The sequence below is a fragment of the Flavobacterium aquicola genome (genome assembly GCF_003385115.1).
In the GTDB taxonomy this organism is placed as follows: domain Bacteria; phylum Bacteroidota; class Bacteroidia; order Flavobacteriales; family Flavobacteriaceae; genus Flavobacterium; species Flavobacterium aquicola.
The window spans coordinates 1-115,343 of the sequence record NZ_QUNI01000004.1 but is presented as its reverse complement, the minus strand read 5'-3'; the positions used below and the strand labels follow the sequence as shown (position 1 = coordinate 115,343).

Here is a 115,343-nt window from a genome sequence, read left to right as displayed (position 1 = left end):
TTATAAATTTTTATTGGAAAAAAGGCCTGAAATTATTAGAAAAATCTCCATAAAAAATATTGCCAAGTATTTATATGTCAGCCGTGAGGCAATAAGCAGGGCAAGGCTTTTGTTGAAAAATAAGGAAGGTTCTCTGCAATAAACAACCTATTATAAGGTTCTATTTTTATTTAGAAAATCTTCCAGAATTTCATTAAACTGCACGGGATGTTCCATCATTGGAGCATGTCCGCAATTTAAAATTTCTACCAGCTGAGAATTAGGGAGCATTTTGTGAAAATCTTTTGCAACATGTAATGGTGTTATCCTATCTTCTTTTCCCCAGATAAGAAGTACAGGAATATTTATTTCAGCAAGAAGATTTGTAACTTGATTTCGCTGTGCTCTTTTAGCCGTTTTGATGATTTTAAAGCATTTTCTATTATCATTCACAATTTCAAAAACTTCATCAACAAGTTCTTTTGTGGCAATTGCGGGATCATAAAAAGTATTTGCAGCATGTTCGCGGATATATGAATAGCTGTGTCGCCTAGGAAAACTTCCTAATGTATTGTTTTCATACAACCCCGAACTTCCTGTTAGAATCAGTGATTTAACATTTGATAGATTTCGATGTGTGTACAGGAATGCAACGTGACCGCCTAGTGAGTTGCCAACAAGTATTATGTTATTTAACTGCAGGCTTTCAGTATAATTTTCCAGCCAGGTGACAAGATAATCTAATTCATCAATTTTATGGTCGTCATATAGTGGCATGGTTGGAACATAGATATTGTAATATTCCTGAAAATGATCTGTTACGGTTTTCCAGTTGCTTAACCCTCCAAAAAGACCGTGCAGTAAAATGATAGTTTGTTTCATATAATGTTTTTTGCAAATCTATTAGATGATAAAGTTTTGAAATGTGATTACAATCACAAAAAAACCAGCCAAGAAAACCGGACTGGTTAATATGAATTTTATTCTAAAAGATTGAGGTATTGTTACCAATAATAGATTCTTTGTCACTATTAATTATTGAGAAATCGTGAGATTTTAACAATAGATTCATCATCAGAAGGCCAAGCCAGTTTCATCATTGTTATTATGAATTCTTCCCTGCGCTGAGCAGCATCGAAGGAGTTGTGAGCTTTTTCTATAGCCTTCTTAATTTCTGGTAAATTTAGTGAAGTAGAATAGGCGGGTTGACCAGGTTGAAATCGATAGGATTCTTGCAAATCTCCTGCATAGAAGGGATCAAATCCTGTCTCTTCAATCAACTGTTTTATAATGACTGTAGTTTTCTCATCTTCTGCTGTAAAAGGAACAGATACTCGCTCCTGCATGCCCGCAGGATAACCATTATTTTTTAATACAGAAGCGGCAAGGGAATTCCACGCCTTAGCTATCGGCCTTCCAAGCTTTTCTGAAACCCAGATACTTTCTGGCTTGCCTTCAAGAATTTCTTCAATATTTCCGTCGCGAACGGGGTAATAATTTCCTGTATCTATAATGATAGTTCTCTTGTCAATATTTTCCTTTAAGATAGCAGCAATATTGCTGATTTGAACAAATGGTATGGATAAGATTAAAATATCTTTATCAATAATTGAATCCTTTGCTGTTCCAGCTTTTGCGCCGAATACTAAAACATCACCCGGAATAGTTTCAGGCCCTTTAGAATTTGCAACTGTTACTTCGTGGCCGTTTGCGCTTAGTTTTTTTGATAATGTAGAACCAATTGCTCCGGCTCCTATAATTCCTATTTTCATTTTAAAATTATTTAATTGTTTGCTTTATAGATCTTTTAATGTCATTCGAATGTTGAACAAAATTAAGAGCATTTTGTTTACTTTTGTAACTTAGTATCAAAAAGTAATGGTAACCTCTAGGTAACAAAAAAAATGGGTTGTATTGAAAACGGATTAAGGCAGAATCATGAAAAAGAAATGAGGGCAGTTCAGGACTCTATGTATGTGCTGAATGGGAAATGGAAAATAGCAATCATATCTTCTTTGTGTTATTACAGAACAAGAAGGTTTTCGGATATATTAAATGATGTAAAAGGAATATCTAATAAAGTACTTAGCAAAGACTTAAAAGATTTGGAGCTTAATAAACTAGTAAAAAGAACAATTCTTGAAACTCATCCAGTTACTATTGAGTATGAGCTTACGGAACACGGTAGATCTTTGCAAATTATTATTGAGCACCTTACCAAATGGGGGATTAGCCATCGCGCTCAAATTATTCAAGGTTAATTCAATCTAAAGTTAATATATTCGAACCTAAACCTGGAAATCCTCGATTTTTTTGATATTTCAATTTACCAAATCAAGATAGTATAGAACAATTGAAATTTTAGAATGAGAGTAAAAAAAAACGTCTCAATTACTTGAAACGTTTTTTGTGGGGAGAGCAGGATTCGAACTATAAACTCGGAACCCGCATATTTCCTGCATTTTTAATTTTTAAAAACTAGAGTGCCACGATTTTGCACTGAAACTCAAATGTTAATTTTTTAACACTTTTAACGTGGATTTTAAGACTTAAGTTACTTAATATGAAAACTATAATTCTTTTAAACAAAAATAAGTAAAAAAGAGGAATTATATAATAATCTGCTTCTTATTTTTGTTTAAACAGTATATGATATCTTTCTTCTAAAAGCGTTTTGTATTTCTCTTTGTAATGATCAGACAAGAATGAATTGTCTATCCATCCGATAGCAATTGTTTTGTTTTTTTGGAAACGTTTTGTAATTCCATTTAACTGTTTTTGGTTAAGACCAAGACCGATTCCCAGTCTTTCGAAATGTTCCCATTTGAGTTTTTTCTTTTTTCCTTCCAAAGTCAAGGCCAGTTCTTCCGTGTCGTCAGGGTTGACAATGACCAGGTTTAATAAATCATATGCAGGAGCCAGTGTCCATGTTTCGCCGGAATGGATCATTGAGAAATTTTTTAGATGCATATCGTTGTTGCCGGTCAGAAAACTAAAAATACCGATTTCCAGAAAATACAGTTTGTCCAGCAAAGTGTTATCTGAATACATGTCTAAGGCTTTGCCAATCTTTTCCATAGAGCTTTTGTATTTATCAAAAGCTTCTGTGATTTGGAACATATCAAGCATGTGGATTTTCTCTCCAGATTCTGTGCGGTCAATGCGTTTAGTGATATACGACAGTTCCCCTGACTGTAATCGTATCAGACTTGACTTTACCACATTGATTCCGAAGGCTTCGGCAATACGCATCGTTAGGTGTTCGTTTTCGGGCATTTCGGGAAAGTGGTCGGAGGGAGGTTTGAAAATGTAATTTCCTCCCAAGGCACCCACAACCGTCAGTTTCCCTTTATTGCTGTCTTGTATGGTGTCGTTTACGATGGATAAGGATAATTTGGGCTGCACTCCCGGAACGGCCACGCTTCTTTCAACTACATTTTTAGCCAGTTCTGCCATTTGCTGTAACGAATGTTCGAAGACGGGCTGCTGTTTGGTTCCAAAAAATTCCAGACTGCATTGTTCGTGGAAGTCATCAGCAATTGCATCGTCCATAGATTTATAGCAATATAGACACTTTTTACTCATTGTCATTTGGTATTGGTTGAACACTTACGGCTCCGATGCAGTTTTGGCAGCAGGCCAGCAATAATCCCATCCGGTCGTTTGGATTGATTTTCCAGTTTTTGGAGGCTATGTCCAATAACCATCCTTCGGGTATTAAGCCCTCAAAAAAAGGAAACAATCGTTTTTCAGTATAGGCTTTGGCAGTGACAGGCATAGTCAGCGAGATACTTTCTTTAGAATGCTCCTGAACATACTTTTCCTCATATTGGAAGACATAATCACCCTCATCCGTTTCGGTGAGTGTTCCGGCTTGGAATTCTTTATAATATATCGCCGCTTTTCTCATGCTTATTATTCTTCATTTTTGGATAATTCTCTTGCATTTACAGGAGCCAGCGTATGTCCGAACATTTTGAGCACTTGGTTTACCTTTTCAAGGTTCAGGTTTTCTTTACCTTGCTCTATTTTTCGGATAACAGTCAGCGCCACTCCTGCGCGTTCGGCAAAGGCCTCCTGTGTGAGTTTTACCTCGTTTCTTTTCTCCTTTACAAAATTAGCCAGTGTGTTCATGATTATATGTTTTTGCATTGATTTTAAATAAATATATTAAATTATATGCAAATAGATATAATTTTGCTTTATATGATATTTTTATATGTTTTCACATATAAAAATGTAGTTTTCAATTTTTGCAATTATTATACCATCTTTTTCATAGATGTAAATTTAGAAAGTATTGTTTCTTTTAATCTTTCGAATTATAGTCTTTTTTTTGCAAACGGATTAAACATAAGACCATAATTAATTTAAAAATGATTTTTTTTCTTTTTTCGCCCTATCCAAATTAAAAAACCTGTTATTGGAGCTGTCGCAGCTATGAGACAAACTAAAAAAGCAATTATTTTCGTTGGGTAGACCAAAATACTACCCGTATGCAGAGGAAAAATAATTCGTCTTATTTTGTCGCCAAGAGTAAAAGATTCGTATGGTTTTATTTGAAAAATTTCTGCAGTGTATTTGTCAAAATATGCAATAGATGATTGATTAGGGATGTTTTTTTCTAAATTTTCCTTGGTTACAAAAATACTGTTAATGGTGTCTTTTGGCATTCGAATTTGAATATCTCCTTTGAAGGGATAAACACGGTTCGTTACATCTAAAATAGTCTGATAAAAAACGGTGTTTTTTAGTTTAGGTTCTGTTTTTGTAGGATTTTCTACAGTTACACTTGTTTTTTTTGAGGTGCCGTCTGAAAAATAGTAAATAGTATTTTCAAACCATTTGAATGACCATGTCAAACCTGTTAGTGAAATTATCAAAAGGAAAAGAAAACTATAGAATCCTAAAGTTGAGTGAAAATCCCAATTCACTCTTTTAAATGAAGCTTTCCATTTGATAATTAATCGTTGTTTAAGGGTTTTAATTTTTTTTGGCCACCAAAGAAACAAACCGCTAATTAATAAAACAACAAATATCAGGCATGAGTAACCAGTAATTAACTTTCCCGTTTCTCCCATTAATAAGTTTCGATGCAAATTGTTGACAATAGAAAAAAAGCGACTTTTCATAGTTACCTTATCTATTATTTTCCCAGTATATGGGTTAATGGCAAAAATTTGTGTTTCATCATTGCTATCTTTAGCCATTACAAGGGATGTTCGTTTAGGGTCATTATAGGTGTATATTCTATTGATTGTTTTTATGGAATATTTTTTTTCTAATATTTCAATGCTGTAGTCGATAGCTTTTTTTTCTTTGGCAATACTTGTAACTGTATAGAATTCTGGATGCAGAATTTCCTCAATTTCTTCTTCAAAAACTAATATGCTTCCCGTGAGAGCCACAATAAACACAATAAGCCCGGATGCAAGTCCGAGCCATAAGTGAATTTGAGAAATTATTTTTTTTACTCTTTTAGACATAAAAATCTTTTTTTGGGATAAATTAAAATGAATATCCAAGTGTCAACATCCAATTTCTTGGCGCTCCAGGGAATAGCCGTATGTAATCATAGCCTCCAACCCAGTATGTTTTATTGGCAAGATTGTTGGCATTTAACTGAAGTTTGAATTTATCAATAGTGTAGTATAAAGCTGCATTCATAACCGCGTAACCCGGTAAGGTTTGTGTATTGGTCTGGCTCATTGTCCTTGTGGTAACATAGTTTGCCCCAAAGGCAATTCCAAAATCTTTCAGGGTTCCGTTTGTAAAATTATATCTCGTCCAGATATTACCCTGATTGGCTGGTGTGTTTGGCTTTTGTCGGCCAATTTCTTCGGCTACAGGACTGTCGGTAATATGGGATTCATTGTAGGAATAGGCAACCGAAATACTCCACTGAGGTAAAATGTTACCTGTAATGTCAACTTCGATACCTTTGGACTCTTCTTTTCCTATGGCTCTCATTAAATCAGGATTGCCTGCATCGTTGGCAGTATATAATGTGTTTTTCTGTTCAATTTTATAAAGTGCCAGGGTAACAAATAATTTGTCATTAAACCAAGATGATTTCCCGCCTGCTTCGATCATGTCATTTTCTAAAGGATCAAAAGGACCTCCTGCATTTGGATTTGCAATAACAGATGCTGTTTGCGGGTTGTATCCCGTTACATAGGTGCTGTAAAGATTAATGTTAGGGCTTATAGTGTACGTAAGTCCGATACGGGGAAGAAGAGAGTGCTGCTTGACTTTTTCTTCGGTTGGTTTATTATAATTCGTTCGGTCGATATATTCATCATAGCGAAAACCAATTAAAGCCTGCAATTCCCCCCATTTTATATGATCCTGCACATATACGCCGTAAGTAGAATAGTAGGACTGCTCGAATGGTACTGTGGTATAAAAATATTTGCTTATATCCTTCAATTGTTGGGATGAAGAAGGGTTTGCCAAATCAAAATGTGCGACATTGGGAACTGGATTTCCTTTTGAATCTAATAAATAAGCATTTTTATTATTTGGATTGTAGGTTGCGATAGCTCCGGTGTTGGTGGCATTTCTGTATCCTCTTGCCTGTAGCTGGGATCCTCCGGCAGGAACCTGCTCCTGTGCGTAATCAAAACCTAAAATTAAATTATGGGTAAGGGTTCCGGTTTCTGCTTTGTAATTCAGAAAACTGGATATGTTGTCAATGTAGCGTTTTCTTTTTCGCATAAAAACCTGCATCTCGATTTGGGTAGGAATAGTTGCTCCGTCGCCATCTACAGCATATTTGTTAGCCCCGCGATGTTCTAATAAATCTTCACTGTAACCTGTTCTGATATAAGAACTTGAAAAACTCAGTTTATCTGTAAATTGATGATTCAAGGATGTTGTCAAAATGTACGTTTCTTCATTTAAATAATCATTTGTTGAATTGAGCGATTGGCTTGTTTTCGTAGAATATAAATCATTTTCGTAAGTAGACTGGCCACGGTCCAAAATGCTTTTAGAGCTGGTATAAATCAAATCAAGATTGACACGTGTTTTGTCGTTTGGTAAAAAAGACAGGGAAGGCGCAATTACAATGTTTTTATCAAATTGCAGATCCCTGAAAGAATTAGCATTTTCATAACCGAGGTTAAGACGGTATAAAAGTGTTTTCTTTTCGTTTAGCGGACCAGTAAAGTCAGTCAATGCCCTGAGTGTATTAAAACTGCCGGTAGAAAAACTAATGCTGTTTGCTGCTTTGTCGAGCGGTTTTTTTGTTACTCTGTTTACAACCCCACCCGGAGAAGCATTGCCAAACAGTGCAGATGATGGACCTTTTAAAACCTCGACCCTTTCTAAATAATTGGCCAGTGGCTGTTTCCAGAATCCGGTTGAAGTTCGTAATCCGTTAAGAAGCTGCGTATTGCTTTGGCCATTAATACGAAACCCCCTGATAGAAATATCATCGTAAAAAGTAAATTGACTCACACCGCTAAAGTTTTTCACAACTTCTCCAACACGAATGGCGCCCTGGTCTGCAATTAATTCTTTGGTTGCATAAGAAACTGCCTGAGGCAAATCCTTTAATGCAATTTCTGTTTTTGCTCCGATAAAAGATTTAGTGTTTTTATATGATTTTTCTTTTCTCCCGGTAATTTCTACAGTTTGCAGTTCATTAATATTTTCTCCCATTGAGATGGAGAGATTCATTTTTTCGTTATCCTGCAATACTATTTCTTTTGTCTGCGGAGCATATCCCAATGATGTGAATAAAAGAGTGTATTTGCCGGCTTTTAAATTATAGAATTCAAAATTTCCTAGGTTGTCTGTGGTTGTTTTTTCGCCGGTTTGCTTTATCGTTACCGTGGCATAGAAGTTTTCAATATTATTTTCGGGTGTTATTTTTCCCTTGATTTCGGTGTTTTGGGCCTGACTTAAATTAAAAAAGGCTACAAATACAAGGATATACAATGATTTCATTTTTGAGGGTTTAAAAATTTCAGCAAATGTATATTTTTATTTAGAATAAATAAAAATAATAATTTTAAATATTACGAATTTTCAACATATTTATTGACTGTGTTATTAAATTATTGAATATCAGTATATAGTAATGGGTATATTTGAATAGTTACGATTTAAACTTATCGTATGGACAAATTACTACATTCTACAAAAAAACGTTGGGGAGTAGAAGAATATTACAAATTAATAAAAAGCAATGTAGGGTTCAAATTCCAGTATCGTTGGCTACCTGCTACCAATTTCAATTGACCTTTAATTTCAATATAGTTTCCAATTGAAGCCTAATTGTAATTGATAGATTTTTATGATGATAGCTTTGTTTTGTTAAAGTGCTGGTTAATAATTTGCACTGGTCAGTCTCATCATTTTTTCTAAATAAAAAACCTAATACGTATTTGAACTTAAGTTTATAAGGTGCTGATTTAATATGTTTATCTCCGTAAAAAATGGAGACATTATCCTGGCATAAAACTTAAGCAGGAGAAATATATGTAAAATCCGATATGATGATTTTTTGCAGCAGAAACTACGTCAATTCCATCATTTAATTAGCTGTCGATTATTAAATTCTTCTATTGTCAAATTGCCAAGAGCGGAATGCCTCCTGTGCTTGTTATAAAAATTTTCTATATAGCCGGAAATAGAATCTTTTGCTTTTTCTTTTGTAGCATATGTGTTATGGTAAACTAATTCAACTTTTAAAGTTTTGAAGAAACTCTCAGTCACAGCGTTGTCAAAACAATTTCCTTTTCCGCTCATGCTTCAGTATTCACCTCAAAATAGAAAGCACCTCGATTTGAGGTGCTATGCTTTAGCTGACAGTTTTTCTAATATTATTAAAAATTTAATTTAACTCAATATTGGCTGCATAACCAATGCAGTTTTATTTTACTATTTGCATAGGTGCATTTTATAAGAATATCTACATATTTTGAAATGTTTTTTCTAAATGCAGTGCATATTCAGTTTTATATAAATCCAATTGTGGGTTTTTCCAAACATCATAACAATGAAAGTTGGGTAATAAGCCATATCCCGAAAATTTATAATTCAAAGTAATATTGAATAAAGCATCATCTGCAGATTTTCCTGCAAACAAATATTGAGTGGTATCGTTAAATGCTTCTTTGTTAGCATTCCAAGTTGCGGAAATCATAACTTTTTTACCTTGCGACAAACCTCCAGTTCCATATTGTTTTGAAGAATCTTCTGTAGATCTTCCGTCATTAGAAACTATTTTCTGCGTCATTAAACACATCATAAATACTTCATCCACATATTTTTTATACATCCAAGGAGCATTGAACCAATTTACTGGAGTTTGAATAATGACCAAATCAGCTTGCACATGTTTTTCTATTTCCTGCTCGGGATTATAACCGTCAGTAATCATAGTTTCCAAAACTTCATAACCTTTTTTTTCGAAAAATGTTTTGGCTTGGAGCGCTAATGTTTTATTAAGCTTTCCTTCAGATATTCCTTCATACACCTGATGAGTATGTATGATTAAAATTTTTTTATTTGTTTCCATATATAATTTTACATTTTTGTTCGGTCAAAAGTAGATATTTACTATCTTTGAAGCAAGAACTTACTAAATTGTAATATACTATACTAAAATATACTTTTGTTGTAAATCAATACTTTAAAATAAAAAAATGCAAAAAAAAATTAAAAATATTAATGACTGCCCCATTACTATATTTATGGAGAAAATTGGAGGGAAGTGGAAAACAGTAATTATTTATCTGCTTCTGGCAAATGGGACAATGCGATTTAGTGAACTGGAAAGAGCATTAGGTGGCATAACTCAAAAAATGCTCTCTCAGCAGCTTAAAAGTTTAGAAGAAGATTTAATTATAAATAGAATCTCTTATCCCGTTGTACCTCCAAAAGTCGAATACAACTTGACAACAAAAGGAAAAACACTATTTAGTCTTCTGGAAAATATAATGTCATGGAGCACTGAAAATCTAATAAAAACTGAAGATAAATAATAGGTTTTAAAAGTAATAAGCTAAAACTTTCGGCTAATGAGAGTAGAGAAGGTGATCTCTTCAATACAAACTGGTTATAAAAGAACTAATTAGATGGGTATTGCCTCTGCCTGCTTCTAAGACATTAAAAAAAAAGCACTAATTATATTACTTTCCAACTGTCCTGAGAAGATGATTGCCAGAAGATTTTCTTATTTTGTCTGTTTTCCTTTTTTTATTGAGCAAGAAGGTTTTAGCACGATAATTTTAAAATATATGATTCTGCTATGCTCCTTCATTGATGAGATAAAATAGAATACTTTGATTGAAAAATCCCCCATAGGTGTTTTATGATTGAGTTATTTTGACTCAATTTGGACAGCTGATGATACAGAGGACTCATATTTATTGTTCAATATGATCTTTTTTCATCATTTTCGTGGGAAGCAGACATAGGGGGTAAACTTACAAGTTCAAAAAGAGCCGCATTTGCGGATCTGCAACAGAAAAAATCAGCATACTAGGCCTTACAGTCGATTGTTGTCAGCAATACAGCTTCGCTTTATTACCAGCTTCTTGGATTGGATGCGCAAAAGAAGATAGTAGAGCAGACCATTATAAAAAGAAAGCAGCTACTGGAGGCATCTGCAGCTTTAAAGCAGGCAGGGATGCTTACTAAAACAGCTTTAAAACAGACCGAAGCGCTTATGTATAATGCAGAATCTTCGCTGATCTCATTAATTCTCAAATTAAAGTCTGCGAGAATTCTTTTAGACTACTGCTGGCAGAAGAGCCTGGAACGTGGAGCGTGGAATTTTAGAAGAACAGCAGATTCTTACAGATTTAGTTATTGGAGTTCCTTACCAGCTTTTGGCTAACCGTCCCGGATATCCGTGCAGCTGAGTATGACTTAATAAAAACATTTCAGTTTGTCACTGCTGCTAAGGCAGATTTTTACCCAAGTTTCAGATTAACGGCCGGAACTGGATTCCAGAGTATAGATATTGATCAGATTTTCAGCCCCGCAGCATTATTTGCTAACGTTATAGCATCATTTACCCAGCCCCTTTGGAATCAGAGGAAATTAAAGACTGCTTATGAAATAATCGAGGTCAATAAACAAATCGCATATTTAAATTAGCGTAAATCTATTTTGACCCCAGACAGAGAAGTTTCCGATGCCTTACTCAATATAGAAGCTCGGAGTGGCATCGAGTCTTTTAAGATAAAAGAATATTCAGCATATCTGTCCGCAACAATTTATTCAATGGAATTAATGAATTATGGGACTGGCTAATTATCTCGAAGTAATAAGGAGCCAGGAGAATGAACTTGATGCACAGCTAGAAATAATTGATGCAGAGTACAAAAAAATGAATGCAGTAGTAGAGCTGTACAGGGCTCTGGGAAGAGGCTGGAATCAATAAAAGCAATCAAGATTGTGAATTAGGACAATAGCTTCAGTTCGGATTAAAGATGAGAATCGGCCCTCATTTAGTTTGAGATTCATAATAATCACTTTGAAATCATTAATTCAGAGTTACCAATAGTAGATAATTTTGGATGATAATTATTTGAAATTAGAAACAAAAAAAGACAAGACATGAATAGAAGAGATTTAATAAAAAAAGTAGCCCTTGCAGGTATATTGACAGCAGTTCCCTTTTCAGAGTTCTACGGTGCAGAAAAAGAGAAGGAAAAAGAAGTTAAGGACAATTTCTCCGGTTTTCAAAAAGTAAAAATGGGAGATTTAACCATTTACATACTGTCAGATGGTTATCTCAGGGAAGATGATATTAAAACCTATGCGCCAAAGGCTGATGCAAAAGAACTTAAAAACCTGCTGAAAGCTAATTTCAGACCTGCTGATCATATAGATATGGCAATAAATGTTCCATTGGTGCAGACCAGAGACAGGCTTATTTTATTTGATTCGGGCATGGGGATATTTGCTGATGAGAGAACTGGTTTTCTTCAAAAAAGTCTTTCTAAGGCTGGCTTTGCAAGGAAAGATATTACGGATGTATTTATTTCACATGCACACATTGACCATATTGGAGGGCTGATAGATAAAAATGATGCTCTGGTTTATCCTAATGCGGTATACCATATTTCTAAAAGAGAATTTGATTTTTGGATGAATGCAGAAGAGTCTGATTTTACAAGCAGTTATCTAATAAACGAGCCTAAAAAAATACAATTTTTAGTTCAGGGTGCGCAGAAAGTTTTAAAAGTTATAGAGTCCAAGACTACCTTCTTTGATTTTTCAAGTACGCTGTACAGCTATTTCAGTTTTGAGTCTGCACAAGGGCATACTCCGGGAATGACTATGATATCTGTTCAGGTAGCCGGCAAAAAGCTGACCTATATTGCTGATCTCTCTCACAGCGATGTACTTTTGTTTTCTCATCCTGAATGGGGCTTTTTCGCGGATACTGATATTCAGATGGCTGCCAGATCTAGGAGAGATATCAGCGGACAGCTGGCTGAAAATGGAAATTTAGCATTAGGCTATCATCTTCCATGGCCGGGGCTGGGAAATGTAGCAAAAGCTGAAGAAAACTTTAGATGGATTCCTTATCCTGTCTATCGTCCCGGAGAAATCGAATTGTAAAAATATAGTTTTCAGATATAAAATTAAAGAGTTTACCAATTTGAAAATTATTTGAAATTCTTAACAATTAACTTGAAAATCGTTATCAGCTCATTACATCGGACAGTAACTTTGCGAATTAAAAGCTGTCGGTTAGAGATGTTGTTTTTGTATGTATTTGATATAGCGGTGTATGGTTTAATGGCGTCTCAAAAAGTTTAGAGTTTAAAGCTTAAGTGAAATGAAACTATTGAATTAAGACAATAAAATTCTTTGGCAGTAATAATTGATTTAAAAAGATTAATACAGCCTGTAAAAAAAACAATTTTTAAATTATGAATTATAAAAATTATATGGCTGATTTAGAGTCATCTGCATCAGGATCTCAACTGGCGGTGTGGGATGCGGTATTTGCGATTGCACTGGCTGTTATGGGACTAATAGTTTCAGAATTTCTTCCCGCAAGCCTCTTAACGCCAATAGCACAGGATCTAGGTATTTCAGAAGGTCTTGCAGGGCAGGCAGTTTCTGTAACAGCGGGAATTGCAATGGTTTCGAGTCTTTTTATTTCTGTGCTGACTGGGAGAGCTGACCGCCGTAAAGTATTTCTCTTCTTTGGGATGCTTCAGATTGTTTCTAATTTTACCGTATACTATGCTCACAATTTTACGGTTCTGCTGATAGGAAGGATTTTGCTCGGAGCAGGAATTGGTGGCTTTTGGGCCATGCTGGCAGTAGCTGCAATGCGCTTGGTTCCAGAAGTTAAAATAGCAAAGCATTTACCGTAATTTATACTTCTTATATTTGGTCTTGTAAATCTTGCGGGTGCGGGCCTTTGCCAGATATCTGCTAGGATCTGTACCATATTCTTACCATTATTGCTTTAATTTTAGGAATTACTACCGCAGGGTTAGCTGTCTATACCAATTTAATAATTATTGATACACTATTGGTTGGTTTGTAGGGAATGGCTATCGGCATAATACATCTGGGATGGATTGCATGGCTTACTAAGACAGCGCCTGATCAGGCTGAAAGTGCTGGCGGAATTCAGATTGCCGTAATAAAGCTTGCAATTATGGTAGGCGCATCAAGCGGAGGCTTTGTTTTTGATGCAGTTGGAGTTGAAGGGGGATTTATTTACAGTTGTGCTGTATTCTTCTTAGCTACTGTTTCAGTTGTTTGTGCCTCAGATAAAGAGTTTAATTAGGAAGAGTTTATTAACTTAGCATGCCTAAACGTTTGAAAACTAATGCTGTAATATAAATAAGAGACCGAAAACAATATGCCATTTGTATAAGAACTACCATATGGCTCGGAATCAAGAATATTATTTGTGATAAAAGAAAAAAGTTTAAAGATTCCTGCATCACTTTTAAATTAAAAGTTTTGAAAAAACCGAAACACAGGCGCTTTGGCTGCAATATGAATTTCAAGATAATGAATAACTAACTAATCTAGCTATAAAATATATATTATGAAAGAGGCTGCATTACAACCAAATATTGTAAAAAACATGAAATACAGTGTTTTATGCAATAAAGGAGATGGTAATCCTGTATTAACATACAGCAGAAAAGATTTTTATAAAGTCTGTCTTTATGAGGGTAAATGTATTATTGATTATGCAGATCGAAGCATACATCTGGACGGAATGATTTTATTTTTCGGAACACCGCACATCCCTTATTCTTGGGATGATATTGATAAGAAAATGTCATACTCAGGTTTGTTTACCGAAGAATTTTTAAAAACAAATAATAATTCGGAAAGTTTGCAGCAGTCCCCTTTGTTTAAGATAGGTGGAACACCCATTTTCAGTCTGACAAAAGAACAAGGGAAAGAAATTCTGGAGATATTTGAAAAAATGACTGCTGCCAGCCAGACTAATTATGAATTTAGAGAAGAATTAATCCGCAATTATATTAATCTTTTAATTCATTCTGCTCTTCAGATGCAGCCTTCTGAAGGCTATAACAGGTCAAAAAATGCTTCTTCAAGGATCGCATCTTTATTTTTAGAGCAGATGGAACGCCAGTTTCCTATTGAATCGCCAAATTTGCCACTTAAATTAAAAAATGCAAGTGATTTTGCAGACAGTCTTGCTGTGCATGTAAATCATTTAAATAAATCAGTTAAAGAGGTAACAGGAAGATCAACCAGTTCACATATTTCAGATAGAATTATTACAGAGGCTAAGGCATTGCTTTCTTATACAGACTGGCACGTTGCTGATATTGCATTTAGTCTTGGTTTTGAATATCCTACTTATTTTAATAATTATTTTAAAAAACACACAGGGATTACTCCTTCTATATTTAGGGGGGGGGTATAACAAAAAACATACTTACTTTTTTTAAAACACAGAGGACTTTATAGTTTTCTGTGTTTTTTTATGTCTTTAATACTGTTGTTTCTCTGTGAGCTAAGAACAGCAGTTTTCCATCTGTGCATTAATTTATTCTGTTATACCTGTAGTTTCAGACCAAATAATTTTCAGCAATACTAAAGAAGAGATACTAAATTTTAAATACGACTTGAAAATCATAATAATTGATTTGAAAACTATTACCCCCAAGGCTTTCTTGTGATCTAAATTTGTACCAGTAATTCAATTAGTTAAAAATGTAATTATGGAGAAACTCAAACCGTATAAAAAGAAACTTCATTATATGATTTCAACGATACCTGCACAATTTGATCTGGGGGCCTATCCGTCTATTGTAAAACCTGGCGGACATTTTACCCAGATTGGAATGCCTGTTGGTTTTCAGATCAATGTAAGCAACATAGAACTTGCCTCGAGCAGGGTGAATTTTAACGCCAGCCTTATTGGTGGAATCCCGCAGACTCAAGAAGTGCTACATTATTGTGCAGACAACAGAATTTATCCTAAAATACAGGTTGTAAAAGCAGACGAGATTAATGAATCATGGGAAAAGATTCTAAATAAACACGCACGATACAGATATGTTATCGATGCAAAGACTTTTTAATAAAACAGTTTAAAATTCAAATCGTAATGATTTGACGCATATTCCATAATCTAAATAAAAAACAAATGAAAAAAACACACTTATTGGTACTGATGCTGCTTATTGCAATATCAGCATGTACCCAGAAAAAAGAAAACACTTCAGACACAGCACGGCAGGCTGGTGAAGCAGACCAGGAAAAGGGAGGAGAGGAGATGAAAGAAATATCGCCCGCCGATTACACAACTTTTAAAGTGAGTGACAGTGTTGCCATGTACGGGGTATCTTTCAAGAATCAGTACAAGATGAATATAGTTGGGCATCTTTTTATCAGGAAAGATTTAGATCAGAAACAGAAACATAGAGCCATTATTGTAGGCCATCCTATGGGAGCTGTAAAGGAGCAGGCTGCTGATGTATATGCATCTAAAATGGCAGAAAAAGGTTTTATTACTCTTGCTGTGGATTTAGCTTTTTGGGGAGAGAGTGAGGGGGAGCCTCGAAACGCAGTATCTCCGGACATGTATTCTGAAACTTTCAGTGCGGCAGTTGACTTTTTAGGCACACGTCCTTTTATTGACAGAAATAACATTGGAATTATCGGAATCTGCGGAAGCGGAAGCTTTGCCATCAGTGCGGCTAAAGTTGATCCGAGACTCAAAGCAGTGGCTACTGTAAGTATGTACGATATGGGATCTGTAACAAGAAATGGGTTAAAAAAATCCCAATCTCTTACCCAGCGTAAAGAAATGCTTGTGACAGCTGCAGAACAGCGTTATCAAGAATACACAACAGGAGAGCAGATATGGATTAACTACCTTCCTAAAGAATTAAGTGCTGATACCGATTCCATACGACGCGAATTTTTTGACTTTTACAGAACGCCGCGTGGAATCCATATTCCAAAAGGAAGAACTTTAGAGCAGACCCTTAACAGAACGTTAAGCGGTGAAACAAAATTTGTAAACTTTTACCCGTTTAATGATATTGAAACAATATCGCCTAGACCGTTATTATTTATAACCGGTGATCATGCCCATTCAAGAGAATTCAGCGAAGATGCATACAAGCGTGCAGCCCAGCCTAAAGAACTTTTAATTGTACCTAACGCAGGTCACGTGGATTTATATGACCGTGTTGAATTGATTCCGTTTGATAGATTAGAAAAGTTCTTTGCCCAGTATCTTAAGTAAGAACTGAAAGGCCTTACAAATATTTGCAGTTTTATTAATTACATTAATGGACATCTTTTTTTTTGGAGGATGTTCGAATCAAGATTGTTATTGGTGGAAATTCGCGCCAGGTGGCGCGAATTTTTTTTAAAACAAAGCCTAAAGTGTAATCTGGCTTAGTTATGGACCTTACTTAATTAAAAGATTAATAGTTAGTGTGAGTACTAAATTAAAAAAAATAAAAAGAATAAATTGTAGGATGAAAAAATTGAAAAGATTCTTAGTACAGAACAGGAGCATGAGTTTTCTGTTCGCACTTATTCTAAAGTTCAAATGTTATCTTCTCAGTGTGCAGCTCTCCTAAAAAAGGACAGGCTGAATGTCCCAGAGATTAAGGAAAATAAAAAAATGACTGTGTTAATTTTAAGTGTTGCAGGGCAGATTTGAAAAATGCTGACCGATGATTTACTTGCCCAGACAAATTACAATTTGGAATTGTATGCGAGAAACGCCAATGCACGCCTGACTGATTCTGAACGTATTAAGATTGTTGACGGGGATTTTAATGATGAGCAGCCACTGTTCAAAGCAATGGAAGGTGTTGACGTGGTGAATCTCAATGATATGAATGATTACGATGCTATCAAAAATATTCTGGCAGTGATTAAAAAACATAATGTAAAACGTATCATTACAGCTTCCATTATAGACATCTATGGAAAGGCCAATTTCGATCATCTGTCTTTTATTGAGCATTTGGCTTGGAAGAAAGCAGTCAGAGATGAAGAATATGACTGCTGCGTAGATAAATTAAGTCTGATTGAAAAAAGATTTTTAAATTTTGAAAAGCGGTTTCAAAACACATTTAAATTGGTTTATATGAGTTCATTAAAAGCACCATTTATGTATAATGAAAATGCAGAAAATATATGTTATCTGATGATAGATCAGGGAATCAGCTATGAGGGATACTATAAAATCACAATTGGTTCAGCGCTGGAAAGCAAGTCTGTAAATGATACAATAATAGCTGCAAATACTTTGGTGCTTGATTTGTCAGGCGCTTCGATCTTTAGGAATTACAATGACAGAAAAACTGAAGTATCTATACTTTTTAAAAAAGCACTGCTTCAGTTTGATTTGCTGGAGCAATTTGGGCCTTTACTTCAGCAGAAGTATCCTATAAAAGACAGCAAAGTTAGACAAGGGCTTTTTACATCATTCGCACGTATTAGGTCTGAAGCCTTTTCTGATTACTGTTACCGCGGCGAATTGATTTCAAGTCTGCTTTTTGAACTCAGCTACACTATTGTTAAAACAATGGTGCTTCCTGCTTTTTATACCTGCTGCGCTAATTAGCCTGAAATTTAAATGTTTTGATGGTGCTCTTTAGGTTTAAAATTTTATTTCTGGAAAGATGAAAAAATTAGCATTTTCTTTTATCCGTCTATAGGAAATTTATTTTTGTTTAATACAAAAAACAGTTTTTTTTCGATTTGTATTAAATTTTTGTTACCCTTTTAAAGAAGGCTAATAATATAAAGCAATAATCCATTTGAAATAAGTTTTTGTAACTTTGAAATAATAAATCAAAAGACAGTTAATGAGCCTTCTTATTCAAATAAAAATAGCAAGTATCGGATTTTATGACCGCAAAAAACTCTCGACATTTACTTCATAAAATTTGACCAAATGAATACACAGGAAGATCTAAATTATAAACGCATTGCAGAGGCAATTAATTACATAAATACTAATTTTAAAGAGCAGCCAAATTTAGATAAAGTCGCAGAAAAACTGCATTTAAGCCCATTCCATTTTCAACGTATTTTTACTGAATGGGTAGGAACTAGTCCGAAAAAATTTTTACAATACACAAGTATTGAATACGCAAAAAAATTATTAAAAGAAAACAAATCTACCTTATTCAATACAGCTTACGAAATAGGACTTTCGGGAACAAGCAGACTACACGACCTGTTTATTAACATTGAAGGGATGACTCCTGCCGAATATAAAAACGGAGGTAAAAATCTTTCGATAAATTATAGTTTTGCAAATAGCCCCTTTGGTACTATTTTAGTAGCTTCCACATTAAAAGGCATCTGTCATATAGCATTTGTTGAAGACGAATTGCAAGCCTTTTCAGTATTAGAAAATCATTATCCTAATGCAAATTTTAAACAAGAAATAGATCCTATTCAACAAACTGTTTTATCTATTTTTAATCACGATTGGCATAAACTAAATCAAATTAAACTACATTTAAAAGGTACAGACTTTCAATTGAAAGTTTGGGAAACTTTACTCAAAATCCCAATGGGACAACTTACTTCTTATGGAAGTATTGCAAAGCAAATTGACAAACCAAATGCTTCAAGAGCAGTAGGTACAGCAATTGGGGACAATCCTATTGCTTTTCTTATTCCTTGCCATCGCGTAATTCAATCAACAGGAAAATTGGGTGGTTATATGTGGGGTACAGCTCGTAAAACAGCAATTATTGGCTGGGAGGCAGCAAAAATAAATATTGAGCAAGAAACGGATTTTTTAAAATAAGGAACAGTTGCAATTTTGCATCATAAATTTTAAAAAAAATGATGACAAAATTAACAAACAAAGTAGCATTAATTACAGGTGGAACAAGCGGAATTGGTAAAGCCACAGCAATTGATTTTATAGAAAATGGTGCATCTGTGATTATTACAGGTAGATTTCAGAACACTATTGACGAAACTATAAATGAACTTGGAAAAAATGCCAAAGGCATAGTTTCTGATGCAGGAAAAATGGTAGACCTTTTGAAATTAGGAGAAAAAGTAAAATTAATTACACCACAAATTGATATTTTGTATGTAAATGCAGGTTTTGGAAAGTATGCTTCAATTGAACAAATAGACGAAAATCATTTTGACGAGCAGTTTAATGTAATTGTAAAAGGAACATTATTTACTGTTCAGCAAATTTTGCCATTAATGAAAGAAGGCGGTGTTATTATTTTGAACACTTCCATTGTAACAGAAATAGGAATGCAGAATTCATCTGTCTATTCGGCTGCAAAAGCGGCAGTTCAATCTTTTGTAAAAACATTTGCATCAGAATTAGCTTCAAAAAAAATTAGAATTAATGCAGTTAGTCCTGGACCAATTGCAACTAATTATTTTGACCGTTCAAATTTAACAACAGAACAAATACAAGGTATTGCAGGAGCAGTACTTCCACAAGTTCCACTTGCTCGTTTCGGGCAACCTCTTGAAGTAGCAAAAGCAATAACTTTCCTAGCATCCGAAGACGCCTCTTTTATGCACGGAACAGAAATATTTGTTGATGGTGGATTTCCTAAAATTAGATAATGCAAGATATAAAAAACAAAATATTCAATATTGACTGGCAGTTAATAACAGAAGAATTGAATGAAAAAGGATTTGCAATTGTTTCTGGGTTATTATCAAATAATCAATGTAATGAGATAATTGACAATTATACAAACCTAAATGCTTACAGAAAAACGGTAGTAATGGAACGCTACCGTTTTGGTTTGGGTGAATATAAATATTTCAATTACCCATTACCAAATCTGATTCAATCCATTAGAGAAAGCATATACCCTAAACTTGCGCCCATTGCAAACACCTGGATGAAAGTACTGAGTATTGATACCGTTTTTCCAGAGACACATCAAGAACTTTTGGAACAATGTAATGCAAATAATCAACTAAAAGCAACTGTTTTGATTTTGAAATATGGTAAAGGCGGACACAATACTTTACACCAAGATTTGTATGGAGATGTGTATTTCCCTATTCAAACCGTTTTATTTCTTAATGAGCCGGATCAAGAATTTACAGGTGGTGAATTTGTATTGACCCAACAAATACCAAGAGCACAATCAAAAGCCATTGTATTAAAACCAAACAAAGGAGATATGCTTATTTTTACAACCAACTTTCGACCCGTTAAAGGTACTAAAGGTTATTATCGTGTAAATATGAAACACGGAGTAAGTGAAATTCATAGTGGTGAACGTCATACTTTAGGAATTATTTTTCACGATGCTTTGACTTAAAAAATGATTAAACATCTTTCAATAAACGATAATGATTTGCGATATCAAATAAAGCAAAAAGAAATCTGCTTTGGCGGTAATAGCAAATTAAAAATCTATGGAACACTAAGGTGCAAATCTGGTAAACGGATGAAAAAAGAAAATCGTGTTTTTTTTATTTCTAAAGAAGAAGCTGTCAAAAATGGTTTTCGCCCTTGTGGGCATTGTATGAAAACGAACTATCAAAAATGGAAAAATGAATTTATTTAGCAACGAAAAGAACTGTACAGAAAATATATTACCGAGTGATGGAATGGTAAATTATTTTGGGAAATTATTTACACATAAAGAAGCTCATAATTATTTAGACTGTTTTCTTAATACTATTGAGTGGAAAAATGATGAAGCCATTATTTTTGGTAAACGTATTATCACTAAACGCAAAGTTGGTTGGTATGGAGACACTAATTTTAATTACACCTATTCTAAAACAACCAAACAAGCATTGAGTTGGACAAAAGAATTGTTAGAATTGAAAAACATCATTGAAAATAAAACTGGAGAAAAATTTAATTCTTGTTTACTCAATTTATATCATGATGGAGATGAAGGAATGGCTTGGCATAGTGATGCAGAAAAAGACTTAAAAAAGAATGGAGCAATTGCTTCATTGAGCTTTGGAGCAGAGCGAAAATTTGCTTTCAAACACAAACAAACTAAACAAACTGTTTCATTAATCCTAGAACACGGAAGTTTATTGGTTATGAAAGACACGACACAAACAAACTGGCTTCATAGATTACCGCCTGCAAAGCTGATCACAAAACCAAGAGTGAATTTGACTTTCAGGACAATTGTTTTTTGAATTAGATAAACAAACACATTAAACTCAAAGATCTTACACAAATGATCTGCCTTTCGTCCAACACCCGAAAAAAAGTAGGCATAAAGTGCTGCTGCAAGAAATCTTACCGTTAATCTTTGAAATATGACGGTAAAACAAATTTAAATCTGCTAATAAAAATTCGAAGTTGTTAGCACACAATATAATTTGAAAAAGCCTTCAAAATATTAATTTTGAAGGCTTTTTCTGTTTCCGTAAAATTATTAATATTTTTGATTGATTATAAAACCTTTAATATTTAATAAGTTTACCGATTCCAATCTTTTAGCTTATTTTATCATTAAACTAAATGTACAAGATAAATCTTCAGATACTTTGGATAGCATAAAAACATCAATTTCAAAAGCTTTAATACAATCCAATTAATAAACCCTGGTAGCCATAGTTCTTTACTCTATATTCAAAAACTGGATTCCGCCTTTTAGGTCAATTGATACAAGCTGGCTTTCATCTTTTGATACTTTTAATTTATTCACAGTTGCTTTATGATCTGTTAGTGATTGTAAAAGCACACCGCTTTTTTTATCCCAAATTCTTATAGAACGGTCAATGCTGGCTGTGAAAATTTTATTTTTAGCAAATTTTGCCGTAGTAAGATTCATGCTGTAATCATCTTCGTATACTTTGCTTGGATCTTCTATATCATGCGTAATCCAATTGGGATGCTTTACTTTAAATTCCGATTGATGTGTATTGCTGTTGTATTTGGTACATTCATTATAATTTAGATAAAGAAAATTTCCTTCACTATCCATGTCAGTAAATTTCTTCAGGTCAACCAAGATTTCTTTTTCTACCGTATTGTTATTCATATTCCAATAAACAATTTTATTTGAAGCAACAATTGTTGCTATGTTTTGCTTGTCAATTTTTACAATAGCTCCTTTTGAAAAATCAGAAGGTAAAATCAATTCTTGATAATTTTTGGTTACATCCCAGACATATTGGTTTTTTTTCTGGTCCTGAGTAAACAGATAATTGAAATTATCTGAAAAGAAAACAGCCACAGACCAAGTAGTTTTTAAAGGCAGTTTTTTTATGATTTTTCCATTTTTCTCATTGAGTAAAAGGATGCCATTTTCTAAAGTGGCCACTGCAATATCTTTTCGTTGGGAATGATAAGCCAGGGAATAAATTTCATCATCAATTTTCGCAATAACAATTTCTTTTGGGTTGCCATTTATTCTTTTGGAAATCCGTCCACTGAAAGTAGAAATAAGGACAGTATCTTTAATACCTGTAAAAATAACATCCGTATAGGATACTGGGTTTATATTTGTTAGTTTAGGAATGAAAATATTTTGCCCCTTACAACACAGTATTGCAAAAAGTAAAATGAGCGTTGATAGAATTTTATTATTTTTCATTTTCATATAATTTAATATTTTTCTCATTTTTCTTCAATTTTACAGATGCATTTTCATCACTGGTCGATAGTGTTATTGTATTTTTCCTATCATGGCTATTTAACATTATTGCTGCAGCGCCCTGTGGCTCTGACAGCAATAACAATTGCATTTGTGTTTTTGAGTCTAAAGACAGAAAAGCATTTCCTAAATTGTCATCTGTAACATATCCTCCTCTTTCTTGTCCTTCTGCATCATATAGCATGACGCCAGAAACCCCAAGCTTACCTCGGGAATTTGCTCTGCTGCCATAAGTACTCAAATTAGGTTCAGGCAAATGCGAACCAATAATAACCCGCTCTACTCCAAATGAGTCAACAACAACAATACCCCTGACTTTTATTATTTTATCTTGAAAATCAATAACTTTAGTGTTTTCCTTCTTAGAAAATGAAAATAGATAGAAGCTAAAAGCTAACAGGTTGCAAATACTTAGCAGGTAAAAAAATTTTGACTTCATTTGATTTATTATTTAGGTTTATATTTAGTCGGTTTATAAAAAAAAAGTTACAGCACTAGCTATAAAATTTTGAATTAATAGTAGATTAATGCTGTTTTTTTAGTTCTTCTAGATTTTAATTGCAGCTGTCAGTATAATTCAATAGATCCGTTGGTTGTTAAGATTCCTGATTTGTTTTTTTAGACAGTTAAATCACTAAATTTAAATTGATAAATGATGATAAGGTTTGTCAAAAATTTAATAACTGGTTACAATAGACAAAAAAAATTGAAACTACCACCATACAATAAATTTCCAGAAATCTATTCTGAGGCTATTGTTTTACGATAAATTGAAACTTAAGATATCAATGATTTCGCTGAAATATCTTTCTATGATTCAAAACCAGCTTTGACTGCTAAAGATGCATTAGAAATGCAAAATAAAATTAGCCTTGATTATCAAAACGGCAATTCAATTAATTGGGAAATTGCTAACAAACTCACTAATAAGATTATGGGAACTTTAGGATATTATTGTGGATTTGACAAAAGGATTGGAGAACTTGGCTGTGTTTTAAACCAGAATTTCAAGGACAAGGTTTTATGACTAGTGCAATGAAACTTGTTATCGAATTTAGTTTGACAAATAGTGGTCTGACAAAAACAATAACGATTAAATCCAAACAAAACGACGGAGCAATAAAGCTTCTTGAACGTGTTAGTTTTTTTAAAACAGCAGATCTTGAAAATGATGAAATTAATGTCTGTTTGTAAAATAATTTTTGATAAGTATAACTTATATTTAGCCTGCATCAGGACTTTTTTGTAGTTTCGCAGCTGGCAGGTTTAAGTCAAACAACTAATCCATATTCAAACAAAAAGATGCAGAGCCTATCAAAATAATCAGACCATATTATGTTGCATCTAATAGGAATCATCATTTCCTTTTTTCTATCGCTCATCCTTTTTACGAAAAAAGGAAAATCGCAAGCTGATCTTATTCTCTCGTTTTGGTTATTTTTTATTGGTACCCATTTATCTTTATTCTACATTCATATTACCGGTCAATATGTTAGATTCCCATATTTTCTTGGCTTTGAAATTCCTCTGCCACTAATACATGGACCCTTTTTGTATTTATATACAAGATCTTTAACAAGTCAAAATAATAAAAAAGAACATTGGGTAATTCATTTTTTGCCACTTATTGTTGCAAATGGCCTGTTATATAAATTCTTTCTCCTTTCTTTTAATGAGAGAATTCAGGTATATGCAAATGCAGGTATTGGTTTTGAGAATGTCATGAAATGGATGTACTTAGCTACATTGTTATCAGGCGTGATATATGTTATTTTATCGTTGTCACTGCTAAAAAAATATTCTGAATATATTTCTAATCAGTTTTCAGACCTGGAAAAAATAAATCTAAACTGGTTAAGGTATTTAATTCTTGGAATTGGCGCAATATGGATACCTGTATTTTTTGCCAATGACATTTATACTTTTACTATACTCGATATTTTTATCCTATTTGTTGGGTATTTTGGAGTAAAGCAAGTTGGGATTTTTACAAATAGCAATATGACGAGTCAGTCAATTAATGAGAAAGAAGATGAAGTGGACGCTACTAATATTGTAGAAAAAACAAAGTACCAAAGTTCTACTGCAGATGAGTCTTTACTATTAAAAATTCATCAGGATCTACAAGCCTTAATGCAAGAAGAAAAGCTGTATAAACATCCTGAACTAAATTTAGAAGAATTGGCGCAAAGGTTAAAAGTTAATCCTAATACTTTGTCACAAGTAATTAACTCCATTGAGAACAAAAATTTTTTCGATTATATCAATGAACAGCGAATTGCTGAATTTATAAGGATTTCTGTCCTGCAGGAGAACCAAAGATTCACCTTGCTTTCTTTAGCTTTCGAGGTTGGTTTTAATTCTAAGACCTCATTCAATAGGAATTTTAAAAGAATAACTGGACAAACCCCTACTATGTATTTAAAAGAACAAAAAATACAGTTAGAATAAGTACCAACTTACCCTTTGGAACGGTGGGGTACGATGTTTAGTTCATTTTTGCAGCATTATTTAAAACTCAAAAAAATGTATCGAAACAAATTACTTTCATCCGTTCTTTTTCTCTCAATTTTTGTATTTTCTTGTGAAAACGAAATGAAAATTGATGAGCCTGGTAACTTAGTTCCAAAAACAGTTGATCAGGATTCCAGTCTTCCTTCAATTGTGATTAATGAGGCAAAACTACATGCCGAAACTTTTGGAAATCCAAACAATCCAATTATTTTCATTTTGCATGGTGGACCTGCATCAGATTATCGATACCTGCTAAATTGTAAAGAATTTGCAGATAATGGATATTTTGTGGTCTTTTATGATCAGCGTGGAACGGGTTTATCACAACGCTTTCCGCGTTCGTATTACACAAGTATTCAAACCTCTTTCGATGACCTAAGTAGTGTAATTGCCTATTACAGAAAATCCCCAGTTCAGAAAATTTTCTTATTAGGGCATTCCTGGGGTGCTATGCTGGCTGGCGCTTACATCAACCAATATCCAAATGCCGTAAATGGTGCCGTGCTGGCAGAACCTGGTGGCTTAAAATGGAAAGATATCGAAGACTATGTCAAACGCTCCCGTAAGATGGACATTACTGGAGAAGCATTAAATAATGCGCTTTATATGGATCAATTTCTTACAGGTAAAGAAGATGAACATGCCATTTTAGATTATAAGTATAAATTACTGGCCTCAACTGGGGACGAAAACGAGAATGTAGGCAATGAGGGATTATTACCTTTCTGGCGTCCTGGTTTTATATTACAGGATGTCTACTTTGACATTATTAAAAAAGAAAATTCGGATTGGACAACCCATTTAGACCAGTTTAGCACAAAGATCTTATTTATTTATAGCGAGCGAAACAAAACTTATGGTGTAGTCCACGCACAAAAAGTATCATCGCCATTTCCAAATGTTCAGTTGTTTGAAACAAAAGGAGCTGGACATGACATGCTTTCTTTTCCAACTGGCTGGAACAATACTTTTCCAGTAATTCTCAACTATTTCAACACATTAAAATAAGCTCTACAAAGAAAATATATTCAAATGAAACATAAAATTATCATTATTATAGCGGTATTATTTTGCTCAATGAGCAATTACTGTCAAGCGCAAAGTATAAACTGGGCGGGATTAAAAGAAGAACATCGACACTTGGTAAACCTACAATTAGGAATAGATTATGGTGTAATTTATGGTCTTGGTTATAGCTATCACCTCAAGTCAAAATTACCTCTGTTATTAAACGCAGAGTTTTCAATACCATCCGGAAATAAGTTTTTTGATGATTTTAAAACTAAAATCGGTGCGCATGCGAAGTTGTTTAAAATGAATAATATTGCAGTTAGTTTAAATATTAACGGCATTTTCAGGAGATATGAAAATACTTTGGTGAGCCTTTCAAATTTCGGAGGTTCTGGGAATATTATTATTGGTTATTATAGCCCAAAATGGTATGTAAACGGAGAGTTTGGTTTTGACAGAGCCATTGTTACTCATTTTGAACATAAAGATGTTTACAAAAGTAACTTTCCTGATGTTAAAGATGGTTGGTATGAAACTACAGGTGGTAACGTTCAGTTTGGGATGCAGATTGGTTACTCTTTTGATCAAAGTGATATCTATTTAAAAGGAGGAAAAACTATTGCACAGGATTTTAAAACATCACCAACTATTCCAATTTATATACAGTTAGGTTATAATCTTAAACTTAAATAAGTTAAATCTAGCCTCTGAATATTTATTAGGAGGCTAGATAAATTATTTCGAGCAGATATAATTTCACATAGCTTCTGCAGACTAATTATTTCAGAATCTTAATTTCTTAAATATAATCAATCACAAATCTATTAAATTATTTGAATCTCAAAATGACCAAACTATTAACTAGCCTAAATGAAAGTATATTTTAGACAACAAATCCTATCTGGAACCGTCATTGACGATACAAGAATTATCAAAACAAGTTAATATACAAGTTCGTGATTTATCTATTTTGATTAATCATCCTATAAACCAGCATTTTTTTGATTTTATAAATGCATATCGAAGCCAAAAAGCCATGAAAATTTTAAAAAATCCTTTAAAAAGCAAACTCACTATTTTAGAAATTCTTTATGAAGTAGGCTTTAATTCTAAATCATCTTTTAATACAGCTTTCAAAAAACACACCAATAAAACGCTTACAGAGTTCATAAATCATTAATTATTAATGTTTTGCAAAAAGTCGAACGCTACTAAAATAAAGTCGAACCAATTTAAGTGCTTAAAATTGGTTCGACTTTTTTTATTCGGTCTTCAATATTAAAGTTATGATGCAATTTTGTTTCAAATTAAAACTAACAATTAAAAATTTGAAATTATGAAAATTACATCCTTATTTATTTTTTTTCTATTGTCTTTTATATGCTTAGCACAATCAAAAAAAAATGTAAAAACCAGAAAAAATCCTTTGGAAATTATAAATGTGCATTCCCAAAATACCAAAAGCATTTCTAAATTCGAAAATAAATTTTTTGAAGAAAAATTCGTTTTAATAAATGGTATTGAACAATGGATTACAATAAAGGGAGATAGTTCAAAACCTATTATATTGTTTATTCATGGTGGACCGGGAAGTCCGATAAGTCCATATATTGATGTCATGTATAAAGATTTAGAAAAAGATTTTATTATAGTTCAATGGGATCAGCGAGGAACAGGAAGAACTTATGGGCAAAATTCACCGCCAGAAGAGCTTACACCTGACTATTTAAAATCAAATCCTTTAACACTGGAACAAATGGCCAGCGATGGAATTGAGGTTTCAGAATATTTATTGAAACATTTAGCTAAACAAAAAATCATTCTTTTTGGTACTTCTTGGGGTTCTGCACTTGGAGTAAAAATAGCTACCAAGAGACCAGATCTTTTTTATGCTTATGTTGGACATTCTCAAATTGTTAATCCAGCAATTGATATAGAATTTTATAGTAAAATTTATAAAATGGCAGTAGAAAAAGATGATAAGGAAGCACTAGAAATATTAAATACTATTGGCAAACCGCCATACAGTAGAGCAAAAAATATAGGGCAATTATTTAGAATTGTAAAAAAATATGAAAGAGAAAATTCAACACCAGCACCAGATAATTGGTTTGTACTTTCTCCTGCTTATAATAACGACATTGATAATAAAAACAGAAGTGATGGAGATGATTATTCGTTTGTAAATTATGTTGGAGATTCTAAATTGGATGTTCTATCAATGAGTGCCTCAATCAATTTACAAAAAGACAATATAGATTTTAAAATTCCAGTATATTTAATACAAGGGAATGAAGATATTTTGACACCAAAAGAAAGCTCAAAAAAATATTTCGATAAAATTCAAGCTCCTAAAAAAGAGTATTTTTTATTACCAAAATCTGCACATGGCTTTAATCAATCAGTTGTAGAAACACAATATAAAATATTTAAAAGCATAAAAAAATCTATAAATTAAACCAAAAAATCAAACACTGTACATAACAGCAGTAACTATTAAACCTTAAAAATCTAAATAATGATATTGATTAAAGATCATATTCAAAAGCTAACACCAATATCTGACGAAGATTGGGATATATTCTCTACTAAATTCGAAAAACAGATTTTAAAAAAAAACATCCCTATAATTGTGTCAGGAGAAGTGGAAAATTATCTTTACTTTATCGAAACTGGTATTGTTCGTTTCTGGATAAGGACGGGGGATAATGAAGTAACGTTTGACTTTGCTTTTGAGAAAAGTTTTTTCAGCGCCTACATATCATTTCTTACTAGAGAGCCAACAAATTGGAATATACAAACACTGACTCCTACTGTATTATGGCGGATTTCTTATGCTGATCTGCAAATTATTTATAAACAAACAAATACTGGAGAAAAAATAGGGAGACTTGCTTCTGAGAACTTATTTATTACTGCAGCTAAAAGAAAAATTGCTCTTTTAACAGATACAGCAGAGGAACTTTACTTAATGTTATTTAAAGAGCATTTGCATCTTATACAGAATATACCTTTAAAATATTTAGCATCATACATAGGTGTTACTCCACAAGCTTTAAGTCGTATACGTAAACGAATTTCTTAACCTAGGTTCATTTTTTAATAATTAATTCATTAATACTTTTGCGCTGTATTAATTAACAAATAAAAAATGATAGAGAACTTTAATAGAACAAGTCCAGAAGGAGCCGTTAAGTATTTTCGCAATTGTATTTACCTTGGTGACCTAAAAGGAGCTTTAAGCTGTTTTGATCCAGAAGCAACATATATTGAAAGAAATGGTCAGGAAATCAAAGGCTTAGGTAATATTGAAAAAGCATTACAAAGCATTTGTTCATGGAAACCAGAAATTAAAGGAATCAAACAACGGGTGACCATTGTTGGAGACCTTGCTATATGGATAGACAAATACCATGTGAAAGCTAAAATGCCAAATGGAGAACCAATGGAAATCGAAGGAGTCACTGCATGTATAATGAAACGTAATATTGATGGTATATGGTTGTGGTTGGTTGATAATCCTTTTGCTGCAAACGACATAGAATAATTTTTTAGTTACTGCAATTTTATTATTAAATCAAAAACAAATCGGACTATGAATAAAAATTCTAAATGTTTAGTGACCGGAGCCAATGGTCATCTGGGTAATAATCTGGTAAGAGAGTTAGTTAATCAAAACTATCAGGTAAGAGCAAGTGTAAGAAACATAAATAATAGAAAGCCTTTTGAGGGAGTAAAATGCGAAGTGGTTTATGCGGATATGCTGGATAAAGCTTCTTTGAAGAAGGCAATGAAAGATATCGAAATTGTGTTTCATGTGGCATCTGTTTTTAAGCATTGGTCACCAAATCCTCAAAAAGACATTATTGAGCCAAATGTTATTGGAACTAAAAATATTATTGAAGCCGTAGCAGAGTGTAATGTTCATAAAGTCATACTGGTAAGTTCTATAGCTGCGCTTGACCACACATCGGTTCCTATGAAAGAAAACACTTGGAATAAACATTTCCCTAATGCCTACTATCAATCAAAACAGGAAGCAGAGCAATTGGCTTGGGATTTATCTAAAAAATTGAATATTGACTTAATTACTGTACTTCCTTCATCTATAATAGGAAAAGAGATATTTGGACATCTAACACCAACAATGTTTTTTTTCGATATGGTACTTAGGAACAAATTGCCTATCGACCCAAACTTTGCATTTAATTTTGTAGATGTTAAAGATGTTGCTAAAGGGATAATTCTGGCCGATAAATTCGGAAGAATAGGTGAACGATATATTTTAGCAACAGAACCATCCATTACCACAAATGATGTTTTTGCAATGGCAAAAAAAATATTTCCTGAAGTTAAAATACCAACTCAATTGCTAAAATCAGAACTTATTGAAATAGCTAAGAAAATGGAAGAAGAAAGTGTTATTACCAAAACAGCACCTCTTTTAATGGTAAACAATGTTGAAGCATATTATAATGCAAATTCTAAGATTGATATTTCAAAAGCGAGAATTGAACTAGGCTTCAATCCTATCCTGCCTGAAAAAGCAATAAAAAATACACTGTTGTATTTATCCCAAAAACAGTGGGAATAGTTTTTTATTTTAGCAAAAAAATATAAATAAGGCTGGAATTTTAAAACAAAATTTATTAATTTCCAATAGTTTATGACCTCGGAAAAAATGAAACAAAATATAACTAATCTAGCTAAAAAGTTGTGAAATAGTAACAACTATATGCCACTGCAGCTTTAATAACTTATTTTGCTGGTTGTGTTTACAATTTATTGGAATTATTCAGAAGTCGAAAGATTTCAAAGTATTTTATAGCTTTAAAAAATGTCAAAATAAGTATTAATTCTTCGATTGTAAACCCTGACAGCCCACAGAAAGACAAACAAAGCCACTGGAAGACATTGGCTTTGTTTTTTATACTTTTTTCTTTATCTATTGACACCAGTACACTTTTATCACTGCTCATTAAAAGACTTTCGTACAAACTGCTGTTTATCTGTCGTTCCAGTTGGCGAACTGTCCAATTATTTTTTACTGTTTCTGCAATGTAAAATTCTCTTTTGGTTTGATTATCAATTGCTAATAGTAGCTTGTATTGACTCCAACTCAATTGTGTCCACAGTGTAGACACAATTGGAAAAGTCCTGTAAAACTGTCGATACCAATTTAACTGTCGGTATGAAAATCCACTGTCATATTTAGGCTGTAACTGTTCTGAAAGATATCTGATGAAGCAAGTTCCGTAATCAGTTCTTTCTTTTTCCTGCTGCTCTTCCTCGACAATTTGTTTTCCTATAGTGCAATACATTAGAGTTCTTTCATTGTCAACAGCTCTGATAGCGCTCTCTTTTGAATTCTCAATTATCGCTCTTATATCAGGAATTACAGATTGGTTTTGAAGTCTTTTTTAAAGGTAAAAAGGTTAGCTGTAGTTATGCAAACATACAAAAAAGTAATAAGAGCAGACGAAATCAAATAGAGCGATAGAAAAATAGGATAAACCATCATATAACAAGCTGTTGATTATTAAATTCCTCTATTGTCAAATTGCCAAGAGCAGAATGCTTCCTCTGCTTGTTATAAAAATTTTCTATATAGCCGGAAATAGAATCTTTTGCTTTTTCTTTTGTAGAACTATTTTGTATTTGTTTTTCGGTGATTAGTTTATCCGTTTGGGCGGTAAAAATTTACGCTTGGGTAACTTTTAAAATCAAAGAGACTTTATATGAATTTATTTTGTCATTAAATAATACACTATTTATTTAATATAATAAAAATGACAAAAAAACTTTTTCAAAACAGTACACCATTTCATTTGGTGGTGGTTTTATTAATTTTTCTTAGCTTTTCTTCATGTGGAAAGAAAGATGCAGAGGCACAAGCTTATGGAGCTCCTAAACCTGAAGTAGATTTTTTCACAGCTGAGGCGATTACAGGTGAGGTTGAAAAAAAATATCCTGGTATAATCGAGGGGGCTGTAAATGTTGATATTAAAGCTCAGGTAACGGGTTATTTGGAGGCTATATATGTAAAAGAAGGACAGTACGTTACGAAAGGACAATCTCTGTTTAAAATTAAAGGAGATGTTTATGGAGAACAGGTAAACAGCAGCCGAGCGTCGTATAAGAGCGCTTTGGCAAATCTTGAAACTGCAAAGTTAGAAGTCGAAAAAATAAGGCCTCTTGTAGAAGGAAATGTTTATTCTGATATACAGTTAAAAACTGCGCAGGCAAGCTACGAAGCTGCCAAAGCTCAAGTTTCCCAAGCCAAAGCTGCTTTGGGTTCATCTCAAATCAACGCTGATTTTTCTCTTATTAAAGCGCCTGTAAGCGGCTACATCAGCAGAATACCAAATAGGGTGGGGAATCTTGTCACTCCTGCAGATACTGTTCCCTTAACTACCCTTTCTGATATAAACACTGTTTTTGTATATTTTTCACTTAGTGAAGCAGATTATCTTTCATTTATTAAAGAAGAGTCAAAGTCTAAAAAAACAGCCAGTCTTATTATGGCCGACGGCAGCTTGTATAATCATCAGGGAACATTGGAAATTGCAAGCGGGAACGTTGATGCAGCTACCGGAACAGTTTCCTTTAAAGCGGTATTTCCCAATTCTGAAAAAATTCTTAGATCTGGGGGGTCTGCACGAATTATCCTTAACAGCAGTTTAGACTCCGTAGTTTCAGTTCCAATGGCAAGTGTAAAAGATATTCAGGATAAATTCTTTGTCTTTGTCCTAAAAGACAGCAGTAAAGTTGCCATGGTTCCGATCGAGATTGAAGGAAGTGCAGGAGTAAATTATTATGTAAAAAGTGGTGTTAAAAATGGAGATAAAATTGCTTTGAACTCTATTGATATCCTAAATGACAACATGGAAGTAACTGCAAAAACGGCTCAGTCAAAAAAAATGATGAGCAAAAAATAATTTTTGGTTAAAAATCTTAAGAAACTTTCCATGTTAAAACAAATAATAGACAGGCCGGTATTGGCCACAGTTATATCAATAGTCCTGGTTATTTTAGGCCTTATCGGACTTACCAGATTATCTGTAACTAGATTTCCAGATATTTCGCCTCCAACTGTTATGGTAAGCGGTTCATACCCGGGAGGTAACAGCGAAACTGTAATTCGTTCGGTGGTTACTCCGTTAGAAGAACAAATTAATGGAGTAGAGAATATGCAGTATATTAAATCTACTGCAAGTAATGACGGTACTTTTTCAATAAGTGTAATTTTCAAACAGGGCGTAGATCCAGATCAGGCTGCTGTAAATGTTCAGAACAGAGTACAGCAGGCAACTCCAAAGCTTCCTCAAGAAGTAATTAGAATGGGGCTTACGACTTCGAAACAGCAAAACAGTATGATTGTTATTTTTAATCTTTATACGGATGATAATAAAAAGTACGACGAGCTGTTTCTTCAAAATTATGCCAACATAAATCTTGTACCTCAAATAAAACGTGTGCCAGGAGTTGGACAAGTCCAAATTTTCGGACAGAAAGATTATTCGATGCGTGTCTGGCTGGATCCTAGAAAAATGGCAAATGCAGGATTAATCCCTTCAGATGTAACACAGGCGATAGCTGATCAGAGTTTGGAGTCTGCTCCAGGTAAATTGGGAGAAGAGTCCAAAGCGGCCCTTGAATATGTTATTCGCTATAAAGGGAAGAAAAATAAGCCTGAGCAGTACGAAAATATTATAGTTAAAAAGAATGGAGGCAGTCTTTTAAGACTAAAAGATATTGCAAGAATTGAATTTGGTGCGATATCGTACAACGGCGATAATAAGTCTAATGGTAAGAATGCTGTAACTATGGCAATTCTGCAGACTTCTGGTTCCAATGCAAATGACATAGAAATTGGAATTAATAAAGAGGTGGAAAGATTATCAAAATCATTTCCTCCAGGTATTAAGTATGTCAATGTGATGAGCACCAAAGACAAATTAGATGAAGCAACTGGTCAGGTAAAATCTACATTATTAGAAGCTTTCGGACTTGTCTTTATTGTAGTGTTTATATTTCTTCAGGACTTTAGATCAACTATTATTCCTGCCATTGCAGTACCAGTAGCCATAGTTGGAACTTTTTTCTTCCTTCTTGTCTTAGGTTTTACAATAAACATTCTAACTCTTTTTGCACTAGTGCTCGCAATCGGGATTGTCGTCGATGATGCAATTGTGGTTGTAGAAGCCGTGCACAGTAAAATGGAAGATGACGCTAGGCTTACACCAAAAGAAGCTACCCACAGTGCCATGTCAGAAATCACTGGAGCGGTAATTTCGATTACCTTAGTGATGTCAGCAGTTTTTATTCCGATTGGTTTCATGACAGGATCATCAGGAATTTTTTACAAACAGTTTGCTTATACGCTTGCTATTGCCATTATTATTTCAGCAGTAAATGCTTTAACGCTTACACCTGCACTTTGCGCTTTACTATTAAGAAATAATCATAGCGGGCATGGAGAAAAAGAAAGTATTCCAAGTTTTAAAGAACGTTTCTTCACGGGTTTTAACAGCAGTTTTACTAATCTTACTAATAGATATATAAAAGGAGTCCGCTACTTAATTTCGAGAAGATGGATAGCAGCTGGATTTGTAGCAATTATCGCTGCTATTGCTGTGTTTTTAATGAACTCCACACCTAAGAGTTTTGTACCGATGGAAGATGATGGTTTTTTTCTTTACAGTTTAGCAATGCCTCCTGGGACAGCAATGGACCGAACAAATGCGACAATGAAACAGATTGAGCAACAGCTGGCAACTGTTGAAGCGATTAAGACAAACACAAGTATTACAGGATTTAATATTTTAAATAATAGTGCCAGTTCGGCTTATGGATTAGGGTTTGTTAAATTAAAACCACAAAAGGAAAGAGGTGAGGTAAAAGATATAGAGACCATTATGAATATAATCAGCGGAAAACTTTCCACAATCAAGGAAGGATCTGCAATGGCACTCCGTATGCCGCCAGTTGATGGATTTGGTGTAACAAATGGTGCAGAGATAGTGCTTCAGGACAGAACAGCCAAAGATCCAGCAGTACTAAAGGCGATGACAGATAAAGTAATCGGACAATTAATGCAGCAGGAGGGCGTACAGTACGCATATACCACTTTTAGAGCTGACTTTCCCCAGCTGGAATTAGAAGTGGATGAAGAAAAAGCCAGACAAATGGGTGTAAGCGTTCGTGAGATGCTTAACAATATTCAGACTTATTTTGCAGGAGACCAGTCAGCAGATTTTTCCAGATTTGGAAAGTTTTACAGAGTGAACGTAAAAGCAGATGGAGTTTTTAGAACGGATCAGGATGCTTTTAATGAAATTTTTGTTAGAAATGACAAAATGGAAATGGTTCCTGTAAAAGCAATAGTAAAGCTTCGTAAAGTTTATGGGCCAGAAGCTGTAAGCCGTTATAACCTTTACAATTCTGTAAATATCACTGCAATAGCAAAGCCGGGTTACAGCAACGGAGAAATAATGGGCAATCTTGAAACAGTTTTAAACCAGCTTCCGAGTGACTATAGTTATGAATGGACAGGATTAAGCCTTGAAGAAAAAGCTGGTGGAGACCAGACTATAGCCATTTTTGGTTTATGTCTGCTGTTTGTATTTTTCTTATTAGCGGCACAGTATGAAAGTTACTTATTGCCATTAGCTGTTTTGCTTTCGATTCCTACAGGAGTTTTAGGTGCTTTTGCTGGAATAAAGTTAGTGGGCTTGGATAATAATATTTATGTTCAGATTGGATTAATCATGCTTGTAGGACTTTTGGCTAAAAATGCAATTCTTATTGTAGAGTTTGCTGTACAGCGAAGAAAATCAGGATTTTCAATTACTGAAGCAGCTATTGAAGGAGCAAAGTCTAGGTTACGACCAATTATCATGACATCTCTTGCGTTTATTGTAGGTATGATTCCATTAATGATTGCACATGGAGGAACAGCAGTTGGAAACAGATCCATCAGTGTCAGCGCGGCAATAGGAATGTTGAGTGGGGTATTATTAGGGGTGTTTGTAATTCCGCTGCTTTACATAGTATTCCAATACCTGCAGGAAAAAGTATCAGGCAGAAAAAATATAATTCAAACCATTAAGGAATAGTAATGAAAATAAAATATCATATAGTTATAACTTTAAGCAGTATTTTAATGCTGAGTTCCTGTGTTGTAGGGAAGAAATACACTCGAACAGATTTGAAAACACCGGAAAAGTTTAGAGAAGAGGTTGCTGTAACTGGCGATACGGTTCTGCTTCCATGGAAGACTTATTATAAAGATCCATTATTAGTTCAATTGATAGAAAAAGCCCTCGTTAAAAATAACGAGGTGCTTGTCGCAGTTAAAAATATGGAGCAGCTTGATCTTAGTTACAAACAGGCAAAATTAGCTTTACTTCCGGAGCTTGATTTAAATGTTGGAGCCGCGCGCAGCTATCAGTCTAAAAATTCTCTGAACGGTTCATTAAGTTCGCAGATTACAAATAAGGATTATATCGATGACTACAATGCTACTCTTAAGTTGTCATGGGAAGCGGATATTTGGGGTAAAGCAGCATTGCAGAAAAGAGATGCAAAAGCCTCTTACTTTGCACAAAAAGAAAATTTGTCTGCTCTTAAAACTAGAATAATAGTCCAAGTGGCGAAGTCATATTTTAATCTTTTAGGTTTAGACGAACAGCTTAAAATAGCAGTAAAAAATATTGAGTTAAGTACAAACACATTGGAAATGATGAAGCTTCAATTTAAATCTGGCGCAATTAGTTCACTCGCATTAAACCAGACGGAAGCTCAAAAAAAGACAGCAGAACTATTGGTACCCCAGGCGAAAGCAAATATTGTTGTTGAGGAAAATGCATTACAGATTTTGTGTGGCGAATATCCGGATGTCGTTACCCGTACAGGCAGTTTAAACGAGGAAGAACTCAATACGGAGTTAGAAGCTGGGGTGCCAGCTATATTATTGAGCCGCAGACCTGATGTCAAAGCTGCAGAATATGCTGTTATGTCTGCTACTGCTAAAACTGGATTGGCAAAAGCACAGATGTATCCGGCATTCAGTATTAATCCATCGATTGGAGCAAATACTTTTCAATTTGAAAACTGGTTTAATTTTCCTGGTTCATTAACTAAAAGTTTGGCGGTAAATTTAGCTCAGCCAATATTTAAAAGGCGCTCCCTGAGAACTGCCTATGAGATTGCTTCTATTGAACAGGAAAAAGCGGCGATTGAATTTAAACAGTCATTTATGACTGCTGTTGGGGAAGTTTCAAATGCAATGGCCAAAGTAAAGTATTCAGATGAAAGATTAGAAACAGCGATTCAAAAAGCAGAGTCATTAGTTAAAGCGATATCAGATTCATCACTTTTATATAAAAGCGGTATGGCATCTTATTTGGATGTTATTGTAGCACAGAACAGTGCGCTTCAAAATGATCTTGATATTGTAAATATAAAACTCGAAAAGCTAAATGCATCTATAGATCTTTACCGCGCCTTAGGCGGAGGAGTACAATAGCTGAAGGATAAATAACTGTAAATCTGAAAATTTTAATCAGGGTTAAAGCTTATTAATTACAGCAGACTTAATGCTTCTGTGGAGACTAGATATAAAATTGAATGACATTTTTATCTTTTTCTTAAGCCTGCTGAATTTAAAGCAATATTGGTCTGATAAGCAGTAAACAAGATCTAGATTCTAATTTACAAGTCCCAAGTAATACTAAAAAAGTATAACCATAAATTCATCAAATATAATTTCCCTTGATTACAGCAATAATGAAATGAAGGGAATAATTTTATAAATGTATAAAAAACACTTATCTTTACTGATCACTATAATTTGTATTTCCAATGAATAAATTTTTAATTTTTATCTACACTTATTGCAACATTCTAGTTTGTTTAACCTCATATTCGCAAAATCAAAAAAGCAGCCAGTTAAAACAAAAATTCGATTACGGCTGGACTTTTGAACTTGGAGATAATAGTAAAGCTTCAGCTGAGAATTTTGATGATTCAGGATGGAGAAAATTGGATTTACCTCATGATTGGAGCGTAGAAGGAAATATTGATTTAAAAAATCCGATGGGAAATGATGGAGGTTATTTTCCTTCGGGTATAGGATGGTATAGAAAAAGTTTTGAATTGCCTGCATTTTATCAGAATAAAAAACTCACACTTTATTTCGAAGGGGTTTATATGAACTCTGAGGTTTTCATAAACGGAGTTTCTGTAGGTGTTTGGCCTTATGGATTTTCTACTTTTTATTATGATATTACTCCCTATATCAAACCTGGACAGAAAAATGTTGTAGCTGTGAGGGTGGATAACTCGCAGCAAAAAAATTGTCGCTGGTACACTGGATCTGGTATTTACAGACATGTTTGGCTCCTGACGACTGATTCAGTACACATAAATCCGTGGGGAATTGCAGTAACAACGCCCGAAGCTGATACAGAGAAATGCAATGTGAAAATCGCAACGGTTTTAAAAAATGAATCAAAATCAGATCAGGCACTGAGTGTTAGAACTAAAATACTTCATAAGGGGAGGCTAATAGCTAGTAATTTTCAAAAAATAGTGGTTAAGGCACAAAATGAAAAAGAAGTGCAGCAAACAATTTTGTTGAAAAATCCGAAACTTTGGTCACCACAATCTCCGGAGCTTTATCAGGCAGAAGTTACTGTTTTTAATGACAAAAAAGAAGTTGATAAGCAAGAGGTAGCGTTTGGAGTTAGAACAATTGGATACAGCGCAGAAAATGGTTTTTTATTGAATGGAGAAGAAATTAAAATAAATGGAGGATGTGTTCATCACGACAATGGTTCCCTTGGGGCAGCGTCTTATGACAGGGCGGAATACAAAAAAGCAGAAGCTTTGAAAGCGGCTGGCTTCAATGCAGTGCGCACCTCTCATAATCCCCCATCTGAAGCTTTTCTTGATGCCTGCGACAAAATTGGTTTACTGGTTATGGATGAGGCTTTTGATGGTTGGAGAGAAGCAAAAAATAAATATGATTATTCGATATATTTTGATAAATGGTGGCAAAAAGATATTGAAGCAATGGTTTTGCGTGACCGAAATCATCCCTCAATTGTTTTCTGGAGTATTGGAAATGAAATTATAGAGCGCAAGAAACCTGAAGCCATCGAGACGGCAAAGAAGCTTGCAGGTTTGATCCGTAAAATTGATTCCAGCCGTCCTGTCACATCTGCAATGACGACCTGGGATAAAGATTGGGAAATATTTGATCCTTTATTTGAAGTTCATGATATTGGAGGTTATAATTATCAGATGCATCATGCAGCGGAGGATCATAAGCGTGTGCCTTCACGTGTTATCTTACAGACGGAATCTTATCCTAGAGATGCTTTTACAAATTGGAAAGCTGTACACGACAATAAATATATTATTGGTGATTTTGTCTGGACAGCAATTGATTACTTGGGGGAATCAGGAATTGGGCGTTATTTTTATAAGGGAGAAACTGAAGGAGAACACTACGAGAGAGATATTTTTCCTTGGCATGGTGCTTATTGTGGCGATATAGATCTAACCGGCTGGAGAAAACCTATTTCTCATTATCGCGATTTATTATATAATGAGAATAAAAAGCTATATATGGCGGTAAAGGAACCTAATGGTTATTTTGGCGAAATAAAAGAAACATTATGGTCAGTTTGGCCAACTTGGGAAAGTTGGAACTGGCCAGGACATGAGGGCAAAAATATAGAGGTAGAGGTGTATTCTAGATATCAGTCGGTGCGTTTATATTTAAATGGTACATTAATTGGGGAACAATTTACAACTGAAAAAGAACAATTTAAAGCTGTCTTTTCAATTCCATTTACAAATGGTGAGATTAAGGCAGTGGGAGTAAATGATGGAAAAGAAATTGAATCAGCATTTTTGAAAACATCAGGGAAGGCTTCAAAAATTTCTCTAAAAGCGGACCATTATAAAATAAATGCAGACGGACAGGACTTGTCGTATATTACTATTGAAATCACAGATGAGAACGGAATAAAAGAACCAAATGCTGAAAATGAGCTTAGTTTTGAAATTGAAGGGCCGGGTACTATTGCTGCGGTCGATAATGCAAATTTGCAGGATACAAATTCTTATGTTTTAAATAAGAGAAAAGCTTGGAAGGGTCGTGCAATTATTATTATCAAAAGCACACGTGATAAGGGAATTATTAAGTTAAAAGTAAAATCTGCTGATCTTAAACCTCAGACTTTAGAAATAGTCACGAAATAATAATCTTTTTATACATATATATTGACTTTATAATTAATTTAATTGCTATTCATTGTTATAAACTTATTTTTTTAGACATTTATTAATTACGATTTTATATTTTGCAGTTAATTGGGTAGGTACTAATTTATATTATTGGAGTTTTTACTAGCTTTAATAATAATGACTATTTCAGGTTTATTTTATGGATTTATTCAAATTCCTGCATTACTAACAGTAGCAGGCTTAATTTTAAAGTTCTTTGTTTTTTCAGATATGATATTCCATGAGCGCAGATTATAATTCTTATCTTTCTCACAGATTCATTTCATGCTTTAATTGAAAATAAAAAGAGGAATGATTGCAATGTTTGTTTTTTTTATTTTAATATTTTTTTGCCGAACTTATATCATTTAATAATATAATTATTCACAAATGAATTCAGAAAATCAAGATAATACGGGAAAGAATTTTTTCTACAAATACTACAGAGTAGTCGTAATACCAGTGGTTTTTGTGGTTTATCTTTCATCATATTACTTTTTAAATCCTTATCGGAAAAGTGATGATTCTCCAGTGGTTTTAGACTGGACGCTTGATGTTCTTATCATTTTATTATATTGTGGCACACTGACCGAGTTAGGTCTTTACATAGGAAGAAAACTAAACTACTTGATTTCGTGGCAAAAACCAATTTTTAGAGCTATTGCACAGTTTGTTTGTTTAATCATCGGCAACATTCTCCTAAATTATTTTTTTTCTTATTTGTGGCAGTATTTCTACTCGTGGGTTCCCGTAGAAGAAAAAGAACTGTTAATGATCTGGCAGTCTCATCTTGTGGCTTTTATTTTGTCTTTTTTTATAAGTTTACTTCATACCGCTATTTTTTTACTGAATAAATGGAGAATCACATCTGTAGAAGCCGCAGAATTAAAAATTAAGGCATCAGAGTTGCAGGAAACTGTTGCAAAGTCTAAATTAGAATCTTTGAAACTACAGCTGGATCCGCATTTTGTTTTTAATAATTTCAGTGCTCTGACAGAATTGATTCATGAAGATCCCAAAGCGGCAGCTTCATTTTTAGAAAATATTACTAAGGTTTACCGTTACATGATTTCGAATCTAAATAAAGATACTATTACAGTAAAAGAGGAACTTGACTTTTTGGATGCTTATTTTTATCTCTTAAATAAAAGGCTTGGTGAAAAAGTTAAATTAAAGCTGCAAATTGATGTGAGCATTTTAAGTCTTCATTTACCACCTTTAACATTACAGCTATTGGTTGAAAACGCAGTGAAACACAATATGGCAACAGTATCGCAGCCTCTAACAATTTTTATTTATTCCGAGAAGGGTGATATTGTAGTACGTAATAATCTGCAGCCTACATCCGAAAAAAGTCTGGTATCAACAGGAATTGGACACAAAAATATTGAATTTAGGTATAAAATTCTGCATGACCGAGTTCCTGTTTATTCAGAATCTGATAATTGTTTTTTTGTGCATCTGCCTTTAATAACAAAGTAATATGAAGATTTTAATAATAGAAGATGAAGCTCTTAATGCGAGCCGTTTAAAAAGGCTGCTGAAAGAGTTAGAACCCCAATGTCAGATTCTCGCGATTATTGACACGGTCGCAGATTCAGTCAAATGGCTGAATTCAAATTCTGCACCAGATTTAATCATGATGGATATCCGTCTGGCAGATGGACTAAGTTTTTCTATTTTTAATGAAGTTGATATTATATCTCCGATTATATTTACAACCGCTTATGATGAATATGCCATAAGAGCATTTAAAGTAAATAGTATTGATTACTTAATGAAGCCTATTGAGAAAAATGAACTGGAATTTGCTTTACAAAAGTTTAAGTCATTTTCAAAAGCAGCAAATAATGTTTCAGATCTGCCGGGGATTCTTAAAGATTTAATAAATAGCCGCTCTTTTAGATCACGCTTTTTGGTAACATACAAAGATGGTTACAAAAGTATCGATGTAAATGATGTTGATTTTATATTTTCTGAATTTAAAAATAGTAATCTATTCCTTTTAAATGGTAATACAGTTCAAATTAGCCAGTCAATGGAGGAGCTGGAGCAGGAACTTGATCCTGTCCTTTTTTTTCGTGTAAACAGGCAGTTTTTAATTCGTGCAGAAAGTATTAAATCTATTACCAACTACTTCAATTCAAAACTTAAAATACAGCTTAAATTGGCTCCTGAACGTGATGTGATAATAAGCAGGGAAAAAGCACCATTGTTTAAACAATGGATGGACCATTGAAAAATGTCTGCATTCCAGCTGTCATAATTTCCGGTTGGGTTATAATTATAGACGTTTGGGGAATACTTTTACGATCTGAGCATTTTGTTGTGTTAATTTTGCTACAGCTATACTTTTAGAGCGCTAAGGTTACCTCAAAGTATTACTCTGCATCAAAATTTCTAAAATGAGATACTCTTTATTTTTTTTGAAGTTCCGCGAATATTTACAAATTATTCTGCTGTGGGTAATAGCTGTTTTTTTCTTCGCTCTTACGGCCTACAGCATGGCGGGTTATTTTTATTTTAGAGTACATGGAGTTACTCTGCTGGATTTTTTAAGATTACAATTATTTGGAGTTTTGTTTATAGGTTTTTTTATAGGTACTATACTTTTTCTTCTGCAGGAATTTGTTTATCCATATTTGTTCAGGAGCTATGGAATTCTTTTCACGGCTGTACTGCGCAGTCTTTTGTTTTTCATTACATGCTTTGTTGGTCTTTTTATCGTTATCCAGTTAAATAATACTAATTTTCTAATTAATCATAATATTTTTGTGCTTCAGATTGAAAATTTATGGATTTTCTGCTTTATGTTTTACTGTCTTACTGTTCATGTTTTAATTACTCTTTTTCTGGTTTTTAGACGTAGGATGGGTGAGAAATATTTTGGAAGCATTCTTACGGGGCACTACTTGGTTCCTGTTGTCGAATACAGGATATTTATGTTTTTAGATATGTATTCTTCAACAGCTGCAGCAGAAGAAGCAGGGCATTACACTTACAGCCTTTTACTTCAGGAATGTTTTAGCGATTTATCGGATTTACTCCCTAAGTACAATGCAGAAGTTTATCAGTATGTAGGTGATGAGGCAGTTTTAACATGGAAAATTTCGCAGGGATTTGATAGGGCAAAGTGCATTGCAATTTATGAAGATTTTTGTACTAAAATTGATAATAAAAAGGGTTTTTACCAGTGTAAGTATGGTATAGTTCCTAAGTTTAAAGCTTCTGTAAATGAAGGGCTGGTTACGGTTGCAGAAGTAGGAAGAATTAAAACAGAGATTGCTTATCACGGAATAGTATTAAGCACAGCGGCAAGAGTTAGGGATTTATGCAGCAGTTTCAATACAGATTTTTTAATTACAAGTTCATTTTATGAGCAGCTACCTGTAAAGTCAATGAAAAACTTCAAAATAGCTGATACTATATTTTTACGTGGCAAAAAGAAAGCCGTTACAATATTTATGCGGGCAGATTAATTTGATTTTTTCAGTTTGCATATGTATTGCTTTCATGGAAATAAAACGTTAGGGATTTATCTTTTTAAGAATTATAAAATGATGTTGATCTGCTGTCAAATTCTACTCCGGACTAAATAGATTTATATTACAAAAAAATCGAGCTGCAAATAGAAAGCAGTATCAGGTGCTCTTATTAGAAATAGTTATTTATAATATACCCAAAATAAAATATTGAAATATAGTTGTTTAATTGCTGAATTTATCTGGTTTTTATATCGAACCAGGTTTTATATAATCATTTTTTCAAGCTGTAAGTAAAAGTATTTTTACAGCGTTATTTACCTGCTCCAAAGTTACTTTTTAGATGTCCTTTGGATATTGTATTGATATTCAGTTGAAAGACCTCTTTCTACGAAGCCCAAAATTGTCCCCGCCATTCCTCTGACAGCGACTTACTGTTTTGAGCATAACTACTAAGGATTTTATGTAATTATAAAATGGATTTACTTTTTGGCGACATATCGAACTTCCCGGCAATTATATTTTCTCTGTGCGCTTCTCCCCATTTGCACAATGCTACAATTACATCTTTCAGGCTTTCACTATATGGAGCGAGCGAATATTCAACGGTAACTGGTTTGGTATCACAAACCCTGCGTTTTATCAAACCATTTACTTCCAGTTCGTGCAGCTCCTTTGATAAAACTCTCGGACTTATACCAATCTCTCTTGTAAGTTCATTAAATTTTTTTTTCCCGTCGAAGAGTACAAAAATTAGAATTAATTTCCACTTTCCTCCAACAACATCCATTGTATCTTGTATTGATAATCTTGCATGTTTGTATTTCATATTTTAACTTCTTTAGATACTATTCTTTATGTTATTACTATCCTTTAGGTAACAGGTTGTAAAAGTATAGTATTGTTTATTAATTTTACATAGATGAAATTAATTGTATCTACTTAATTATGTTTGGGTGCCTAATTCATTTGTATATTTATTAATATTAAATTTTAGATTTATGGAAAGTAATGACAATCTGCATGCAGATTCTAATAAAAAAGCAAGAATATTAATTATTGGCGCGACAGGCCGCGTTGGTTCACATATAGTTAAAGAGCTTGAAAAAAACAGCGAAGGAACGGTAATTCGTCTGTCTTCAACTGAAATCGCCACAGTCAATAAATGGAACAAAGAAGGTTATGAGTCTGCAGTACTGGATTTAGATAAACCAGAAACCTTTGCTGAAGCATTAGAAAACGTAGACAGAGTATTTCTTTTGACGAGTTATACCTCTGACATGCTTCGCCAGAGTAAAATGCTGGTAGACGCCGCAGGGGAAGCAGGTGTGGGCCATATTGTTCATTTGGGAGTATTTACATCTCGCCGAGACTTAATTCCTCATTTTATTTGGCATGATTTAATAGAAACTTATATTGAGTCTAGTGGCATGGCATGGACCCATATTCACCCAAATGTAATCGCAGATTCTATCTTGGTGGTAGACCCGCCGATAAGTGAGACTGGTTATTTTACAGTATTATGGGGCGATGCATCTCAAGGTTGGGTGTTTGCTTCCGATATTGCTGCTGTAGCAGCTGAAGTGCTGCGTGCAGGTCCGCAAAAACATGCAGGAGCTAATTATTACTTAAGCACAGAAGTACTTACAGGTACTGAAGTTGCTGCCCGTCTATCAAAAGGATCTGGAAAAGATATTAAATGTATTATGCTTAATCCTGAAGATATGACTGCTATGATTGATCAAATTCCATCTGCATCTGTGAAAAATTATATGGAAAGTGCCCAAATCACTATGCAGCTGGCAAAAGGAGGTAAAATGCAAGCCCAGAACATTGTAAAAGATGATGTGTTTACTGTATTGGGACGTCCTGGACTGACTATGGAGCAATGGGCGGTTGAAAATTTAAAATAAAGACTGATTATAGCTCCTCTTTGGCGTTAGTTCTATAAAATAATTGGCAGTTTAGGTTTTGAAAATTTTATAAGACTTATTTCTTATTAAAGTAGGTTTTACTCTATTTGAAATCGACACTGCCAATTACTGCGTTTAAATGAAATTTTATTTGGTGGAATTATGTAAAGCAAAAAGTTAGATCTTTTAAAAAAAGCAAAAGTTGTTTTCAAACTTTTGCTTTTTTTATGCCGTTACCTTATTTAATAATTGTCAAGGATAACTTTTACATCTTTTTATCAATAATAGATTAAACATATGTTTTTTTTGATTATTTCAGAAACCGAAATTTACGTTTGAGGTGCAAATAATGTGAGTTCGGTAACTTTAAAATTCGGCGCAATTTTAAATTAGCCATTTTTACATTAAATAAGTAATAGATTACTATCATGAAAACAAAACTTACTATCATTGCTACAACTAATTTTTCTCCCACAGCTAATAATGCTGTTGCTTATGCAGCTGGTCTGGCACAGAAGACAGAAGCAAAACTTATCTTATTTAATTCTTTTTCACTTAGTGTACATAGTTCAAACGCTCATATTACAGCAGATGCGGTCCAACAGCAGATTAACAGGACAATCTTAAAACTAGAAGATTTAGCAGTAAGGACTGCTGTTATGTTTAAAATTGAAACAGAATCGATATGTACGTATTCTTTCCTTGAAGACGAGCTATTAAGGATAATAGATGATAAAAAAGCAGATGTTGTGGTGATGGGGATGGCCGAGCGTACGTTTGAACAGGAACTGTTGGGAAATTCAACAACTTCTGTCATTAAAAATCTTCAAATCCCAGTATTGGCTGTGCCGAAGAGTGCAAAATTTTTAAATATTGAAAAAGTCCTATACGCCTGCGACAGTTTAAGTTTTTCTGCTATTAAAAGGTTCAGCAGTTTTAGGAGAATACTAGTTGACTTTGAGGCTGAAATTGAATTTTTCAGTGTAGAGGAGAATCTTGATACTCTTAAGAAAGAGCGGAAAAGAGCTCTTGAAAATTCGAATATTGATAAAGAATTTGAAGATGTAAAATATTTGTATAAAACCGTCAGGTCTAATGCAGTAATTGATGAAATAGAAAAAGAAATTAAGATTTATCACGCAGATCTTTTGATAATGGTGCCACAAAAGTATGGTTTTTGGGATTCTCTAGTTCATCGGAGTAAAACCAGAGTATTAGCATCAGGTCTTGAGATTCCTCTACTATCGCTGCCAAATTATTAATATTGTTATGCAGCAGTTTGATTGAGAAAATAAAAAAATATGAAAATAGACTTGTTCAGTACGGCAGTGGTCCTAAATATTTTGCCTGTTTTTTTGCTGATCTGCCAGAAGTGGAAAATTCAGCACTGCTAAGCCCACTCTTTCAGCCGCTGGCATTGGATAAAGCTTTACTATAAAAGAAATGACTGTCGAAGGCCGCCTATACCTTACAGAGGAGATATCCAGATTGGCATTTAAAAAAACTTATTGGACTTTGCCGGTTTCCTTTGGCCTTATAATGTCTTGATTGAAGCTAAAGCAGAATTTAAAATTTGTGTGGCTAAATATCAAAAAGGAATTAGAAAATTAAAATAAAAAGAGTAGAGCAAAATGGAATTAATAAAAAAAACAAATGAAAAATTATTCTTAGCAATGATTACGGAACAATGCCTAAGGGATATCGAAGATGTCGATTTTCTAGTTGTTCAACTGTCTATGAATAAAGCAGATATAAAAAAAGAATTTGAATGTGCTGTGTCAAAAATGAAGAATAGCATAAATGATTTTAGAATGGAACTGGCTTCGCAAATTGATCAAGAATACATTTATATCAATGGCCTATTGGGTGATTTGGAGATGGAACTTAAAGATGGAAGCTGCAGAACTAATGAAATGATCCTCATTCAAATGAAAAATATTCTGAAAAAGTTAAGCAATGTAGAAAACGAAATTGAAAAAGATATTGCAATTATAAAACTTGCATGCCAGTTCACATTCGCTTCATTTAAAGTATGCTTACAATTCGAGATTTTAGAAAAAAATCTTAAAAAAGGAAAAACTGTAATAACAGCTAAGTATAATGACGAAATCATAAATGCTTTTGAAAAGACAAATGGGCTGATACATAAAATCCCAGAAAAAGAAAAAAGACACACAATGAAATGGGAGGGTTTTATGAATGAAATAAACACATCATATCTGCATTTAAAAAAAGCCGTTCATTGTTTATAAAAACCAAATACTGTTTTCGAAATTTATACATACCGTATTATAAAAGATGTGACTATTTGTAAAAGTATAGAGTTCTTTTTTGAAAACAGCAGTGATAAATAAAATTGTTATCCATCTGAATTTATCAAAAATTATACTAATTGTATTCCTGAAACTTTCGTCAAAAATAAAATAACTTCTACAAATGATTTCGCTTTTTCTTTATTCTTTATCACTGTTACCTTTATGGTTACTATATGGTATTTCACGGCTATGCTATTATTTTTTATATTATGGTATCAGATACCGACGAAAAATTGTATATCTCAATTTAAAAAAGGCATTTTACAATTTAAGCGAAAATGAACGGCATTTTATAGAAAAAAAATTCTATAAAAATTTTTGTGACAATTTTATTGAAACCTTAAAATTATTATCCATTTCCCAAAAGGATTTGCAATCGCATATAATCTGCGACTATTCAGAACTTGAAAAAACGCTTTCAGAAAATAAAAATTGTCATATTTATTTAGGGCATCAATTCAATTGGGAGTTGGCTAATGCTCATATTTCTTCCACTTTAAGCAGCACAGTTGTCGTAGCATACAAACCAATTAAGAATAAAACAATTAATTATTTAATGCTAAAACTGCGCAGTCGTTTTGGCTCTAAAATGGTGAATTCAAAAAACATGAAAAGTGAAATTGAAAGATTTTCACAAGAACAACATGTCTTAATTTTGGTTGCCGACCAAAATCCTAAAATTCCTGAAAGAAGCTTTTGGACCTCATTTTTACGGCAAAAAACTGCTTTTTTGAACGGACCAGAACTTTATACAACGTCAAATAAAACAACCGTTTTTTTTGCAAATATTACAAAAGTAAAAAGAGGTTATTATAAAATTACAATAAGTCCCATAAGTGATTTTTCAAAACCACATATACTAGGTACAATTACAAATCATTTTGCTAAAAAATTGGAAAATGTAATTCTGGAGAATCCTGAAAATTATCTATGGAGCCATAGACGATGGAAACATGAATTTAAAGAGGATTATAAAAAAAGATGGATTGGAAATCTATAGAAGATCCTTGTATTATAGAATCTGTAGATACTATTGCATCTAGCGTTAATGAATCTAGTAGTCCATCTTCTATTAGTTTTTTTGCATATTCAATCCTAAGTTCAGCTCGTATTTTTGTCAGCTTAATTTTTAATACACTGTTGAAGCAATAGTAAAGGTGATGTTTGGGTACGTTCATAGATCGGGATAGTTCTTCCATCGAAAAATTCGGATTTAGCAAGATTTTACTTTTTTTGATATAAGCTAAAATGGACTGAGATAGTTCTATAAATCTTGGTTCAATGTCTTTTAGCTCAAGTTCTGATTGAATTGGATTATTTTCTTCTTTTTTGGAGGCAGTTACTTTGTTGCTTATACTGTCATTTTCTGATAGTTTTATTTCTTCATTATTTGTATCTGCTTCTTCTCGTTGTATAAAATTAACTTTTTTATTTTTTTTCCTTTGCGGAATCCCATAGAGTAATTCTGGAAAAATGAGTAAACTCAGAGGAATCGTCAGCAAGCAGAAACTGATAATATCCATTGGTAAACTTGTTTTTAATTGTGTCAAGTCTGGATTAGGTTCTTTCAAAAAGGAATAGAAAAGTACAGCAAAACAAATAATTATTAAAAAAATGGCAAACACAAAGCTAAAAAGCCATATTAACACATTGCGGGTTTGTGTTTTTGGAATACGCTTGTTGGTATTCATCTTTGATCAAAAACGAAACAGCATAACAAGTACCGATATCAAATAGATGCAAAGCAAAGCAGGTCTTGCAATAATGTTTACAATATTAGGATAAAGCCCAACGGTAAAAGTCTTTGCGACCATAGGTCTTATGAATAACTCCATTCTTTCTTGATATACTTTCTGCTTTTGTTTTCTGCATCATTTAAGATGTTAATAATTTCTATATTGCAAAGGCGTAAGCCCAGCTCTTTTTTTAAAATATGTCCCAAAAAATGAAGGATTGGCAAAATTTAACTCATCTGCAATTTGGGATACTGTCAAATTGGAACTTTTCAAAAGTGCTTTGGCTGCCATAATTACGATTTCATCAATCCATTCCGTAACAGATTTTCCATTGACCGCCATGATTGTTTTAGAAAAATACTTTGGTGTCAGATGGAGTTTATCAGCATAAAATTGAATGCTTCGCTCTTTTTTATAATGCTCATAAAGGAGTGCAGTAAATTTCATGTGAATTTCTTCTTGACGATTTTTATATTTTGGCACAGAACTAATATTTTCTATAAAATACAACTGCAGTATTTTATAAAGTAATGCCGTTAGAAAACTCTTGATAATTTGTTCCCGATATAAATCCTGCTTTTGATACTGCAGTACAACCAATTCATGAATCGCCAGCATTTCTTTAAACTGTTCTTTTTCTAAATGCCAGCATGCTTTTTCTTCTACTAATTTTACAATGTGTCCCATTTCTGTAGAGAGCTTTATATTTGAGACAAAGTCGAATGTAAAAAGCAGGAAGTCAACTCTTAAATCCTTGCCTTGTTCATTTATCTCGATAATGCTATTAGGATGAATAATTACTAATGTATTCTCATCAACATCATGTTCAATGAGATTTATTTTGACTTTAGCAGATCCTTTTTTACAAAATACAATTGCAATACCATCAACTATATGCGGATGATTAGCATCAATGGCATGCTCCTCAATCTTTGTGGCATTCCGTGAGACTATAAAATCATCTATATCCATAAGTACATCGACATGCAGCTGCTTGGCAAAATGTTCTATAGAAATTTTATTGTAGAGCTCCCTATTCATAATTAATAAAAATATTGTTTTTGGTAAAGATATAAAAATAGCGAAATTTTGAACAGTTTTGAAGATAAATTGGTTCTTGCCGAATGCTGTCTATAATAGATATTTGTTACTAAACATAATTGAAGAAAAAAATGAACAAATCAAGATCTATTTCGGTTAAACTTTGGGGGGCGTTATCGGTATTACTGGCTGTATTCTCTTGTAATACTAAGGATACTCCAAAAGAGGTGAATACTATTCCTGTCAGAATTCAGAATATTACAGCAGACAAAAATGTCTATAAACAAGAATACATTGGGACAGTGGAGAGTGATAAAACAGTAGAGATTAGTTTTATTTTACCAGGAACTATTGAACAAATAGCTGTTAGTGAAGGTCAAAAGGTAACTAAAGGGCAATTATTAGCCAGGCTTAATACTACTTCTGTAAAGAATTCTCATGACTTATCGGTAGCGGCATTAAAGCAGGCTAAAGATGCTTACAAAAGATTTTCATCAATGTACGAACAGAACAGTCTTCCGGAAATTCAGTTTATCGATATTAAAACAAAACTCGAACAAGCCAGAGCCAGCGAAGAGATTGCAAGAAAAAATCTCCATCAATGCGCTATATATGCACCGTTTACAGGTGTCATTGGAAAAAAGCTTTTCGAAACAGGGGCTAATGTAATGCCGGGAAGTCCAGTTTTTACGATAATGGATATCCGTAACGTGAAGATCAAGGCAGCAATACCAGAAGGTGAAATTTCTAACATGCATGAAGGGACTAAAGCTAAAGTGATTGTTTCAGCTTTGGACAATGCATCCTTTGATGGGACACTTGTAGAAAAAGGGGTTTTAGCCAATCAGGTATCACATACTTATGATATAAAATTGCAGGTAAATAATCCATCGGGCAAAATTATACCAGGAATGGTCTGCCGTACTTATTTGGGCACAGGCAGTTCCGAAAGCAATATTATAGTCCCTTTGCGTGCGGTACAAGTGGACTATTCGGGAAAAAGATTCGTATGGCTCCAAGATAAAAATAACAAAGCAGTTTACAGAGAACTAAAGCTTGGAAGTCTTTCGCAAAACGGTGTTCAGGTACTTAGCGGTCTTCAAGAAGGCGATAAGCTGATTACGGCAGGATATCAGAATATTAGTGAAGGGATAACAGTAAAAGCTAACAATTAATAAGCATTGCAGATGAATGAAGATAAAGGAATTATTGCATGGGCAATAAAGTATAATAAGATTGTACTGCTGCTCATTACTACGATGGTATTGTTTGGAATTTACGGTTTATACAAGATGCCTAAACAGGAATTTCCGGTATTTACAATACGGCAGGGAGTAGTTGCAGGAGTGTATCCGGGAGCTACTTCAGCAGAAGTGGAGGAGCAGCTGGCCAAACCACTGGAAAAATTTCTGTTTACGTATAAAGAAGTAAAAAAGGCAAAGACCTATTCGCAGTCAAGGGACGGAATCGTCTATGTTTTTGTGGAGCTAAATGATGAAGTGAGTAATAAGGATGAAGTCTGGTCAAAAATCAAGCATGGTCTTACTGCCTTTAAAATGCAGCTGCCTTCCGGCGTGCTTGCAGTAATTGCCAATGATGATTTTGGTGACACCTCTGCGCTGCTTATTGCCTTGGAATCAGATACAAAGACTTATCGTCAGCTTAAAATTTATATTGAAGCGTTAGAAAACAAATTAAGAGGCGTAGAGTCTGTATCAAATCTTCGGCGTTATGGTGTTCAGGATGAGCAGCTGAGTATTTATGTAGATAAAGAAAAGGTCGCCAGTTACAGTATTAATATTTACAGCCTGTACCAAACACTGCTAACTAAAGGTATGATCGGACCTGCAGGGGTAATTGATAATGATGAGATGGTTGTGCCTATTCATATTGCCCGGCCATTTTCTTCAGAACGAGATTTGGAGGAACAGATTATTTACTCCGATCCTCAAGGTAACCATATACGGCTCAAAGATGTAGCCAAAGTGGTTCGTGAATATCCTAAAGCTTCGAGTTATACGATAAGTAACAATAAAAAGTGTCTTGTTCTTTCTACCGAAATGCGTGAGGGATATAATATTGTACAGTTCGGAACTGATGTAGATAAGGTATTGAAGGCTTTTGAAAAGACACTTCCTCCGGATGTAAAAATTTACCGTATTGCCGATCAGCCACAGGTAGTTGATGCTTCAATAAATACCTTTTTAAAGGAACTTGGTATTGCAATTATTGCTGTGATATTAGTAACCGTTGTTTTTCTGCCTATTCGTGTAGCAGGTGTTGCCGCTTCAACGATTCCAATTACCATTTTCATTTCTTTAGGGCTGATGTTTGCTCTAGGAATAGAATTAAATACCGTAACCCTTGCTGCATTAATTGTTGTGCTTGGAATGATAGTCGATAATTCTATAGTCATAGTTGACAGTTATCTGGAGAAGCTGGATGAAGGCGCTGAGAGAAAAAAAGCAGCAATCGACAGTGCCCGCGAGTATTTCAAAGCGATATTTTCGGCAACCCTGGCTATTGGAATTACATTTTTTCCTTTCTTGATCACTTTTACCGGAATGATGTATGATTTTTTGAGTGCGTTTCCATGGACGATACTGATTACTTTGTCAATTTCGCTGGCTATTGCAATATTGTTTGTTCCTTTTCTGCAGTATTTTTTTATCAAAAAAGGAATTCACTCAGCACCAAATGGAGAAAAGCGTTATAAATCTTTTATGGATTATGTGCAGTCTTTTTATAATGCGGTGCTTGAAAATGTATTCCGCTTTCCTAAAATAACATTGTGTATTGGTGTTGCCTTTGTTGTATTGGGAGTCGCCATGTTTGTTAATCTCCCTTTGAAAATAATGCCTACAGCGGAAAGAAATCAATTTGCAGTAGAAATATTTCTGCCGCAGGCCAGTGCACTAGCGCAAACAGAAATTGTTGCTAAAGATTTGGCTGAAGTACTTTCAAAAGACAAACGCATAACCTCTATAACTACTTTTATGGGGACAGGCTCCCCAAGGTTTCATACCACTTATGCACCTAAAATTGGTGGTCCCAATTTTGCACAGTTTATTGTTAATACGGTTTCTAGTGAAGCAACCGTCGAACTTCTGGACGAGTACTCTGAAAAGTACGCCCGAAACTATCCAGAAGCTTACATCAAATTCAAGCAGCTAGACTATCAGGCCGGCGTAGATGCTGATGTTGAAGTGAGGCTAAGCGGTGACAGTATTTCGGATCTAAAAGCAACTGCTGCAAAATTGCAATCAGATATTAAAAAGCTCAATACACAAGCAAGAGTTTATACTAATTATGAAGAAATACTTCCAGACATCACAATCAGTGTTGATCCTGTAGAATCCAACCGATTAGGAATTAATGAAGGCATATTGGGAATTGGTCTGACTTCAAGATTTGGAGGGATGCCTATTACAAACATTTGGGAAGGCGATTATAAAGTTCCTGTAGTATTGAAATCAAAATGGCAGGATAAAGACCCTAAAGGCTCCGATGTAGAAAATGAATATGTATCCGGACTTTTTACTCCTGCAGTACCGCTCAGACAGGTGGCAAAGGTAACCAATGGCTGGCAGGAGGGACAGATTGTCCACAGAAATGGAGTACGGACACTTTCGGTATATGTGGACCTAAAAAGAGGAGAAAAAGTGAATATAACACAGTCGAAGGTCGAGGAAATTGTTCAAAAAATGTCTAAAGAAATAGGTGATAGGAATATCACTGTTTCTTATGGGGGAGTGAAGGCAGATACTGATGAAACTCTTCCTAAAATAATTTCTGGGCTGCTTATTTCAATCCTTATTATTTTTTTCATACTGGTTTTCCACTTCAAAAAAGTAAGCCTTGCCACATTGGTATTTGCATCAACTTCCTTTAGTTTTTTTGGTGCAGCATTCGGACTTTGGCTGATGGATATGGAATTTAGCATGACGGCAGTATTAGGGCTGGTGAGCTTGATAGGAATCATTGTAAGGAACGGAATTATTATGTATGATTATATAGAAGAGCTTCGAAGTCACTCTAAAATGCTGGTTCTGGAGGCTTGTATAGAAGCAGGAAAGAGAAGAATGAGGCCCATACTCCTTACTTCATTGGCTGCCTCAATGGGTGTAATACCTATGATTATCAGTAAAAGTCCGCTTTGGGGACCTATGGGAACAGTAATATTTTTTGGGACATTAATTTCAATGGTTTTTATACTTACGATGCTGCCTTTGATTTATTGGATAACTTATAAAAATGAAGATTTGACAAGGAACACTGAATACTATAAAAAGAACTAAAGATGAGAAATTTACAAATAATAATATTAATGTTCTGTATCTCTTGTTATGGGTATGGTCAGACACAGCTTAGCATTGAGCAGAGCAAAAGCATGGCGGTTAAGAATAACAATAAGATCAAAAACAGTGTACTTGAAGTAGATGCAGCCAAGGAGTCTAAAAAAGAAATGTTTACCAATTATTTCCCAAAAGTCACTGCGTCAGCCATTGGTATGCAGGCATTAGACCCATTGCTTGAAATTAAAATGAAAGGGGGTAACCTGCCAATATATGACGGGAATCCGGCCAGTTTGGCAAATGCGGCCCAATTTGCCTATATGCCCGATGTTAATATGGGATTGTTTAATCAAGTGGGATTGGGATATGTAAGTGTTTTGCAGCCGGTATATGCTGGCGGAAAGATTAAAACAGCTAACAATCTTACAAGTTTAAATGTAAAAGTAAAAGAACAGCAGCAGGTTTTAACGGCCAATGAAGTAATTTTGATCACGGAACAGCAATATTGGCAAGTGATAATATTACAGGAAAAACAAAAAACACTAGAAGGATACATTCGATTTTTGGATACACTTTACAGGCAGGTAAATACCGCTTTCAAAAGCGGCATCATCATAAAGAATGACCTGCTTAAAGTAACAATCAAACAGCAGGAACTACAAGTCAGCAAGATGCAGCTTGCAAACGGTCGAAAATTGGCTCTTATGCAGCTTTGTCAGACAATAGGTGCAGATTATAATTCTGATATAATGCTAAATAGTGATCTAACCGATTTTTCTGCACCGGAAAACTACTTTGTTGACCGCAATACCGCACTTCCTAATCGTGCAGAGTATCAGCTTCTTGAAAAGGCGGTTGAAGCTTCAAAACTGGAAACAAAAATGAAGAAGGCTGATTATCTTCCTAGTTTTGGAGTTGGTGCCGTTGGCTATTATATGGATCAGCTTGAATCTAATCTTGACGGGGCTGCTAACGGAATGGTTTATGCCTCCCTGAACATACCAATATCTGAGTGGTGGGGGGCAAAACACAAACTTAAAGAACTTAAAAACAGAGAATCAATTGCTAAAAATACCTTAGAGGACAATAAAGGATTATTGAGTCTGCAAATGGAAAAGGCATGGACAAATCTAACAGAACTAAATGATAAAATACATCTAATGGAGGCAGCACTGCTGCAAACAGAGGAAAATTTATTGGTAAGCCAAAAGGGTTATACTAACGGTATATTACAGCTGTCTGATCTTCTTGAAGCAGAGGCATTAAAGATTGATACAAAAAACAAACTCATTGAGGCCAAAAGCCAATACAGAATATCATTGACAATATATTTACAGGTAACCGCCAGATAATGCTAGAATCTAAAGACATTTATTTTTTTAAGGTAAATATAAAGGATAATTATGATGAATTCTGGTTAAGGGAAGACCTGAAGGAAGTTAGTTCAGGTATTTATTGTGAATTTTTAGAAGGAACAAAAATAATGATAATAGCCGCTGACAAGGTTTATAAAGGCGAGATTACTATTGTACTGAATCAGCTTGATTGCAATAGAAGTGTGGAAATGAATTCCAATTTTATTTTTTTGCAAATACCAATTTGAACAAATAAAGCCATTGTATTTCAATGGCTTTATTTTTTTTGTATGTATCGTCCTGAAATAAGTTGACACAAAATCGACTTATTATGAATAACCCAGACAACACAGAGGAAAAGCGAACCCAACGGGATTATAATTTAGGCTTTAAATTATCCGTTGTTTCTCAAGTAGAGAAAGGCGAGTTTACCTATAAACAAGCCCAAAAAAGATACGGAATTCAAGGCAGAAGCACTGTTTTGGTATGGTTAAGAAAATTTGGTAATTTAGACTGGAGCAAACCAAAGATTCTGTTTATGTCCAAATCCATCGAAACTCCTGCACAAATCATTAAAAGACTTGAAAAAGAATTAGCAGATGAAAAGCTAAAAAACAAAGTTTTGAACACAATGATTGATATATCTGATAGTCAATACGGGACTCAAATAAGAAAAAAGTTTTCTCCCAAACCATCCGAGGCATCCAGCAAGAAGGCGTGAGCCTTTCTAAAACTTGTAGATTGTTTGGGATAAGCCGACAATCCATATATCAGCAAGAAATACATTTTATTGAAAGAGAAAAAGAATTAATAAAAGTAAAAGAACTGGTTGAAAAGCAAAGACGGGATATGCCTCGCCTGGGAACAAGAAAACTATATTTTTTACTGGAAAATGTTTTTGTTGAAAATGGAATAAAAATCGGAAGAGATGCCCTTTTTAGTTATCTAAAACGAGAAAATATGCTTATTAAACCTGTAAAAAGTTATACTAAAACTACTTTCTCTAAACATTGGTTACATAAATATCCGAACCTATTGAAAGAGACGTCTATTTACAGAAGTGAGCAAGTATTCGTTAGCGATATCACTTATATAAAATCAAAAGAAAGAACTCATTATCTTTCATTAGTGACCGATGCTTATAGCAGAAAAATTGTAGGCTACCAGCTCAGTGATGATATGAGTGCGCAAAATGTGGTCAAAGCTTTAAAAATGGCTGTTAGAAATAGGAAAAACAATCTTCCTTTGATACATCACTCAGACAGAGGTTTACAATATTGTTCACAAACTTATCAAAATGTATTAAAAGAAAATAATATAAACCCTTCAATGATAGATGGTTATGATTGTTGTCAAAATGCTTTAGCCGAGAGGATTAATGGTATTTTAAAGCATGAGTTTTTGATTTATAAATGCAAAAATGGTCAAGAACTCAGTAAGCTCATTAAAGAATCCATTGAATGTTACAATACTAAAAGACCACATTTAAGTTTAATGATGAAAACACCTAATTTTGTATATGAAAAAACCAGTGAAATTTTCTCCACTGGTTTTAACTAATTTATTGTAAAACTTGTCAATCTATTTTAGGACGAGTCAGTAACATTAAAATAAGATAAGTTTTTTATATAATTATATGAAAATAAAGTGTCTACAAATAAGTAAAATATAAATTACGGGTTTTGTATGCAAAAGAGTTAGCAGGCATCTCATCAAATATGGAAAGCTGTTAATTTTATGCCTGTTCTATAGTATCCTGGTAAGATTTTCTATAAAAGCTGCTTTGTCTTTCTTAACCATCTTAAGCATTTCTCTTTTGTCTTCAGGTATAGAATTAAGATAAAATAAATAATTATTTATTTATTTATTTATTTATTTATGATGGAAATTATTAAAGAAGTTTTATTAAAAATAGTTTTATATCATTAGAATTCTTAATTAGATGAAACTGATAAATAGTTGGTGTTTTCAAAGATGAACAGATGATATGCACAAGCTAATAGGAGGCTGTCGTCTAATAGGAATGGTGTTAGTTTCCTTAAAATGAGCCTAATTGCATCCCTGTGCTTTTTGTTTTTCGCTTTTGAAACTGGATTTGATATTTTTTTGCTTAATTCATAATTATTTTCAGGTTTCTATGAGTGCGAACATTAATGGCAGTGAAATTTACCACGGGAAAGTATTCACCATTTGAGTAAAATAATTTTTATGGACAAGCCGGCAACTTTGCAGTAACGGGAAAGAGGGATGGATATAATTCAGGAATTATTTTCTTTATGATATAGACACAATATTTTCTGTTCTGTTCTTCTTTTTTTATTACTCTTACCGCTAAGTAGCTTTACGATGACCAGGCCTTCAAAGTCTGAAACGTTCTGTCGTCATTAAATTCAGTAGAAGTAGAAAACTTCAGTTTTTAAGGCAGCCTGTCTGGAGCAAAATTCGCCTCAGCGGTTCGCTGGTTCATTTTTAAGCCATTTAATCGACTGAATAATCTTTTCATCGTATTTTAAATCCTCAAAATTATCTCCGCCAGTTATCTCAAAATCAGGTTTTATGTTTTTAATGTAAATTTTACCAGTTCTATCGGCCACATAACCTACTGCTAAATTTAATTCTGAATTTTTATCAATTTTAAATCCCTGATTTGATGTAGTATAATTAGCAGATTCTTCACCGAATAATTTCGTTTTACTTCTCCCAATTAAAGCAACTGCAGTCATCTCTCCTGAGCTTGCAGTATAGCCGCTTATTAAAACTGCTATCGGTAATTGTTTTTTGATTGGCTTTTTTAATTTTTTTCTATCTAAAACCTGATTAGAATCTACATAAAAATTACCGTTTTTCAATAACCACTCTCCATCTGATCGATTATTAGATGTTACAAATCCGCCTAATTTTTCATTATCACCAATAAGGTCACTAATCCCAGCAATCATCGGATACATATTCCCACCGGTATTTATCCGTAAATCGATTATCCATCCTTTTTTTTATTTGAATTTATTTTGTTGATTTCGTCAACAATATTATTGGATATACTATCCATTTTTTTTACATTAAAATCATTATTTCCAGAAATTATGAGCCGATTGTAGTAATAAGTCATGGTATAAATCCATCTGATTATTTATATTTACATCACAATTTACAGGACATTCTTTTAGCAATTACATTCAAATATTTTTAGAGAGTACTTTGAAATTCGGTGCTGTATTATATTATCTCACGTTAATTTGAGAATAGTAAACAAGGTTTTTTATTATTGATGTAAAACAATAAAAAAGGTACAAATGAAAGAAGATATAAATGTTAACTTATTAGACATTTTTGTGTTTTTAACTGTTTTTCTGGCTATTTATATCTCTTTTTTTATTATTAAAAACGGTAGGAAATATAGTAAAGCCAATATCTATCAGGGATTATTCCTTATTTCTTTTGCTTTTTTGGCCTTAGAAGAATTTCTTAACAATACCGGTTATATAGTAAAAGTATTGTACTTGACTAACTTTAGCCAGCCCTTCAATTTTCTTCTGGGGCCATTTTTCTATTTATACATTCAATACACCCTTTATCCTGAAAAAAAGAGTAAAAATTGGTATCATTTTATAGTACCCTTTTTTTGGTTTTTCTATATTGGCTTTTATCTTGCCCAACCCGACGGCTTTAAGTATAATTCCTATATCAGTTTAAAACATCCCGATTGGCAAGAGGTTAAAGCTGTTACCACTTTTTCCTCCGATCCTTTATCTGTGAAGGAATATGCTAACGAGATTACAATTGTTTCTCTTCTGCTATATTACAGCGCTTCACTTTTCCTAATAATGAAAAAACTTAAAAGTATTAATCAGTCATTTTTTAATGTAAAATGTCCCAAGGTAACTATCGTACGAAATAGTTTTGCCCATAGTTTTATAACGATTTTGGCTTTTTGCATTATAAAATTGTTATGGGGTATGAAAAGCGATATCGGGATGATAGTAGTACCGTATTATTGTATTTATGTATGTATAATTAGCTATCGGATTACCAATTCTTCGGATTATTTTAATCAACCGTTCTTTATCTTAGATTTTCCAACAGCAAAATATCAAAAATCGTCGCTTACCGAGCAACAGAAGGACGAAATACTGAATAAAGTAAAACATGAAATGGAAGTAAATCTCTATTTTACTAATAATCTCTCATCACTTAAAGATCTGGCCAGGCAAATTAATAAGCCAACGCACCATCTTTCTCAGGTAATTAACGAACGACTGAACAAAAACTTCTTTGAACTTTTAGCATCCTATCGAATCGCATATGCAGAAAAATTGATACAAAGAGACGAAAATTCTAAATTGACCACTGAGGAGCTTGCCGATAAGGTCGGTTATAACTCTAAATCCTCATTCAATACAGCATTTAAAAAACATACCTCTGTCACTCCTTCAGATTACAGGAAAAATTTAAAAGTTCAATAGTATTACTTGACTTTTTATTGGTAAAACTGTTCGTCCCGATAAGCGCGAACGATTGCCTTATTGGCTCGTTCGTTCTAAAGCTCTTTTAGCTTGGACATTTGCAGTACTAAAAACTAAGTAAAGTCAAATGTTTATGCTGTCCAAATCTAAATTTAAAGTCATTCTATTATTTGCAATTGCCCTGAACATTTTTAGTATCTCGGCACAACCCCAAAACAGAACTATTACGGGAATAGTTTTAGACAATAAAAAGCAACCGGTCCCTGGTGCTGAGATAGTATTGTTAAATGCAACTGATTCATCATACGTATACAAAACAAATACGGATCATGAAGGAAAATTTTCTTTAGGAGCAAAACAGGGAAATTATGTTGTGTCTGTCGTGATGCCAGGATTTCAGAAACAACTATTGAGGATAGATGTGTCTACTGATAGCCTCCTTTTACTAGAGCCTTTTATTCTCCAAGAGAACATTTTGCATTTGAAGGAAGTTAGGGTTGTCGGAACCAAAAAAGGCATTGAATTTGAAGCAGGAAAAACCATAATAAACCCCAATACTTCAATTGTTATGGCTCAGGGAACTGTTTTTGAAGCTCTAAAAAACGTACCCGGGCTTATCGTTAACGACGATGGGACCATTATATTAAATGGGGAACAAGGTGTAAATGTACAGATTAACGGAAAAGAAACCTACTTTTCTGGGATTGCATTGGCCAATATTTTAAAATCAACCGCTGTTGCTTCTGTTGAAAAAATAGAAATTTTAACAAGCCCATCAGCTCAATATGATGCTTCAGGAAAAGCCGGAATTATTAATATTCGATTGAAAAAAATATCTGTTCAGGATCTTACTTTTTCTTCCGCTTTAAACTATCAAAAGGGCAAAGATGCCCGCAGTGATATATGGACACGCGGCACAATGCGAAAAAATAAAATGGGATTTAGCGCAGATTTTTTTCACTTTCAGGGTGATAAGGCAAAGAAGGGAATACTATTTAGAGCATATGAATTCGCAAACAAGGAGACAACTTTTACCAAAACAACAATACAAAATGTTTCAACAAGAAATAAGGATAATACCAAAAACTTAAAAATTGCTGCCGATTTCGAGCTATCAAAATCTATAAGTCTGGAGGCTAATTTTGCGGGTAATTTTTTCCATCGTAATACTCCCGGAAATTCAATCGCATTATTTTCCAGTTACAATTCCATTAAGGATTCGGTTCTTAATACCACAACCCAAGGTGATTTACAACAAAAAACGCTAAACGGCGGTATTCGTGCAGATTACAAAGATGAAAAAAAATGTGAGGCCAATATTTCAGCAGATTATCTTTCATTTGATCACAACGAAAACACCCAGTTGTATAGCTCACATTTCAATCCTTCATTTATACAGGCTCGTACGGATAGTGTATCAGGGAATTTGAAAGGTGATATTAGGATGTTATCTCTGCAAAGTAATTTTTCAATTCCTTTATCAGAGAAAACACAATTTCAGACAGGAACCAAATTATCTAGTACTAACATACATAATCAGGCTGTTTACAGGGATTCCGGGGGCAGTTATGATGCTATTTTTAACAGCAGCAACCAGTATGAGTATAGTGAGATTATCAATGCAGGCTATATTCAATTGAGCGGAAAAATGAACCGCTGGAATTTCCAGACTGGATTACGGGCAGAAAACACCCAAATCGATGCAGCCACCATTGATATTAAAAAGATAGAGAAAGATTCTTCCTATCAGATTGTTTACACTAAACTTTTTCCAAATGCCAGTATTCTTTACGCCATAAATGATGACAAAAACGTATCGATAAGATACAATCGCCGTATTAGCCGACCTAATTACCGCAATTTAAGTCCGTTTGATTACATCGTAGATCAGGTTACAATAATACGAGGTAATCCAAAGCTTCAAGCTGAACTGACACATAATATTGAATTGGCTTATGTTTTTCGAAAGACCTATCGTTCCACCATTTTTTACACTTTTTCCAACAATGCTATTGCAACAGGATTTAAAGATTTCGAAAAGGGCGGACTCCTTATAACAACCGAAAACAATGCATCAAACCTGCGCTTTGGTCTTAAGTTGGATGCTGGCGAGCTTATAAATTTAAAGTGGTGGCAAATGAGCGCAGGCATTTCTATATTTTATACAGAAAACAAGTGGATTGATTTCGATCAGACAAAAAAGAACACGCAAATTACGCCTTTAGCAAACTGTAGTAATCAATTTATTTTTGGAAAGGGCTGGACTGCACAATTAACGGGATATTACAACGGAAAGATGGCATTTGGGCAATTAAGCATTCCTGATATCTGGTCTGTTTCAGGAGGGATTCGAAAGAAATTGCTTGACGAAAAACTTAATGTTCAGCTGTATTTCAACGATATTTTTAGGTCTATACGTGAAAAAGCGGCTTTTGAAAGCAGATCCGTAAAAGGTTTCAGTAATATACGTAATGATGAAACCGCAGTAGGAATTTCTGTTAACTACAATTTTAAAAAGGGAAAATCAAAAGAAAAAGAAAAGCAGGATAGAACTCCTGAAGAAAGTAAAAGAATTAATTTTTAGCAGATTTGAGTTATAGTTTAGAAATTAAATAAGAGGGTACCGTTTAAATAGATGCAGTTTTTTGAATAATTAGTGTAATCATCACTAATTATAAAGAGCTGTATGGGGAGAATAATAAGCTAAAGGACAATTTATAAGGAGTGAATTTCTCAAAACAGCTGCCAAATTTTAATTGTATTAAAGTTTTAGTTTTAATATTGAGTTCTCTTTTAAAGATTTTCATACCTTAGTGATCTTTCTAATTTCAGAGAATTGTCGTCCCGGAAAAAAGAGAAAAGTAAATCAAGATAATTTTTGTAGTGAAAAGAACATTTTGTACTAAAATGAGATTAGATACGGGATCGTTACATTAGCTCAGACATTATACAAAAAATTAATTATGCGAAATTTGTTCGATTCTGTATCCAGATGCAGAAGATCCAGCAATAAAAACGGTGTATACTTTTCCGGCTGTAAAATCTGCAGCAGGCATCGTTGCCAGATCATCGGATGCTCCAGTTCACGTCAACTTAATTTAATTTATAAACCACTTTGTTTTTTAAAGTAAAATCTCAGTTGTGGAAAAAATCTATAAAAAAGGTCGAAATTTTTTATTTTCGACCTTTTTGTAATTTAAAGTTTCCTCTAAGTTATTATTTGTTTAATCTTGAAATCCAGTTTACATAGTCCAAACCTTTGATCTCAATGCCTTTTGTCAAACTGCCTGAATTGATATCATAAGTATAGACAAAACTTCCACTTGCTTTTGTAGATACTAAAATATAAGCTTTTCCATTTTCAACGAAAACTGGAGAAGAGCTTGTGTACTGGCTCAGTGGCAGATTCAATTTTGTTTTGGTTTTGGCCGCTACATCTATGACATAATATTCAAAAACATCTGAACCGTTGTAATCATCAAAGGTCAAGAGGACATCTTTTCTTCCAAGCCGACTAATTCCTTTTCCGTTTCCTAAATCGTAAAGTCCGTAAAATTCTTTGTTTCCGTCGCTAATAGCCGTTAAATCAAAAAAGTAGTCTGCATTAAGTTCCGTAGCGCCATTGCTTACTTTAAAGATAGCACTTGGCTTATCAGATACAGATCCCCAGCGCTCACCGCAATCGGTAATAATATAAAGATCGTTATTGTATTTTATGGTACCGCCCATTAAAGTGGAAAATGTACCCAAAGCGCCGGAACGTGTATCGGTGTCAATTTTTAAATTAGCCATTGAAGGGTAATCAACAGAAGCAAGGTAAGCCACAGAGGTGCTGGTCCATCCAGAATGGTATACAGTATAGGGTAAATATAATTTGCCATTGTTCAGCACACAGCCTGAAAGGTAAATAGCTTTGTCCGTAGCCTGCAAACCCGTAACAGTCAAAGTTCCTGATTTTGTTACCGACAAGTCATCTGTATTGACGATATTGTAGGTAAGATCTGCACTTGGCGCAGATGTTGAACCGTTCCATACTATAAGGGTAGTGTCATTTAGCCAGTAAGACCATAGGGAGTTACCAGCCAGGGTGATTTCTTTTGATAAAGTCAGGATGCTCTTTTCAAACTTATATTTAGATAGTTTTCCGTTAGCAAGATTGTAGTAAAATCCGTTTTTAAATAATCTTCCGTTTCCAGTAATTTCCGAACCGTTGCCATTTGCAGAAACTGTACCGCCTGAAATTGTACCCGAAGTAAGCATATAGGCTGCTGAAGGATTATTAACACCGCCGGCAAAAACGAATTCTTCACCCGTTGTTGTTTCATCCGTTTCTTTATTATCGTCATTGCTGCAGGATGTCAGAGACATAACTGCCATGCCCAATAGTCCAAGGAATTTTAGTTTTGTATTCATTATGATTTATTTAAGTTAATTATTTATACGATTTATTATTTGATAAAATATCTGAATTTGATGTAAAATGCCCTTCCTGCTTTCTGCAGTTTATAATTATCATAAGCTTCAGCATCAAATATATTGGTGCAGTCCAGTGCGATATTGTAGGTTCCGTTTTTTAAAGAATAGCTTATGCTTGCATTTTGGATAAACTGAGTTGGAATCCTGCTTTTGCCAGCTTCAAATGCCTTGCTTGGCCATGTCAGATAAAACCAGTGGATGTATTGCGAATACCAGTCAAACTGAATTTTAGTATTTTTCCCCAGCCAGTTTTCTTTTCCGTAACCTATGCTTCCGTTTGCAAAAAGCCAAGGCTGATTGGGAATGCGGTCTTGATAAGCTGAAGAAGCTTTATCTCTATTTATCGAGTTATTGTAGCTGGCGTTCAAAGAGGCGTTAAATGATTTAAAATGGTATTTGATATCTGTATCGACACCTGTAATGTCTACTTTTCCAACATTGCTGTAAGTAGAGAAAATACCGCCGGGAAGAAGCAGGATAAAATCTTGCGCTTTTCGTATAAAACCATTAGCTTCTATCGAAACAGTATGATAATCCTGCAGAATAAATTTATAGTAGGCCCCTAAATTAAAATTATCGCTGCTTTCAGGTTTTAGCTTCGGATTAGCGAGTATATTTATTCCGTCTCCAAGTAATTCTTCTACCTCTGGAATTCTGTAGGTATGCTCAAAAGAAGCTTTTATGCCACTATTATCGCTGAATTTATATCTTAAAGCGGTTCCGTATCCGAAATAATTATCAGTAAGTTCTGACTCTTCTTTTTCATAACCTGTGGCGTTGTAAAATACTGCTTCTCTTATATAAGTGTGCAGGCGGTAATTTTTTACAAATACAGAAGTGCTTAGACGATCATTAAATGCCTGATTTTCCCATCCAAGTCCGGCAATGGATTTATTTAATTTGTTGGGCACATCCAAGGCATTAGAATCCTGGTTGTTTGGGTTATAGTAATTGATTCCTTTTCGGGTGCTGTTGCTCAAGTTGTAATTAAAGCTTAAAGCATTGTTTTCGTTTAGCTTATAACCAAAATTTGCTCTGGCAATAGCCGATTTATTTTCATATTTAAAGATCTGGAATGATCCCTGTTCTCCAAAATTTGGATGCGTGTCAATCACTTCACCATTCCAGTCGTATTTATTTGTCGAAAGATCGGTCGTGGTGTTTTTATCAATTCCGTAAGAAGCATATAGATTGGCGCTTAGTCCATCAGTTAAAAAATTGTCTTTCTTGTATTTGACGCTCGGAAGAATAAAATCCCCCTTTGAATGGACCTCTCCAAAGACATTTTCCTGAGTGGCACCGGTCTGGCGTTCTTTGTAACGGTCTGCATAATTAAATCCGATAAGGAAGATATCTGCCCACTTTCTATTTCTAAAACCAGTTTCAACCTGAACCATAGAGGATTCAAAACCATCATTAAATCTTTTGAAATTGCCTGGAGTGCTTTGTCCCGACAAAGTCACATTCTTCATTATATAGTTATTGTCTGAATAGTTATAGAAAGCATTCACGCCAATTGTAAACCCGCTTTTTTCGCCGGTATATCTGCTTGATAATGCTGCCCTTTGAGTGTTAAACGATCCGTAACTGTAGCTTGCATCCAAAAAGGTATTGATATTTTGATTGGTAACAATATTAACGGCACCGCCCAGTGCATCTGCCCCTAAAGAAACAGGCACTACACCTTTGTATACTTCAATGCGTTCTGCTAAATTTATCGGGATATTATTTAAAGACATGGTGCTTCCAAAATTTTCCATCGGAATACCGTCAATAAAAAATTTGATCTGTTTGCCTGACAATCCGTTTACAGAAAAATTAAAATCGCCGCCCAGCCCGCTGGTTTCACGGATTCGGATTCCAGAAGAACGGTTTAAAACCTGATTTATATCTGTAGAGGTATTGTACAGATTTTTAAGTTCAATAGAGTTGAAATTAAATGCCTGTTCGCGGACACGCTGCTCTTTGGATTTGCCTGCAATTTTTACTTCATCTAAAGCAGCAGTATCTTCTTCAATACTGATGTTTTTTAGTTTTTTATCTGACTGCTCTACAGTAATTTCGATTTCTTTTACCTTGAAACCTATCAAGCTTGCAACTAAAATATACTTTCCCGATGGTGCAGTAATGATATATTCACCATCTGCATTTGTTAAGGCTGTGTAAGGAGTTCCTTTTAAGACTATAGAAACGCCCTCAGCCCGGGTTCCTGTGTTTGTTAATATAATTCCCGAAATTCTGATTTTATTATTTTGGCAATAAACGGTTGTTGCAGTTACAAAAAAGGCAATTAAAAGTAAAATTCTATGTGCACGCATTATTTAAAAAGGGTTTTAAATGAATTCGATGCAAAAGTATTGTATAAACTCTTTAAAAACAATATTATTTTTAATTATTCTAAATAAAAATAAATTAATATTAATTAGTTGACATTTAAACGAATAGGATTAGTAGGGGAGTCCCCAATTTTTTTAGGAGGGCAAAATAGATTTTTGATAGCTGTAAATTTTTTGAATAGTGATTGCCAAATGCTATTGTAGGGATTATTTCGGATTCAAACTAGTAACACAATTTGTTTTTATTTTTTACCTAAATTTAATTAAGAATGAATAAAAATAATATATTTTTGCGCGGAATTTGCAAGCCAATAATTATAAAAAATTCTTTAAGTAATCTTTTAAGTTTTATAAGCCGCTTTTGTATTGCAGGAAACACCACACTGGTGGATAAAATAAGAACATCAAAGATGAGTACAGAAATTTCACTGATCAATAAAAATGTTGGGTGAACTTTCTAAAAAATTTATTAAAAAAAAATGAGGAAGATTTTTAGTAAAATACACCTATGGCTTGGTCTTGTGACAGGTCTGATAGTGTTTATAAGTATGCTTTCAGCAAGTCTCTTTGTCTGGGACGAAGAACTTTGTTTATGGTATCACAATGAAAAGTATTATGTGCCTGAGGTCAAAAATACTATTCTGCCTTTAGACAGACTTTATTCTATTGTTAAGCAAAAACATCCTGATGCAGATTACATTGAAATCAGCAGAGATCCACAGAGAAGTTACCATTTCACCACTTATGTAGAAAATACTAAACCGCATTGGACTGCGGCAGATGATTACGAAATTTACAGCTATATTTTTATTGACCAATATACAGGAAAAGAGTTAGGAGAAGTAGATTTAAAATATGATTGGATATTTAATTTGAGAGTTCTGCATCAAAATTTACTGCTTGCCTATGATATTGGACATTATTTGGTTGGATTTTCTACATTATTCATCTTTATTTTAGTCATTACGGGTATTTACTTATGGTGGCCAAAAAATAAAGCAGCATTAAAGCAGAGAGTTTGGTTTCGCTGGAAAAAAACTACAAAATGGAAACGCAAAAATTATGATATTCACAATATCAGTGGTATATATACTTTTTTACTTATTTTAATTTTTGCCGCTACTGGGCTTGTCTGGACCTTTGAGTGGTGGACAAATGGAATTTATGTTCTTTTAGGAGATGACCCTGAAAAGGTCTGGAGTAAAACACCTGCAATAAGCAAAGAGAATTCTAATAAAATTGTTGATCCGTTACAGTATATTGTAACTGATATTAAGGTAAAAGTTCCAAATTGGTCGGCTATAGGGTTATCACTTCCAGAAAAACTGGATGGAGTTTCAGTACCTGTTAATTCATTTATAAAACATTCAGGTGCTTCAGGATGGGATGAGTCGGATGTTTACATTTATAATAGTGGAACAGCTGAAAATTATTCTACAGTTAGGCATGAGGATAAAACGCTTGGAGCAAAGTGGAGAAACAGTAATTATGCTATTCATACAGGTAGTATCTATGGATTCCCTACTAAAATTTTAGCATCATTTGTTTCTTTATTTTGTGCTTTTCTTCCTGTTAGCGGCTTTTTAATTTGGTGGGGAAGGATTAAGAAAAATAAGTTTCGAACCTAAGTTTGGCTGATCTTGATTTTGCTGGACTTTTAGTTTTGAAAAATTGTTTGTGCCACGATTCTGACACAAAACTTATACGAGTGAAATATCTTTAAAAACCGCCTTAACTTTTTGTGGCAAAATTAGAGGCAGCTCCAACGCCGATGTGCCACGATTTTGCCACAGAAACTTTGAGCGTTTTTATAAAATTTGAAAAGTGCAGAAAATAAAAAAAACCTGCAAATCCTAGGATTTGCAGGTTTTACCACGTTTTTTATGGGTTTTTGAAAAGATTGAAAAACTTTCGTTTTAGTCTCTTTTACCCTTTTTGTGGGGAGAGCAGGATTCGAACCTGCGAAGTTCACACAGCAGATTTACAGTCTGCCCTCGTTGGCCGCTTGAGTATCTCCCCAGGCCTTAATGGGTAACGGTTATTGCGTTATCCGGGTGCAAATATAGCCACAGTTTTTAGTTCTGCAAACTTTTTTTGAACTTTATTTTAGTATTATTTTTAATGTATTGGTATTGAATAAAATAAAAAATCTCCACTAGGGAGATTTTTTATTTTTGAATACTAAAAAGGATTATTTCCCAAGTAATTCTATGATTTTTGCTTTAAGTTCATCACCTCTTAAATCTTGTGCAACGACATTTCCTGACTGGTCAAGAATAAATGTTGCAGGAATTGATTCTACTTTATACTGCATTGCAATAGGATCTGACCAGCCTTTAAGATTTGAAACCTGTGTCCATGTTAATTTGTCTTTGGCAATAGCTTCTTTCCATTTTACCGGATTTTCATCTAGAGAAACACCTATTATATTAAGACCTTTTGAATGAAGTTCATTATAAATAGCGACTACATTTGGATTTTCTCTTCGGCATGGACCACACCATGATGCCCAAAAATCAACAATCGTTACTTTTCCTAAACTTTCTTTAAGGCTGATTGTTTTGCCTTCTGTATTAGGAGCAGAAAATTCTGTTCTTCATTTAGCTGCAGGACCGGCTGGAGCTGCAGGAGTACCAGCTGAAGGAGTTTTTAATTCAGCAAGTTTTGTTTTTACAGCTTTACCAGGTTTAGAGTTTTTTAATGACTCATCAAGCTCATTGAACATAGTTTCAATTTTTTTAGAATCTACAGAAGGGTCATTACTCATTCCTTGAATAATTAATACACTGATAAAAGATTTTGGATGAGATTTTGCATAATCCTCATATTTTGATTTTGAAGAAGCACCAATTTCAGTTTGGATTTTAGTATATTCTTTCATCAAGCCATTGATAGTAGCAGTATCTTTAGTTTGTTGAGCTGTCTGCATTTTTTGCATGTTAGCTGACTGAAAGTCCATTAAAGGTTTTTGTATCTTAGTAATCTCTTCATTAAATTTCACATACTCGTCATTACTGTAAGTACCTGAAATCTTAGATTTTTGAATAGTATCTTTGTTTACAACAACAGTAATATCACCATTTTCTAAGATGAATGGAATTTTACCTTGTGCTCCCTCGATTTGTAACATGTGAAAAGATGGTTCAGTTACTTTTCCTTTGATTTCAAATTTGCCATTTTCTATTTTTACTGTATCTACAGCAATTAATCCCATTCCTTTCTCATCTTGAGTTTCTAGGATAACTGTTTTTCCATTTTCAAATCCAGCAGCAGTTCCTGAGATAGTGTATTTGTCTTTGCTACAAGATGTAAGTAAAGCTGTAGCGGTAAGAAATAAAATAATTTTTTTCATTTTTATTAGTTAATTGTTTTTAAGGTTACAAAAGTATTTAAAATTATATACTAACAATAACTTTAGAGCCTAAATTTATGTTATAATTTTCTAGTATTTGCAGTGATTTAAAACTAGAAAACCTGTGTTATAATTTTATGATAATTAAAATTTTAAGCCGCTCTAAACTTCTAAAGTGAGCTTCTTTTTTGGAAGATAAAAGTATTTTTTCTTAATAGGCTGCTTTTTTTAATGGTTATAAAAATTAAGAGTTATATTCAGGTAAATGAGATTCAATATGCTCAATTTCATTTTGAGTTATGGTGATATCTAAATTTACGCCTCGCAGGTCTTTGTGCAAATAAGAACATACGGGGTTTTCTTTTAATTTTAAATCGATTTCAGCTTTTATTTCTTTTAGCCTCTCAATTGTTTTCAAAGCATTTTCATACTGCTTATGATAGTTGTTGATATTGTCATTCATTTTTTGTGGTTAAGTTAATTTTGGGTTTGCTAATTTATTAAAAAACCTGTTAAAAAAATGTTAACTATAATCTATTTTGGGTTTTCATTATTTTACTGTATAAAACAAAAAAAAACACCCTGAATAAGGGTGTTTCTCTAAATATTTTTACTGCTGACTATTCTTGGTTAATTGTTTTTCTCCAAGGGTAAGCATTTAATATATGTCTTTTTGCAAAACGGGTAGGGGAATCTGCATTCACCATTTTGATATAAATAGCTTTTGGTACACTTATGTATTCATATACACTCGCATTAGAGAAATTGATAATCAATCTTCCTTCAACAAATTTATAATCGGTAATTGTTGATGTAGCAATTGTCTCAGTATATTCAGGTAAAAGCTGTTTAATTGTCTCTGCATTGATGCTTACTAAGAAGTGATAAGCTTCAATTATTTTTTTACTGTTTTCTTCAGCTTGCTTTAAACCTTCATCATCACCTTGAAATTTATCAGGATGCGCATCTTTCATCGCATTACGATAAATGGCTTTTAAAGATTTAAGATCTACTGTTTTTTCTACATTAAGTAGTTTGCGGTATTCAACTATTTTTTTCATAAATAAGGTAACTGCTTGTCTTTTACTATTGAACCAAACTAAACTGGTTGAAAATTGACAATTTTTTGCAAAGGTACACTTTTTTTTAACTTTTCAGTTTAGAGCAAAAAAAAAATCAGCAAAAGTGTATTTCCTGATTTTTACGGTGATTTGTTTTGTTAATTTGCTTTTATTCAGCTTTTCTATTGGCTTTGTCGAAGTTTTTAGATTTCTTAGGGTATTTATTGTAACTGATGTCGCTTGGGTTTTCGATAATACTTTTAATGGTTATCCAATCTCCAAGTTCATGTTTTTGAGCCATTTTAAAATCTAAAAGATATTCTCCACAAAAGTAGTTTTTGTTTTCGTCCTGTTCCATTATACCTGTGAAAACACCTTTTTGCGGCATTTTATTGTCTGCTGATTTAGTCATACTCTTTTATATTTTATCTTAAATTCTGTCGCAAAGTTACATAATTAATGGAAACTAAAAACAGATTGATACTATGATTGCTTTTGATATTCTAGAATGGCAGGAAGTTGAGTTTGATTAATACCCGTCTGCGGGCAATGTACAGAAACAGTATTCCAAAGCAGTTTCTATAAAAGAAAACGGAATTTTAGATTTAGCAGTTGATTTGGCAGTTAATGAAGTTTGTGATTATCTTTGGCACATGGAAAAATTGTTTCGTCCTAGTCCAAAATCTTTCAAAAATACATTCTGTGTTTTTCATGAAGTACTGCCCGAAGAGATTGCAGGAATGAAGGTACAGTATGACAGCAAATCGGGGAGCAAGTACTTTTATACCAAGGAAGGTATGTACCGCTTGTCGAATCATTGGGGTCGTCTGGCTAACAGCAAATGGCGGTTAGAACCCATGGAACCAGAGACCGAATCAAAGTTTAAAATAGGTTTTGCGTCTTGGAATGAATTCTATCCTGATAATGCTGAAGAAGAATTATATTATCTGCAGGCCGATTTTGAAAAGAAAAAAGTAAACTATCAGCATAGAAATAATCCTGAATATGATGGTAAAGCTGTACTTAGAACCAGCTTTGCGACAGGAAAAAAGATCAAACAGATTAGGAATTTATTTGATCTCTCTTCATGGGCAAAGTATTTTGATTATGATGATATTGATGAATTGCGAAAAGAAATTATCAATGAATTAATTTTCTCCAATAGAACATTGGAAGAAATTAAGAGAGAGCTTAATCAATAAAAGGCGCTGTTATTAATTTTAAATCGTCATTATTAAGTGGCTTTACTAAATAGTCGATTATCTCTGAATAATTCTTTGCTTTGTTTTTATCCTCCACAGCTATAGAAGAACTTACAATATATATGTGTATACCTTCATTAATCTGGTTTTTTAGAAGAGTTATTTCATCCATAAATTCCCAGCCGTCCATAATTGGCATATTAATATCTAAAAGTATAATATTAGGAAGAGTATCTTTTTCTTCTAATCTTTTTTTGAATTCATCTATAGCTTCTTTTCCATTTTTGAAGCTTAAAATAGCTAAAAGTAATTCTGATTTTTTAATCATTTTACTCACAATAATTTGATAAATAGGATCATCGTCAACAACCCATATTGATATTTGCTTCATAAAATTTCGATTTTAAAGGTTGTTCCCTGGTCTAGTTTACTTTCTACAGTAATTGTTCCTCCCATTGCTTCAATTTGATTTTTCGTAATAAATAAGCCAACTCCTTTTGACGCCTTATCATTAGTAAAGGTTTTATAAAGACCAAAAATTTTATTCCCGTATTTTTCCAGATTAATACCTATTCCGTTATCCGAAATTTTAAGGGTATTTTTATTCTTTTTTACAATCCATTCTAATTGAATATGCGGCTTTCTGTCCGGATGGCTGAAACGGATTGCATTTGAAATAAGATTATATAAGATGCTTTCCAAATAAGCTGGATTATAATTAATTAACAGATCCTTCGGTATTAAGTTAGTAATTTTAACTTCTTTTGAAAGTATTTGTTTAGAAAAAACTTTCATGACATTCTCTACACATTCATTTAAGTTCAATGATTCTGATACTAAACTTATATTCGTGCGTATGTCAATCACTTCATTCAAATGAATCATTGTCTCGTTAAGTAATGCCGATACAGAAACAAGCAGATCCATTAACTGTTTTTTTTCCTGTTCTGTTTCAGCATCTTCAATTAATGAAACAATTGATGCAATATTGCTGGTGTGAGATCTCAGATTATGAGAAATTATATAAGAGAAGTTTAAAAGTCTTTCATTTTGCTTGGATACCAGATTGAATGAGTTATTGAGGTCGTTTTCTACATTTTTAGCTTTTGTAATATCAATCATTATTCCGTGGAGACTTGTCGCTTTTCCGTTTTGGAAAACAATATTCACCATGTCCCGTAGCCATATTACAGATCCGTCTTTGCAAATCATTCTATATTCGAAGTCATGATTTAAAAGTTCACTGCTTTTTTTTGTACAGTATTCAAGCGTCCAAGCTCTGTCTTCGGGATGGATGTGTTCTGTCCAAAAATTAGGATTTTCCAGCCATTCTTCCGAAGTGTAGCCTAAAATCTGTTCTACTTTTTTGCTGACAAAAGTAAATCTGAAAGTTTCAATACAGCATTCCCAGACAATTCCATCGATAGTATTTATTAGTGATTCAACTTTTTGCTGAGAAGCAATAATTAATTTTTCATGTTCTTTTCTAAAAGTAATGTCTTCAGTCGAAATAATCATTCGGTCCATTGTTTTTTCATGACCTTTTATTGGATTCCATCTAAAGGCAATATCTATAGATTCGCCATTTCCGTTTTTGATTTTAGAATCATAAGATAATTGATTGTTGTTTTGGGTAATTGCTAACAACTGGTTTTCAAAATCTCTTAAAGTAACTTCATCAAGCACTTGCCTTAAGTTGTTTGCTAATAATTGTTTAGATTTTATCTGAAGCAGTTTTAGACATTTGTAATTGACAGCAATAATTTTGACAAGAGTGAAGCATTTATATACAGCTTCTTGATTTTCCTTTAAATAATTGATCACAAAAGAAGGCTCTTTGTTAATTAAATTCAAACTGATAAGATGGTTCTTTACCAGCGATAAATCAACTTCCCAAAGCGGCACAGGAGAGTTTTTAAATAAACTTTTGAATTGTTTCTCGCTTTCTTTTAGCTCGTCCAGAATTTGCTTCTGCAAAGTTATATCTTCTACAATTGCAATATTTGTATCCAGTTTTTCATTTATTCCAGATAGAGATGATACAATTAAATTAGCCCAGACAGTTTTTCCATCTTTAGTAATGTACCGTTTTTTTAAAGCATAATTAGCATTTTCGCCATCAATAAAATCTTGGGTTACAGATTCATCCACGGCCAGATCTTTAGGATGTGTTATCGAATGATAACTTTTCGACTTCATTTCCTGCTCTTCATAACCAATTATTTCACAGAACTTTTTATTGATTTCTATAAAATCTCCATTATCATTTTTAACCAATGCAATTCCTACAGGAGCCTGATCAAAAATAGTTTTAAACTTTATTTCGCTGTCTAAAAGCAATTGCTGCAGCCGTATTGGCCGATCCAGTAAAATTGTTATCAAAACACCCAGTAGTATGGCCAAAGAATAGCCTAAAATGGAGGGTAAAAAAAGTGTCGAATAATTATTAGTATCATTTTTCTCAATTAAATATAAGATCCAATTGCCATCTGGAATTCTTTCAGAAATATATCGGCTGTTGTTGTCCTTGTTTTTTCCTCCTAAAAAAAACTCCTCTTTTAATGTATTTGGGTTTACTTTTGAAATTTGAAAATAATATTTATTAGTGTCTATGGAATTTACCCTGGACATTTTTAATAAAGTATCTAATTTGATAATAACTGCAGAAAAACCCCAGAATTTATTTCTTTTATAAATAGGCAGCCTGCCAACAATACCAGTGCCTCCCTGTACTAAATTTAGTGGACCGGCAAAATACATTTTTTTATTTTTTATGGATTCTAAAGCTTCTTTTTTGAGAAGAGGGGAATTAAGAAGATTTAGATTTAATGCAGATTCATTTCCTTTTAAAGGATAAACATATTTGATTATTCCATTAGGCACTAACTGCACCGCATTAATACATTTATTTGAAGCTAAAAGTTTTGAACTTATAGATTCAAAATTATCTGGAATACCGTTATCATCGATTGTTAATGCGAGTGTGAGGGTAGTAGTATAACAGCTCTTGAGATTTTGATCAATATTTTGATGCAGAATATCAAGTGTAGTCTGCATCTCATAATTTTTATTCTTAATGATGATTTGAACACTTTGAAAAATCAGAAGGGATACACCAAAAGCTAATACGAGGAAAAATAAAAATCCAACAGTCTTGGGTCTATTTAAAAACCATCGGAAATAATCAGGCCATTTATTTTGAGCTTCCATAAGTTTTATAAATAAATGTAAAAAAAGATTGCAATCCAAACTAATTGCGAAATTTCAAACAATAAAGATATTAATAATAGTTTAAACGATAAAAAGCCAGTATAAATTTTAATTAGCTCTAAAAGCATACGGCAAATGTTAAATAGTTGTTCTGATTTAAATAATAAAGCCGAAATTTGTACGCAGAAATTAATTTTAGATATAAAATGCTATGAGCAGAAATAATGAAGGAAATATCAAAAAACATAATGATAAATTACATAAAGCCCAGAACAAAGCAAAAAAAGCTGAAATGGACCGTAAAGAAAAATTAAAACAAATTACTAAAAAGTTCAATGAAGATAAAGCTTCAAAGAATATATAAATATTTTGAAATGGATACAGGCAAATTTGACGAATTAAAAAGCGGAGTTCAGGAAATTATAGATTTTATTGCAAATAAAAATGCAAAAGAAGCTTCTAATAAATTAGCGGAAGTAAGCGAAGAACTAGACGAAATTTTGGATCATACAGATGAAGATGAAGATTTGAGAGAGATTAGTAAATTTCAGGTTTTATTAAATCAATTGCAGCAAAAAATAGTGCTGCTAAAAGCACAGCTTAATTAAATCATGACTGCTGAAAATTGCTATTGCGGTTCTGACAAACCTTTTGAATCATGCTGTCATCTTTACATCAGCAGAATCGAAAAAACACCAACTGCTTTAGCCTTAATGAAATCACGTTATGCTGCGTATGCTGCTCATCAGGCTGATTATTTATTGGCAACGACGCATATTTCAGAAAGAAAATATTATTCAAGAGAAGAAATTTTGAAATGGGCTGTTTCCAATAAATGGCAAAAACTGGAAATTATATCGTTTACTGAAGACACAGTAGAATTTAAAGCCTATTATAAAGACGAAAATAATGCTGATCAAGTCCACTATGAGCTGTCATCTTTTAAAAAAGAGAATGACGGCTGGTTTTATTTAGACGGAAAATTCAAATAACCTTACAATAGATTTATGATAAAAGGAATTCAATTTGTAATGATTGCATTGTTTTTTATTGGCTGTAAAAGTAATCCGCTCATTTCAAATGTGGCTGAAAACAACGAGCCGTCCCTAGCTTATAAACAGCAGATAGAAAATTTAGAGAAAGGGTTTTATTTCAGAGGTAATGGAAATGAACCTGATTGGAGTTTAAAAATATCTGAAAAAACTATCAAGTTTACTTCTTTAAAACAGGGTTATGAAACTTTGACAGCTGACCATGCTGAACCAATTCGAGCTATGGATGCCAGTGTAAAAATGTATCGAGTTCCGATAGTTGGCGGTACTATGATAATACAAATTATGCAGTAGGAGTGCATTAATACAATGTCTGGTGATAAATTACCGTACTCTGTTAGAATAGAAATTGTAAAAGAGGGTCAATCAATAAAATTATCTGGATGCGGGAATTATATCACCGATTTCAGGTTACATGATATTTGGGTTTTAGAAAAACTCAATGGAGAAATTGTCACCTCAGAAAATTTCGCCCGAGAATTACCAAATCTTGAAATAAACAGCATTTCCAATACATTTATGGGGTTTGCGGGCTGTAATAGAATGAATGGAACTATTTTCTTTGAAAAAGGACTGCTTCGTTTCACTGATGTAGTAACGACAAAAATGGCTTGTGGTGAAAATAATAAAGAAGTTGTTTTTCTAAAAACCTTGCAAAGCACAACTCACTATAAAGTAGAAAACCTGCGGTTAACACTTACCAATTCTTCAGGTAATAAATTGGTTTTTAAAAAAGTAGATTGATTTTAAAAACATTAATTTGTTTTTTACCATTAAGATATTAAGTTTCATTAAGCTTTATGTTTCTTAATATCTTAATGGTTAAAAAAAAAAGCAAAGCGATATAAATCTTATGGTAGCATTCACTTTTTAATAGCCTCCCTTTTAACTTAAAATTATAAATCGTTTGTTGTTTGTTCATTTAAAAATAATCTAAATTTATGATTATGAACAATACGACAAAAAAAGGTTTTTATTTTAAGACTTACGAAGCTCCGTTTCAATCACCGTTTGATAAACTTTTTGCAATTTTCAAAGAGCTTATCACACACACATCGGGTGATTTTGATGAAGCTATAAGCTGGTTGCGGGAATTGGACAAAGAATACAAATTAACCGATTCCAGTTACACCATCGACGACTTTATTGAAGACTTAAAGAAAAAAGGTTACATCCGTGAGGAACTGAAAGATGACGGAACTTCTGGAACAGGAATTACTGCCAAAACAGAGCGGGCCATCAGACAGCAGGCTTTGGAAACTATTTTTGGAAATTTAAAAAAATCGGGAGCGGGTAATCACAAAACTAAGCATTTAGGAAATGGAGACGAGCATACTGGAGAATTTCGGGAATTTCATTTCGGAGATGTATTAGAGCGTATTTCGCTTACAGAAAGTCTACGCAATGCCCAAATCAACAATGGTGTATCCGATTTTATACTCACTGAGAATGATCTGGTGGTTGAAGAAACCCAATATAAATCTCAAATGAGTACAGTTTTAATGATTGACATCAGTCACAGTATGATTTTGTATGGTGAAGACCGTATTACTCCCGCCAAGAAAGTTGCAATGGCATTAGCCGAATTAATCACCACCCGCTATCCAAAAGACACGCTGGACATATTAGTTTTTGGAAATGATGCTTGGCGGATTTCTATTCAGGATTTACCGTATTTAAAAGTAGGTCCCTATCACACCAATACCGTTGCTGGTTTGCAATTGGCAATGGATTTGCTGCGAAGAAAGAAAAACACCAACAAACAGATTTTTATGATTACCGATGGAAAACCAAGCTGCGTCATAGAGAAAGATGGAACCTATTATATGAACAGCAATGGTCTGGACGAATACATTGTAGATAAATGTTATACTCAGGCACAGCAAGCAAGAAAACTGCATATCCCAATCACCACTTTTATGATTGCAAATGATCCTTATCTGCAGCGATTTGTAGATCATTTTACCGAAGCAAATCAGGGAAAAGCTTTTTATACAGGTTTAAAAGGTCTGGGAGAGATGATTTTTCACGATTACGAAACCAATAGAAAGAAAAGAATAAAATAGTATTCAATAGCAATATCAATGGCAAAAAGCAATTTCAATATAACATGAAAATAGAAAACATAAATACTTTAGGAGAATTAAAAAAATCAGGATATTTAAGCAAGAACATCAAAGACGAATTGCGTCATAATTTAAGAGAAAAAATAAAATCAGGAGAACCTACATTCGAAGGAGTTCATGGTTTTGAAAATACTGTAATTCCAGAATTGGAAAGAGCAATTTTGTCACGCCACAATATCAATTTGTTGGGACTTCGCGGACAGGCAAAAACTAGATTGGCACGAAAAATGATCGAATTGCTGGACGAATACATTCCGTATGTAAGTGGTTCTGAAATCAATGACGATCCTTTTCATCCTTTGTCCCGTTTTGCAAAAGATTTAATTGCCGAAAAAGGTGACGAAACTCCAATCTCGTGGCTGCACAGAAGCGAACGTTTTTTTGAAAAGCTCGCTACGCCAGATGTAACAGTAGCCGATTTAATAGGTGATGTTGACCCAATCAAAGCTGCCAATTTAAAACTGTCCTACGCCGATGACCGTGTAATTCATTTTGGAATGATTCCGAGAGCGAATCGCTGTATTTTTGTTATTAACGAATTACCCGATCTTCAAGCTCGTATTCAAGTAGCTTTATTTAATATTCTGCAGGAAGGCGACATACAAATTCGCGGTTTCAAGCTTAGAATGCCTCTTGATATGCAGTTTGTCTTTACCGCAAATCCCGAAGATTACACCAATAGAGGAAGTATTGTCACACCTTTGAAAGACAGAATCGGCTCCCAAATATTGACGCATTATCCGCAGGACATCCATGTCGCCAAAACGATAACTGCGCAGGAAGCCAAGCTTGATACTGCTCAAAGTGATTCTGTTTATGTTCCTTCTTTAGCAAAAGATTTATTGGAGCAAATCAGTTTTGAAGCCCGCGAAAGCGAATTCATTGATAATAAAAGCGGTGTCAGCGCAAGATTGAGCATTACGGCTTATGAAAACTTATTGAGTACTGCAGAACGCCGTGCCTTGCTATCAGGAACAGACAAAACAACTTTGCGTTTATCAGATTTTATGGGAGTAATTCCATCAATAACTGGTAAAGTCGAATTGGTTTACGAAGGAGAGCAGGAGGGAGCTTCATTTGTAGCACAGCGTTTAATTAGCGATTCGATTCATACCTTATTTCCTGCTTATTTTCCAAAAATAGAAAAACTGGAAAAGCAGGGAGAAAAAAATACCTATTCGGATATTTTGGATTGGTTTTTCACCGAAAGCGGTTTTGAATTATTAGACGACTGCTCAGATAACGAATACAAATCGATTTTAGACAGCATAACGCCTCTCGATAAATTAATCGATAAATACCAGCCCAACTTTGACAAAAAGGACCGCGATTTTATGAAAGAATTTGTATTGTGGGGATTAGTCGAGTACAAAAAACTCAGCAAAGACCGTGTATCAGTAGGGTATCAGTTCAGAGATATTTTCGGAAGTTATATCAGCAGATTGTAATGAATTTTGAAACTTTACTAAGTTGAAAATTCCAAACTAAATTATTTAAATACAATTTTTTGAAAAGACGCCAAGTCGCAAAGAAAATCGATTTAAACTTTGTGGCTTGGCGTCTTTGCTAGAATAAATTATTGATATTTATTTTCTATATATAATTTTTCTAAAATCAATCGTGCTTCATTATCGGAATTGGCCGAAAAGCCAGCCACAAAAACACCTTTAATTCCAGCATTGGAAATTATTCCATAGACAATCGATTCTTCATCGGGATCTGAATCGCCCTCATAACGATAAATGTGCACTACCGAATAGTGATTGGGATTCTCAACTATTGCTTCAGGATTGAGGTTAAAATCGTGATGAAATCCTTTGCTTTTCAAATCCTGCAAGGCTTCCAAAACAGTGGTATAATGATAAGTCGGCTTCATAATTCGAAATAATGATAGTTATATTTAAAGGTAAACATTTTATTTATAAGACATTACAAAACACTTGTTAAAGTAAAATCTGAAATTTTGATAAACCTTGATTATTATTGTAGATTTGCATCGCAGACCGCCTTATCGTCGTTCCGATTCATCGGGAGGGAGGAAAGTCCGGACACCATAGAGAAGCATAACGGGTAACACCCGTCGGTTCGGGAAACCGGATTAGGACAAGTGCAACAGAAAGTATGTACAGGTAATGCTGTAGTGAAACCAGGTAAACTCTATGCGGTGAAATATCAAGTATATCAGCATTTAAGGGTTTCTCGTCCGTTGCTGAAGGGTAGATAGCTTGAGTCTTGGAGTAATTCAAGATCTAGATAAATGATAAGGTATCGTTAGCAATAGCGAGAACAGAATCCGGCTTATAGGTCTGCTTTTTTTACTTTTTACGCGTTTTTTAGTATTTTAGTAAAAAAAAATATGAAAAACTTTCCTTTTCCATCACTTTCACAATCACTTTTACTTTTTAGAATACTACTTCCTTTGTTTTTTGTAGCTCATGCCGTTACAAGAATTGCCAACGGGACAATAGATCGGTTTGCCGGTTTTTTAGCTACAAAAGGATTCTTTGCAACTACTGTAATGGTTTGGGGAATTACAGCTTATGAAATTATTGGAGGAATAGCACTAGCCTTTGGTTATTATAAAAAATATTTATCACTTGGTTTTATCTTAATGCTGATAATGGGAAATATAATCATTCATTATGAAAATGGATGGTGGGTAGGCGAGCATGGTGAAGGAGGAATGGAATACAGTTGTGCGCTAATTCTGGGACTTATTGTTATTGCTTCAACTGAAAAAGAATCTATTAAATAATAATTTTAAATTCCAATCCAATATTCCGGACGCTTTCAATACTTATTCTGGAATCATCTTTGAAATATTTTCGAATTTTACTTATGTATACATCCATACTTCTGCCCGAAAAGAAATCATCATTACCCCAAATCGTTTTTAAAATCTGTTCTCTTTTTATCATCTGATTTTTATGGGTGTAAAAGAAATGAATTAAACTCGCTTCTTTTTCAGTCAGCTGCTGAGTTGAAGTATCATTTTTTAGGCTGAGCCTTTTTGTATCAAATACATAAACACCAATCTGCACTTCATCAGCTGTTTTCGGAAAATGGTTTTGACTGCTTCTTTTTATGATATTATTCAGGCGTAAAACAAGTTCGTCCGCTTCAAAAGGCTTTACGATATAATCATCGGCACCTAATTTCAAACCAATTATTTTGTCTTCTTTTAATTTTCTGGCGGTTAGAAAAATAAAAGGAATTTCGGGATTGATTGCAATGATTTTTTCGGCAAGGGTAAAGCCGTCCATTTTTGGCATCATTACATCAAAAACACAAATGTCAAAAGCTTTTGTTTGGAACAGCTGCAATGCTTCTTCGCCATTTTCTGCCCAAGTGATTTCAAATTGGTGCAATTCTAAATATTGTTTTAGAATCCCGGCAAAATCAGGATCGTCTTCGGCTAAAAGTATTTTTTTCAACGGAAAATAATTAAACTTTAAACATAATAGTAAATTCCGAACCCTTTCCTAAATCACTTATGACTCCAATAGTACCTTGATGCGCTTTGATGATTTGATTTACATAATAAAGTCCTAAGCCTAATCCTTTTGCATTATGTAAATTACCTTGTTCGACTCTGTAAAACTTATCAAACAACAACGAATGTTTACTTCTTGAAATTCCAATCCCATCATCTTTTATACTGATGTTAAATTGGTTTTTGACTAATTCGGTTTTAATGGTAATGGTGTTACTTCCATATTTAACAGCATTTTCGAACACATTTAAAATAGCTGTTGTCAAATGAAATTTATCCAAAACCAAAAATGTTTCTTCAGTATTAAATTGCGTTTGAAGCGTAACTTTTGGAAACGCAACCTTAAAATCGGCAATAATAACTTTCAGAAAAGATTCTGCCATGATTTTTTCTTTTTGCAGTTCAATCTCGTTTTCTCCCAGCGAATTAGCCATTACCTGATCAATTAAATTTTGCAGGCGATTATTTTGGCGTGAAATTGTGTTCAAAATACTATCGAATTGTTCGTCATTTTCGCGAATATCCTTTCGTTCCAGTATTTTGGTCGAAATTCCCAAAGTTGTCAAAGGAGTTTTGAGTTCGTGGGTGATATTATTGATAAAATCGGTTTTGACATCACTTACTTTCTTTTGTTTTATTAATGCTTTTATCGCAATAACAAAAAGAGTTATCAAAGTAAGAATGGATACCAATGACAGTAATAAAACCATTTTCATCCTTTCAAAAATAATCATCTCCCAATCGGCTACAGAAACATACATGGCGTCTTCGGTGAGTAATTTATAATCTTTCAGTATTGAAGAGCCATTTGTCGTACTCACATAATTTCTGACTAAAAATGCATTGTCCAAAGACTTTAAATGACCAAACATTTTGTTCTGTATAAGAGGTTTTTCTGAAAAAATAGTATCACTTTTTTTAAGACTATTATATATGACAAATTTGTTCAGAACTATAGCAAAATCAATGTCGATATTTGGAAAATCTCGTTTAAATCTAAGTTGTATTTTTCGGGTTAATGGGTCGCTGGATTCATTTTCAATTGCGATGTTTTTAATGTCAATTTTTGATTTTTTAGACAAAACATAATTTTGTGCCAATTGATTGTAAAGCAATTCCTTTTTGTTCACGTATGCCGAATCAATATCGCTGAACTCATTGGTTATTTTGGCAATATTCTCTTTGATTTCGGAGTGAAATTGAGCCACTTTGTAATCATAAGTGGTTTTTACCAAATAGCATTGCACGATGGATAAAGTAACCAGAGCGATTACCGAAAATGCGATTAATAAATTGATTCTCTTGTTCATTCGATAAAAAAATTATGCTCAAAAATAATTCTTTTATTATTCAAATTCGTCATTAACCCTGCATTAACCTTCGATTAACTTATAGAAGGTGTTTTTAGACTCATTTTTGCAATTCTCAAAATTTGCAATTTATGTTATCAGTGAAAAATAGATTAGAATTTAAAAACACAATTAGTATTATTTGCCTAATAATTTCAGCCTTTGGATTTGCACAAAACACAATCGAAAAAGACAGTATATCTAATAAATTGACCGAAGTAGTTGTCACCAAAGAAAAGAAAATGTTTACCACTAAAAATGGTAATATCAAAGTTGATGTGGCTAACTCGATTCTTAATTCAGTTCCAAACACATTGGATTTGTTATCAAAATTACCCAATGTTACCATCAGCGCCGACAAGGAAAACATCACTCTTATTGGAAAAGGAACTCCCTTAATTTATATGGATAATCAAAAAATTGGAATGAACGATTTGAATGCTTTGTCTGTTGATGACATAAAAAGCATCGAAATCATCAATAATCCATCCTCAAAATACGAAGCTGAAGGGAGAGCCGTTATTTTGATTACCCGAAAGTTCAGTAAAAAAGAAGGTTCACAGACAACTATAACTGAGGTAGCTTCCTTTAAGAAAGAATTTAATAATTACCTCGGGATAAATTCAAGTTTCAAAAAGAATAAACTTGAATGGAAAGCCAATTTCAATTACAATAAATTAAGTCCTTGGGAAAGCCACAGCATCGATTATCTGATTCCTGATGAAGATATTATTTCCAATTATAATGTTGCTACCGCAAATACCAAAAGGAAGCAGTATATTTTTGGAGGAGGTCTTTTTTATAAAATTAATGAAGAAGACTATTTTTCGATTAATATGAATGGTAAGCTGCAAAGCGAACCTTTCGACATCAACACCACATCCTACAACAAGAACGGTGACGTAGAAAATAATGTGATAACCTACAGTCACAATAAGAGTCAGAAGAATTTTATCAATTCATTTGTCAATTATTCGAAGAAAATAAAATCGATAGATACACAGTTATTTACAGGTTTTCAATATTCCGCTTTTGATCAGGATTCAGAAGCTTTCGTGCAGAATAATTATAATGAAACTCAATTTGAAAAGACACAAAACAGTGATCAAAAATTTAAAGTGAATGTATTTTCCGGAAGAATTGATCTCGAAAAGAAATTTAAAAATGAAATTAAACTTGAGTATGGAGGGCTTTATTTATCAGCTGATGCTCGAACTGATTTCGAAACTTTAAACTTTGAAAGCAATAGTACTATCAGTTCGGTTTATGATTTCGACGAGAAAAATAGTGCTGGATATGCGCAATTATCTGGAAATTTAAAAAAGATTGGCTATTCAGTTGGGTTTAGAGTTGAGAACACTGATATCGAGGGAAAATTCAGGAATGATGATTTGCCTTTAATTAAAAAGAATTATACCGATTTTTTCCCGAAAGTTCAGTTTGACATCCCGATTGACAGTACAAAATCGGTAACACTAAATTATTCGAAAAGTATTTCAAGACCTAATTATTCATCGACAAGCCAGGGAGCCACTTATATCAATCCGTATTATTTATATTCCAGGAATATTAATTTAGATCCAATCATCAATAATCAAATTTCGTCCAGTTTTCAATACAAAGACAAATCGGTGAAACTCAGTTATTATGTAAACAAAGATCCTGTTTACAGTAGCTTTGTATTTGATAATCAAAATAATATACTGACTTTTAAAGAAGTTAATTTTGAAAAAGAATCAGGATTTAATTTAGAATTTAGTTTACCATTTACATATAAAATCTGGACATCAACCAATAGTTTAAGCTGTATATTGAACAAAATCGAAGATGATTCGGCACTGTTTATGGAATCAAAACCGTATTTGTATTATTATTCAAACAATGAATTTAAACTGCCAAAAGACTATTCGTTTGTACTGACGGCCTATGGTGTAACCGATCAAAAAGAAGGAGTTTTCGAAAGAAAAGCTTGGTTCATAATGAATTTAGGAGTTTCTAAAACATTTTTTTCCAATTGGAACTGTACTTTGAGTTACAATGATATTTTTAAAAATACGATTTATGAAGAACAATTTACGATAAATAACATTAGTTCAAAAGCCAGGTATTTGGTTGATGCACATGAAATTTCCATAGCAGTCAAATATTCTTTTGGAAAAATAAAATCTACAGAGTTTAAAGAAAAAGATATTGATGAGAACTCCAATAGAATCAGATAAATAAAAAAAAATCCCTTGAATTCCAAGGGATTTTTTTTATATTTAGATAAATTAGCCTTCGTCTTCTTCGGTAGTTTTATTATCTGATTCATCTCCAATCTCTTCCTCTTCAGTAGAATCCAATTCGAAGAAACTAAAAATAGAACCGCCGTAACTTTTCTGAAAAGAAAAATTTATCAGATGATCTAGTTTGGTATATTTTGAATGTTCAATAATCATCATCCCTTCATCATTCAATAATCCTTTTTCGAAAATTGAAAGTACAATTTTTTCAAAAGTTTTTTGGTCTAAACCATAAGGAGGATCGGCAAAAATAATATCGTAAGCCGTTTTGTTTTTGTCTATAAAAGCAAACACATCACTTTTAATCGCCGCAATATCAAAATCATATTCGGCTGCGACTTGCTTAATAAATTTCACACAGCCAAAATCACCATCTACAGAAGTAATTGGAGAACTTCCTCTCGAAGCAAACTCGTAACTGATATTTCCTGTTCCAGCAAATAAATCCAGCACTTTCAAGCCTTCAAAACTAAAATGATTGTTCAAAACATTAAACAATGCTTCCTTGCTCATATCAGTCGTAGGTCGAACAGGCAGTCCTTTTGGCGGAAAAATGCGTCTTCCTTTGTATTTTCCAGATATGATTCTCATGAGTTAAAAAGTATAAAATGCTGCAGATTTTGTCCTGCTGAGAAAGTATTGTTTTTTTGTAAATCGCTTGTATCCAGAAAAGATACATTTCGAATATATTTGAAGGCAATTTTATAAAAATCATCTTCTTCGGAAATGGCACCCAATAATTCAAGCTTGAAACTTTCGGGATTCATATTCAATTGTTCGGCTGTAAAGAGCAGATAGTAAATAAAATCTTCAGGAGTTTTGTATTCAAATGAATTGAATAAAAGTAATTTCTGATTCTGAATTACAATAATTTCAAAATGTCCAGGATTAAAATGAACGATCATTTTCTTAGTGTCATTGTTTTTGGAAACATCCAAAAGCTTTGAAACTAAAATCGTGTTGGCATGCTTGTAATCGAAAGAACCAAATTGGTCTATGAAGAAATTATTGATATTGACATAAGGAATATAAACCGCATTCATCTGATAATTAGTGATTTCATCAAATGCAAAAAAATCGGTTTCAAAAACTTTGGTGTTGTATTGCAAATAACTGCCAAGGAAATTTTCGTCAAATAGGGCAGTAGGTACAAATGTCGAAAGGTTATTATTATGAATTACCTGAATTTCATCATAACTATCACTCAGTTCCGGATAATTTCTAAAAGCATCCGAAAACAATTCCTCAATCTTGGTCGATTTATGAAACGTATCAAATTTAATCTCATTTATCGAAACAATTCTGTTGTGAAGCGTATCAAAACAACAAAAAGAAAGTCCCGTCAGCGAAACTTGTAACGAGAGTTTTTTATATTTCTTATCTGCTATATTGATATTCATAGGATTTTTTTCAACTATGCAAACTTACAAATTAAAAAACCAATAGCAATATCAATGGCAAAAATCAATTTCAATAGTAATTGCAGGATTTAATATAATTTACCTTTGGTAGAAAAGTTTTATATTTGGAAGTAATTGGTTTTTAAACACATAAAACAATGAGACTTTTGCTGATAACCTTCCTGCTGACGCTTAATATTTCTGCCCAGACCTTGCATGAAACTTTAATGAAATTAAGCAGTCAAAACCTGGAATGTCTAGATGCTGAGAAAAATGTACTTGAATGTTCCCAGAAATATTACAAACAGTTGGATAGTTTATTAAATGTAGTTTATAAAAATATTCAAGAAAATTTAAATGAAACAAAGAAGCAGGATTTACAGAATAGACAGCAAATATGGATAAAAAGCAGAGATATTCAATTTAAAAAAATTGATATTCAAAATAAAGAATTAGTAAACAATGAAGACAATCTGATTGCTAAAACGCAGGCGAAATGTGATTTTGTTTTTGAAAGAGTTTCCTTTTTAATAGCGACGTATATTTCAAAAAATAAAAACAATTTCAAAGATCAGATTTTACAGTTTGTTCCCGCCGGCTATCGAATTCTGGATACGGTCAGGGGAAATCTAAACAATGATGTTTATGACGACTATATTATGGTATTAAAGAAAAACAATGAACTGGAATTATCTAAAACAGCTAATATTAAAATTCTAAAAAGACCATTGCTAATTCTAGTCGGAAATTCAGAAAATAATTTGGTTTTAAAAGGAAGAAATGATAATTCAGTTTTGTGTATTACTTGTTCAGGAGTCATTCACAAGGATTCTTATGAAAATGTAATAATCAAAAACGGGTATTTTTTTATTGAACACCATACTATTGGCAGTAATGATAAATGGTCAAGAATAATTACTTTTAAATATAATAGTTTAAAAGACAGCTGGTTTTTAGACCAGGATGCTATGGAGTTTTTTGGCCGGAATCGTGATAAAAATGGTGAAGCAATAATCAAAACAAGTGAAACTATTTTAACTAAAAAAGATTTTGGTACTGTTCCTTTTGAGAATTATAATATTTATAAAAAATAATTTAAAACAACGGTTAGCGGTCAATATAAAATCTAAAGCCTATCTTTGAATTTCATATTACAATTACCAATTAAAAATGAATTCCTCTTCTTTTTATAGCCATTTACAGAAAAAATTTCCTTTTCAGCCAACATACAATCAGGATATATTTTTTCAAAAAATAGCCATTTTTTTGACCGACAGTTATAATGACACCATTTTTGTGCTGAAAGGATATGCAGGAACTGGAAAAACTACAGTGATTTCGACAATTGTAAATAGTTTATTGGATAACAATCAAAAATCCGTATTGCTTGCTCCAACTGGACGGGCAGCCAAAGTAATTGCCAATTATTCGAATAAACCGGCTTTTACGATTCATAAAAAAATCTACTTCCCGAAGAAAAATTCGGGTGGCGGGGTTTCGTTTACTTTACAGCAAAATAAACACAAGAATACAGTTTTTATAGTCGATGAAGCGTCAATGATTTCAGACACGAATTCGGATTCCAAATTATATGAAAACGGTTCTTTGCTTGATGATTTGATTTCGTATGTGTATTCAGGAACCAATTGCAAAATGATTCTTCTTGGAGATACCGCGCAGTTACCGCCAGTAAATCTAGATATAAGTCCGGCTTTGGACATTCATACGCTTAGCATAAATTATAACAAAGAGGTTGAGCACATTGAACTTGATGAAGTAATGCGTCAGGAAGAAAACTCAGGAATTTTACACAATGCTACCGAATTAAGAGAATTATTAAAAGATTCTTTCATATCCGAATTCAAATTTAATGTTCGAAAATTTAAAGATATTGTACGTTTAATTGATGGCTATGATATTCAGGATGCGATTCATTCGGCCTACAGTAATTTCAGTATCGAAGATACCGCTTTTATTGTTCGTTCCAATAAAAGGGCGAATCAATATAATGAGCAAATCCGAACAAAAATTCTAGATAAAGAAAGTGAATTATCAACAGGAGATTTCCTGATGGTGGTTAAGAATAATTATTTCTGGCTGAAAGATTCTGACGAAGCTGGATTTATAGCCAATGGTGATATTATCGAAGTTTTAGAAATGTTTGGAATCAAAGAATTGTATGGTTTTAAATTTGCAAAAGTCAAAATCCGGATGATTGATTATCCAGATCAAAAACCTTTTGAAACCGTGCTTTTGATGGATACTATAAAAAGTGAATCGCCGTCTTTAACTTTTGAGGAATCAAATCGATTGTATCAGGAAGTGATGAAAGATTATGAAAGCGAAACAACCAAATATAAAAAGTTTCAGAAGGTAAAAGAAAACGAATATTTCAATGCTTTACAGGTTAAATTCTCCTATGCAATTACCTGCCATAAATCACAGGGAGGACAGTGGAATACTGTTTTTATCGAGCAGCCGTATTTGCCCAATGGTATCGATAGAGATTATATTCGATGGCTGTATACCGCTATGACGAGAGCAAAAAATAAGTTATATTTGATAGGATTTAAAGATGATAGTTTTGTGGAATGATTTTAAAAATAACCGCAAATTCGCAAATTCTTCAATTTAATTTTAAATAAATAATTTGCGAATCTGCCGTCAAAAAAGAATAACTATGAACACACTAAACGATTTGCACAGTATTTCAAGTACTTTTTCGAATACCGAAAAAATGCCAGTTTTGTTCTTGGGACATGGAAGTCCAATGAATGCCATTGAGGAAAATCAGTTTGTTATTGGTTTTAGAAATATGGCAAAAACATTACCAAAGCCAAATGCTATTTTGTGTATTTCGGCACATTGGTTTACTAACGGAACAAAAGTTACCGCTATGGAAATGCCTCGGACAATTCATGATTTTGGTGGATTCCCGCAGGAACTATTTGATGTGCAGTATACTCCTAATGGAAGCCCAGAATTAGCCACAGCAACCCAGGAATTATTATCACCAACAGCAGTAGAATTAGATCATCATTGGGGTTTAGACCACGGAGCCTGGAGTGTAATTAAACATTTATATCCTGATGCAGATATTCCTGTAATTCAGATGAGTATCGATTATACAAAATCTGGTCAATATCATTTTGAATTGGCTCAAAAATTAGGCGCACTGCGATCCAAAGGAATTCTGATTGTAGGTAGCGGAAATATTATTCATAACTTAAGATTGGTAGATTTCAGAAACATTAATACTGATAATTATGGATTTGATTGGGCTTTTGAAGCCAGAGAGAATATTAATAATTATCTGCTAAATGGCAATTTTCAGCCACTTATTGATTTTGAAAAACAGAGCAATGCTTTTCAACTGTCAATTCCTACTCCGGAACATTATCTGCCTTTGATTTATACTTTAGGTTTAAAAGGAAAAGAAGAAGAATTGAGTCTGTTTAATGATAAATTGGTTGGTGGGTCATTGAGTATGACTTCGGTGAAAATTTCGAATTGATTTTAAGATTAGAAAACATATATTTGATGTCGAAAAAAATAATTGAATAAACAATAATGAAAATAATAGCAGTCATTCCCGCTCGTTACGCATCCACAAGATTTCCTGCAAAACTAATGCAGGATTTGGGAGGTAAAACGGTAATTTTAAGAACTTACGAAGCAGCCGTAAACACTCAATTGTTTGATGATGTTTTTGTGGTAACCGATTCAGAATTAATTTATAATGAAATTGTTTCAAACGGCGGAAAAGCCATTAGAAGCATTAAAGAACACGAATCTGGGAGTGACCGAATTGCCGAAGCTGTTGAAAATCTAGACGTGGATATTGTGATTAATGTACAGGGAGATGAACCATTTATTGATGCAGAGCCTTTAGCAAAAGTAATCGATGTCTTTAGAAACGATACTGCTAAACAAGTTGATTTGGCTTCATTAATGAAAGAAATAAAAAGTGAAGACGAAATCAATAATCCAAATAATGTAAAAGTGGTTGTAGATCAAAACGCATTTGCATTGTATTTTTCCCGATCGGTAATTCCGTATCCAAGAGAAAAAAATGTTGGTGTCCGTTATATGCAGCACATCGGAATATATGCTTTTAGAAAACAAGCGTTATTAGATTTTTACAGTTTGCCAATGAAATCATTGGAAGCTTCGGAAAAACTGGAACAATTACGTTACCTTGAATTTGGAAAACGCATCAAAATGGTCGAAACGACACACGTCGGAATTGGAATCGATACTGCCGAAGATTTAGAAAAAGCCAGAAAAATGCTTCTTTGATTTAGATTAAAGAAGCATTTTTTCAATCTAGTTTTTCTATAATAATCAATTCATTGTGAATTTCAACTCTAGGAATAGACTGGATTTTATAACCTTGATCATTAAACTCTTTAATGAAATCATAATTTCTAACATTATCACTTGGAGTCAGGCACATGGTATTAAAGAGAATGATACCTTTACTTTTGAGTAAAAAGCAAATTCTATTGACAAAGAATTTTTCAAACAGAAAGTTTGGCATTTTGGTGTCCTGAAAAATATCTACAATAATCAAATCATAACGATCTTTTGTTTTTAATACAAATTCAAAAGCATCATCAATTACAATATTTAGATTTTTGATTTTATTAAGATTAAAGTATTCATTTGCAATTTTTATAATATCAGGATCAATGTCAACACCTGTAATTCTGCCTTCAAAATGAATTTCATCTACCAGTGTCTTAATCACGCTTCCGCCTGCAACACCAAGTACTAGTGCATTATTCATTTTTGCAATCTTCTCAAATCCAAAATGTTTTAACCCCTTTCTTAGTATCCGCTGCAGGCTGCCATAAGAGTAATTAGTGTTTTCTGAGTCGAGGACTAACTCACCATTAGCCCACGTGACTTCAATAGTTTTACTTAGTGCAGAATTAGTTTTATAAATTTTAATAGGTATAATATAACTTAATAATTTCCGAAGCATTAATTTTTGGTTTTTATCAAAAATAAGATATTAATTATTTAATTTGTGCAAAATTGACAACAAATGAAGAAACAAATCTATAGATGGATTTTTGGAAATATAATGGGCTGGAAAATAGAAGGCAGTATCGATGAGCAGATAAAGAAAAGTGTTTTGATGGTAATGCCGCACACCAGCTGGCATGATTTTTATGTAGCTATTATCTGCAGAGGAGCAACGGGAGTCAATATTAATTGGGTTGGAAAGAAAGAACTATTTCGTTTTCCTTTTGGATTTTTTTTCAAATCTTTGGGAGGAGCTCCATTAGACAGAACAGGAGGGCTAAACAAAGTAGATGCCATCGTCAGCATATTTAATTCTAAAGAAACATTTAGATTAGGACTTTCTCCCGAAGGAACGCGAAAAAAAGTGGAACAGCTTAAAACGGGCTTTTACTACATAGCTTTAGAGGCAAATGTTCCAATCATTCCTGTATCAATAAATTTTGAAAAAAAAATAGTAGATTTTGGAAAAGCATTTTATCCAACAGGCAATATTGATTCAGATTTAAATATTTTAAATAAACATTTTGTAAATGCCAAAGGCAAAATTCCCGAAAACGGATATAAAAGTATTGTAAATTAAACACGCTGAGAATCGCATAAAATATTTTTCCCGAATCTTCGTCCAGAATATTCAATTCTCGTGAATCTTGATTTATATGTATTTTTGAAGATTCATAAAATCGATATTAGATAAGAATCATTTAAAAGATTCGCCGAATATATTTTCAGGCCAAATTATTAGGTGAATAAATTTTGAAACTTCCATTCTTGTAAAAAAACACAATTTTTTCTATTTCGTCATAATTTTCATTTTCCGCAGCAACTTCAATCTGTTTTGATTTTGGACGATTAGTAGTGGATTCTAATGGAATCGTAATTTGAGAAAATAAATCGATTGGGGTAGGAGTATCTATATTTGAAACTCCGATATTTTGATTTGTATTTTCGATTGCCTCGGAATTTTTAGGAAAAGTTCCAGTGCCATTTAGTATCCAATACAAATCTACATCGGGAAAAATATCAATAATTTTAAGAATAAAATCTAAGCTGGGTTTGTTTCTGCCTGAAAGAAGATGTGACATACTTGAGCGCTGTACGCCAATTCTATCTGCAAAAGAAGAAGCAGTAAGGCTATAATAATCGAGTATAAACTCTAATCTTTTTATGAAATCATCTGTGTTTACCATTGTAAATTGTATCTCAAAGTGAAGTATTTACAAATGTAATTAAACATTGCGGAACAGCCTAATTTACAATGTTAAAATACAAATCTGATTTAATTTAACGTAATGTCTTAATTAAAATAATATGTATTAAGTATCTGATTTAATGATTATAGCTGTAGTTTAACTTTATAATTAAAACACATAATAATGAAGATAATTTGTTTGTTTCAAATATTAAAATAATAGTTTACAAAATTAATATTTTTCAAAAAACAGCAATTTACAATTGTAAATATAAAGATGTTTACTTTTGTAAATCAAAAATTAAATCATGAATTTAGAACAGCTATTCGATCAAAATAAAGAAAAGACAATTGAGGGGCGATATATTACTTTAGAAAATATAGAACCATTATTGAATAAAGAATCCTTGAAAAATGACGTGAAGATTATTGGTGAATCCGTTTTAGGAAAACCAATCTACAGTTATACAAAAGGAAACGGTAAAACCAAAATTTACCTTTGGTCACAAATGCACGGAAATGAAAGTACCACAACAAAAGCATTATTCGATTTCATAAACCTTCTTAATAATGGATCGGACTTAGCAAAGGAGCTTTTAAACAGTTTTACTTTTTATTGTATTCCAATGCTAAATCCTGACGGAGCGAAATTATATACTAGAGCCAATGCAAATTCTATTGATTTAAATAGAGACTCTCAGGATCTTACTCAGCCGGAAAGCAAAATATTAAGAGCAATTTTTGAAGATTTTAAGCCGGATTATTGCTTTAATCTCCATGATCAGCGTACTATTTTTGGTGTTGCCGATACTGGAAAGCCTGCAACAGTTTCTTTTTTGGCACCTTCTTATAATCAAGAGAGAGAAATAAACGAAACTAGATTAAAAGCAATTAACCTGATTGCAGGTATTAATGAAGTTTTGCAGCATTATATCCCCGGACAGGTAGGCAGATTTGATGACTCTTTTAATATTAATTGTATTGGTGATACTTTTCAATATTTAGGCGTTCCAACAATCTTGTTTGAAGCAGGTCATTATCCAGATGATTATGAAAGAGAAAAAACAAGAAAATTCGTATTTATGTCGTTACTTGCGTCTTTCATTATTCTCAACGAAAACGATATAGTTCATAATAGAAATGATAAATATTTAAATATTCCTCAGAATAATGTTAGTTTTTTTGATTTTATGTATAAAAATGTCAAAATAAATTATGATGGTAATGAAATTATCACGAATTTTGTTGCTCAATATAAAGAGGAGTTAATTGGCAATAAAATAAATTTTAATGCTTACATAATTGAAGCAGGCGATTTAAAAGGTTATTATGGTCATTATGAATATGATGCAAAAGGAGCATTATATAAAGACGGTCAAAGTAATATACCAAAAGAGAATCAAAGAGCAGATTTCAATTTTGATGGAAAAGCGTTTTTCGTTAATGGAAAATTAAAAAATTGATTTTTTTGCTGTTTATTTAATTTTTATTTATAATTTTAACTTTTTTAGTAGCAAATAACCGTATAATAAAAGAATTATGAGTAAGTTTCGTTTAGATGAAGTAGATCACCAGATTTTAGATATGTTGATAGACAACACAAGAGTTCCGTTTACTGACATTGCTAAAAAATTATTGATTTCAGCTGGAACGGTGCATGTTAGAGTAAAAAAGATGGAAGATGCTGGTATTATTATGGGATCTTCTTTAGTCCTTGATTATGATAAGCTGGGTTATTCATTTATTGCTTATGTAGGTGTGTTTCTTAATAATACTTCACAGACTAAATTTGTTTTGGAGCGTATAAATGAGATCCCATTTGTAACTGTAGCATCTGTAACTACAGGAAAATTCAATATTTTTTGCAAGATTAGAGCAAAAGACACTAAGCACGCAAAAGATGTTATATTCATGATCGATGATATCGAGGGTGTATATAGAACAGAAACTATGATTTCTCTTGAGGAAAGTATCAACGACAAAAAGCGTTTGATGCATACCATTTTTAAAGAAATGTAAAAACCTTGAATGATTATATAATAAATATAACCTCAAGAGTGTAATCTTGAGGTTTTTTTATGCCAGATTAACCAACCACCTAATAGAATAATTATGTACACGCTACCCAAACTAGAACGTTTTAATCAAAATGTTTTATCAAAATACCATATATATAATAGTGTATTTATAACATTACCTTTTGATTCAGTAGATAATACAGGTGTTTTATTGCCTATTTTTACTGAACTTTGTGACAGTGGTTTTAAAAAACAAAAGACCCCAACCGAAATTTTTGATTTCTTTTCAGATAAATATATGCACAGCGATTCTGAAAAAGATAAAATAAATCTGATGTTTCATTTTATACAATATATTGAACGCCAGATTGTTTTGTTTGATGCTATCGAAGATGCTGCTTTTCCTGTGGTTAACAATATGGAAGGAAGAGGTTCTTTGCGAGATATAAAAGAGAAATCAGATGTTAGAGGAAATAAAGAGGAATTAATTAATTTCTTAGAAAATTTTAATGTCCGCACTGTTTTAACGGCGCATCCAACTCAATTTTATCCGGGATCAGTTTTGGGTATTATTAATGACTTGACGGAAGCTATCAGAACCAATAATCTGCTGGAAATTAAGCAGCTCCTAGCGCAGCTGGGGAAAACTCCTTTTATTCAAAATGAAAAACCTAATCCTTATGATGAAGCGGTTAGTCTGATTTGGTATCTTGAAAATGTTTTTTATAACACTTCGGGAGAAATGGTTCATTATTTGCAAAAGAATGTTTTTGAAGGCGAATCGATAAAAAATCCTTTGATTAAATTAGGTTTTTGGCCAGGTGGTGACCGTGACGGAAATCCATTTGTTACAACAGAAATCACGCTGAAAGTTGCAGAGCGTTTGAGAACTTCTATTTTAAAATGCTATTATTTTGAAATTAGAAGTCTAAAAAGAAAATTGACTTTCCCTGTTGTGGATTCCTTGGTAATGGAATTAGAGCAAAAGTTATATCGTTCAGTTTTTTATTCAAAAGGAGATATTTTTATTACACTTGAAGAATTCAAGTTACAGTTAAATAAAATAAAAACTATAGTTATAGATCAGCATCAGTCACTTTATGTTGATCAAATTGATGCATTGCTTATCCGTATCAATTTATTTGGTTTCCATTTTGCTACTTTAGATATTAGACAAAATAGTAAAATTCACCAAAGCGTTTTTTATGATATTGTAGATTATTACTCAAAATCAAAAGAAAATATTTTTCCTGAAGATTATTTTCAGCTAGCAGATGATAAAAAACTGGAGGTTTTATCTACATTAAAAGGAAATCTGGATGCTGCTGATTTTGAAAATGAAATGACAAGATCTACAATCGAATCAATTCAGGCAATTAAAACAATTCAGAAAAATAATGGAGAATTTGGTGCAAACCGTTACATCATAAGTAATAATGAGAGCGCACTCAATGTAATGGAAACTTTTGCTCTATTCAAATTGTGTAATTGGGAAAATGCTACAGTAGATATTATTCCATTATTCGAATCAGTAGATGACTTGCATAATGCACATTTAGTGATGGAGCAGCTTTATACAAATCCTGAATATGCTCAGCATTTAGAAAACAAAGATAAGAGACAGACAATTATGCTTGGTTTTTCTGACGGTACTAAGGACGGTGGATACATGATGGCCAACTGGAGTATTTATAAAGCAAAAGAAGCTTTGACCGAAATATCTAGAAAATATGGAATTCATGTTATATTTTTTGATGGGCGTGGCGGGCCACCGGCACGTGGCGGAGGAAAGACACATAAATTTTATGCTTCCTTAGGACCAAATATTGAAAATAATGAAATCCAAATTACCATTCAGGGACAAACTATTAGTTCTAATTTTGGAACATTAGATTCATGCCGTTATAATTTGGAAAATCTTTTGAGTGCGGGAGTTGCTAATCAAGTATTCAATCAAGGACAAAATGAATTAAGCAAAGATGAAAAAAACATTTTGGATCAAATGGCTGAATTAGGCTATGAAAAATATTTAAGTTTTAAAAACCACCCGAAGTTTATTCCTTATTTGGAACAAATGAGTACTTTAAAATATTATGCAAAAACTAATATTGGAAGTCGTCCTTCGAAAAGAAGTAAATCAGAAAGTCTTGATTTTGCAGACTTAAGAGCGATTCCATTTGTTGGTTCTTGGAGCCAGTTAAAACAAAATGTTCCTGGATTTTTTGGAGTAGGTACTGCTTTAAAACATTTTGAAAATACTAATCAGTGGGAAAAAGTTCAAGCCTTGTATGATAATTCTTTATTCTTTAAAACTTTACTTGAAAATAGTATGATGTCATTGGCTAAATCATTTTTTCCTTTGACAGCTTACATGAGTAAGGATCCCGAATTTGGTGCTTTTTGGCAAATTATTTATGATGAATTTTTGGAAACAAAAAGATTATTATTAAAAATTGCTGGTCATGCTGAATTGATGGAAAACTATCCTGATGGTATAGCTTCTATTCAAATGAGAGAGCGTATTGTATTGCCATTGTTAACAATACAGCAATATGCATTATTAAAAATCAGCGAGCTTAACAAAGCAGAAAATCCAGATTTGAACTTGATAAAAGTATATGAGAAAATTGTGACCCGCTCACTTTTTGGAAATACAAATGCAAGCAGAAACTCAGCTTAACATATAAAACAAAAAAAAATAATCTAAATTTCTAAAAATAGTCATTATGAATTCTAATCAACTGCCAATAGATGAATATTCAAAATTTAATGCTACCTATATACAGACATTGGAAAATGTTGAATTATTTGAAGAATTAGAAATTAGTTTACATGACTTTATCAAATTTGTCCAAAACATTCCTTTGGACAAATTTGATTATAGTTATGCTGAAGGTAAATGGACCATCAAAGAAATTATTCAGCACATTATTGATACTGAAAGAATTTTTGCATATCGCGCACTGAGAATTTCTAGAAATGATAAAACACCTTTACCTGGTTTTGAAGAAAATGATTATGCAAACAATACAGATGCCAAAAGCAGAAGTATCCAAGATTTATTGACTGAGTTTTCAGCAGTAAGACATTCTAATTTACTCATGTTCAAAAGTTTTTCTAACGAACAGCTAAGAAGAATTGGAACAGCATCAAATCATGAAATTTCAGTAAGAGCAATTGGGTTTATACTCCTTGGGCATCTCAAACATCATAAAAGAGTTTTTGCAGAAAGATATTTAAACAATTAGTTTTATTTAAAACATTCTGCCCAAATTTTTAACTTATTTTCAAAAGTCATAGTATTAGCAGGACTAGTTGAAGGCATTACAAAATAGGTGATGCCTTCTAGCTGTCCAAATCTTTTTATAAAAAATGCATGACTTTGCTTCCCGTTAAAAACAATTTTTTTAATTGCTGGGAATTTTTTTAACAAACTTATGAAATCATTTTCTTTGTGATTTTTGATATGAATATCTAAGCTTCCTTTTCTTTCACAATTTTCAAGCACATCCCACAGCCCAATTTTATTAGCTTTTAAAATTTTTATTTTTTCTTCAAAATTTTCGGGAATTGGCAATACATCAAAAAGTGTGTATATTATTTTCCAAAAATGATTTCTTGGGTGCGCATAATATTCCTGTTTTTCAAGAGACATTGCGCCAGGCATAGTTCCTAAAATTAAAACTTTGGCATTTGAATCAATAAAATATGGGAAAGAATATATTGCCATAAATTTATATTACTATATTTTCTTTTTCAAGTATTGTTAAACCAACTCTAATTTTATCATAAGAAATCTGTTCTTCAAAAAATTCAAAATAAGGTTTCAAAGCATTTGGAGATTCTAGTTTTATTTTTGCATCAGCGATTTTGGCAATTTCCTGCTCCGTTATAAATACACTTAAATCAATCGGATGTCCGTCACTGTATAATTTAGCTAAATGTGAAATAATCGTTGGAACTCTCAATTTTCTTTTTAGTGCGATTTCTTCAACAGCCATTCCGTTTTGAAATAATTCTAAAGTTTCCTTATAAGTTGTATTTTCTTTTTTTAGTTTTGTGTTTTTTATATTTTGAAACTCAATAATTGCTTTTATAAAAACGTCACCATACTTTTCTAATTTTGCTTTTCCGACTCCATCGATCGCTAAAAAATCGGAATCGCTCATTGGTCTGTGAAGTTCTAACTGTTTTAAAGTTGCATCACTAAAAATTACGTAAGCTGGAACTGCTTCTTCTTTAGCAATTTCTGTTCGAAGTTTTCTAAGAAACTCAAAAAGAGAATTTGTATTTGCATTTGAATTTGTTTTAACAGTTTTAGTTTCAGCTTTTTCTTTATTTATTTTTTGAACTGTCGTCAGTTTTACTTTTTCTCCGTCAAATAAAACTTTTTTTGCAAAAGGAGTCAATTTAATTTTATTCTGCTGATGAAAAGCAATTTCGCAATATCCCAAATTGATCAATTGAATAAGATATTGGTTCCAGTCATACCAAGAAATATCTGCTCCAACTCCATAGGTTTTTAAATTTTGATATCCTTTGTCATAAATGGAAGCGTTTTTGGATCCTCTCAAAAAATCAACAATTACTGGCAGTGCTTCAGATTCCTGTAAACGTGCTACTGCAGACAATGCTTTTTGAGCAATAATTGTTCCGTCAAAAAAAGCTGGAGGATTTTTGCAGATATCACAATTACCGCAATTCTCCGAAACCAATTCTCCGAAATAGGAAAGTAAAATTTTTCTGCGGCAGCTCAGTGCATCTGCATATTGTTTCATTCGTTCCAATTTCGCCAGCTGTACTTCGGCGTTTAATCCTTCCGAAGCAAATTTCTGCAGCTGAATCATGTCACCATAACTTTCGAACAAAACAGTTTCAGATGGTAAACCATCACGACCGGCTCTTCCAATTTCCTGATAATAGCCTTCAATATTTTTTGGAAGATTATAATGAATAACCCAGCGAACATTTGATTTATCGATTCCCATTCCAAAAGCAATAGTTGCACAAACTACCTGACATTCATCGCTTATAAATTCATCCTGAGTTTTAGAACGTATTTTACTGTCTAAACCAGCATGATATGCTTTGGCTTTTACACCAGTTTTTTGCAATTTTTCGGTAAGTTCTTCTGTAGTCTTTCTACTAAGGCAATATACAATACCGGATTCATTTGGTTTATTTTTTATAAAATCAATAATCTGCTTTACACGATCCAATGCAGGTCTCACTTCCAAACTTAAATTTTTTCTATCAAAGGAAGAAATAAAAATTTTTGGACTTTTTAAATTTAGCTGTTCCGAAATATCGGTACGGGTCGCTTTATCGGCAGTTGCAGTCAATGCCAAGATTGGAGTAGAAGGGAAGCGGTTTTTCAAATATCCCAAATTGGTATATGCCGGACGAAAATCATGACCCCATGCAGAAATGCAATGTGCCTCATCAATCGCAATAAGACTTACAGTTATCTGACTAAACGCATTTTCTAAAAATGATAAACTCTCCGGTGCAACATAGACCAATTTAACTTTATTGTCTTTTAAATTTTGAATATGAAATTGCTGTTCTTCAGATGACTGGCTGCTGTTAATAAAGCAGGCATCAATTCCGTTTGCTTTCAGACTGTCCACCTGATCTTTCATCAGAGCAATTAATGGCGAAATCACAATTGTGATTCCTGGAAAAACTAAAGCCGGAAGCTGGAAACATATAGATTTTCCTCCTCCCGTTGGCATGATTGCCAATGTGTCTTTTCCGCTAAGAATGCAATTAATAATTTCTTCCTGATTGGGTCTGAATTTTTCAAACCCAAAATTTTCTTTAAGTTTGGCTCGTAAAATCTGTGTTGTCATTTTGGCGTATATTTAGAAAAATAAATGTAATAAAAAAAGGAACCCGAATTTGAGTTCCTTTTCTATATTTAATGAAATTTAAAAATTAATCTTCATCGTCGTCATCGTCATCTTCGTCTGAGATATCTTTACCATCAGAGTCTTCATCATCATCATCTCCATCTAAATCTGGTTTGTCTAGATTTTCATCTTCGTCATCGTCGTCGTCAGCATCTTCTACATCTAATTCTAAACCGCTGATTGGTTCAACAACATCATCCATTTCATCATCTTCATCGTAATTCCCAATTCTATCAGCAAGTTTAGTACTTACTTTTACCAAATATATAGTGTCTTCAGTTCTAACTTCGACAGCTTCTACCAATTCATTTTTAGCATTTCTAAATCGAATGATATCAGAATCATCATATCCATCAGGGAATTTTTCGACCAAAAGATTTAAAATTTCGTTGGTCAATTTGGCGTAATCAACTATTACTCTTTTCATAAATAATTATTATAGATCTAACAAATATGCGAAAATTAATGGAGCCACAATAGTAGCATCAGACTCAATAATGAATTTAGGAGTGTTAATATCTAACTTACCCCAAGTAATCTTTTCATTAGGAACTGCTCCGGAATATGAACCGTAACTAGTTGTAGAATCTGAGATTTGGCAAAAATAACTCCAGAACGGTACATCATGCATTTCCATATCCTGATATAACATTGGTACTACACAAATTGGAAAATCTCCTGCAATACCACCGCCAATTTGGAAGAAACCAATACCATTACTGCTGTTTTTTGGATACCAATCTGCAAGATATGTCATGTATTCGATTCCAGATTTCATTGTTGAAGCTTTCAAATCTCCTTTTATAACATATGATGCGAAAATATTTCCCATTGTGCTATCTTCCCAGCCTGGTACAATAATAGGTAAATTTTTCTCAGCTGCAGCATACATCCAGCTGTCTTTTAAATCAATTTCATAATATTCTTCTAAGACACCTGAAAGTAACATTTTGTACATGAACTCATGAGGGAAATATCTTTCTCCTTTGTCATCAGCATCTTTCCAAATTTTATAAATGTGTTTTTGAAGACGACGAAAAGCTTCATGCTCAGGAATACAAGTATCTGTAACTCTATTCAAACCTCTTTCCAATAAAGCCCATTCATCCTGAGGAGTTAAATCACGATAGTTTGGTACTCTTTCGTAGTGAGAATGCGCTACCAAATTCATAATGTCTTCTTCAAGATTTGCTCCTGTGCAAGAAATAATCTGAACTTTATCCTGACGGATTATTTCGGCAAAAATCTTTCCAATTTCAGCGGTACTCATTGCACCAGCCATACTTACCATCATTTTTGCACCATTGGCTAATTGCTGCTCATAAGCTTTTGCAGCGTCAACTAAAGATGCAGAATTGAAATGCAGATAATGCTTTTCAATAAACTGACTGATTGGTCCTTTACTCATATTCTTTTTTTTCTTTTTTTTGTTTAGTGTTCAAAAGGGTAATTGAGATTTGGATTTACAAATAAAAGAAATTTATAAATATCAAATTTCTTATCTCCCAATTTATATTTATTATTTATTATAACCTAATATTTTTAGTACATCTTCAGCGGTCTGCTGTTCAGAAAATACTTCGGTTGCCAATATTCCATTCTCATCGCGGTCAATCAGAATATGTTTTGGCTGTGGTATCAAGCAGTGCTGTAAACCACCGAAACCACCAATAGTTTCCTGATATGCTCCTGTATTGAAAAATCCTAAATACAGAGGTTTCTCTTTATTGTATTTTGGCAGATAAATGGCATTCATGTTCTGTTCAGAGTTGTAATAATCATCACTGTCACAAGTCATCCCGCCTAATAAAACTCTTTCGTAAGTTTCATTCCATCTGTTAATAGCTAACATGATAAAACGCTTATTTATTGCCCAAGTATCTGGCAAAGTTGTAATGAAAGAGGAATCAATCATGTTCCACTTTTCTCTGTCATTTTGCTGTTTTTGATACAAAACCTGATAAATGGCGCCACCGCTTTCTCCAACTGTAAACGAACCAAACTCCGTAAAAATATTTGGAACATCAACCTCTGCTTCGTCACATGCAATTTTAATCTGATTGATAATTTCATCAATCATATATTGGTAATCGTATTCGAAAGCCAATGAATTTTTGATTGGAAAACCGCCTCCAATATTCAAGCCATCAAGAGTAGGGCATTCTTTTTTCAAAGCGACATAAACCTTGATACATTTTACAAGCTCATTCCAATAATATGCATTGTCATTTATTCCTGTATTAATAAAAAAGTGCAACATTTTAAGTTCCAGATTTTTATTTTCTTTTATTTCTTTTTTATAGAAAGGAACAATGTTTTTATATCCAATTCCTAATCGAGACGTATAAAATTCAAATTTAGGCTCTTCTTCAGCAGCAATCCTGATTCCGATTTTAAATTTACCATTAATTTGTCCCTGTAATAAATCCAGCTCTTCATAGTTGTCAATAATTGGAATAGTATTTTTATGTCCATTATTAACTAATCGGGCAATGTTTTCAATGTATTGATCTCTTTTGAAACCATTACAAATGATAAAAGTGCTTTTATTTATTTTTCCGTTTTCTAATAAATTCTCAACAATATTTATATCAAAAGCAGATGAAGTTTCAACATGAATGTTATTCTTGAAAGCTTCATTCATCACGTACTCAAAATGAGAACTTTTTGTGCAGTAACAATAATAATATTTTGCCTCATATTTATTTTTTTCCATCGATTTACGAAACCAGCTTTTGGCTTTGTTGATGTTATTAGAAATCTGTGGCAGATATGTAAACTTTAAAGGCGTACCGTATTGTTCAACCAATTTCATTAAATCGATATTATGAAACTGAAGATTATCTTTGTTTAATTTGAATTCTTCTTGCGGAAAGTAATACGTTTGATTTATTAAGTCAGAATATTTTGTATTCATTTGTTTTTTAGAGTTTTATGCATTAATTGTATTTAAAAAATAGAATTAACATAAAATCAAACTCTTATATTGGCGTAGATTAGCTGAAGTTCTTCATAGTCTGCCTTAAAATATTGAAATACATCAAAACTAAAATTTCCTTTTATGCCATAGAAACGTTTCAACATGCTTAAAAAAGCTCTATTGTTTCGATTTCTATTCGTAGAAAACATTTTGGTTTTTTTATTTTTATTCATTGTGGCAAATGTAAAAAATAATATAAACGTAAAGCAATCCTTTTTATTAAAAAATAGCTAAGATTTATAATCTTCGAAAGCGTTTAGAATTAATTCGTTTTCAACAGATTGATTAATTTTAATTTTTCCGATGCCTTCAATTAATGCAAATTGTATCATCCCATACTCGTTTTTCTTGTCGTGAATCAGTAATTCAAGTATTGGATCAATATCATTTTCTTCAAAAACCACATCCTCATAAATTGATTTCAGCGTTGATTTTATTTGATTATATTCCTCTACGGTAATCAAATTTTTATGCAAAGAAATATAGCTTTCCAAAATCATGCCTACTGCAATTGCTTCTCCATGCAGCAAAGTAGTTTTATTTTCATTTTCTAAAAAATAACTTTCAATAGCATGTCCTAGTGTATGTCCGAAATTCAATGATTTTCTGATGTTTTTCTCAGTAGGATCCTGCATTACTATAATGTTCTTGATTTCAACAGAACGATGTATTAAAGTATCTAATTGGTCAAAATCAATTGCTTTAATGTCCAAAAATGATTCCCAGTACGGTTTATCGAATATTAAGCCGTGTTTCAGCATTTCGGCAAGACCCGAACGCATTTCGTTTTGAGGAACCGTTTCAAGATAGGCAGTATCTACCAAAACCATTTTTGGCGTATTTATAACACCTATCTGATTTTTTAAATTTCCTAAATCAACACCATTTTTTCCTCCAACTGAAGCGTCAACCATAGATAATAAAGTTGTCGGAATATGAATAAAATCAACCCCTCTTTTGAAAGTTGATGCCACAAAACCGCCTAAATCTGTTACAACACCGCCTCCTATATTGATAACAAGTGATTTTCTGTCAGCTCCAAGTTCTGTCAGAACATTCCAGATTTCGATACAGGTTTCAATGTTTTTATTGATTTCTCCCGCTTCAAATTCAATGATTTCTATAGTCAGATCTGTTTCTAATAAAGGAAGTAATTTTGGCAGACAATACTCATTTGTATTGCTGTCAACAATAATAAAAAGGCCAGAATATTTAGTATCTTTTAAGTGCTGGTTTAGTCTTTCATATCCAGTTTCATTGAAATGAACAGGATAATTATTTGCTTCAATAGATTGCATCATTTTATTTTAATTAAAACCGCAAAATAAGGCAAAATTTGCTAATAATTATGACTTACTCTCTTTATATTTGCACAAAAAATATAACAAAAAATGGATAATATTTTCAATAACTCACAAATTGCGTTTGCTCTCAAAAGCGATACTGAACTTGACAGAGCCTATTTTCTTTTCAAATTAATTAACAGCCAGCCCTTAGTACGCATTGGAACGGCAGTTACAAATTTTGCAATAAAAGCAAATCTTCCGGTTGAAAGTTTAATTCGAGCGACTGTGTTTGACCATTTTTGCGGAGGCGTAAATGAAGATGACTGTTTGTCTGTTGTTGATAAAATGTTTACCAAAGGAGTTTCATCAGTTCTGGATTATTCTGTTGAAGGAAAAGAAGAGGAAAATCAATTTGACGCAGCACTTGAAATGACTTTAAAAACCATTGAGTTTGCTAAAGAACGCAAAGCAATTCCTTTTGCAGTATTTAAACCGACAGGTTTAGGAAGATTGGATCTATATGAAAAAGTGGGGGAGAAGCAAATACTTTCTTCAGAGGAACAAGCAGAATGGGATAGGGTAATTGCACGTTTTGATCAGGTTTGCAGCGAGGCGCATAAAAAAAATGTTGCCTTATTAATTGATGCTGAGGAAAGCTGGATGCAGGACGCGGCAGATGATTTGGTTACCGAAATGATGCGTAAATACAACAAGGAGAAAGTTATTGTTTTTAACACGCTCCAAATGTACCGCTGGGATCGTCTTGATTATTTGAAACAGCTGCACGAAAAAGCCAATGCAGAGGGTTTCTTTATTGGAATGAAATTAGTACGCGGTGCTTATATGGAAAAAGAAAACCTGCGTGCCGAAGAAAGAGGATATCCAACGCCGATATGTGCTTCTAAAGAAGCTTCGGATATTAATTATGACGCAGCTGTTCTATATATGGCAGACCATTTAGATACTATGTCCATTTTTGCGGGAACTCACAACGAAGAGAGTACCTATAAATTAATGGAAATAATGAGAACCAAAGGAATTTCGTCAAATGATGATCGAATCTGGTTTGGTCAATTATATGGAATGAGTGATAATATCAGTTATAATTTAGCTGCTAATGGCTATAATATTGCTAAATATCTGCCTTTTGGACCAGTAAAAGATGTGATGCCGTACTTAATCCGCCGTGCCGAAGAGAATACTTCAGTTGCCGGACAAACCAGCCGTGAGCTATCTATGATTAAAGCCGAGCGTAATAGAAGAAAAGGGAAGGTTTAGTTTTTAGACAGCTGAATTCAGAACGCAGAATTCAGATTTCAGACTGTGGTTAATTGAGATTTATAAAAAAATCCATTTGTTTTTTACTACAAATGGATTTTTTTTGTTTAAACTAATCTATTGATTATGAATTACTGAACTGTAAATTACTCAAGTTTTTATACAAGCCGTTTTCCAGATTAATTAATTCCTGATGTGTTCCTTTTTCGCTGATTTTTCCATTGTCAAGCACTAAAATCTGATCGGCTGAACGAATCGTAGAAAGACGGTGAGCAATGATGATACTTGTTCTTCCTTCCATTAAAATTTCTAAAGCTTCCTGAACTAATTTTTCGCTTTCGCTGTCCAATGATGAAGTCGCTTCATCCAAAATCAATATCGAAGGATTTTTTAGTAAGGCACGCGCAATAGCAATACGCTGTCTTTGACCGCCTGAAAGCTTAATTCCTCTTTCTCCAACAACCGTGTCGAATTTTTCGGGAAAACTTTCAATAAAGACATAAGCATTTGCTTGTTTGGCCGCCAAAATGATTTCTTCATCAGTAGCATTGGGTTTACCATAAGCTATATTCTCCTTTATAGTTCCGCCAAACAAAATAACGTCCTGAGGAACAATACTCATATTACCGCGAAGATTTTCTAAGTCATAATCGTAAATATTTTTCCCATCAATTAAGATTTCACCGCTTTCGATATCATAAAAACGGAGTAATAATGAAGCAATTGTAGATTTTCCCATACCGCTTGGACCAACGAGAGCAATCTTTTGCCCAAAACCAGCGGTAAAGTTTATATCTTTCAGAACCTTCACTTCTTTTCTTGACGGATAACTGAAGGCTACATTGTTAAAACTTAAATCTCCTTTGATTTTTTCTATTGAAGGAACATGTAAGTTTGAATTTATTTTTTCAGGTGTTTCATCTAATAACTCAAACACTCTTTCAGTAGCGCCAATTGCTTTCTGCATTTGGGCATATAATTCGGCAATTCCACCTGATGAAGCTCCTACGTAACTCGAATATAATATGAATGTAAACAATTGCCCAACAGTGATTTCGCCTGCAATACTCAATTGTACTCCGTACCAAACAACTGCTACTATAGTTCCAAACAGGCATACAATAATAAAGGAAGCAAAGAATCCTCTAAACTGACCGCCTTTAATTCCCATTTTAACTACTTCTTTTATTTTTTCTCTGTAACGTGCGATTTCATACCATTCATTGGCGAAAGCCTTAACAATACTAATTCCCTGCATCGTTTCTTCTACAACAACCTGACTTTCGGCAACCTGATCCTGTACTTTTTTTGAATATTTTCGAATAAACCTTCCAAAAATCACAGCAGCAACTCCAACAAAAGGCACTACCGAAACCATCATAATCGTCAGTTTGATATTGATGCTGGCCAGCATTGCAAAACTTCCGATGATTAATATAAACTGTCTTAAGAATTCGGCTATTGTTGTCGTTAATGTATCTTGAATCTGAGTAATATCGTTACTGATACGGCTGTTTAGTTCACCCACACGCTTTTGGGAGAAAAAAGACATTGGCAGTTTGACCAAATTAGTGTACAAAGCCAAGCGAACGTTCGCTAATGTATTTTCAGTGAAATTAACGAATAATGAAAGCCTGAAAAAAGAAAATAAGGACTGCAATACTAAGACAAGTCCCAATCCTAATGCTATCTGATTCGCAAGATGGGCATCCTTTTTGTTTACGCAATCCACCAGCATTCCCATAAATTTAGGAAAGGCTAGGGCAGTAACACTTGTAAGGAGTAAAAAAACTAATCCCAAATAAAACTTCCATTTGTGATTATCGGCATATTTAAATATCAGGATTGCTTTTTGCAGTGATGTTGCAGTAATTTTTGATTTAGGTAAATCATTTTCTTGGAATCGTGCCATTGTATTTGTTTTATGACGCAAATGTAAGGCTATAAGGAGTGCGCAGCAAAAAAAATATCGATATTCATTATTGAATAAAACACTGTTTATGAGCAATTAAAAAAACAGAGCAATTTTTTATTAGATTTTTTTTTAAATTTTGCTTGCAATTACGAGTTGTAGTTGTATATTTGCACTCGCAATAACGCAAGACATTGCAACCCGAAAGGGCGATTAGCTCAGCTGGTTCAGAGCACCTCGTTTACACCGAGGGGGTCGGGGGTTCGAACCCCTCATCGCCCACTGTGAGGGATAACAGAAATGTTATCCCTCTTTTTTTTGTATATAAGATAACTTCTTTCCTCCATTTTACTGGCATTATGAGAAAATATATCCAGCATTGTAGGTGTTCGATAGATACCCTGTTCATAGTATAAATTGCCATCGAACACCATGTTTACAAATTCACGTTTCTGTAAAATGTCTGACTCTGTATAAATATGTTTAATATCACCCAATAAATCCAGCTTGCTATCCAAAACATCAAAGGCTTTTCCCTGATTAATACTTAATCTTTCTATTGCAGATGTTAGTGTCAATATATTATCAGAATAGGCAGAATACCATCTTTCATAGGTATCTTTATTTATTTCATCCCTAAACCATTTTTCTTCTACTGCATTTAATCGTTGCTGTACTTCTTCCAGTTCATGTTTCTTATCTTCCGCTTTTTTCTTGTTTTCTTTGATTCCCTGTTCGATTGAAGTGTAAGTTTTATTTCTTATCTCTTTAATTCGTCTTTCAGAAACACTCATAAGATCACAAGCGTTTAGGAATTGCTCATGCACTTTGACAGCACTTATGTTATTATGTTTTGAATGCTTGCATTTATAATAGTAGAAATATTTGCCAGACTTACCGCGGGAAGGCGCACCTGTAAGCGGAACACCACAATGGCATTTCACAACACCTCTTAGTGGTATTTCAGAATCGATTGTTACTTTTACTTTATCTGCCTTTTTCATTTTGGACTGTACCATTGGTATGCAAGAAATAAAATTGCATAATGCTGAGAAACAAAAACGTTGGGGTTGGGAGTATATTCAAGCACGATTATTCAAAGTCTCGATGAAAGGATTAGTGCTAGAACAAACGCAAACGATTGGGTCTGGTTTTATTAATGAACTCAAAAATATTATTATTATTTTCCTTTCTGCAAAACTGGTTATTGATGGGCAAATTACTCTTGAGATGATGCTTGCTATAAGCAGTATTGTTGGAGGTTTGAATGGCCCCATAGCTCAGCTAATATCATTTATTCGTGAATTACAAGATGCTAAAATATCTTTGGTGAGACTGTCTGAAATTCACGAAAAAGAAGACGAAACTCAACAAAACGAAACTCAAATACAAGAAATTCCCATTAATAGTGATATTGTGATAAAAGATTTATCGTTTCGTTATATTGGATCAGAGATGAATGTTTTGGAAAATTTGAATCTGATAATTCCAGCACATAAAATTACAGCTATTGTAGGTACTAGTGGTAGTGGGAAAACCACTTTGATGAAGTTATTATTGAAGTTCTACAAACCAAATGCAGGAGAAATTCAAATTGATAATATAAATTTAGAAAATATAAACCAAAAATCTTGGAGAAATCATTTTGGTGCTGTAATGCAGGAAGGGTTTATCTTCAATGATACAATTGCAAATAATATTGCTATTGGTGTGGACTGTATTGATAAAAACAGATTGGTTTATGCTGCGGATGTCGCAAATATTACCGAATACATAAACGATTTGCCTTTGCGATACAATACAAAAATAGGTATAGAAGGGGTCGGAATGAGTACAGGTCAAAAGCAACGATTATTGATTGCAAGAGCAGTTTATAAAAATCCTGAAATGTTATTTTTTGATGAAGCCACTTCTGCATTAGATGCGAATAATGAAAAAGAAATTATGCAAAAATTAGATATTTTTTTCAAAAATAAGACAGTTATAGTGATCGCTCATCGTTTGAGTACCGTAATGAATGCTGACCAAATTGTTGTTTTGGATAAAGGAAAGATTATTGAAGTAGGGAGCCATTCTTCTTTAGTCGAACAAAAAGGGAATTATTTTGAATTAGTAAAAAATCAGTTACAAATAGGAAATTAATAATATGACTAAAAATATTACCACATTCGAATTAAGAAGTGAAGAGGTTCAAGAAATTCTTACTCGTGTTCCTAGTTGGATGATTCGTTGGGGAACTATGGCCGTTTCTGCAGTAATTCTATTATTGATATTTTTAGCTTGGTTTATAAAATATCCTGATGTTATAACAGCCCAAATAACAATTACTACTAATATCCCACCTGAAAAATTAATTGCAAAAACTTCTGGAAGAATAGAAACTATTTTAGTTAAAAATAGAGAATCAGTTCTTGTGAACACGCCTTTAGCGGTAATCGAAAATACAGCTAACTACAAGGATGTTTTTAGGCTTTCACAAGTTCTCTCTCAAGAAGAACAATCTTTTAAGAATTTTCCTTTTTCCACTTTTAAAAATACTCAATTAGGGGATATTGAAAGTTATTTTGCCGTATTCCAAAAAGAAAATATTGCTAATAATTTAAATGCACAATTAAAGCCGTTTACTGTAGAAAGTAATGCTCAAGGTTACGAAGCTATACAACTTAGAGAGAGACTAAAATTATTATATTCACAAAAGAGTATAAATCAAAATGAAATTGTTTTACAAAAAAATGATTTAGAACGTTACGAAGGTTTATTCAAAAAAGGAATCATAGCTACACAAGAATTAGAACAACATAAATTAACTTATCTTCAAGTTGAAAAAAACTATAAAAATTTATTAAGTTCTATTTCGTCATTGAAATCATCATTAAATGAATTAAATAAAACTAGTAAAACGAATGAAATTAATGGCAGTAAAGAGAATGTAAATTTAGAACGCAATGTGATTCAGTCTTTTTATCAATTGAAAAAAGCCATTAAAGATTGGGAATTGACTTATGTTTTACGTTCATCGATAAATGGGAAAGTTAGTTTTATGCAACTTTGGTCAGCGAACCAAACGGTAAACGCTGGAGAAAATGTGTTTGTAATTATTCCAAATAATGAAAAAGGGTATATTGGAAAGGTAAAAGCTCCTGCACTTAACTCTGGAAAAATAAGAATTGGACAAAAGGTAAATATTAGAATTGCTAATTATCCAGATAGAGAATTTGGAATATTGAAAGGTTTAGTACAAGCTATTTCCTTAACCCCTCATAAAGACGGTAATTTATTGATTGATGTTTCGTTACCTAACGCATTAGAAACTTCATATAAAAAACAAATTGTTTTTCAGCAAGAAATGTCTGGAACAGCAGAAATTGTTACCGAAGATTTAAGATTGACAGAACGCTTGTTATATCAGTTTCGAGATATTTTTAAGAGATAAAGTAAGCTCAAGTTTTTTAATACTCACAGATTATGAAAGCAATACAAAATAGCATTATTAAAAGACTAGTTAAAGCATTTTGATCTGAATAAGGAAATAATCAAAAATGAGATTAAGAAAATCAAATTCAAGCTAATAAAACAAACGGATACTATTTTTATAATTGATAATGGCGAAGGTATTTGACCATGATGATATTTAAACTAAATTAATTTGACTTATAACTTTACTCAATTTTTTTAAATACTGTAAAAGGGGATTGTAAGGATTCCTCTTTTTAAAGAAGTTTGATTTAATTATAAAAAGAAAAGAGACACGATACGCATCCCAAAAAAGATGATCATATTTTGATTAAGAAAAGGAACAATATTTTTTTGTAAAATATTAAATACCTAATTATGGGTAAAATACTCTTGAATTTTAGATTATTTTAAACTTTCAAAAAAGTCAAAATTGGTATTCGGCCATTCCCGACTACTTAATGGAATCAAAAGATGGAACGTATCATATAGTTGATTTGAAAAAAGGTTTTCTTGGAAGAAAATTAGTCAAGGGTAAAATTGAAAGAGAAAGATTTATTGATTATGTTGCTGAATTGGTTGCACAATTAATAAATTACGAAAGATATTTTGAAGAAAGTGAAAATCGCGATTATGCGAAATCTAATTACGGCATTGAAGTGAATAACGAAATAAAATTGATTGGAGTTATAGGTGGATTCTACGAATATGATGAAATTGCCGTTTCGAAGATTTTAAGACAGTACAGTACAAAAATTACGATTATTAGTTATTTTGATTTAGCTACTTTAATCAAAAGAATTCCTCGAGGCTCTGCCTCGGGGTGATGGGCAAAGATTAGTATATTTGTTTGATGAGTGAACACATTTTCAAACGACATAGTAAAAGCTTGTTGCTTTACCATTTGGTTTGCCCGATAAAATATCAAAGAAATGTTTTATCAGATGATGTTGAAATGAGTTTAGTTGAAGTTTGCAGAAATATTTCAGAACGGTATGAAATTCATTTTGTTGAAATAGGAGCAGATGAAAATCACGTACATTTTTTGATACAAAGTGTGCCCAAGATTTCTGTTGAAATTATTGTCAGGACTGTAAAAAGTATTACAGCCAAAGAGCTTTTTCGATTGCATCCAGAAGTTAAAAGTAAGTTATGGGGTGGTAATTTTTGGACGAGTGGATATTATGTAAATACTGTTGGTCAATATGGTAATGAGGATGTGATTCAGAAATACATTCAAAATCAAGAAGAAGAAAAGACTGTCTACAAAACGTTTAACAAAAATCAGCTACGCTTGTCTTTTGAGTAACGCGATACCTCGAGGCTCTGCCTCGGGGTAATTTATTGGTCTCAGATTCGGGTTTAAAACCCTGCAATTTATTGCAGTACTTTAGTAATGCGAAAAAATCTTTACCTTTAGATTATGAGCACAGATTTAAGAAAAGGTTCGCAT

108 protein-coding genes, 2 tRNA genes, 1 other RNA gene and 3 pseudogenes (1 of these 114 running past the window's edge) are annotated in these 115,343 nt (G+C 33.2%); 72 read left to right on the top strand and 42 right to left on the bottom strand.

The genetic code is table 11. From position 1 onward, the window contains the following. Window positions 1-142 carry the final stretch of a Crp/Fnr family transcriptional regulator gene (locus tag C8P67_RS08055; RefSeq protein ID WP_115812193.1) on the top strand. 464 nt of this gene lie to the left of the window's left edge, so 142 of the gene's 606 nt are visible here — the last part of the coding sequence; the start codon falls outside the window, past its left edge; the stop codon is at window positions 140-142. Between the two features lie 8 nt (window positions 143-150). Here the strand turns inward: C8P67_RS08055 and C8P67_RS08050 are convergent, their stop codons facing one another. After that, window positions 151-861, bottom strand: a complete 711-nt coding sequence (locus tag C8P67_RS08050; protein ID WP_115812191.1) for an alpha/beta fold hydrolase — start codon at window positions 859-861, stop codon at window positions 151-153. 149 nt (window positions 862-1,010) lie between these two features. Then, window positions 1,011-1,751, bottom strand: coding sequence for an NADPH-dependent F420 reductase (locus C8P67_RS08045; RefSeq protein ID WP_115812189.1), 741 nt, complete (start codon window positions 1,749-1,751; stop codon window positions 1,011-1,013). A gap of 132 nt (window positions 1,752-1,883) precedes the next feature. Here C8P67_RS08045 and C8P67_RS08040 point away from each other — a divergent pair, with 132 nt between their 5' ends. After that, complete coding sequence (locus C8P67_RS08040) at window positions 1,884-2,240, top strand: winged helix-turn-helix transcriptional regulator (RefSeq protein ID WP_211319897.1); 357 nt, start codon at window positions 1,884-1,886, stop codon at window positions 2,238-2,240. A gap of 367 nt (window positions 2,241-2,607) precedes the next feature. Here C8P67_RS08040 and C8P67_RS08035 read toward each other — a convergent pair whose 3' ends face one another. The 7 genes and pseudogenes from C8P67_RS08035 to C8P67_RS08000 form a co-directional block, all read right to left on the bottom strand. Then, on the bottom strand, window positions 2,608-3,564 hold the full coding sequence (locus C8P67_RS08035; protein WP_115812758.1) for a HipA domain-containing protein: 957 nt from the start codon (window positions 3,562-3,564) through the stop codon (window positions 2,608-2,610). Beyond that, complete coding sequence (locus C8P67_RS08030) at window positions 3,557-3,889, bottom strand: HipA N-terminal domain-containing protein (RefSeq protein ID WP_115812187.1); 333 nt, start codon at window positions 3,887-3,889, stop codon at window positions 3,557-3,559. Before C8P67_RS08030 ends, C8P67_RS08035 begins: the two co-directional genes overlap by 8 nt. A 5-nt stretch (window positions 3,890-3,894) precedes the next feature. Next, a complete protein-coding gene (locus C8P67_RS08025) occupies window positions 3,895-4,113 on the bottom strand; it encodes a type II toxin-antitoxin system Y4mF family antitoxin (RefSeq protein ID WP_115812756.1) in 219 nt (72 codons plus the stop codon). A 236-nt stretch (window positions 4,114-4,349) separates the two neighbouring features. Beyond that, window positions 4,350-5,465: a PepSY-associated TM helix domain-containing protein gene (locus tag C8P67_RS08015; protein ID WP_115812183.1), complete on the bottom strand. Its 1,116-nt coding sequence runs from the start codon at window positions 5,463-5,465 to the stop codon at window positions 4,350-4,352. A 22-nt stretch (window positions 5,466-5,487) separates the two neighbouring features. Next, entirely contained in the window at window positions 5,488-7,932 is a 2,445-nt protein-coding gene (locus C8P67_RS08010) for a TonB-dependent receptor (RefSeq protein WP_115812181.1), read from the bottom strand. A gap of 585 nt (window positions 7,933-8,517) precedes the next feature. Further along, window positions 8,518-8,739, bottom strand: a pseudogene (locus tag C8P67_RS08005) (IS3 family transposase); the annotation flags it as partial. Between the two features lie 160 nt (window positions 8,740-8,899). After that, on the bottom strand, window positions 8,900-9,508 hold the full coding sequence (locus tag C8P67_RS08000) for an NAD(P)H-dependent oxidoreductase (RefSeq protein ID WP_115812177.1): 609 nt from the start codon (window positions 9,506-9,508) through the stop codon (window positions 8,900-8,902). 127 nt (window positions 9,509-9,635) lie between these two features. Here C8P67_RS08000 and C8P67_RS07995 point away from each other — a divergent pair, with 127 nt between their 5' ends. The 16 genes from C8P67_RS07995 (at window position 9,636) to C8P67_RS07925 (ending at window position 21,603) form a co-directional block, all read left to right on the top strand. Then, entirely contained in the window at window positions 9,636-9,974 is a 339-nt protein-coding gene (locus C8P67_RS07995; protein WP_115812175.1) for a winged helix-turn-helix transcriptional regulator, read from the top strand. Between the two features lie 515 nt (window positions 9,975-10,489). Next, window positions 10,490-10,831 (top strand): TolC family protein, encoded by a 342-nt coding sequence (locus tag C8P67_RS07990; protein WP_115812173.1) that lies wholly within the window; start codon window positions 10,490-10,492, stop codon window positions 10,829-10,831. Beyond that, window positions 10,804-11,094: a TolC family protein gene (locus C8P67_RS22490; RefSeq protein WP_115812171.1), complete on the top strand. Its 291-nt coding sequence runs from the start codon at window positions 10,804-10,806 to the stop codon at window positions 11,092-11,094. Before C8P67_RS07990 ends, C8P67_RS22490 begins: the two co-directional genes overlap by 28 nt. 142 nt (window positions 11,095-11,236) lie before the next feature. Beyond that, window positions 11,237-11,380 (top strand): TolC family protein, encoded by a 144-nt coding sequence (locus C8P67_RS22485; protein WP_394338645.1) that lies wholly within the window; start codon window positions 11,237-11,239, stop codon window positions 11,378-11,380. A gap of 176 nt (window positions 11,381-11,556) precedes the next feature. Next, the gene (locus tag C8P67_RS07980; protein ID WP_115812169.1) at window positions 11,557-12,567 is read left to right on the top strand and encodes an MBL fold metallo-hydrolase; all 1,011 of its coding nucleotides are present in this window, start codon (window positions 11,557-11,559) and stop codon (window positions 12,565-12,567) included. A gap of 314 nt (window positions 12,568-12,881) precedes the next feature. After that, entirely contained in the window at window positions 12,882-13,334 is a 453-nt protein-coding gene (locus C8P67_RS07975; protein ID WP_115812167.1) for an MFS transporter, read from the top strand. A 179-nt stretch (window positions 13,335-13,513) separates the two neighbouring features. Further along, window positions 13,514-13,756 (top strand): hypothetical protein, encoded by a 243-nt coding sequence (locus C8P67_RS07970; RefSeq protein WP_115812165.1) that lies wholly within the window; start codon window positions 13,514-13,516, stop codon window positions 13,754-13,756. A gap of 267 nt (window positions 13,757-14,023) precedes the next feature. Further along, on the top strand, window positions 14,024-14,881 hold the full coding sequence (locus tag C8P67_RS07965) for a response regulator transcription factor (protein ID WP_115812163.1): 858 nt from the start codon (window positions 14,024-14,026) through the stop codon (window positions 14,879-14,881). A 298-nt stretch (window positions 14,882-15,179) separates the two neighbouring features. Continuing rightward, on the top strand, window positions 15,180-15,542 hold the full coding sequence (locus tag C8P67_RS07960) for an MDR/zinc-dependent alcohol dehydrogenase-like family protein (protein WP_115812161.1): 363 nt from the start codon (window positions 15,180-15,182) through the stop codon (window positions 15,540-15,542). Between the two features lie 65 nt (window positions 15,543-15,607). Beyond that, window positions 15,608-16,714, top strand: a complete 1,107-nt coding sequence (locus tag C8P67_RS07955; RefSeq protein ID WP_115812160.1) for an alpha/beta hydrolase — start codon at window positions 15,608-15,610, stop codon at window positions 16,712-16,714. Window positions 16,715-17,143: 429 nt separating this feature from the next. Continuing rightward, window positions 17,144-18,052: an NAD(P)H-binding protein gene (locus tag C8P67_RS07950; protein ID WP_115812158.1), complete on the top strand. Its 909-nt coding sequence runs from the start codon at window positions 17,144-17,146 to the stop codon at window positions 18,050-18,052. Between the two features lie 333 nt (window positions 18,053-18,385). Then, window positions 18,386-19,252, top strand: coding sequence for a bifunctional helix-turn-helix domain-containing protein/methylated-DNA--[protein]-cysteine S-methyltransferase (locus tag C8P67_RS07945; RefSeq protein WP_115812155.1), 867 nt, complete (start codon window positions 18,386-18,388; stop codon window positions 19,250-19,252). 41 nt (window positions 19,253-19,293) lie between these two features. Continuing rightward, window positions 19,294-20,046, top strand: a complete 753-nt coding sequence (locus C8P67_RS07940) for an SDR family oxidoreductase (protein ID WP_115812153.1) — start codon at window positions 19,294-19,296, stop codon at window positions 20,044-20,046. After that, window positions 20,046-20,759, top strand: coding sequence for a 2OG-Fe(II) oxygenase (locus C8P67_RS07935; RefSeq protein WP_115812151.1), 714 nt, complete (start codon window positions 20,046-20,048; stop codon window positions 20,757-20,759). The genes C8P67_RS07940 and C8P67_RS07935 overlap by 1 nt, the downstream gene beginning before the upstream one ends. 3 nt (window positions 20,760-20,762) lie before the next feature. Continuing rightward, window positions 20,763-21,008 carry an Ada metal-binding domain-containing protein gene (locus tag C8P67_RS07930; protein ID WP_115812149.1) on the top strand — a complete coding sequence of 82 codons (246 nt, stop codon included), beginning with the start codon at window positions 20,763-20,765 and terminating at the stop codon, window positions 21,006-21,008. Next, the gene (locus C8P67_RS07925) at window positions 20,995-21,603 is read left to right on the top strand and encodes an alpha-ketoglutarate-dependent dioxygenase AlkB family protein (protein ID WP_115812147.1); all 609 of its coding nucleotides are present in this window, start codon (window positions 20,995-20,997) and stop codon (window positions 21,601-21,603) included. The genes C8P67_RS07930 and C8P67_RS07925 overlap by 14 nt, the downstream gene beginning before the upstream one ends. Window positions 21,604-22,031: 428 nt before the next feature. Here the strand turns inward: C8P67_RS07925 and C8P67_RS07920 are convergent, their stop codons facing one another. Together C8P67_RS07920 and C8P67_RS07915 are read right to left on the bottom strand one after the other, a co-directional pair. Beyond that, window positions 22,032-23,009, bottom strand: a complete 978-nt coding sequence (locus C8P67_RS07920; protein ID WP_147298208.1) for a WD40 repeat domain-containing protein — start codon at window positions 23,007-23,009, stop codon at window positions 22,032-22,034. Continuing rightward, window positions 22,999-23,508, bottom strand: a complete 510-nt coding sequence (locus C8P67_RS07915) for a hypothetical protein (protein ID WP_115812143.1) — start codon at window positions 23,506-23,508, stop codon at window positions 22,999-23,001. The genes C8P67_RS07920 and C8P67_RS07915 overlap by 11 nt, the downstream gene beginning before the upstream one ends. A gap of 414 nt (window positions 23,509-23,922) precedes the next feature. On the opposite strand from C8P67_RS07915, the gene C8P67_RS22335 reads away from it, so the two are divergent. From C8P67_RS22335 to C8P67_RS07870, 10 genes are all read left to right on the top strand, one after another. Beyond that, window positions 23,923-24,096 carry a hypothetical protein gene (locus tag C8P67_RS22335; RefSeq protein WP_245980397.1) on the top strand — a complete coding sequence of 58 codons (174 nt, stop codon included), beginning with the start codon at window positions 23,923-23,925 and terminating at the stop codon, window positions 24,094-24,096. Then, window positions 24,093-24,263: a hypothetical protein gene (locus C8P67_RS22330; RefSeq protein WP_317125446.1), complete on the top strand. Its 171-nt coding sequence runs from the start codon at window positions 24,093-24,095 to the stop codon at window positions 24,261-24,263. Before C8P67_RS22335 ends, C8P67_RS22330 begins: the two co-directional genes overlap by 4 nt. A 141-nt stretch (window positions 24,264-24,404) precedes the next feature. Further along, a complete protein-coding gene (locus tag C8P67_RS07905; RefSeq protein ID WP_115812141.1) occupies window positions 24,405-25,520 on the top strand; it encodes a helix-turn-helix domain-containing protein in 1,116 nt (371 codons plus the stop codon). A gap of 75 nt (window positions 25,521-25,595) precedes the next feature. After that, window positions 25,596-26,591, top strand: coding sequence for an alpha/beta hydrolase (locus C8P67_RS07900; protein WP_115812754.1), 996 nt, complete (start codon window positions 25,596-25,598; stop codon window positions 26,589-26,591). Window positions 26,592-26,615: 24 nt separating this feature from the next. Then, window positions 26,616-27,287 carry a hypothetical protein gene (locus tag C8P67_RS07895; RefSeq protein WP_245980395.1) on the top strand — a complete coding sequence of 224 codons (672 nt, stop codon included), beginning with the start codon at window positions 26,616-26,618 and terminating at the stop codon, window positions 27,285-27,287. A gap of 220 nt (window positions 27,288-27,507) precedes the next feature. Then, window positions 27,508-27,774, top strand: a complete 267-nt coding sequence (locus C8P67_RS07890) for a helix-turn-helix domain-containing protein (protein WP_317125445.1) — start codon at window positions 27,508-27,510, stop codon at window positions 27,772-27,774. A 246-nt stretch (window positions 27,775-28,020) separates the two neighbouring features. Further along, window positions 28,021-29,052 (top strand): alpha/beta hydrolase family protein, encoded by a 1,032-nt coding sequence (locus C8P67_RS07885; protein ID WP_170141429.1) that lies wholly within the window; start codon window positions 28,021-28,023, stop codon window positions 29,050-29,052. Between the two features lie 60 nt (window positions 29,053-29,112). Beyond that, window positions 29,113-29,679: a Crp/Fnr family transcriptional regulator gene (locus C8P67_RS07880; protein WP_115812133.1), complete on the top strand. Its 567-nt coding sequence runs from the start codon at window positions 29,113-29,115 to the stop codon at window positions 29,677-29,679. Window positions 29,680-29,745: 66 nt separating this feature from the next. Beyond that, window positions 29,746-30,141, top strand: coding sequence for a YybH family protein (locus C8P67_RS07875; RefSeq protein WP_115812131.1), 396 nt, complete (start codon window positions 29,746-29,748; stop codon window positions 30,139-30,141). Between the two features lie 48 nt (window positions 30,142-30,189). Then, window positions 30,190-31,188, top strand: a complete 999-nt coding sequence (locus tag C8P67_RS07870; protein WP_115812129.1) for an NAD-dependent epimerase/dehydratase family protein — start codon at window positions 30,190-30,192, stop codon at window positions 31,186-31,188. Between the two features lie 181 nt (window positions 31,189-31,369). Here the strand turns inward: C8P67_RS07870 and C8P67_RS07865 are convergent, their stop codons facing one another. Continuing rightward, on the bottom strand, window positions 31,370-31,972 hold the full coding sequence (locus tag C8P67_RS07865; protein ID WP_262511449.1) for a DUF1016 N-terminal domain-containing protein: 603 nt from the start codon (window positions 31,970-31,972) through the stop codon (window positions 31,370-31,372). A gap of 139 nt (window positions 31,973-32,111) precedes the next feature. After that, window positions 32,112-32,252, bottom strand: coding sequence for an IS3 family transposase (locus tag C8P67_RS22480; RefSeq protein ID WP_394338646.1), 141 nt, complete (start codon window positions 32,250-32,252; stop codon window positions 32,112-32,114). Between the two features lie 131 nt (window positions 32,253-32,383). Between C8P67_RS22480 and C8P67_RS07860 the strand changes: the two genes are divergently transcribed. From C8P67_RS07860 to C8P67_RS07830, 7 genes are all read left to right on the top strand, one after another. Next, complete coding sequence (locus tag C8P67_RS07860) at window positions 32,384-33,532, top strand: efflux RND transporter periplasmic adaptor subunit (RefSeq protein ID WP_115812125.1); 1,149 nt, start codon at window positions 32,384-32,386, stop codon at window positions 33,530-33,532. Window positions 33,533-33,562: 30 nt separating this feature from the next. Further along, the gene (locus tag C8P67_RS07855) at window positions 33,563-36,712 is read left to right on the top strand and encodes an efflux RND transporter permease subunit (RefSeq protein WP_115812123.1); all 3,150 of its coding nucleotides are present in this window, start codon (window positions 33,563-33,565) and stop codon (window positions 36,710-36,712) included. A 2-nt stretch (window positions 36,713-36,714) separates the two neighbouring features. Beyond that, window positions 36,715-38,124, top strand: coding sequence for a TolC family protein (locus tag C8P67_RS07850; RefSeq protein ID WP_115812121.1), 1,410 nt, complete (start codon window positions 36,715-36,717; stop codon window positions 38,122-38,124). A 335-nt stretch (window positions 38,125-38,459) separates the two neighbouring features. After that, entirely contained in the window at window positions 38,460-40,868 is a 2,409-nt protein-coding gene (locus tag C8P67_RS07845) for a glycoside hydrolase family 2 TIM barrel-domain containing protein (protein WP_115812119.1), read from the top strand. A 414-nt stretch (window positions 40,869-41,282) separates the two neighbouring features. After that, window positions 41,283-42,374, top strand: coding sequence for a sensor histidine kinase (locus C8P67_RS07840; RefSeq protein ID WP_115812117.1), 1,092 nt, complete (start codon window positions 41,283-41,285; stop codon window positions 42,372-42,374). A gap of 1 nt (window position 42,375) precedes the next feature. Next, window positions 42,376-43,131 (top strand): LytR/AlgR family response regulator transcription factor, encoded by a 756-nt coding sequence (locus C8P67_RS07835; protein ID WP_115812115.1) that lies wholly within the window; start codon window positions 42,376-42,378, stop codon window positions 43,129-43,131. A 166-nt stretch (window positions 43,132-43,297) separates the two neighbouring features. Beyond that, window positions 43,298-44,371 carry an adenylate/guanylate cyclase domain-containing protein gene (locus C8P67_RS07830; protein WP_115812113.1) on the top strand — a complete coding sequence of 358 codons (1,074 nt, stop codon included), beginning with the start codon at window positions 43,298-43,300 and terminating at the stop codon, window positions 44,369-44,371. Between the two features lie 472 nt (window positions 44,372-44,843). Here C8P67_RS07830 and C8P67_RS07825 read toward each other — a convergent pair whose 3' ends face one another. Beyond that, complete coding sequence (locus tag C8P67_RS07825; RefSeq protein ID WP_115812111.1) at window positions 44,844-45,203, bottom strand: winged helix-turn-helix transcriptional regulator; 360 nt, start codon at window positions 45,201-45,203, stop codon at window positions 44,844-44,846. A 103-nt stretch (window positions 45,204-45,306) separates the two neighbouring features. Between C8P67_RS07825 and C8P67_RS07820 the strand changes: the two genes are divergently transcribed. The 4 genes from C8P67_RS07820 (at window position 45,307) to C8P67_RS07805 (ending at window position 49,602) form a co-directional block, all read left to right on the top strand. Continuing rightward, window positions 45,307-46,287: an NmrA family NAD(P)-binding protein gene (locus tag C8P67_RS07820; protein ID WP_147298207.1), complete on the top strand. Its 981-nt coding sequence runs from the start codon at window positions 45,307-45,309 to the stop codon at window positions 46,285-46,287. 428 nt (window positions 46,288-46,715) lie between these two features. Then, window positions 46,716-47,549, top strand: a complete 834-nt coding sequence (locus C8P67_RS07815; protein ID WP_115812107.1) for a universal stress protein — start codon at window positions 46,716-46,718, stop codon at window positions 47,547-47,549. Between the two features lie 369 nt (window positions 47,550-47,918). Further along, window positions 47,919-48,539: a hypothetical protein gene (locus C8P67_RS07810; protein ID WP_115812105.1), complete on the top strand. Its 621-nt coding sequence runs from the start codon at window positions 47,919-47,921 to the stop codon at window positions 48,537-48,539. Between the two features lie 184 nt (window positions 48,540-48,723). Beyond that, window positions 48,724-49,602, top strand: a complete 879-nt coding sequence (locus C8P67_RS07805; RefSeq protein ID WP_115812103.1) for a lysophospholipid acyltransferase family protein — start codon at window positions 48,724-48,726, stop codon at window positions 49,600-49,602. Here C8P67_RS07805 and C8P67_RS07800 read toward each other — a convergent pair. Next, on the bottom strand, window positions 49,562-50,293 hold the full coding sequence (locus C8P67_RS07800) for a helix-turn-helix domain-containing protein (RefSeq protein ID WP_115812101.1): 732 nt from the start codon (window positions 50,291-50,293) through the stop codon (window positions 49,562-49,564). The two genes, C8P67_RS07805 and C8P67_RS07800, sit on opposite strands and share 41 nt — an antisense overlap. Window positions 50,294-50,485: 192 nt before the next feature. Then, a complete protein-coding gene (locus tag C8P67_RS07795) occupies window positions 50,486-51,379 on the bottom strand; it encodes a helix-turn-helix domain-containing protein (protein ID WP_115812099.1) in 894 nt (297 codons plus the stop codon). Between the two features lie 131 nt (window positions 51,380-51,510). On the opposite strand from C8P67_RS07795, the gene C8P67_RS07790 reads away from it, so the two are divergent. From C8P67_RS07790 to C8P67_RS07770, 4 genes are all read left to right on the top strand, one after another. Next, on the top strand, window positions 51,511-52,554 hold the full coding sequence (locus C8P67_RS07790; protein ID WP_115812097.1) for an efflux RND transporter periplasmic adaptor subunit: 1,044 nt from the start codon (window positions 51,511-51,513) through the stop codon (window positions 52,552-52,554). A 12-nt stretch (window positions 52,555-52,566) separates the two neighbouring features. Further along, complete coding sequence (locus tag C8P67_RS07785; protein ID WP_115812095.1) at window positions 52,567-55,677, top strand: efflux RND transporter permease subunit; 3,111 nt, start codon at window positions 52,567-52,569, stop codon at window positions 55,675-55,677. Between the two features lie 2 nt (window positions 55,678-55,679). Then, a complete protein-coding gene (locus tag C8P67_RS07780; RefSeq protein WP_115812093.1) occupies window positions 55,680-57,026 on the top strand; it encodes a TolC family protein in 1,347 nt (448 codons plus the stop codon). 334 nt (window positions 57,027-57,360) lie between these two features. After that, window positions 57,361-58,589 (top strand): IS3 family transposase gene (locus tag C8P67_RS07770; RefSeq protein ID WP_394338644.1). Its coding sequence is split into 2 segments (ribosomal slippage): window positions 57,361-57,721 and window positions 57,721-58,589, totalling 1,230 coding nucleotides; the frame shifts between segments, so codons are not numbered across the junction. Window positions 58,590-59,476: 887 nt separating this feature from the next. Here the strand turns inward: C8P67_RS07770 and C8P67_RS07765 are convergent. After that, window positions 59,477-60,007 (bottom strand): S41 family peptidase, encoded by a 531-nt coding sequence (locus C8P67_RS07765; RefSeq protein ID WP_262511448.1) that lies wholly within the window; start codon window positions 60,005-60,007, stop codon window positions 59,477-59,479. Window positions 60,008-60,322: 315 nt separating this feature from the next. Between C8P67_RS07765 and C8P67_RS07760 the strand changes: the two genes are divergently transcribed. Next, entirely contained in the window at window positions 60,323-61,492 is a 1,170-nt protein-coding gene (locus C8P67_RS07760; RefSeq protein ID WP_115812087.1) for a helix-turn-helix domain-containing protein, read from the top strand. 133 nt (window positions 61,493-61,625) lie between these two features. After that, window positions 61,626-64,076 carry a TonB-dependent receptor gene (locus tag C8P67_RS07755; protein ID WP_170141428.1) on the top strand — a complete coding sequence of 817 codons (2,451 nt, stop codon included), beginning with the start codon at window positions 61,626-61,628 and terminating at the stop codon, window positions 64,074-64,076. Between the two features lie 632 nt (window positions 64,077-64,708). On the opposite strand, the gene C8P67_RS07750 is transcribed toward C8P67_RS07755, so the two are convergent. Beyond that, on the bottom strand, window positions 64,709-65,905 hold the full coding sequence (locus C8P67_RS07750; RefSeq protein ID WP_115812083.1) for a hypothetical protein: 1,197 nt from the start codon (window positions 65,903-65,905) through the stop codon (window positions 64,709-64,711). A gap of 35 nt (window positions 65,906-65,940) precedes the next feature. After that, on the bottom strand, window positions 65,941-68,286 hold the full coding sequence (locus tag C8P67_RS07745) for a TonB-dependent receptor (protein WP_115812081.1): 2,346 nt from the start codon (window positions 68,284-68,286) through the stop codon (window positions 65,941-65,943). Between the two features lie 497 nt (window positions 68,287-68,783). Between C8P67_RS07745 and C8P67_RS07735 the strand changes: the two genes are divergently transcribed. Further along, a complete protein-coding gene (locus tag C8P67_RS07735; protein ID WP_115812077.1) occupies window positions 68,784-69,932 on the top strand; it encodes a PepSY-associated TM helix domain-containing protein in 1,149 nt (382 codons plus the stop codon). A gap of 310 nt (window positions 69,933-70,242) precedes the next feature. Here the strand turns inward: C8P67_RS07735 and C8P67_RS07730 are convergent. The 6 genes and pseudogenes from C8P67_RS07730 to C8P67_RS07705 form a co-directional block, all read right to left on the bottom strand. Further along, window positions 70,243-70,323: transfer RNA gene (locus C8P67_RS07730), tRNA-Tyr, on the bottom strand. A 172-nt stretch (window positions 70,324-70,495) separates the two neighbouring features. Then, window positions 70,496-70,882: pseudogene (locus C8P67_RS07725) on the bottom strand (TlpA family protein disulfide reductase); the annotation flags it as partial. Between the two features lie 18 nt (window positions 70,883-70,900). Next, entirely contained in the window at window positions 70,901-71,656 is a 756-nt protein-coding gene (locus C8P67_RS07720; protein ID WP_115812073.1) for a DUF4369 domain-containing protein, read from the bottom strand. Window positions 71,657-71,900: 244 nt separating this feature from the next. After that, window positions 71,901-72,119 carry a hypothetical protein gene (locus C8P67_RS07715; RefSeq protein WP_115812071.1) on the bottom strand — a complete coding sequence of 73 codons (219 nt, stop codon included), beginning with the start codon at window positions 72,117-72,119 and terminating at the stop codon, window positions 71,901-71,903. A 157-nt stretch (window positions 72,120-72,276) separates the two neighbouring features. Next, window positions 72,277-72,717 (bottom strand): KTSC domain-containing protein, encoded by a 441-nt coding sequence (locus tag C8P67_RS07710; protein ID WP_115812070.1) that lies wholly within the window; start codon window positions 72,715-72,717, stop codon window positions 72,277-72,279. 169 nt (window positions 72,718-72,886) lie between these two features. Beyond that, window positions 72,887-73,129 (bottom strand): hypothetical protein, encoded by a 243-nt coding sequence (locus C8P67_RS07705; protein WP_115812068.1) that lies wholly within the window; start codon window positions 73,127-73,129, stop codon window positions 72,887-72,889. A gap of 241 nt (window positions 73,130-73,370) precedes the next feature. Between C8P67_RS07705 and C8P67_RS07700 the strand changes: the two genes are divergently transcribed. Continuing rightward, window positions 73,371-73,919: a hypothetical protein gene (locus C8P67_RS07700; protein ID WP_115812066.1), complete on the top strand. Its 549-nt coding sequence runs from the start codon at window positions 73,371-73,373 to the stop codon at window positions 73,917-73,919. Here C8P67_RS07700 and C8P67_RS07695 read toward each other — a convergent pair. Together C8P67_RS07695 and C8P67_RS07690 are read right to left on the bottom strand one after the other, a co-directional pair. Then, window positions 73,909-74,310, bottom strand: coding sequence for a response regulator (locus tag C8P67_RS07695; protein ID WP_115812064.1), 402 nt, complete (start codon window positions 74,308-74,310; stop codon window positions 73,909-73,911). The genes C8P67_RS07700 and C8P67_RS07695 overlap by 11 nt on opposite strands. Then, window positions 74,307-77,129 (bottom strand): PAS domain S-box protein, encoded by a 2,823-nt coding sequence (locus C8P67_RS07690; RefSeq protein WP_115812062.1) that lies wholly within the window; start codon window positions 77,127-77,129, stop codon window positions 74,307-74,309. The genes C8P67_RS07695 and C8P67_RS07690 overlap by 4 nt, the downstream gene beginning before the upstream one ends. A gap of 211 nt (window positions 77,130-77,340) precedes the next feature. On the opposite strand from C8P67_RS07690, the gene C8P67_RS22075 reads away from it, so the two are divergent. The 7 genes from C8P67_RS22075 (at window position 77,341) to C8P67_RS07660 (ending at window position 81,755) form a co-directional block, all read left to right on the top strand. Then, the gene (locus C8P67_RS22075; RefSeq protein WP_170141427.1) at window positions 77,341-77,493 is read left to right on the top strand and encodes a hypothetical protein; all 153 of its coding nucleotides are present in this window, start codon (window positions 77,341-77,343) and stop codon (window positions 77,491-77,493) included. A gap of 10 nt (window positions 77,494-77,503) precedes the next feature. Further along, a complete protein-coding gene (locus C8P67_RS07685; RefSeq protein ID WP_115812060.1) occupies window positions 77,504-77,737 on the top strand; it encodes a hypothetical protein in 234 nt (77 codons plus the stop codon). A gap of 3 nt (window positions 77,738-77,740) precedes the next feature. Beyond that, window positions 77,741-78,121 carry a YchJ family protein gene (locus C8P67_RS07680; RefSeq protein ID WP_115812058.1) on the top strand — a complete coding sequence of 127 codons (381 nt, stop codon included), beginning with the start codon at window positions 77,741-77,743 and terminating at the stop codon, window positions 78,119-78,121. A gap of 15 nt (window positions 78,122-78,136) precedes the next feature. Then, window positions 78,137-78,475, top strand: coding sequence for a hypothetical protein (locus C8P67_RS07675; protein ID WP_115812056.1), 339 nt, complete (start codon window positions 78,137-78,139; stop codon window positions 78,473-78,475). Window positions 78,476-78,490: 15 nt separating this feature from the next. Further along, on the top strand, window positions 78,491-78,925 hold the full coding sequence (locus C8P67_RS07670; protein WP_115812054.1) for an META domain-containing protein: 435 nt from the start codon (window positions 78,491-78,493) through the stop codon (window positions 78,923-78,925). A 203-nt stretch (window positions 78,926-79,128) separates the two neighbouring features. Next, window positions 79,129-80,247: a vWA domain-containing protein gene (locus C8P67_RS07665; protein ID WP_115812752.1), complete on the top strand. Its 1,119-nt coding sequence runs from the start codon at window positions 79,129-79,131 to the stop codon at window positions 80,245-80,247. Window positions 80,248-80,291: 44 nt separating this feature from the next. Then, complete coding sequence (locus C8P67_RS07660; protein WP_115812053.1) at window positions 80,292-81,755, top strand: MoxR family ATPase; 1,464 nt, start codon at window positions 80,292-80,294, stop codon at window positions 81,753-81,755. A 128-nt stretch (window positions 81,756-81,883) separates the two neighbouring features. On the opposite strand, the gene C8P67_RS07655 is transcribed toward C8P67_RS07660, so the two are convergent. Continuing rightward, window positions 81,884-82,183: a hypothetical protein gene (locus C8P67_RS07655; protein WP_115812051.1), complete on the bottom strand. Its 300-nt coding sequence runs from the start codon at window positions 82,181-82,183 to the stop codon at window positions 81,884-81,886. A 119-nt stretch (window positions 82,184-82,302) separates the two neighbouring features. Between C8P67_RS07655 and rnpB the strand changes: the two genes are divergently transcribed. Both rnpB and C8P67_RS07645 read left to right on the top strand, forming a co-directional pair. Then, window positions 82,303-82,624, top strand: an RNA gene (gene rnpB, locus C8P67_RS07650) — RNase P RNA component class A. 39 nt (window positions 82,625-82,663) lie between these two features. Then, the gene (locus tag C8P67_RS07645; RefSeq protein ID WP_115812049.1) at window positions 82,664-83,062 is read left to right on the top strand and encodes a DoxX family protein; all 399 of its coding nucleotides are present in this window, start codon (window positions 82,664-82,666) and stop codon (window positions 83,060-83,062) included. On the opposite strand, the gene C8P67_RS07640 is transcribed toward C8P67_RS07645, so the two are convergent. Next, the gene (locus tag C8P67_RS07640; protein ID WP_115812047.1) at window positions 83,055-83,741 is read right to left on the bottom strand and encodes a response regulator transcription factor; all 687 of its coding nucleotides are present in this window, start codon (window positions 83,739-83,741) and stop codon (window positions 83,055-83,057) included. The genes C8P67_RS07645 and C8P67_RS07640 overlap by 8 nt on opposite strands. A 10-nt stretch (window positions 83,742-83,751) precedes the next feature. Further along, a complete protein-coding gene (locus C8P67_RS07635; protein ID WP_115812045.1) occupies window positions 83,752-85,110 on the bottom strand; it encodes a sensor histidine kinase in 1,359 nt (452 codons plus the stop codon). A gap of 131 nt (window positions 85,111-85,241) precedes the next feature. Here C8P67_RS07635 and C8P67_RS07630 point away from each other — a divergent pair, with 131 nt between their 5' ends. Continuing rightward, window positions 85,242-87,368: an outer membrane beta-barrel family protein gene (locus tag C8P67_RS07630; protein WP_115812043.1), complete on the top strand. Its 2,127-nt coding sequence runs from the start codon at window positions 85,242-85,244 to the stop codon at window positions 87,366-87,368. A gap of 51 nt (window positions 87,369-87,419) precedes the next feature. On the opposite strand, the gene C8P67_RS07625 is transcribed toward C8P67_RS07630, so the two are convergent. Together C8P67_RS07625 and C8P67_RS07620 are read right to left on the bottom strand one after the other, a co-directional pair. After that, window positions 87,420-88,022: an RsmD family RNA methyltransferase gene (locus C8P67_RS07625; protein ID WP_115812041.1), complete on the bottom strand. Its 603-nt coding sequence runs from the start codon at window positions 88,020-88,022 to the stop codon at window positions 87,420-87,422. Beyond that, on the bottom strand, window positions 88,019-88,831 hold the full coding sequence (locus C8P67_RS07620; RefSeq protein ID WP_115812039.1) for a DUF3822 family protein: 813 nt from the start codon (window positions 88,829-88,831) through the stop codon (window positions 88,019-88,021). The genes C8P67_RS07625 and C8P67_RS07620 overlap by 4 nt, the downstream gene beginning before the upstream one ends. Before the next feature lie 158 nt (window positions 88,832-88,989). On the opposite strand from C8P67_RS07620, the gene C8P67_RS07615 reads away from it, so the two are divergent. The 4 genes from C8P67_RS07615 to kdsB all read left to right on the top strand — a co-directional run bounded on the left by C8P67_RS07615 (window position 88,990) and on the right by kdsB (window position 93,130). Then, window positions 88,990-89,925, top strand: a complete 936-nt coding sequence (locus C8P67_RS07615; protein ID WP_115812037.1) for a lysozyme inhibitor LprI family protein — start codon at window positions 88,990-88,992, stop codon at window positions 89,923-89,925. Window positions 89,926-90,001: 76 nt separating this feature from the next. Beyond that, entirely contained in the window at window positions 90,002-91,426 is a 1,425-nt protein-coding gene (locus tag C8P67_RS07610) for an ATP-dependent DNA helicase (RefSeq protein WP_115812035.1), read from the top strand. A gap of 85 nt (window positions 91,427-91,511) precedes the next feature. After that, window positions 91,512-92,345: a 4,5-DOPA-extradiol-dioxygenase gene (gene ygiD / locus C8P67_RS07605; RefSeq protein WP_115812033.1), complete on the top strand. Its 834-nt coding sequence runs from the start codon at window positions 91,512-91,514 to the stop codon at window positions 92,343-92,345. Between the two features lie 56 nt (window positions 92,346-92,401). Continuing rightward, on the top strand, window positions 92,402-93,130 hold the full coding sequence (gene kdsB / locus C8P67_RS07600; RefSeq protein WP_115812031.1) for a 3-deoxy-manno-octulosonate cytidylyltransferase: 729 nt from the start codon (window positions 92,402-92,404) through the stop codon (window positions 93,128-93,130). Window positions 93,131-93,152: 22 nt separating this feature from the next. On the opposite strand, the gene C8P67_RS07595 is transcribed toward kdsB, so the two are convergent. Then, entirely contained in the window at window positions 93,153-93,818 is a 666-nt protein-coding gene (locus tag C8P67_RS07595; RefSeq protein WP_115812029.1) for a spermidine synthase, read from the bottom strand. Window positions 93,819-93,881: 63 nt separating this feature from the next. Here C8P67_RS07595 and C8P67_RS07590 point away from each other — a divergent pair, with 63 nt between their 5' ends. Then, the gene (locus tag C8P67_RS07590) at window positions 93,882-94,442 is read left to right on the top strand and encodes a 1-acyl-sn-glycerol-3-phosphate acyltransferase (RefSeq protein WP_115812027.1); all 561 of its coding nucleotides are present in this window, start codon (window positions 93,882-93,884) and stop codon (window positions 94,440-94,442) included. Between the two features lie 145 nt (window positions 94,443-94,587). Here C8P67_RS07590 and C8P67_RS07585 read toward each other — a convergent pair whose 3' ends face one another. Next, on the bottom strand, window positions 94,588-95,049 hold the full coding sequence (locus C8P67_RS07585; protein ID WP_115812025.1) for a helix-turn-helix domain-containing protein: 462 nt from the start codon (window positions 95,047-95,049) through the stop codon (window positions 94,588-94,590). Between the two features lie 310 nt (window positions 95,050-95,359). On the opposite strand from C8P67_RS07585, the gene C8P67_RS07580 reads away from it, so the two are divergent. The 4 genes from C8P67_RS07580 to C8P67_RS07565 all read left to right on the top strand — a co-directional run bounded on the left by C8P67_RS07580 (window position 95,360) and on the right by C8P67_RS07565 (window position 100,317). Further along, the gene (locus C8P67_RS07580; RefSeq protein WP_115812023.1) at window positions 95,360-96,514 is read left to right on the top strand and encodes a M14 family metallopeptidase; all 1,155 of its coding nucleotides are present in this window, start codon (window positions 95,360-95,362) and stop codon (window positions 96,512-96,514) included. A 76-nt stretch (window positions 96,515-96,590) separates the two neighbouring features. After that, window positions 96,591-97,070, top strand: a complete 480-nt coding sequence (locus tag C8P67_RS07575) for an Lrp/AsnC family transcriptional regulator (protein ID WP_024981770.1) — start codon at window positions 96,591-96,593, stop codon at window positions 97,068-97,070. A 93-nt stretch (window positions 97,071-97,163) separates the two neighbouring features. After that, complete coding sequence (locus C8P67_RS07570; protein ID WP_115812021.1) at window positions 97,164-99,749, top strand: phosphoenolpyruvate carboxylase; 2,586 nt, start codon at window positions 97,164-97,166, stop codon at window positions 99,747-99,749. 46 nt (window positions 99,750-99,795) lie between these two features. Next, the gene (locus tag C8P67_RS07565) at window positions 99,796-100,317 is read left to right on the top strand and encodes a DinB family protein (protein WP_115812019.1); all 522 of its coding nucleotides are present in this window, start codon (window positions 99,796-99,798) and stop codon (window positions 100,315-100,317) included. 2 nt (window positions 100,318-100,319) lie between these two features. Here the strand turns inward: C8P67_RS07565 and C8P67_RS07560 are convergent, their stop codons facing one another. The 6 genes from C8P67_RS07560 to aroB form a co-directional block, all read right to left on the bottom strand. Next, complete coding sequence (locus C8P67_RS07560) at window positions 100,320-100,799, bottom strand: DNA-deoxyinosine glycosylase (RefSeq protein WP_115812017.1); 480 nt, start codon at window positions 100,797-100,799, stop codon at window positions 100,320-100,322. Window positions 100,800-100,803: 4 nt separating this feature from the next. After that, entirely contained in the window at window positions 100,804-102,921 is a 2,118-nt protein-coding gene (gene recQ / locus C8P67_RS07555; RefSeq protein WP_115812016.1) for a DNA helicase RecQ, read from the bottom strand. An 85-nt stretch (window positions 102,922-103,006) separates the two neighbouring features. Then, window positions 103,007-103,408: a DNA primase gene (locus C8P67_RS07550; RefSeq protein WP_115812014.1), complete on the bottom strand. Its 402-nt coding sequence runs from the start codon at window positions 103,406-103,408 to the stop codon at window positions 103,007-103,009. Window positions 103,409-103,417: 9 nt separating this feature from the next. After that, complete coding sequence (locus tag C8P67_RS07545) at window positions 103,418-104,389, bottom strand: deoxyhypusine synthase family protein (protein WP_115812012.1); 972 nt, start codon at window positions 104,387-104,389, stop codon at window positions 103,418-103,420. Between the two features lie 111 nt (window positions 104,390-104,500). Beyond that, complete coding sequence (locus C8P67_RS07540; RefSeq protein WP_115812010.1) at window positions 104,501-105,898, bottom strand: type III PLP-dependent enzyme domain-containing protein; 1,398 nt, start codon at window positions 105,896-105,898, stop codon at window positions 104,501-104,503. 293 nt (window positions 105,899-106,191) lie between these two features. Further along, the gene (gene aroB / locus C8P67_RS07530; protein ID WP_115812750.1) at window positions 106,192-107,259 is read right to left on the bottom strand and encodes a 3-dehydroquinate synthase; all 1,068 of its coding nucleotides are present in this window, start codon (window positions 107,257-107,259) and stop codon (window positions 106,192-106,194) included. Between the two features lie 93 nt (window positions 107,260-107,352). Between aroB and C8P67_RS07525 the strand changes: the two genes are divergently transcribed. Further along, complete coding sequence (locus C8P67_RS07525; protein ID WP_115812005.1) at window positions 107,353-108,525, top strand: proline dehydrogenase family protein; 1,173 nt, start codon at window positions 107,353-107,355, stop codon at window positions 108,523-108,525. A 124-nt stretch (window positions 108,526-108,649) separates the two neighbouring features. On the opposite strand, the gene C8P67_RS07520 is transcribed toward C8P67_RS07525, so the two are convergent. Continuing rightward, entirely contained in the window at window positions 108,650-110,437 is a 1,788-nt protein-coding gene (locus C8P67_RS07520; RefSeq protein ID WP_115812003.1) for an ABC transporter ATP-binding protein, read from the bottom strand. A gap of 207 nt (window positions 110,438-110,644) precedes the next feature. Here C8P67_RS07520 and C8P67_RS07515 point away from each other — a divergent pair. Beyond that, window positions 110,645-110,719, top strand: a tRNA-Val gene (locus tag C8P67_RS07515). Here C8P67_RS07515 and C8P67_RS07510 read toward each other — a convergent pair. Continuing rightward, complete coding sequence (locus C8P67_RS07510) at window positions 110,710-111,441, bottom strand: zinc ribbon domain-containing protein (protein WP_115812001.1); 732 nt, start codon at window positions 111,439-111,441, stop codon at window positions 110,710-110,712. The genes C8P67_RS07515 and C8P67_RS07510 overlap by 10 nt on opposite strands. Window positions 111,442-111,454: 13 nt before the next feature. On the opposite strand from C8P67_RS07510, the pseudogene C8P67_RS07505 reads away from it, so the two are divergent. The 4 genes and pseudogenes from C8P67_RS07505 to tnpA all read left to right on the top strand — a co-directional run. Continuing rightward, window positions 111,455-112,579, top strand: a pseudogene (locus C8P67_RS07505) (peptidase domain-containing ABC transporter); the annotation flags it as partial. 4 nt (window positions 112,580-112,583) lie between these two features. Continuing rightward, window positions 112,584-113,870, top strand: a complete 1,287-nt coding sequence (locus C8P67_RS07500) for an HlyD family secretion protein (protein ID WP_115811997.1) — start codon at window positions 112,584-112,586, stop codon at window positions 113,868-113,870. Between the two features lie 481 nt (window positions 113,871-114,351). Continuing rightward, entirely contained in the window at window positions 114,352-114,717 is a 366-nt protein-coding gene (locus C8P67_RS07495; RefSeq protein WP_115811995.1) for a hypothetical protein, read from the top strand. A 26-nt stretch (window positions 114,718-114,743) separates the two neighbouring features. After that, window positions 114,744-115,199 (top strand): IS200/IS605 family transposase, encoded by a 456-nt coding sequence (gene tnpA, locus C8P67_RS07490; RefSeq protein ID WP_115811993.1) that lies wholly within the window; start codon window positions 114,744-114,746, stop codon window positions 115,197-115,199. Window positions 115,200-115,343: the final 144 nt, after the last annotated feature.

Bases quoted from the DNA above. Each gene is read 5' to 3' on its own strand.
- C8P67_RS08050 (WP_115812191.1), bottom strand. From the start codon at position 861: ATGAAACAAACTATCATTTTACTGCACGGTCTTTTTGGAGGGTTAAGC.
- C8P67_RS08045 (WP_115812189.1), bottom strand. From the start codon at position 1,751: ATGAAAATAGGAATTATAGGAGCCGGAGCAATTGGTTCTACATTATCA.
- C8P67_RS08040 (WP_211319897.1), top strand. From the start codon at position 1,884: ATGGGTTGTATTGAAAACGGATTAAGGCAGAATCATGAAAAAGAAATG.
- C8P67_RS08035 (WP_115812758.1), bottom strand. From the start codon at position 3,564: ATGAGTAAAAAGTGTCTATATTGCTATAAATCTATGGACGATGCAATT.
- C8P67_RS08030 (WP_115812187.1), bottom strand. From the start codon at position 3,889: ATGAGAAAAGCGGCGATATATTATAAAGAATTCCAAGCCGGAACACTC.
- C8P67_RS08025 (WP_115812756.1), bottom strand. From the start codon at position 4,113: ATGAACACACTGGCTAATTTTGTAAAGGAGAAAAGAAACGAGGTAAAA.
- C8P67_RS08015 (WP_115812183.1), bottom strand. From the start codon at position 5,465: ATGTCTAAAAGAGTAAAAAAAATAATTTCTCAAATTCACTTATGGCTC.
- C8P67_RS08010 (WP_115812181.1), bottom strand. From the start codon at position 7,932: ATGAAATCATTGTATATCCTTGTATTTGTAGCCTTTTTTAATTTAAGT.
- C8P67_RS08000 (WP_115812177.1), bottom strand. From the start codon at position 9,508: ATGGAAACAAATAAAAAAATTTTAATCATACATACTCATCAGGTGTAT.
- C8P67_RS07995 (WP_115812175.1), top strand. From the start codon at position 9,636: ATGCAAAAAAAAATTAAAAATATTAATGACTGCCCCATTACTATATTT.
- C8P67_RS22485 (WP_394338645.1), top strand. From the start codon at position 11,237: ATGGGACTGGCTAATTATCTCGAAGTAATAAGGAGCCAGGAGAATGAA.
- C8P67_RS07980 (WP_115812169.1), top strand. From the start codon at position 11,557: ATGAATAGAAGAGATTTAATAAAAAAAGTAGCCCTTGCAGGTATATTG.
- C8P67_RS07975 (WP_115812167.1), top strand. From the start codon at position 12,882: ATGAATTATAAAAATTATATGGCTGATTTAGAGTCATCTGCATCAGGA.
- C8P67_RS07970 (WP_115812165.1), top strand. From the start codon at position 13,514: ATGGCTATCGGCATAATACATCTGGGATGGATTGCATGGCTTACTAAG.
- C8P67_RS07965 (WP_115812163.1), top strand. From the start codon at position 14,024: ATGAAAGAGGCTGCATTACAACCAAATATTGTAAAAAACATGAAATAC.
- C8P67_RS07960 (WP_115812161.1), top strand. From the start codon at position 15,180: ATGGAGAAACTCAAACCGTATAAAAAGAAACTTCATTATATGATTTCA.
- C8P67_RS07955 (WP_115812160.1), top strand. From the start codon at position 15,608: ATGAAAAAAACACACTTATTGGTACTGATGCTGCTTATTGCAATATCA.
- C8P67_RS07950 (WP_115812158.1), top strand. From the start codon at position 17,144: ATGCTGACCGATGATTTACTTGCCCAGACAAATTACAATTTGGAATTG.
- C8P67_RS07945 (WP_115812155.1), top strand. From the start codon at position 18,386: ATGAATACACAGGAAGATCTAAATTATAAACGCATTGCAGAGGCAATT.
- C8P67_RS07940 (WP_115812153.1), top strand. From the start codon at position 19,294: ATGACAAAATTAACAAACAAAGTAGCATTAATTACAGGTGGAACAAGC.
- C8P67_RS07935 (WP_115812151.1), top strand. From the start codon at position 20,046: ATGCAAGATATAAAAAACAAAATATTCAATATTGACTGGCAGTTAATA.
- C8P67_RS07930 (WP_115812149.1), top strand. From the start codon at position 20,763: ATGATTAAACATCTTTCAATAAACGATAATGATTTGCGATATCAAATA.
- C8P67_RS07925 (WP_115812147.1), top strand. From the start codon at position 20,995: ATGAATTTATTTAGCAACGAAAAGAACTGTACAGAAAATATATTACCG.
- C8P67_RS07920 (WP_147298208.1), bottom strand. From the start codon at position 23,009: ATGAAAAATAATAAAATTCTATCAACGCTCATTTTACTTTTTGCAATA.
- C8P67_RS07915 (WP_115812143.1), bottom strand. From the start codon at position 23,508: ATGAAGTCAAAATTTTTTTACCTGCTAAGTATTTGCAACCTGTTAGCT.
- C8P67_RS22335 (WP_245980397.1), top strand. From the start codon at position 23,923: ATGCAAAATAAAATTAGCCTTGATTATCAAAACGGCAATTCAATTAAT.
- C8P67_RS22330 (WP_317125446.1), top strand. From the start codon at position 24,093: ATGACTAGTGCAATGAAACTTGTTATCGAATTTAGTTTGACAAATAGT.
- C8P67_RS07905 (WP_115812141.1), top strand. From the start codon at position 24,405: ATGTTGCATCTAATAGGAATCATCATTTCCTTTTTTCTATCGCTCATC.
- C8P67_RS07900 (WP_115812754.1), top strand. From the start codon at position 25,596: ATGTATCGAAACAAATTACTTTCATCCGTTCTTTTTCTCTCAATTTTT.
- C8P67_RS07895 (WP_245980395.1), top strand. From the start codon at position 26,616: ATGAAACATAAAATTATCATTATTATAGCGGTATTATTTTGCTCAATG.
- C8P67_RS07880 (WP_115812133.1), top strand. From the start codon at position 29,113: ATGATATTGATTAAAGATCATATTCAAAAGCTAACACCAATATCTGAC.
- C8P67_RS07875 (WP_115812131.1), top strand. From the start codon at position 29,746: ATGATAGAGAACTTTAATAGAACAAGTCCAGAAGGAGCCGTTAAGTAT.
- C8P67_RS07870 (WP_115812129.1), top strand. From the start codon at position 30,190: ATGAATAAAAATTCTAAATGTTTAGTGACCGGAGCCAATGGTCATCTG.
- C8P67_RS07860 (WP_115812125.1), top strand. From the start codon at position 32,384: ATGACAAAAAAACTTTTTCAAAACAGTACACCATTTCATTTGGTGGTG.
- C8P67_RS07855 (WP_115812123.1), top strand. From the start codon at position 33,563: ATGTTAAAACAAATAATAGACAGGCCGGTATTGGCCACAGTTATATCA.
- C8P67_RS07850 (WP_115812121.1), top strand. From the start codon at position 36,715: ATGAAAATAAAATATCATATAGTTATAACTTTAAGCAGTATTTTAATG.
- C8P67_RS07845 (WP_115812119.1), top strand. From the start codon at position 38,460: ATGAATAAATTTTTAATTTTTATCTACACTTATTGCAACATTCTAGTT.
- C8P67_RS07840 (WP_115812117.1), top strand. From the start codon at position 41,283: ATGAATTCAGAAAATCAAGATAATACGGGAAAGAATTTTTTCTACAAA.
- C8P67_RS07835 (WP_115812115.1), top strand. From the start codon at position 42,376: ATGAAGATTTTAATAATAGAAGATGAAGCTCTTAATGCGAGCCGTTTA.
- C8P67_RS07830 (WP_115812113.1), top strand. From the start codon at position 43,298: ATGAGATACTCTTTATTTTTTTTGAAGTTCCGCGAATATTTACAAATT.
- C8P67_RS07825 (WP_115812111.1), bottom strand. From the start codon at position 45,203: ATGAAATACAAACATGCAAGATTATCAATACAAGATACAATGGATGTT.
- C8P67_RS07815 (WP_115812107.1), top strand. From the start codon at position 46,716: ATGAAAACAAAACTTACTATCATTGCTACAACTAATTTTTCTCCCACA.
- C8P67_RS07810 (WP_115812105.1), top strand. From the start codon at position 47,919: ATGGAATTAATAAAAAAAACAAATGAAAAATTATTCTTAGCAATGATT.
- C8P67_RS07805 (WP_115812103.1), top strand. From the start codon at position 48,724: ATGATTTCGCTTTTTCTTTATTCTTTATCACTGTTACCTTTATGGTTA.
- C8P67_RS07800 (WP_115812101.1), bottom strand. From the start codon at position 50,293: ATGAATACCAACAAGCGTATTCCAAAAACACAAACCCGCAATGTGTTA.
- C8P67_RS07795 (WP_115812099.1), bottom strand. From the start codon at position 51,379: ATGAATAGGGAGCTCTACAATAAAATTTCTATAGAACATTTTGCCAAG.
- C8P67_RS07790 (WP_115812097.1), top strand. From the start codon at position 51,511: ATGAACAAATCAAGATCTATTTCGGTTAAACTTTGGGGGGCGTTATCG.
- C8P67_RS07785 (WP_115812095.1), top strand. From the start codon at position 52,567: ATGAATGAAGATAAAGGAATTATTGCATGGGCAATAAAGTATAATAAG.
- C8P67_RS07780 (WP_115812093.1), top strand. From the start codon at position 55,680: ATGAGAAATTTACAAATAATAATATTAATGTTCTGTATCTCTTGTTAT.
- C8P67_RS07760 (WP_115812087.1), top strand. From the start codon at position 60,323: ATGAAAGAAGATATAAATGTTAACTTATTAGACATTTTTGTGTTTTTA.
- C8P67_RS07755 (WP_170141428.1), top strand. From the start codon at position 61,626: ATGCTGTCCAAATCTAAATTTAAAGTCATTCTATTATTTGCAATTGCC.
- C8P67_RS07750 (WP_115812083.1), bottom strand. From the start codon at position 65,905: ATGAATACAAAACTAAAATTCCTTGGACTATTGGGCATGGCAGTTATG.
- C8P67_RS07745 (WP_115812081.1), bottom strand. From the start codon at position 68,286: ATGCGTGCACATAGAATTTTACTTTTAATTGCCTTTTTTGTAACTGCA.
- C8P67_RS07735 (WP_115812077.1), top strand. From the start codon at position 68,784: ATGAGGAAGATTTTTAGTAAAATACACCTATGGCTTGGTCTTGTGACA.
- C8P67_RS07720 (WP_115812073.1), bottom strand. From the start codon at position 71,656: ATGAAAAAAATTATTTTATTTCTTACCGCTACAGCTTTACTTACATCT.
- C8P67_RS07715 (WP_115812071.1), bottom strand. From the start codon at position 72,119: ATGAATGACAATATCAACAACTATCATAAGCAGTATGAAAATGCTTTG.
- C8P67_RS07710 (WP_115812070.1), bottom strand. From the start codon at position 72,717: ATGAAAAAAATAGTTGAATACCGCAAACTACTTAATGTAGAAAAAACA.
- C8P67_RS07705 (WP_115812068.1), bottom strand. From the start codon at position 73,129: ATGACTAAATCAGCAGACAATAAAATGCCGCAAAAAGGTGTTTTCACA.
- C8P67_RS07700 (WP_115812066.1), top strand. From the start codon at position 73,371: ATGGAAAAATTGTTTCGTCCTAGTCCAAAATCTTTCAAAAATACATTC.
- C8P67_RS07695 (WP_115812064.1), bottom strand. From the start codon at position 74,310: ATGAAGCAAATATCAATATGGGTTGTTGACGATGATCCTATTTATCAA.
- C8P67_RS07690 (WP_115812062.1), bottom strand. From the start codon at position 77,129: ATGGAAGCTCAAAATAAATGGCCTGATTATTTCCGATGGTTTTTAAAT.
- C8P67_RS22075 (WP_170141427.1), top strand. From the start codon at position 77,341: ATGAGCAGAAATAATGAAGGAAATATCAAAAAACATAATGATAAATTA.
- C8P67_RS07685 (WP_115812060.1), top strand. From the start codon at position 77,504: ATGGATACAGGCAAATTTGACGAATTAAAAAGCGGAGTTCAGGAAATT.
- C8P67_RS07680 (WP_115812058.1), top strand. From the start codon at position 77,741: ATGACTGCTGAAAATTGCTATTGCGGTTCTGACAAACCTTTTGAATCA.
- C8P67_RS07675 (WP_115812056.1), top strand. From the start codon at position 78,137: ATGATAAAAGGAATTCAATTTGTAATGATTGCATTGTTTTTTATTGGC.
- C8P67_RS07670 (WP_115812054.1), top strand. From the start codon at position 78,491: ATGTCTGGTGATAAATTACCGTACTCTGTTAGAATAGAAATTGTAAAA.
- C8P67_RS07665 (WP_115812752.1), top strand. From the start codon at position 79,129: ATGAACAATACGACAAAAAAAGGTTTTTATTTTAAGACTTACGAAGCT.
- C8P67_RS07660 (WP_115812053.1), top strand. From the start codon at position 80,292: ATGAAAATAGAAAACATAAATACTTTAGGAGAATTAAAAAAATCAGGA.
- C8P67_RS07655 (WP_115812051.1), bottom strand. From the start codon at position 82,183: ATGAAGCCGACTTATCATTATACCACTGTTTTGGAAGCCTTGCAGGAT.
- C8P67_RS07645 (WP_115812049.1), top strand. From the start codon at position 82,664: ATGAAAAACTTTCCTTTTCCATCACTTTCACAATCACTTTTACTTTTT.
- C8P67_RS07635 (WP_115812045.1), bottom strand. From the start codon at position 85,110: ATGAACAAGAGAATCAATTTATTAATCGCATTTTCGGTAATCGCTCTG.
- C8P67_RS07630 (WP_115812043.1), top strand. From the start codon at position 85,242: ATGTTATCAGTGAAAAATAGATTAGAATTTAAAAACACAATTAGTATT.
- C8P67_RS07625 (WP_115812041.1), bottom strand. From the start codon at position 88,022: ATGAGAATCATATCTGGAAAATACAAAGGAAGACGCATTTTTCCGCCA.
- C8P67_RS07620 (WP_115812039.1), bottom strand. From the start codon at position 88,831: ATGAATATCAATATAGCAGATAAGAAATATAAAAAACTCTCGTTACAA.
- C8P67_RS07615 (WP_115812037.1), top strand. From the start codon at position 88,990: ATGAGACTTTTGCTGATAACCTTCCTGCTGACGCTTAATATTTCTGCC.
- C8P67_RS07610 (WP_115812035.1), top strand. From the start codon at position 90,002: ATGAATTCCTCTTCTTTTTATAGCCATTTACAGAAAAAATTTCCTTTT.
- ygiD (WP_115812033.1), top strand. From the start codon at position 91,512: ATGAACACACTAAACGATTTGCACAGTATTTCAAGTACTTTTTCGAAT.
- kdsB (WP_115812031.1), top strand. From the start codon at position 92,402: ATGAAAATAATAGCAGTCATTCCCGCTCGTTACGCATCCACAAGATTT.
- C8P67_RS07595 (WP_115812029.1), bottom strand. From the start codon at position 93,818: ATGCTTCGGAAATTATTAAGTTATATTATACCTATTAAAATTTATAAA.
- C8P67_RS07590 (WP_115812027.1), top strand. From the start codon at position 93,882: ATGAAGAAACAAATCTATAGATGGATTTTTGGAAATATAATGGGCTGG.
- C8P67_RS07585 (WP_115812025.1), bottom strand. From the start codon at position 95,049: ATGGTAAACACAGATGATTTCATAAAAAGATTAGAGTTTATACTCGAT.
- C8P67_RS07580 (WP_115812023.1), top strand. From the start codon at position 95,360: ATGAATTTAGAACAGCTATTCGATCAAAATAAAGAAAAGACAATTGAG.
- C8P67_RS07575 (WP_024981770.1), top strand. From the start codon at position 96,591: ATGAGTAAGTTTCGTTTAGATGAAGTAGATCACCAGATTTTAGATATG.
- C8P67_RS07570 (WP_115812021.1), top strand. From the start codon at position 97,164: ATGTACACGCTACCCAAACTAGAACGTTTTAATCAAAATGTTTTATCA.
- C8P67_RS07565 (WP_115812019.1), top strand. From the start codon at position 99,796: ATGAATTCTAATCAACTGCCAATAGATGAATATTCAAAATTTAATGCT.
- C8P67_RS07560 (WP_115812017.1), bottom strand. From the start codon at position 100,799: ATGGCAATATATTCTTTCCCATATTTTATTGATTCAAATGCCAAAGTT.
- recQ (WP_115812016.1), bottom strand. From the start codon at position 102,921: ATGACAACACAGATTTTACGAGCCAAACTTAAAGAAAATTTTGGGTTT.
- C8P67_RS07550 (WP_115812014.1), bottom strand. From the start codon at position 103,408: ATGAAAAGAGTAATAGTTGATTACGCCAAATTGACCAACGAAATTTTA.
- C8P67_RS07545 (WP_115812012.1), bottom strand. From the start codon at position 104,389: ATGAGTAAAGGACCAATCAGTCAGTTTATTGAAAAGCATTATCTGCAT.
- C8P67_RS07540 (WP_115812010.1), bottom strand. From the start codon at position 105,898: ATGAATACAAAATATTCTGACTTAATAAATCAAACGTATTACTTTCCG.
- aroB (WP_115812750.1), bottom strand. From the start codon at position 107,259: ATGCAATCTATTGAAGCAAATAATTATCCTGTTCATTTCAATGAAACT.
- C8P67_RS07525 (WP_115812005.1), top strand. From the start codon at position 107,353: ATGGATAATATTTTCAATAACTCACAAATTGCGTTTGCTCTCAAAAGC.
- C8P67_RS07520 (WP_115812003.1), bottom strand. From the start codon at position 110,437: ATGGCACGATTCCAAGAAAATGATTTACCTAAATCAAAAATTACTGCA.
- C8P67_RS07510 (WP_115812001.1), bottom strand. From the start codon at position 111,441: ATGAAAAAGGCAGATAAAGTAAAAGTAACAATCGATTCTGAAATACCA.
- C8P67_RS07500 (WP_115811997.1), top strand. From the start codon at position 112,584: ATGACTAAAAATATTACCACATTCGAATTAAGAAGTGAAGAGGTTCAA.
- C8P67_RS07495 (WP_115811995.1), top strand. From the start codon at position 114,352: ATGGAATCAAAAGATGGAACGTATCATATAGTTGATTTGAAAAAAGGT.
- tnpA (WP_115811993.1), top strand. From the start codon at position 114,744: ATGAGTGAACACATTTTCAAACGACATAGTAAAAGCTTGTTGCTTTAC.